Below are 110,931 nucleotides of genomic sequence, written 5' to 3' on the forward strand. Positions count from 1 at the left end.
CGCAGTGGCAGCCGGAAACTTATGTGTACGCCTTCAAGCGGATGATTGACATCTGCCGGGAAAAAGCACCGGAAATCCGTGTCATGTGGTCACCGCTGGGCTATGAGAACCTGAACAAATACTACCCTGGCGACGACTACGTCGATATCATCGGCCTATCAGTCTTCGGCCTGCAGCCATGGGAACAGATCTACAAAGGCGGAGACATGAGTTTCGATGATATCTTCGCCCCCCGGTACGAGCGGGTGAAGGAGTACGGCAAACCTGTCATGGTGGCCGAACTTGGCTATTCCGGGGATGAAGCTTACGTCGCCCGGTGGGAGCAGACCGTTCGGCAAGACAAAAGCGCTTACCCGGCCCTGACCGGCGTCGTCTATTTCAACCAGCAGGAAGTTTATCCGTGGCCCAACGGTTTCGGTCTTCCGGACTGGCGGGTAGAACATCGTATCCGAGTCGAGACCGCCGGAAACTAGTCTTGAACCCGGCCTTGAGGAGGCGCCTCGCCAGCTGATATTCACCCCTGTCGGCAACTGCAGGCAAGGCAAAGAACCCTTTGATTTTCAATTTCTTTGCCTGTGCGACGCCGCACAAAGGCGGGCATTTTAGGCGGATTTCCGCACAGCTGCGTTGAAAAAAAACGCTGTTGCACCTAAAAAACAGGTGCTGCGCAGGTCGTGCAGCGCGTGAAATGGCTGTTTGGCTGCCACATGCCGCTCCGGCATTAAAGAGTTGCCAAGGGCCGATGAGGACGAGGTGCAGTTTATGTACGCAGTATCTGCGGTTGCCCGGCGTGTGCCGGCATTTTTTTATTCCCTCAAGCTTGCCAGCGGCGCACTTCTGGCCTGTGTGCTCAGCCTGAGCAGCGCCAGCGCGCTGGAGAACACCTCTGCCGCCGGAGAAACGGTAGTGGCAAAGGGGACGTACATCTGCTCCCCCAGCGGTTTCGGTCGAAAATCCAGGTGCTACCGTCGGTAGCGCCAGCCTGTCCCTTATGGGGCGAACCTAGGGGCAGGATCCAAGGATCCTAGTCTGAAGGCACGTCGAACCGGCCGGTTGGCCGTGCCTGAGGTTTCAACCGGGCAGCTCTCCTGAAATTTCCGCGTCCGGGTTGCGCCCGGGGTCGTGATGTGCAGCAGGGCGGAGGCCTATTGCTGCGGCATTCGCGCGATTGCCTTCCGCGCGCGGCCATGCTGTGGTGCGCGCGGAACGAAAGACCTTTCAGGGAGACATAATGATGAACGACGCCCCGACCTATGGGTTTGACACCTTGCAGATCCACGCCGGCGCCAAGCCGGATCCGGCCACCGGCGCGCGGCAGACGCCGATCTACCAGACCACCGCCTACGTCTTCCGCGATGCCGAACACGCCGCCGCGCTGTTCAATCTGCAGGAAGTCGGCTTCATCTATTCCCGCCTGACCAACCCCACCGTCGCAGTGCTGCAGGAGCGCCTGGCAACGCTTGAGGGCGGCGTCGGCGCGGTCTGCTGCTCCTCCGGCCATGCGGCGCAGATCATGGCGCTGTTCCCGCTGATGGGGCCGGGCTGCAATGTGGTGGCCTCCACCCGGCTGTATGGCGGCACTGTCACCCAGTTCAGCCAGACCATCAAGCGCTTCGGCTGGTCGGCGAAATTTGTCGACACCGACGACCTGGACGCGGTGAAGGCAGCCATCGACGAAAACACCCGCGCGGTATTCTGCGAATCCGTGGCCAACCCCGGCGGCTACGTCACCGACATCCGGTCGCTGGCCGACATCACCGACGACGCCGGCATCCCGCTGATCGTCGACAACACCTCTGCCACGCCCTACCTGTGCCGCCCGATCGAGCATGGCGCGACGCTGGTGGTGCACTCAACCACCAAGTACCTGACCGGCAATGGCACCGTGACCGGCGGCTGCGTCATCGACAGCGGCAAGTTCGACTGGTCTGCAAATGACAAATTCCCCTCCCTGTCGGAGCCGGAAACCGCCTATCACGGGCTCAAGTTCCATGAGACTTTCGGGCCGCTGGCCTATACTTTCCACGGCATCGCCATCGGGCTGCGTGACCTCGGCATGACGATGAACCCGCAGGCGGCGCATTACACGCTGATGGGCATCGAGACCCTCAGCTTGCGGATGCAAAAGCACTGCGAGAACGCCCGCAAGGTGGCCGAATGGCTCGAGAATGACGACCGCATCGATTACGTCACCTATGCCGGCCTGCCCTCCTCGCCCTACTACGAGCGCGCCCAGGCCTGCTACCCCAAGGGCACCGGCGGCCTGTTCACCTTTGCTGTCAAGGGCGGCTACGAGGCCTGCATCAAGCTGGTGGATTCGCTGGAGATCTTCAGCCATGTCGCGAACCTCGGCGACACCCGCTCGCTGATCATCCACTCGGCCTCCACCACCCACCGCCAGCTCACGCCGGAGCAGCAGGAAGCCGCAGGCGCCAGCCCGAATGTGGTGCGGGTGTCGATCGGGATCGAGGATGCCGATGACCTGATCCGCGATCTGGACCAGGCGCTGGCCAAGGCCTGCGGCTGACGCGCGCAGCCCTCAAGAATGGAAAGGCCGGGCATACAGCCCGGCCTTTTTTCGTTCCAGTTATTCGCCGCCCGGCACCGTCATGTCGAACACCACCGAGACGTTGTGGGTAAAGCTCAGCTCCCCCGCCTCAATCGGCATCGCATCGCTGCGGGCCATCTCCATCGCCATCATCGGACGGACGCCGCTGCCGCCATGCTCGGAAATCGAGCGCACCGGCCCCAGCTCCATGCCCGCGGCCTCTGCCAGCTGCTGCGCCTTGCGGATGGCATCCTTGACCGCTTCGCCGCGGATCTGGTCGGCAACCGCTGAAGGATCACTGACACCAAAGCTCAACCCCTGGAACCGGTTCGCCCCAGCCTGCAGAACCGTGTCGAGCACCGGCCCCAGTTCGCTAAGATCGCGGACCCGCACCATCAGCGTGCTGGAGGCTTCAAAACCGGTGATCTCACGCCGCCCGCCGCTGTCGTAGGAGCGGTCCTGCGACCACACCGGCTGCATGGATACCTGCCGGGTCTGCATGTCCTCAGCGGCAATGCCCGCGTCCTTCAAACGCGCGATCACGGCCTGCATTCCCTCTGCTACCGCCGACATGGCGGCGGCGGCTTCCTCTGCCTCCTCAGTCACGCCGAGGGAGATGGTGGCCAGCTCGGGCGCCACTTGCAGGGTGCTTTCGCCGGTGACCGTGATCTGCCGCGGGTTCGCGGCCTCGCTTGCTGCCAGGGCGCCTGCGCTCATCGACAGCATCAGCGCTGCTGCCAAAAGTTTCTTTGCCTTCATGCTCAAAAGCTCCTTTTCCGAATGCCCTTTACATGGGGACGGCAAACTGCCGCCCGCAAGGCGTGCACCCCGTCTTTTCCTTTTACTCGGCAGGTTCCTGCTTTAAGGTTCGCGGCAAAACACCGGACGCGGCAGCGGCCCCGGGCAGTATGGATTCGGATGGTTTGACCCAAAGCATGAAACCGGCCTTCGCTCTTCTCTTTTCCGCTGACGGCATAGAACTTCTGTACCGCGCGCCGGACGGCTGGCGGAGCGTGGCCAGCACGCCTTTTGACACTGAAGATCTGCCCGCAGCGCTCGCATCCATGCGCAAGGATGCCCTGCGGCTGGCACCCGAAGGCATCTATTCCAAGCTGATCCTGCCCAACGACCAGATCCGTTACCTGACCATCGAAACCGGCGACCTGCCCGCGGGCGATCGGATCGACGCCGCTCGCCACGCGCTGAAGGGTGCGACACCATATTCGGTGGACGAACTGGCCTTTGACATCTGCGCCGGCGGCAGTGTTACCCATGTCGCGGCAGTGGCACTGGAAACGCTTGATGAGGCAGAAACCTTTGCGGTGGAGCACGGCTTCGGGCCGGTCAGTTTTGTTGCCGCGCCGGAAGACTGCGGTTTCCAGGGCGAGCCATTCTTTGGCACCACCCGGATGATCCGCGGCACCGAGGTTGATCCCGATACCACCTTGGTCAAGGTGATCGGTCCGTTTCAATTCCCGGAGCCTGAGACGGAAGACAGTTCCACAGGCAAGGCCCCTGCCCCCGAGGCAGCAGCGGAGACCCAGGACCTTCCTGCTATTGATGCAGCGGCACAGGCGGAGCCTGAAAAAGGTAAAGAACCCGCCCCTGCCGCAGAGCAGGAAACGCCAAGCCTGCAGGAAGCAGAAAACACCGCTGTCCCTAAGGCGCCCGCATCGGCGGAACCTGCGCCCGCACAGGAGACCCTGCCGCCTGCGCCGCCCAAGCCGCTGCCGCCTGCGCCGCCCGCCGTAGCACCGCCAGGGGATGACCCGGTGCCGGATTCCGCGGTGGCGGCCCTCGCAGGTTTCACCAGCCGTCGGAGTGCGGCGCCAGACAACGGTACTGGAACCGCACAGCAGGCCCCCGACTCTAAGACTTCACCTGCAGCACCGCCTGCCCCTGCTCCGCTCACGGCCGCCGGCACGCAGGCTGCGGAACCGGAGCCGGCAAAACCGCTGGCCGCAACGAATGCGCTTTTGGCAGAGGAAAAAGCCGGACAGCCGCGGACCATCCCGCCCGCACCCGCAGCCCTGCGCGCGCCCTCTCCTGCCGCTCCCGCAGCGCCGCAGGAGACGCCCCCGGTCCGCAAAAAGCCGACCACTGGCAAGCCCCGGCATCTTGGCCTTGCCCTAACCGCCTTCGTGCTTCTGCTCCTCGCCGCTGCTGCGGTCTGGGCGCTGTTCAGCGAGGATGGTCTCTTTGCCGCCCGCCCGGCCTCAGACAGCGACCTGCCCCCCGCCACGGCGATCAGCTCTGGGGAAGCTCCTAACGGTGAAACCGCATCGGCAGCGGCTTCCGGGACCGGCAGCCGCACAGAGGAAATCGCGCCGCAAGTCAGCGTGCTGGCAGATCAGCCTGATCCGGGCATCCGCGAAATCGGCGAAATTGCGCTGACCGCCCCTGCTGGCGCGGATGGGGTCCCAACGGCAGAGGATGAAGCCGCTGCCGACGGCGTCGAGCCTCCGGAAGAAGGAACGGACACGGCATTCCTGGACCCGGACACCTTGCAGCCCGGTGCAGCTGAAACCACTGAAACGGAGCCGCTGGACGAGCTGGCCCAGGCTGCCCGCTATGCAGCAACAGGTGTCTGGCCGGTGGCGCCGGAGCTTGACGAAATCCCTGCGGCACCCGGCTTGGACGAGCTGTACACCGCCTCGGTCGACCATTCTGAAATTGCCGCCGACGCCGTGGCGCTGCCGCACCCGGAAACCTATGCCGCGGATGAGGAGCCGGGCGCCATTGCGTCCCCTGCAGCAGCAGGGGCTGCTTTTGACCTGGACGAGCGCGGCCTCGTCAGAGCAACACCAGAAGGGGCGCTCAACCCTGATGGCATCACCGTCTACCTTGGCCGCCCGCAAAAGGTCCCGCCGCCCGCGCCGGAGCGCAGCGATCCCGCAGCTGAGGCGCTGGCGGAGGAAGCGGCGCGAAACCAGGTGCTGTCGCGCAAACGCCCCAAGGCCCGGCCTGCGGATCTGGCCGAACAAGTGGAACGGGCCCAGAACGGCGGCCTCAGCCGCGCAGAACTGGCCAGCCTGCGCCCCCGCAAGCGCCCGGCCAGCCTGAAACCGGCAGAGGAGGAAGAACTGCCGGTCACCGCGCAGGCTATCGCGTCGTCGGTTGTGCCGCGCGGCCGTCCCGCCAATTTCGCCAATCTGGTCGACCGCGCCCGCCGCAACGCGCAGAACCAGGTGCAGACCGCCACCGCCGTTCCGGCCGCCGCAGTTGCGGCGCCGCCGCCTATTCCGACCACCGCCTCCGTCGCACGCCGCGCCACCGTCAACAACGCCATCAACCTGCGCAAGCTGAACCTGATCGGTGTCTATGGCACCGCTGCCAACCGACGCGCGCTGGTGCGCCTGCCTTCGGGCCGCTACAAAAAGTTGCAGGTCGGCGACCGCATCGACGGCGGCAAGGTAATCGCAATTGGCGAGAGCCAGCTTCAGTACCAGAAAGGCGGCCGCAACCGCACCCTGACAATGCCCAAGAGCTAGGCAACCGGATAGCTTCCCTCTTGCAGCCGTATCCGGCTAAATTGACCCTTTGAGCTCGAGGCGCTGCTAGCAGCTCACCTCCCGGCCCGTCCTCACCGGAAACAACCCGGCCATCAAAAAGCCGGGCCTGCATGGCAGACCCGGCGCAGTCAGGTTCTTTGTTACCGCTTATTCCGCGGCCTGGATCTCGCCGCTTTCAATCTGCTCGCGCTCGATCGATTCAAACAGCGCCTTGAAGTTGCCTTCCCCGAAGCCGTCGTCACCCTTGCGCTGGATGAACTCGAAGAAGATCGGCCCGATCACGGTTTTCGAGAAGATCTGCAGCAGGATGCGGGTCTCGCCGCCGTCCACCACGCCTTCGCCGTCGATCAGGATGCCATGCTTTTTCATCCGGTCCAGCGGCTCGTCATGGCCCTGCACCCGTTCCTTGGACATCTCGTAATAGGTGTCATTCGGGCCGGGCATGAACTTCAGGCCCTTGTCGGCAATTGCGTCGGTGCTGGCATAGATATCCTCGGTACCAACCGCGATGTGCTGAATGCCTTCGCCGTTGTACTTCTTCAGATAGGACACGATCTGCCCGGTTTCGCCGCGGTCCTCGTTGATCGGGATCCGGATGCGGCCACAGGGCGAGGTCAGCGCACGGCTGAAGAGACCGGTAAATTTGCCCTGGATGTCAAAGAAGCGGATCTCCTTGAAGTTGAACAGCTCCTCGTAGAACTTGAACCACTTGTCCATGTTGCCCTTGTAGACATTGTGGGTCAGGTGATCGAGGTAATAGAAACCGTCACCGCGCGGCTTGGACTGCTTCAGCCATTCGAACTCGGTGTTGTAGGGCGAGGTGTCGTAATACTGGTCGATGAAGTAGATCAGCGAGCCGCCGATGCCCTTGATCGCGGGCACATTCATGACCTTGCCCGGGCCTTCATAGGCCTCGGCGCCTTTGGCAACCGCGTGCTCAAAGGCCTTTTGCGCGTCTGCAACGCGCCAGCCCATGGCCGGAGCGCAGGGGCCGTGCTCATCCACGAATTTCGCGGCAAAGCTCTCCGGGTCGGCGTTCAGGATGTAAGTCACATCACCCTGCTGCCACAGTTCCACCAGCGGCTGGTCCTTGCGGTGGCCCACCAGTTCATAGCCCATGCGGGTGAACAGGGCCCGCAGTTCTTCCGGCTCCGGGCTGGCAAACTCAACAAATTCAAAGCCATCGGTGCCGGCCGGGTTTTCCGGGGTGATTTCGGATTTCGGTGCGTTATGCGGGAACGGACCCATTGCGCGTCTCCTTCATGCGATGTGGGGACAATGTGAATTCTTGAATCAAGAATACCGCATATCCGCTGCAGGTTTTCCGCATAGTTTCGCACGCTACCCTTGAAATACGCGTGGTATGCGCGCCAAAGTCGGCCTTGGAGGAAAAATCACGCATGCTTGACCCGACCGACACGAAACTGCTCGCAGCTCTGCAGAAAAATGCCCATCTCACGGCGCAGGAACTGGGTGAAATACTGAATCTGTCGCCAAGCCAAGCCGGGCGGCGACGGCAGCGGCTGGAGGCCGAGGGGTATATCGAAGGCTACGCCGCCCGGCTGAACCCGGCCAAACTGGGACTGGCGGTTCAGGGATTCGTGCAGGTGCATCTGAGCAGCCACGGTCCGGAACAGTCCAAGGGATTCGCGAGGCTGGTGGCCAGCCAGCCGGAAATCACCTCAGCCTGGACCATGACCGGCGAAGCCGATTACCTGCTGCGTGTCTACTGCACGGACCTGCAAGCGCTGAACACGCTGATCCACGAGATTCTGCTGCCTCACCCCGGCGTTGCCAGGGTCCAGAGCCAGATCGTGATGGCACACTTAAAACGCGACGCGCCGCTGCCGACTTAACCAAGCAGGAAGGATTTTCACCTAAAGGTGCGGCAACGACTCCTGTAACCTAAAGTGGAACTTTTCCGTGTCCTTTGTAGACCGCCGCGTTGAAACCCGTCCAACCAGCGGCGAGGCTCCGTTTGGCCTCAACGAGGTATTTTTTTCCCGAACCGACAGCCGGGGTGTGATCCAAGCCGGCAACTACGTGTTCCGCCGTGTCGGCGCCTACGCCTGGGAGGAGCTGGTCGGCGCACCGCATAAGGTGATCCGCCACCCGGACATGCCCAAGGGCGTGTTCTCGCTGTTCTGGGACACCATCCAGCGCGGCGAAAGCATCGGCGCCTATGTCAAGAACAAGGCCAAGGACGGGCTGTATTACTGGGTGTTTGCCGTGGTGGTGCCCTGCCAGGACGGCTATCTGTCCGCCCGCATCAAGCCCAGCAGCAAGCTGTTCGACGAGGTGCGCGGCCTCTACTCCAAAATGCTGAAGCGCGAAAAGGACGAGGGCATCAAGCCGGAGGAGAGCGCCCAGTACCTGCTCGACTGGCTCAAAAGCCAGGGCTACGAAGATTACCATCAATTTGCCGCCCACGCCCTCAGCCAGGAGCTGATCGCGCGGGACAAGGGCCTGGGCAACCAGCAGCACGCCCGGATACTAGAACTGACAAGCATGCTTCAGGATGCCGAAACCCTGGCGGAGGAAACGGCGGGGCTGATCACCGACTTTGATGCCATGCACACCATTCCGCACAATCTGCGGGTTCTGGCCTCGCGCATCGAACCCTCTGGCGGGCCGGTCACTGTCCTGTCGCAGAACTACGGCGCCATGTCGCGGCAGATGTCGGACTGGTTCGGCGCCCATGTGATGGGCGAGAACAGCAATTTCGCCAAGATCAAATCCTCGGTGAATGACAGCCTGTTCGTCGAGGGCATGGCGCGCGTGCTGATTGAATGTGACAACCAGCTGCAAAGAGAACGCCGTGACCTGGGGCACTCCGATATGGAGGAAGAACGCGAGATTCTGAGCGAGCTGGTGAAAGAACAGGTCAAGCGGTCCGAGGACGGCATGAAGGAGGTGGATGAGGAAGCCGCGCGTATCACCGCCGCCTGCCAGATCATGCACCGCCACTTCCTGGGCCTCAGCTCCACCCGGGTGCTGCTTAAGATCGAAAGCGCGCGGCTCACCGATTCCGGCGAAACCCTGGCGGACATCATCGACCAGCTTGGCGGTTTCCAGGAACGGATCTCCCGGCGGCTGGACCGGATCGGCAAGCTCAGCGAAGACATCCGGATGCTTGAGCAGTAACCATTCAGCAGGCGCCCTGAGGCCATAACCGCGCCGCCCGGCCGGGAAAGCCATTGCCAAGGCCCGGCCAGGCTTGCGATACCTGTTCTATGGAAGAGTTTTTCTATCAGGCAACAATTTACCTCGGCGCCGCGGTCATCGCGGTGCCGCTGGCGGCACGTCTCGGGCTTGGCTCGGTGCTGGGGTATCTCGCGGCCGGCATCGCCATTGGCCCGGTGCTGGGGCTGACCGGCGCCGAGACGGAGGATCTGCGCCATTTTGCCGAGTTTGGCGTGGTGATGATGCTGTTCCTGATCGGGCTGGAACTGGAACCCCGCGCGCTCTGGGCGATGCGGGACAAGCTGATCGGTCTGGGCGGCATGCAGGTGGCGGCGTCCACCGTTGTCCTGATGGGCGCCGCGATGGCCATGGACCAGCCCTGGCATGTCAGCCTGGCGGTGGGTCTGGCGCTGTCGCTGTCCTCGACCGCGATCGTGCTGCAGACTCTGTCGGAAAAGGGGCTGATGCGAACCGGCGGCGGCCGCGCCGCCTTCTCGGTGCTGCTGACGCAGGATATCGCGGTGATTCCAATCCTCGCCTTCCTGCCGCTTCTGGGCAGCTACGCCATCCCGCAATTCTCCGCCGACGGTTCTATCAGCCGCGAGGGCGTAGGAGGGCATGGAGGCGGTCACGGCTCGCTGTCGCTGGTCGACGGGCTGCCGGGCTGGGCGGTGGCGCTGGTCACTTTGGCTGCGATCGCCTTTATCATTCTGGCTGGTATCTACCTGACCCGGCCGCTGTTCCGCTTCATCCACGCCTCCAACCTGCGGGAGATGTACACCGCGCTGGCGCTGATGATCGTGGTCGGCATCTCCTTTGTGATGACCCTGGTCGGCCTGTCGCCGGCGCTTGGCGCCTTTCTGGCGGGTGTGGTCCTGGCCAACTCCGAATTCCGGCACGAGATGGAAAGCGACCTCAACCCCTTCAAGGGGCTTTTGCTCGGCCTGTTCTTCATCACCGTGGGCGCGGGCATCAACTACCGCCAGTTCCTGGCCGACCCCGGCGACCTGATCGGCCTGGCGCTCCTGGTGATCTTTGCCAAGGGCGCAGTGCTGTTTGTTGTCGGCCGCGCCTTTGGCCTGCGCCGGCGGCGGCTGTGGCTGTTCACCCTCAGCCTGGCGCAGGCCGGCGAATTCGGCTTCGTGCTGCTGGCGTTTTCCACCCAGCTCAACGTCCTGCCGGCGGCGCTGTCGGAAAAACTGCTGCTGGTGATCGCCCTGTCGATGCTGATCACCCCGCTGCTGTTCATCGCCTATGACTTGCTGTCCAAGCGCATGGGCGAACCGCTGCAAGAACCTGAACCGGATGAGATCGACGAGGAAGGCCCGGTGATCATCGCGGGCATCGGCCGGTTCGGACAGATCGTCAACCGGCTGGTGCAGGCCAGCGGCTTCAAGACCGTGGTGCTGGACCACGATATGGAGGCGGTGCAGCTGATGCGCCGCTTCGGGGTTAAAAGCTTCCTGGGCGACCCAACCCGGCCCGAGCTGCTGAAGGCCGCGGGCATCGCAAAGGCGAAGGTGTTTGTGGTGGCACTGGATGACCCTGAGGGCGTGGTCAAGATGGTCTCCTATGTGCGCCGCGCCTATCCCGACCTGCACATCATCGCCCGCGCCAAGGACCGCAACCACGTGTACGAGCTGTACCAGGCCGGCGCCGACGACATCGTGCGCGAGCTGTTCGACAGCTCTGTCCGCGCCGGCCGCTATGTGCTGGAGAACGTCGGCCTCAGCGAATACGAGGCCGCACAGGCTGCCCAGACCTTCTACAACCATGACCGCCAGAACCTGCGCGATCTGGCGCAGCACTGGATACCGGGCGTGCCCGCCAGCCAAAACCCCGCTTATATCGACCGCGCGCGAGAGCTGGAGAAAGCCATCGAAAGCGCAATCTTCGAGATGGCCGAACGCAAGCGGAAGAGATCCTCGGAAGCCGCAGAATGAAAAAGCCCCGGCACAGGCCGGGGCTTACTTTCATGCAGAGCCTGAAAGCTGGAAGGGTCAGCCGTCCGACACCCCTGCTTCGGCAAAGGTGGCCATGCCGCTGTGGCAGGCAACAGCGCCTTTCAGCACCTGGATTGCCAGCGCCGCGCCGGACCCTTCCCCCAAGCGGAGCCCCAGCGACAAAAGCGGCTCCTTGCCCAGTCTCGCCAGCAGCGCCGGATGGGCGCTCTCGGCGCTCTGGTGGCCCGCAACCGTGTGGTCCAGCGCCCCGTCTGCGGTTTGCAGCAGGCAAGCCGCTGCTGCGCAGCAGATGTAACCGTCCAGAATGACCGGGATGCGCAGCACCCGGGCGGCAGCAATCGCTCCGGCCATGGCGGCAATCTCACGCCCGCCCAGGCAGGCCAGGGCATCCAGCCCGTCGCGGATCGCCTCCCGGTGCAGTGCCACGCCCTCGCCCACCACCCGGGTCTTGTTTGCCAGCCCCGCATCATCGACGCCGGTGCCGCGGCCGGTCCAATCCGCTGCCGCGCCGCCGAACAGGGCGCAGGCCAGCGCCGCAGCGGGCGTGGTGTTGCCGATGCCCATTTCGCCGACCACCAGCAGATCCGAGCTTGGGTCGACCGCATCCCAGCCGGCCTTCAGCGCCGCCAGCAGGTCGTCCTGACTCATCGCCGGCACCTGGGTGAAATCGGCGGTCGGGCGGTCCAGCTCCAGCGCATGCACATCCATGCGGGCGCCGGCCAGTTTGGCCAGCTGATTGACCGCGGCGCCGCCGTGTTCGAAATTGATCACCATCTGCGCGGTCACTTCTGCCGGGAAGGCGGAAACCCCCTGCGCCATCACGCCATGGTTGCCCGCAAAGACAATCACCTGAGGCGCAGTGATTTCAGGCCGGTCGCTGCCGCGCCAGCCGCCGTACCAGATCGCCAGATCCTCCAGCCGCCCCAGCGCTCCCGGCGGTTTCGTCAGCTGGCCATTGCGTGCCGCCGCGCCAGCCGCGGCCGTCTGGTCCTGCGCGGGCGCGCCAGACAGTGCGGCGCGGAAATCATCAAGGGAGGAAAGCTCTGGCAGCATGTGAAAGCCTCGTTGCATCTGAGTGGTGGACGCGGATAAAGCGGATTGACCCTGTTTACCCGCTGACCGCCCCGCCGCAAGCACTGCAATAGGCCCGCAAATGCAAAAAAACGACATCCAGGCAAAAGACATCCTGCTGGCACTGGTGCTGCTGACCCGGCTGCCGCTGCCGCACCTGCCGCCGGAGGCGTTCCAGCGCCAGGCCAAGGCGGTCTGGGCGTTTCCGCTGGCAGGGCTGGCAGTCGCCCTTCCCGCAGCGCTGCTGGCCGCGCTGGCGCTTGCAGCCGGCCTGCCCGAAACGGTGGCCGCTGGGCTGGCGCTGGCTGTTCAGGTGATGCTGACCGGCGCGATGCATGAGGACGGGCTGGCCGACACCGCAGACGGCCTCTGGGGCGGCTTCAGCCGCGAGCGGCGGCTGGACATCATGAAGGACAGCCGCATTGGCGCCTATGGGGTGATTGCGCTGATCCTGGGCTTCAGCCTGCGCTGGAGCGCTCTGACAGCGCTGTTTGCGGTTGCCGGCGTCTGGCCGCTGCTGGCGCTGGCAATGCTGAGCCGGGCGGTGATGCCCGCGCTGATGGCCGTGTTGCCGAACGCCCGGTCCGCCGGCTTGTCGCAGACCGTGGGCCGTCCCCGCGCCCTGCCCTGCCTGCTCGCCGCCGGGCTGGCCCTTGTTCTGTCGCTGCCGCTGATCGGCAGTGCGGCCTTTGGTGCGGCGCTGGCGATGGGGGCTGCTGCCGCCGGGCTGGGCGCGCTGGCCAAGGCCAAGATCGGCGGCCAGACCGGCGACATCCTGGGCGCATCCCAGCAAGCGGCCGAGATCGGCGGCCTGCTCATCCTGGTGGCCATCTGCAGCTAAGCCGCCCCAACCTGAAAAAAGGGCCGCACCCTTGCGGGCACGGCCCTTCAATCCTGGATCTGCGCAGGGATCAGGCAGCGCGGGAGGTCAGAACCTCATCCACCTGCTTGGCGGCAGCGATTTCGTCATTGCCGGAGACAGCGGCCACTTCGCGGGTGAGGCGCTCCAGCGCGGCTTCGTACAGCTGGCGCTCGGAATAGCTCTGCTCGCGCTGGTCGTCAGTGCGGTGCAGGTCACGCACCACCTCGGCGATTGAGATCAGATCGCCCGAGTTGATCTTCTGCTCATACTCCTGGGCACGGCGCGACCACATGGCGCGCTTCACCTTGGCCTTGCCCTTGAGCGTCTTCATCGCCTGGGCAATCACGTCCGGCGAGCTCAGCGAGCGCATGCCTACTTCGGTTGCCTTGTTGGTCGGCACCCGCAGGGTCATCTTGTCCTTTTCAAAGGTGATCACGAAAAGCTCCAGCGCAAAGCCCGCCACTTCCTGCTCCTCGATCGAGATGATCTGGCCGACGCCATGCGCCGGGTAGACCACGTAATCATTGGGGCGGAATTCGAGCTTCTTCGACTTGGTCATACAGGTTCTTCCTCACTCATGAGCCGGGCGGCACCGGCACTATGGCGAACAAAACGCCAGGTCCCGGTCAGAAGATTTTGACCGGCCCCCAGGACATTCTCTCCGCAGAAATACCGCCCATCACGCACGCCACTGCTACGGCGCACCGGGGGCGGACTCCGATTGTTTATGTCTATTGTCCGCTAAGTATATCATAAAAAAGGGCCGCCCGAAAGGCGGCCTGCTGGCAAGGCTCCGTGAAAACCTGAAGCAATACGGCGGTTTTCCGCACAAATGCGGCATTATCGCGCGCGGCAGAGAATCAGCCGCCTTCGCCGGGCGCCTCGGAGAAATACTTCTCCATCTTGCCCTCTTCGCCGTCCCGCTCCTCGTAGCCCGGCATCGGATCCTTCTTGGACACGATCACCGGCCACAGCTCGGCATATTTGCGGTTGAACTCGACCCATTTGTCCATATCCGGCTCGGTATCCGGGCGGATTGCGTCCGCCGGGCATTCCGGTTCGCAGACGCCGCAGTCGATGCATTCATCCGGGTGAATGACCAGCGTGTTCTCACCCTCGTAGAAACAGTCCACCGGGCATACCTCGACGCAGTCGGTGTATTTGCAGGCGATGCAGTTTTCCGTCACGACATAGGTCATTGTACCGAGTCCTGTTTTCCGTTTGCGCCTAGCTAATCCAGACGCGGCTGCACTTCAAGGCGTCAAAAGCCCTCGGGCTTGCGGGTAAGATCAAGCGCCCTGCGGGCTTTTTTGTCCGGGCGGCCTTTTCCCTCGAACTTCGGATTGGCCGGAACTTTTTCCTGCTTTTCCGTCATGTCGAAGTACAGCGCCTGGGCCTCCGGGGCCGGGCCGCGGCGTTCGCCGATGGCCTCCACCCGCACCACGCGGATCACTTTGCCTTGAGCGAAGGTCAGAACGTCGCCCGGAGCGACGTTCTGAGCCGGTTTCAGTGCCTTAGTGCCGTTGAGGCGCACATGGCCCGCGCTGACCTGTTTGGCGGCCAGGCTGCGGGTTTTGAAAAACCGAGCATGCCACAGCCACTTGTCGATGCGGATCTTCGGCGTCCCTTCGGCCATGGCAGGATCAATCGCCCTGCTTCAGCCCCATCAGCGCTGCGGCAAAGGGGTTGTCCGGGTCGATCTGCTTTTCCTTCTTGGCAGGACGCGAGGAGTAGGTCTTGGCGCCCTGATCCTGGCGCGGGCCGCCCTTGCGTCCCGGCTTGCCGCGGTCGCCGCCCTTGGCGCCGCGCGGCTTGCCCTTGCCGCCTGGCTTGCCTTCGCCCTGCGGACGGCGGTTTTGCTGGCGCTGGCCGCCGCCTTGGCGTCCGCCGCGGTTGCCGCCCCAGGTGAAGGTGAAGAACACCTCGACCTCAGGATCTGCCTCAGCCTTGGCTTCAGCCGCGTCGTCCGCAGGTGCGGGCTCAACTTCAGCTGCCGCCGGAGCTTCCGGCGCTTCTGCAGCAGCCTCTTCAGCCGGAGCTTCCACGGCGGGTTCTTCCGCAGCGGGTGCTTCCTCAGCCGCCTCGGCAGGTTTCGCTTCCGGTTCCGCCGCAGCCGGCTTCACCTTCTCGCGTTCGCCCTTCTCGGCCTTGTAGCCCAGCCCCTGCATCAGGTCGGCGAACTGCTCCAGTGTCATACCGGTGATCGACAGCATGTCAGCCTTGGCTTCAAAGCCGCCGCGGCTGTCTTCACTGCGCAGCATATCGGCCAGGCGCTCCAGCATGTCGATGCGGATCATCCGCTCGCCGGCGGCGCGGTAGCCGGACATGGTGTCATAGCCTTCGGGCGCGTCCTTGATGGAGGGCACGGTGACCAGGCCCGGAGGCGGCGCCTCGGGGAAGTCCTGCAGGCCATTTGCCAGCGACCACAGCACCAGGCGCAGACGGGTCGGCGCGGGCTTCAGCAACAGCGGCATGAAGATGGTGAACTGGCCGAACCGGATGCCATGCTTGCGCAGCGCGCCGCGGGCGTCCTGGTCCAGGTCCTTGACCTCCTGCGCCACGCCTGCACGCGGCAGCACGCCGAGGTTTTCGACCATGCGGAAGGCAAAACCGCGCGCCAGGCCGGTCAGCTCTTCGTCCTTCTGCAGGTTCAACAGCGGCTCGAACAGCGCGTTGATCTTGCGGGTGATGAAATGCAGCAGACGGCGCTCGACCTTCTGGGCAACATCCGGCCCGGCCGCGTCATCGACGAAGACCTCGATCTGCGGGTTCAGCGCGTCGGCGCCGGCAACCAGCTTGCCCACCGCATGCTCGCCCCACATCAGGCCGCCCTGCTCAGTAAAATCGATCTCTGTGTCGGGCGCGTTATAGAACCGGTCCGCACGCAGATGGAATTGCGGCGCCAAAGCCTGCAGCGATGCCGCTTTGAGGGCCTTCGCCTCAGTGCCTTGCGCAGCTTTGTCCGGGCTGAACCGGAACCCCTCCAGACGGCCGACGAATTCGCCTTCGACCGTCACTTCACCCTTGTCATTCACTTCGGCCAAAAGGGCCTCCTTCTGTTTGAGCCGCCGCAACAGCACAGACGTGCGCCGGTCCACAAATCGCTGAGTCAAACGCTCGTGCAGAGCATCCGACAACCTGTCTTCTACAGCGCGCGTCTCCCCGCGCCAATGGCTTTCGTCACGCAGCCAGCCATTCCGCTGCGCGACATATGTCCACGTCCGGATAAATGCCAGACGTTTGGACAATGTGTCGATGTTTCCGTCGGTGCGGTCAATCCGCTTTATCTGGCGGGCCATCCAGTCGTCCGGCACCACCCCGCCGCCGTGCAGATGCTCGAAAATCACCCCCAGAAGCGAGGCATGCTCGGCATGGCTGATGCCGCGGAAATCCGGAATCCGGCAGACATCCCACAGCAGTTTCACCGATTGCGCATTGGTGGTGCGGGCAATAACGGCGGATTCCCGCGACAGCATTTTCAGCGCCCCCAGATCATCCGCCTCACGCGCCTTGGTCAGGTGCTCGTTCGACGGGCTTGATTCGAGTGCGTTGATCAGCGCCTCAACGGTGCCGAACTGCAAGTCCGCAGACCGCCAGTTCAGTTTCTTCAGCGGTGTGAACTGATGGTTCATGATCGCCGAGGCGGTGCCGTCGTCCAGCGGCCGTGCGTCGCCGGTGACACCGAAGGTGCCGTGGCTCATGCCGCGGCCCGCGCGGCCTGCGATCTGCGCCAGCTCATTGGGGGCCAAGGGACGCATCCGGCGGCCGTCGAACTTGACGGTAGAGGAGAACGCCACATGGTCGATGTCGAGGTTAAGGCCCATGCCGATGGCGTCGGTCGCGACCAGGTAGTCGACCTCGCCATTCTGGTAGAGCGCCACCTGTGCGTTGCGCGTCCTCGGGGACAGCGCGCCCATCACCACCGCCGCACCGCCCTTCTGGCGCCGGATCAGCTCGGCAATCGCATAGACATTATCAACCGAAAACCCGACGATAGCAGTACGGGGCGGCATCCGGCTTATCTTTTTCGAACCCGCGTAGACCAGATCGGACATCCGCTCGCGGCGGACGAATTCAACGCCCGGCACCAATGCCGAGATCGGACCGCGCATGGTGTCGGCGCCCAGGAACAGCGTCTCCAGCGTGCCGCGGGCGCGCAGCAGCCGGTCGGTGAAGACATGGCCGCGCTCAGGGTCGGCGCAAAGCTGGATCTCGTCGATGGCCAGGAAGTCGCAGCCCATGCCCTCGGGCATCGCCTCCACCGTGCAGATCCAGTACTGCGCCCGCGGCGGCACGATCCGCTCCTCCCCGGTGACCAGCGCCACTACGGATGGCCCGCGCGCAGCGACAACCTTGTCATAGACCTCTCGCGCCAGCAGGCGCAGCGGAAACCCCATCACCCCGGTGCGGTAGCCCAGCATCCGTTCGATGGCGTAATGGGTTTTGCCGGTATTGGTCGGGCCCAGGACGGCCACGATCCGCGATGCGCTTGCCATATCTTCAGCCCCCGCGCCCCAAAGGGGCTTACAGTTCCCTGCCCTCGATCGAGGGCTTCAGACGTTCGAGGGCGCTGCTTACTTCCTCGTGGTGCGGATGTATAGCCTTGGCGCGCTGGTAGGCCTGATAGGCACGCTCTGGCTGGCTGAACTGCTCAAACACCACGCCCAGCGCATAGATCGCGTTGTAGTCCTGGGGATTCAGCGCCAGCGACCGTTCCAGATCCGCAATCGACGGCCCGTAAAGCCCGATCTCGAAATAAACCCGCGCGCGCTCGTACCAGCCGCGGGCGAACTCCGGTGCATGATCTGTCAGCGCGGTCAGATGCTCCACCGACTCCTGCAGGTCACCGCGTTCCATCGCGTCGCGCCCGCGCCGCAGCAGCAGGTCCATCGCCGGAGAGCCGCTCTTGGCCCACAGCGCCTGCAGTTCACGGTCGATCGCCGCCGCCTCGGACGCTTCGGACTGCGCCAGGTCCTGCAGCAGCACATCTGCGGAAAGCTGCTGTGCCGCGCAAACCGCGGGCAGGCCCAGCGTGATTGCAGCCGCCGTTGCCGCCACGATAGCTTTGAGCTTTGGGAAATTTGCCACCATGATGCCCCCAGTGTAATCCTGCGCGCTGCATTTACCAGTATTAGCTGCTATGGCTTCACAGGTTTGTGCTATACACGCGCCCAACAGATTGAGGATCAAGATGAGCGTTACCCTTGAGCAGGCGGCTGAGGCCCTGAACGGCAAACTGGATGCAGGCGAGTTCGCGTCCACCGCCAAGTTCCAGATCGAAGGCCTGGGCGCCATCATGCTGGACAGCTCCGGTGCCCGCGTCGCCGACGAAGAAGCCGATGTCACCATGAGCGCGGATGCCGACACTTTCCAGTCGATCCTGGAGGGCGACCTGAACCCCACCGCGGCCTTCATGTCCGGCAAGCTGACCATTGACGGCGACATGGGCACGGCGATGCAGCTCGCCTCGGCGCTCGCCTGATGGACGGCGCCCCGGTGGAGCTGCAGCCTGCCCCCCTGTTCGCGGAGATCGCGCAGGGGCCGGCAGGCGGAGCGGCCCACTGGGCGCACACTTCTGATGGCCTGCGCATCCGCGCAGGCCACTGGCACCCGGACGGGGAGGCAAAGGGCACTGTCCTGCTGTTCCCCGGGCGCACCGAATATATCGAAAAATACGGCCTTGCTGCGGCGGAGTTTGCCGCCCGCGGCTATGCCACCCTCACCGTGGACTGGCGCGGCCAGGGCCTGTCCGACCGGATGCTGGCTGAACGGCGGCTGGGCCACGTCGGCCATTTCACCGATTTCCAGAAGGATGTGAAGGCGCTGACCAGCCTGGCGGCGCAGCTGAAGCTACCGCAGCCCTGGCACCTTGTCGGGCATTCGATGGGCGGAGCCATCGGCTTGCGAGCCCTGAACGAAGGCCTGGACGTGAACGCCTGCTGCTTCACCGGTCCGATGTGGGGAATCCTGATCCCGCCGCTGATGCGCCCCCTTGCCAACCTTCTGGGCAGCGTTGCCCCCTACCTGCGGCTCGAGCAGAAACTGCTGCCGACCACGGCACTGGACCAATACGTGCAGATCACCCCGTTTGAGGGCAACACACTGACCACCGACCCGGAGATGTACCGGATGATGCACGCCCAGCTGGCGGCACAGCCGGATCTGGTGCTCGGCGGACCTACCATCCAATGGCTGCGCGTCAGCCTGCAGGAATGCGCTGAACTGGCGGCGATGCCCTCACCCGCCCTGCCCTGCATCACCTTTCTGGGCAGTGACGAGCAAATCGTCAGCCCGGAGGCGGTCCACGACCGCATGGCCCGCTGGCCCGGCGGCGAACTGGACCTGATCAAGGGCGCCCAGCATGAGGTGATGATGGAAGCCCCGGAAATCCGCGCCCATGTGTTTTCCAGCATGTGCCGCCTGTTTGATCAGCACAGCCGCTGACCCCCGGCTGCCCCCGTTGCGCGGGCTGCGCACGCCCCGTTTACGCGCCCCTTACCTGTATGTGCCATTCTCTCCCGCCTCCGCATACGGCTGCTTGTGATCCCGCAAGCCCGCCCTTAGATGTTGGGTCAAAGCATTTCTCATGACAGGAGCCCCCATGTTCCAGCTTCCCTTCCCCGTCCGCGACGCAAACGCCACAGCCGGCTCCGGCGGCCTCGGCGATCTGCCGGAATGGGACCTCAGCGACCTCTACACCTCAGAGGACGCCCCTGAACTGGCCCGCGACCTGGAGTGGCTGGAGCAGGAATGCGCCGCCTTTGCCGCCGATTACGAGGGCAAGCTGGCGGATCTGGATGCGGACGGCCTGCTGACCTGCGTGCAGCGCAACGAGAAGATCAACAACATCGCCGGCCGCATCATGTCCTTTGCGGGGCTGCGCTATTACCAGCTGACCACCGACGCCGACCGCGCGGCCTTCCTGTCCGACTGCCAGGAAAAGGTGACCATTTCCACCACGCCGCTGGTGTTCTTCACGCTGGAGCTGAACCGGATCGAAGACAGCGTGATGGACGCGCATCTGGCCGCCAACGCGGAATTGGCGCGCTATGACAGCGTGTTCCGCCGCATCCGCGCGATGAAGCCTTACCAGCTGTCGGACGAGCTGGAGAAATTCATGCATGATCTCGGCATCGTCGGCGATGCTTGGGAGAAGCTGTTTGACGAGACCATCGCCGGCCTCACCTTCACCGTCGACGGCGAAGAGCTGAACATCGAAGGCACCCTGAACCTGCTGACGGAGCAGAACCGCGCCAAGCGCGAGGCCGCCGCCCGTGAGCTGGCCCGTGTCTTTGCTGAGAACATCAAAACCTTCGCCCGCGTCCACAACACGCAAGCGAAAGAGAAAGAAATCATCGACCGCTGGCGCGGCATGCCCAGTCCGCAGACCGGCCGCCACCTGTCCAACGACGTGGAGCCGGAGGTCGTCGAGGCGCTGCGCGAGGCGGTGGTTGCCGCCTACCCCAAGCTCAGCCACCGCTATTACGAGCTGAAGCGCAAATGGCTGGGCCTCGACGTGATGCAGGTCTGGGACCGCAACGCGCCGCTGCCGCTGGAAGACACCCGCACCATTGGCTGGGACGAAGCCGAAAAGACGGTGATGGAGGCCTATAGCGCCTTTGATCCGCGCATGGGCGAGATCGCGGCGCCGTTCTTCTCCAAGGGCTGGATCGACGCGGGCGTGAAACCCGGCAAGGCTCCGGGTGCCTTTGCCCATCCGACCGTCACCAATGTGCATCCCTATGTAATGCTGAACTACCTGGGCAAACCCCGCGACGTGATGACCCTGGCACACGAACTGGGCCACGGCGTCCACCAGGTGCTGGCCGCAGGCCAGGGCGAAATGCTGTCTTCGACCCCGCTGACGCTGGCGGAAACCGCCTCCGTGTTCGGCGAAATGCTCACCTTCCGCAAGATGCTCGACAAGGCCGAAACCAAGGAGCAGCGCAAGGTGCTGCTGGCGGGCAAGGTCGAGGACATGATCAACACGGTTGTGCGCCAGATCGCCTTTTATGACTTCGAGTGCAAACTGCACGCCGCCCGCGCCGAGGGCGAGCTGACCCCGGATGACATCAACGCCATCTGGATGTCGGTGCAGGCGGAAAGCCTGGGCGAGGCGTTCGAGTACATGGACGGCTACGAAACCTTCTGGGCCTATATCCCCCACTTCGTGCATTCGCCCTTCTACGTTTACGCCTATGCCTTTGGCGACGGCCTGGTGAATGCGCTCTACTCGGTCTATGCCGAAGGCGGCGAGGGTTTCGAGGACAAGTATTTCGAGATGCTCAAGGCGGGCGGTTCCAAGCACCACAAGGAGCTGCTGGCGCCTTTCGGCCTCGATGCCACCGACCCCAAGTTCTGGGACAAGGGCCTGTCCATGATCTCCGGCTTCATTGACGAGCTGGAAGCGATGGAAGACTGATGCCACTCACCCTGCGCCAGGTGGCCCGCAGCGACTTTGACCTGGTCGCCCATATCCGGGTGCAGCCGGATCAGGTCCGCTTTTCCGGCACCGTGGCGCAGGCCTTTGAAGAAGATGAGGAGGGCGTGGACTTTCACGCCGTGCTCAGTAGCGGTGACGTGGTTGGCTTTTTCAAGATCGACCGGCTGTACCACGAGACCTATGAATTTGCCCGCCCGGACGAGCTGGGCCTGCGCGCCTTCATGATCGACCGCAACGAACAGGGCAAAGGCTATGCCACCGCAGCCGTAAGCGCGCTGGCAGCCTACTTGCCCAGCCGCTACCCGGACCGTCTTGCCGCGGTGCTGACCGTCAATCTGCAAAACCCGGCCGCGGTCCGCTGCTACCTGAAGGGCGGGTTTCAGGATACCGGCGATCTTTACCCTCACGGTATTGCAGGACCGCAGCACATCCTGCGGATGGACCTGCCATAGCCCTGATGAAGTAGATGAGCCTGTGCCGCAGCCAGGCCATCCCGCTTCGCAACTGGCCCAGACAAATGCTGCTCCCGGCCTGAAGCTGTCCCCATCAGCCAGGGGAGAACACCCATGCAAGGACGCTGCCTGTGCGGATCGGTCACCTTTGACGTGGACCTGCCGGTCCTGTCCGTCGTGAATTGCCATTGCGAAAGCTGCCGGCGGCAATGTTCGTCGCCGATGACGACTTACATTGGCACCGAAGACGGCCGGTGGCGCTGGACAGGAGAGCCGCCAAAGCTGTTCCGCTCCTCCCCCGGGGTAGAGCGGACCTTTTGCGGGACCTGCGGCTCGCCGATGTCCTTCCGCTCGCAAAAAATGTCCGGCACCATGCATTTCTACGTTGCGGCAATGGCAGACCCGGAGGCTTTTGCCCCGGCGCTGCACGTTGCCCATGAGGAAAAACTGTGCTGGTTCAACAGCGACGACGGGCTGCCCAAGCGCACCGGGCCGGAATACCTCTGACCACAGCGCCTGGCACGGCTAAGCCGGGGTTCCGCGAAAACTCCGGCCAGGAATGCACGTGTTTTCCTGGCCGTATGCCGCGCAGAAAAACCGCGAGGCATTCGCCTATGCGGCTCACTGATGCGGGAAGTAATCCTCGCAATCACCGTCGCGGTAGACATCCGCGGTGCAGCAGTGCAACCCGCCGCCGAAGGCATAGGCGTCGCGCAGCTCGACCTCGATGACTTCCATGCCCAGCTTGTCCATCTGCTCCGCCTGATAGACCTCGGACTTCTCGACGCAGACGGTCTTCGGGTCCAGCACCAGCACGTTCATGCTCAGCCAGGTGGAGGAGTAGCACAGCGGCGGCGGGGTGTTGTGCGCGGGCTGCGCCGCGTCGACGATTTCCCAGCCGTTCTTGGTGAACATTGCACGCTGCTCCTCCGGCAGGCGGCGCTGCGGGTTGTTCAGGATCAGACCCGGGCGCAGCGGGGTGAAAGTGGCGTCGATGTGGATCGGATAAGGGTCGCCGGGGAAGTTCACCGTGTGCACGCGGTGGTCCGGGAAGTGGCGGCGCAGCCATTCGATGCCCTTGAGGTTGGTGGTGAAACCATGCTGCACCACCAGATCCTTGCCGAACCGCAGCACGTCGGCGGCGTCGAACAGCGGCTCCTCCTCGGTGGTGACAAAGAACTTCTCTGCCGCCCATTCCAGCCGCTTGGCCACGCCGATCTTGTCGCTGAGGTAGTCCGGGTGGTAATCCGCGTCAGTCAGCCGCGGCTTGGGGGCCGCTTCGTGGCGGAAGTTCGGATCTTCCTCCCAGTACTGCTTCAGCAGCGGCCGGTAATTCAGATATTCGAACCAGCGGCAGCGGTAGGACATGGTGGCTTCCAGCATCTCATGGCCGACGGTCAGCAGCACATCGCGCGGCGGCATGCAGCCGAACTGGCTGCCGGTTTGGAAATCCGGCGTGGTCACAGGCTGCGAATGGTCGATCGGAACCGGCCGGTCGACGCGGATGCCAAGGCCGCGCAGCTGATCGGCGAAATTGTCCAAAAGCTCATTTGCCCGGTCGATGGTTTCCTGCGGCCGGCGCCCCCACTGGCCGCGCATGTCGCTGTCCTCGGGCACCTTGGCATCCAGCGCGGGCTCTTCCGGCGGGATATGACAGTCATCGGCGCGGCCCACGATCACATGGCGCAGCGTGTCCCATTCGTTCCAGCTTTTGACTTCAGTTTTTTCCGGCGACCAGGCCATGGATGCCTCCTTTGTCCGGGGAGACAAAGGCGGGGCCTTCAATCTCCCGATTGAAAGTCCCGGCGTACAGGAGCGTGGTTTCAGGGCCAGAGCAGTCCTCTCTGCAGCGACGCCATCGCCTGTGAGCCCGCGCGGGATATATCACCGGCAGAGGGCGCGGGGAAGATGATTCAGCAGCCCGCTGCGGCAAGGGGGTGAAACTGACGGTGATTGCGCTAGCATCCTATTGCAATCGCAGATGCATCCGGTTCGAGCAGCATGACAGACAGCCCCAGACCAGCCCCGCCGGTGTCGGCGACCAGCCAGGTGACGATGCTGCTTGGGCTGGCCGGGTATTTGTCCGCCCTTCTGCTGATGCAAAACAGCGGCGCCGGACGGGTAGAGGTCGGGATCACCGCGATGCTGGCAACCGCGCTGCCGATGCTGGCATATGAACTTCTGGTGCTGAGGACCTATGCAGATGCGGCAACCGGGCTTGGACGCCTGCAATGGCGCCCCGTCAACTGGCGCCGGGTCCTGGTAAAACTGACGGGGCTGTGCGCCACGTTGGGGGCAGTCGCCGCGGCCTACTGGCTGTTTCCGGAGTATCACCGCAGCTTCTATGCCCCCTTCTGGGACGCCTGCCGCATTGTTCTGCCGGTCATTCTGGTGCTGGCGGTGCCCTACTTCATCGTGGTCGATCTATGGATGGAGGCCCCCGGAGACGGATATCTGCATGCGGGCCACTTGGTGCTGGGCCGCCTCGACAAGGTGGACTGGGACGTTCTGCGCGACTACGGTCTCGGCTGGCTGATCAAGGGGTTCTTCCTGCCCCTGATGTTTGTCTATTTCAGCGGCAATGCCTCCTATCTTCTGAAAACGCCGCTGACCGCAGCGATGGAGAGTTTTCCAGCCTTCGTCAGTTATATGGGGCGGATGACGGTCGGCATCGACCTGGCTTTTGTCAGCATCGGCTATGTGCTGACGCTCCGGATCACCAATTCCCACATCCGCTCCTGCAACCCGCTGTTCTGGGGCTGGGCGGTGACGCTGGCGATGTATGTGCCTTTCTTCTCGGTCATCGGGCGCAAGTATCTGGAATACAATGACGGGCTGGGCTGGCTGGACATGCTGGGCGGCTGGGGGCCAGGGATCGTCCTGTGGGGCGGCGCAATCATTGCGGCCAAAGTACTGTGGGCCTGGGCCAATGCCTCCTTTGGCATCCGGTTTTCCAACCTGACCCACCGCGGCATCATCACCAATGGCCCCTACCGCTGGACCCGCCACCCTTCGTATCTGTTCAAGAACATATCCTGGTGGCTGCTGTCGGTTCCGTTCTTCACCACCGAAGGGGCAAGCGAGGCGCTGCGCCTGTCGCTGCTGCTTCTGGGAATCAACGGAATATACGTCCTGCGCGCCAAGGCGGAGGAGCGGCACCTTTCCGAGGATCCCGCCTATGTGGCCTATGCGCTGTGGATCGAGCGGCACGGCAAGCTGCGCTGGCTGGGGCGCCTGCTGCCAGTCTTGCGCTATGCCCCGCCCGCAACCGCCGCCGCCCGCTGACGCGGGCCGGTACCGGAGAAACCCGGATTTACTTCAGCTGGCTGTCCTTCGAGCCGCGCCGGTTGATGCCGCCGCGGGCCTGGAGGGCGCCGTCGCGCTCCTGCTGGCAGTCGATGCAGAGTTTGACGCCGGGGATGGCAATACGGCGTTTCTCCGGGATCGGCTCCTCGCATTCGGCGCAATGAGTGAGGCTTTCGCCGACGGGGCGTTTCTGCGCCTTCATCCGCGCAAGCTCATCGTTGATCGAGGCTTCGATCTGCTCATTCACCGCGCCGTCCTGCGCCCAGCCGCCTGCCATGGCCCTTCCTCCTGTGCCAGAGGAGATGAATTTAGGGCCGCACGGATGGCCTGGCTAGGGCCGGCCCGCCCCAATTTCCGAGTAAATCTATCAACTATTTGATTTCATTACATTTTCCATTGACCGCCTGACACCACCCAGCTACACAGAATGCAGAAATTGCAAGCAAGCCAGAATCACCAGGCCGCAAGCAGCCAGCGCTCCAGCCACCCGTCAGGGCAGCCAGACAGCGAGCTTCGCCAGCAACCGGAGTGATTTCAGCCAGCCGTGCCCAGACCAATCAGCCAGCAATTCTGCCAGCCCTCCCATTCAGCCTCGCACCCAGCTTATCGCCAGGCCCGTGCCAGACAGGTTGTCACGCCAGCATCCGCCAGCCCTGCAGGCAGCACGTCTGACCAAATGTTTCGCGCGCGAAACATTACGGCAGAACCGCTGCCGTAAAGCCAGCGTCATTGCCTGTTGACGAAAAAAGGCGGTGCACTGCACCGCCTTTCCAACCTTCGCGCTGATGATGGATCAGACGCTGTTCAGCATGCCCTTTTCCATCGCCAGATCGCGCATTTTCTTCTGCAGCTTCTCGAACGCGCGCACCTCGATCTGACGGATCCGTTCGCGGCTGACATTGTACTGCGTGCTCAGCTCTTCCAGCGTCACTGCCTGATCCATCAGGCGGCGCTGGGTCAGGATGTCCTTCTCGCGGTCGTTCAGCACATCCAGCGCCTCGGCCAGCAACTCGCGGCGGGCTTCCAGCTCATCGCGGGCTTCATAGTCGCCGGCCTGGTCGGCATCTTCGTCCTCCAGCCAGTCCTGCCACTGCATGGTGCCTTCGCCCTCGGAGCCGACAGTGGCATTCAAGGACGCATCGCCACCGGACATGCGGCGGTTCATCGAGATCACCTCATCCTCGGTCACGCCAAGGTCGTGAGCGATCTGCGCGACATTCTCGGGGCGCAGGTCGCCTTCCTCCAGCGCGCCGATGCGGGCCTTGGCCTTGCGCAGGTTGAAAAACAGCTTCTTCTGCGCCGAGGTGGTGCCAAGCTTCACCAGCGACCAAGAGCGCAGGATGTATTCCTGGATCGAGGCCCGGATCCACCACATGGCATAGGTTGCCAGGCGGAAACCCTTTTCCGGATCGAAGCGTTTCACCGCCTGCATCAGGCCGACGTTGGCCTCAGAGATCACTTCGGCCTGCGGCAGGCCGTAGCCGCGGTAGCCCATGGCGATCTTGGCCGCAAGCCGCAGATGGGACGTCACCATCTTGTGCGCCGAGGCCGCATCCTGTTCCTCGACCCAGCGCTTGGCCAGCATGTATTCTTCTTCCGGCTCCAGCAGCGGAAACTTGCGGATTTCCTGGAGATACCGGTTCAGGCCGCCTTCGGGCGTCGGGGCAGGCAGGTTTGCATAATTCGCCATATAAAGTGTCCCTCCCAAAATGTATAAGGACTTAACATTAGCGCATATGAGTTAGCGCTAAGCCCTTTTCAAGGACCGCTTAAGGAATTCTTCTATTTTAGCCCGAGTCATTTCGTCTGTGAATTGCGTCACAGGACGGAACACGCTTATTTGCAGTCAGTTTACTGGCGCAAAGCCGCCAGCAATCCGACCATATCCGGGGGCAGCGGCGCCTCGAATCGGAGTGCTTCGCCCGTTACAGGGTGGTCAAATCCCAGCACCGCCGCATGCAGCGCCTGGCGCGGGAAGGCCTGCACCGCGGCCCGCGCTGCCTCGCTCAGCGCCTTGGCCGCCAGCTTGCGGCGGCCGCCATAGGTGGGGTCGCCGATCAGCCCGTGGCCGGCATGGGCCATATGCACCCGGATCTGGTGGGTGCGGCCGGTTTCCAGCCAGCATTCGATCAGCGCCGCGCAGGGCGGGTTGCCGAAGCTTTCAACAATGCGCGCCCGGGTCACCGCGTGGCGGCCGCCCTGGAACAGCACCGCCTGCCGCTGCCGGTCGGTCTTGTGGCGGGCCAGCTGGGTGGTGAGCTTGAGGATATTGCCCGGCTCGAAGCTGGCGCCCTTGACCCCGCGCAGGCGGGGATCGTTGCCATCCGGCACGCCGTAGCAGACCGCCTGATAATGGCGCTCCACCGTGTGCTTCTCGAACTGCGCTGCCAGCCCCTGGTGGGCGGCGTCGGATTTTGCCACCACCAGGAGGCCCGATGTCTCCTTGTCGATCCGGTGCACGATACCGGGGCGCTTGACCCCGCCGACGCCTGACAGGTTGCCGCCGAAGTGATGCAGCAGCGCATTGACCAGCGTGCCCGAGGGCGAGCCCGGCGCCGGGTGCACCACCATGCCCGCAGGCTTGTTGATGACAATGAGGTCATCGTCCTCGAACACGATCTCCAGAGGGATGTCTTCGGGGCCGATATGGCTGTCCCCGGCCTCCTCCACCGCGATTGCGATCAGCGCCCCGGCCTCAACCCTGGCCTTGGCATCCTGCACCACGATGCCGTCAACGGTTAGCGCGCCCTCCTCGATCAGCCGGGCCAGCCGGGTGCGCGACAGCGCCGCCTCCTCTGGCACATCGCGCGAAACCGCTTTATCAAGCCGCTTAGGCGGGTTTTCCGCGATGACAAACTCAATCCGGCGGCTGCCCATGACTGATCCTTCCGAGACCGAAATCCAAACAGAGCCGCCGCAGATCCGGTTCCTGCGGCGGCTGGTGACCACGCTGACGGTGGTGATGATTGGCGGGCTTGTAGTGATAATCTCTCTGCTTGTCATCCGCCTGCAGGGCACTGACGCGCCGCTGCCCGCAGAAATCGCCCTGCCGGCGGGCGTCGAGGCCGAAGCCGTGACGCTGGGGCGCGACTGGATCGCCGTCGTCAGCCAGGACAACCGCATCCTGATCTTTGACCGCGAGACCGGCGCGCTGCGTCAGGAAGTGCAGATCTCTGACTGAACCGGAACAAGTCAGGACCTGAGCAGCACCTTGTTGGAATCGATTGCCGCGGCGATCTGGGCGTATTGCGTCTGCCGGTCCCGCGCAGTCTCTGCGCTGCGCAGAAGAACGGTTGCGGCTTCTTCGAGAATGCGGGCTGCTTCCAAATTCACTGCAGTCTGCGCCGCAGCGCTGACAGGGGTCAGCGGACGGCGGGTGCGCTCACCCGGATCCGCAGCGCTGGCGACCGTGACACGACCCCTCTCCGGATCGCGGTTCTGGCGGGCGAGCCGTTTCAGCCGCTCTGAAGTGTCCTGCAGCACGCCGCGCACCTCGTCATAGTCGGTGCCCTCGGGGATCGTATCTGCCGCGGCCTCCAGCCGTTCGGACAAACAGTCCACCTGCAGTGCCGAATCACCCGTGGCACGGCAGAAGGCCTTGGCCGCCTCCAGCGTTCCCAGCAGTTCCGCCAGGAAAGCTGGAGAGCCGAATTCATTACCGGGAACCACCACTGTATAGACAACAGGTCCCGGCACCTGGGCCAGCGCAGGTGCCGCAGCCAGGGCCAGGCAGGAACTTCCTGCAAATACCGATTTGACGATTACTTTGAACATTTTGCTTCCCTCGCAATGCCCCGGAAACCGCTCATGATTGCAGCAGTCTGCGCGGTATTTTGCCTGCACGCCGTTGCTGTTGTCACGTCTTGTTGCCCGGCTGAAGGCGGTTGGCTAACGTTAACACATCCCTAATCATAAGGTTGTTATTTATGTATACCAGTATCTTGCGGGCTGTCGCACTGACTCTGCCGCTGTCGTTCACCGCGGAGGCTGTATTTGCCCAGGCAGAGACCGCCCTTGAAGCAGCCCAACGCCGCGCGGTCTGCGGGAGCGGGGTTCCGGTTTCCGCCACCTACCTTGCAAACGGGTCGCTGCAGGTCACGTGCCGGACCAGCACAACCGGCCTGCCGGAAACCGGCTTGTCCACGGAAACTGCTGCCGGGGTTCTGGCAGGGACCGTGTTCCTTGTTCTTGTTACCGATGACGACGACGACACTACCACCACCACCACGACCACAACGACCGGGGGCAGCTAAGGGCACTTGAGCATCCTCCAAGACCGGAGGCAGCACATCTGCTCTGACACCAGCCGGGCCCAAAGGGGCCGCCGCTAAACATGCGGCGGCCCCTTTTGCGCAGTCTTTCCGGACGGCCGGGTCAGGCTGCAATCCAAATACAGTGTCGGCCACAGGCGCGGCCAGGTCCGGCGGCGTTACAAGACGGGCATCCAAGGCCCGGCAACAGCAATTCAGAAGGAGAGATATGGTACCGCCTCCCCGGCTTGAACGGGGGACCTCTGGATCCACAATCCAGCGCTCTAACCAACTGAGCTAAGGCGGCACTGAGGGGCCATTTATAGCACGCTCCGGAGGCGTGCAAGAGGTTTTTCATCATTCTGTTTCAGAAATCCGCCGGACGGGACAGTCCCCGGCAAGGCCGCTGGCCCGCAGGAAGGATTTCGCGGAAAGTTATCCACAACCGCTTGCATTTGTTCCCAAATTTCGCTCTGCCCGGTTTCAGGCACCGGCTTCCCGGAACGTCAGGCTCCAGGTCTGCTCCACCAGGTCCTGGCCATAGTTGCGCACCGGCCGGCTGTCCTGCAGCTGCCAGCCGAAAGCGCGGTAAAGCGCACACGCCGTGCGGTGGCTTTCATGGGTCTTCAGCATCATGCCGCGGTAGCCGGCGGCACGGGCAAACTCCATGCAGTCGCGCAACAGCCGCTTGCCCAGCCCCTTGCCGCGCGCCTTGGGCGTCAGCAGGAACAAGCGCAGCTGCGCGGTATCGTCACTCTTCTTCATGCAGAACACCGTGCCCAGCCGCTCCCTGCCGCTGACAGCCATCCAGCCGCGCTCGTAAACCGGATCATGGTCCGCGCAAAAGCCGTGCACGATATCCGCGACCTGCGTCCCGAAACTGCCGTCGAACCCGGCCTCCTGTGCATAAAGATCCTGGTGGCGGGCCACCAGCCATTGCATGTCAGTGGGGGCGAATCGGCGCAGGGTTACATCCATCATGCGGGCAGTGTAGCGCAAACCCGGCTTGCGTTTCAGCCTGCGCCGGGCTAGCACCGGCATTCAAGCGGCTGGCCGCCAGTGGAGTGCAAGATGGGCATCAATACCGAACGCGACGTCGAAGCAAACATGCAGATCGGGCCGACCGATCAGGGTATGGTGCGGATTTTCATCGAGGCAAGCGGTGTCGAGATCCCGATGGACTTTGACCCCGAGGAAGCCGAAGAGATCGCCGACGAGCTCCGCGCCGCGGCACAGGCGGCCCGGGCCGTCAAGTAAGGCAAGCTTTCGGAGAATCCGCAGCTGATTTCAGGCGAATTTTCTGAACTGCAATTTTACCTATTATATCTATCTAAAGCCCCAGGGCTCACCCTCGTGCTCAACCAGTTATCGGAGTGAGTGCCATGGTGAACCTGACGAGCAGTGCAGCAACCCCCTTTTTCTATTCGGCGCAGCTGACCGCTGCGACCAGCGGTGCGAGTGCATCGCTGGACGGGATCAACCCCGCCCTTGGCATGACTGCCGATGACTTGCAGCAGGAGGCGAACGGGCTGTTTGGCGGCCACGGCCGCCGCGGGCCGGAAGGACTGCCGCCGGCGGCACACGGATGGGAAAAGCCGCAGGTGCAGAATGCAGTGGTGAAGCTGGGCGGCACACCCGCGGCCCCTACCCCCGAAGTTCCGCCGCAAACCGGCGCCCCGGCGGCGCAGCCCGCCCCCGAGGCAACCGTTGCGCTGCAGGCCGCGCCCGCTGCCGCAGTCGAGGTTCTGCCGCAGCAGGAGGTAACCCAGGCCAGCGCCGCCGGTCCGGAGGCGAGTTATTATGAAAAGCGCATCTTTGAGATTGCCAAGGCGCTGCATGCCCTGGCGTCCCAGCCTTGGCCGCAAAACTCGGTGGCACTGATCCTGCTGACCGGCCTGCCGGAGGAACAGCCAGCGGCAACAATGCAGCCGAGAACAGAACAGCAACCGGCGGAACAGCCACAGGCTGCCGCAGCGCCGCAGCAGGGTATCCCCGCTGCAGTGACTGGCACAGCGGCCACGGCGGGCGGCGACACCGTAGAACTGCGTGCCGACGTCATCCACGGCATCGCCACCGGCGACGGGGCCGATGCCGTGGCGCTGGAGGGGCGCATCGTGCAGGGCGTTCACACCGACCACGCGCCCGCCCAGCCTTTCGAAGGGCGGGGTTTCGGATACGGGCGCAAGTTCGCACGCATGCAGGGTCACCCGTTCGGGCAGCATCAGGCGCCCGGGCGCGGAGGCTGGCAGGCGCAGTTCGCCAATGCGGATTCAGTCTCGATCCGCGCCCGCCATGCCCGCAATATCAGCACCGGCGGCGGTGATGACGCCATTGCCATCCAGGCAGGCACCCTGCGCGGGGTTCAAGCCGGAAAAGGCGATGACAGCATTGCGGTTGCAGCCACTCTGGTGTCGCGCATTCGCGGCGGCGCCGGCAACGACGTGATCTCTGTCGCGGCTCAGCGCGCCCTGTACGGATGGCGGGAGGGGCCGGCCGCGGCGTACAATCCTGATGCTCCGGCGGCTGAGAAGATGCGTCAGGCGCTCAGCACCTATGCCCAGGTGAGCGGCGGCAACGGCAACGATCAGATCAACCTACAGGTGGGAGAAACCCTAGCCGCGCGCGGCGGCAGCGGCGAAGACCGCTTCACCCTCCAGGGCGGCACCGTAGCGCTGCAGTACAGCCACGGCGACGGCCACGACACTGTCGAACTGGCGGATGGGGCGAATGCCGTGGTCCAGCTGCGTGAGATGGGGGCCTCGGCCTACAGCGCCGAACGCGATGGCGACACGCTGACGCTGAGCTTCGATACCGGCGGCAGCATCACCTTCACCAATGTGGCCCAAGGCGGCGCCATCGGTGTTGCCACCGGTCCGAACGCCCCGATTGCCCTGCTGCATCAGCCCGCCGCACTGAACACAATGGCTTGAGCAAGCGATCCCGCGAAGACCCGCAGCGCCCTGCAAGGGCGCTGTCCGGCCCAAGTCTGCCAAGGAGCCCGGCACAGCCGGGGCAGCTGCAGGCGCGGGAGCCGCGCCGGATCACCACTCCGGCTGCTCCTCCGCTGCAGCACCCAGAAGCTGCCCGTCCTTGCCCGGGCGCGGATCGCGCAATACCTGCAGCCGGCGGGCCGCATCCATGGCGAACTTCTGAACCAGTTTCTTGCGCCGGGCCGGCGCCAGTTTTTCCTCAGGTGCCATGCGGATGATTTCTGCGTCGTAGGGATCGGCGATGATCAGCCCGGTGCCGCCGGGCAGCAGTTCGGTGGGGAAATCCATGTCCACCGCCCAGAAATAGCGGTCGCACCACTCCAGATAGCCCTCCCATTTGCTGTCAGACTGGTAATCGGCGCGGCTGGACTTGCACTCGATCACCCACAGCTCCCCCTTGGGGCCCAGCGCCATCACGTCCACCCGCAGACCGCAGGCGGGCACGAACTCCTCCAGCGGCGCATAGCCCAGAGAGCGCAGGTAGCGCGACACCCCGCGGGCAAGTTTCTGGCCAGGCTGCAGATCTTCCATCATGCCGATGAATGTGAACAATTAGGGAACAAATTGCAATCCTGCGCTTTTGCATCGAAACGCGTGAAGACAGTCGCAGCCCCCTTGTAACGGCGCGTCCGGCAGCTTACTTACGAGCTTGGCGGGTTCTGCCCTTCTCGTGACAGGCAGCATTCCGGTGGCCTTAAGCAATTCCGAGGGAGCTGGCTCTGTCCGGATCCTGGTCCGTTTACCTGGCGCCCACCTGTATATACAGGTCCTCGGGAATCAAAGCCGCACGGTTGACTGGTGGTCCCGCCGCTTCCCCCACCCTCTCCGCAAATTAAAACCGCGCCTTCCGGTGGGAAAGCGCGGCGGATATTCAGTTGTTGCGCGGATCAGCGGCGGCGGTTCAGCTGGCGCTGCCGCGGGGAAGTTTCCTCCGCCGGGACTCGCACCGGCTGGAATTGATGCGCCGCCGGGGTGCCGCGGCGGGGGCCGTCATCCTTTTCTGCCATGGCCATCACTGCCCAGGCAAACTGCACGCCGGCAAAGACGATGCCGTTCATGAACCACAACAGGAACACCGCCAGCAGCCCCACGTCAGAGGCGGAGACCAGAGCCCAGAGGTTCATCACGTTGAACCACAGGAGCATTGCCACAAAGGCGGCCGCAATCCCAAAGCCGATCACCACGTTGCGGATGTACATTTTCACCAGTTCAGGCATCTGAGTCCTCCAGATATGCCAGAAGAGGTTATCAGCCTTTGCGGCGGCGTCCAGCGGTTCCGGAGGGGATGAGCGGAATTTGCCGCACCCCTCGCCCGCCTTGACAGCGGCACAAAAAAAGCGCGCCCGGAGGCGCGCCTTTTTTCAGCTCAATTCAGCGGCAGATGGCGGCTCAGAATGCTTCCGGCCGGGCCTCGCGCGCCATGTGGTCGAGCACGGCGTTGACGAACTTCGGCTCCTTGCCTTCGGGGAAGAAGGCGCGGGCGATGTCGACAAACTCGTTGATCACCACCTTCGGCGGGGTATCGGACTGGGTCAGCTCGGCGCCGGCGGCGCGGAACAGCGCCCGCAGGGTCGGGTCGATGCGGGCAATCGGCCATTTCGCCACCAGAGCACGGTCGGTCATCTGGTCGATCCGTGCCTGGTGGTTCACTGCCTCACGCACCAGCTTGCGGAAAACGGCAGTATCGCCTTCCGCCATCTCGTCACCCTCGTAGACAGCGCCGAAACGGTGATCCTCAAACTCGACGATCACCTTGTCGAAGGTGAGGCCGCTGTGTTCCATCTGGAACAGCGCCTGCACGGCATAAAGCCGCGCTGCCGATCTCATCTGATTCTTGCCGTTGCCCTTGGGGCGGCTGTCCTGGGTGCTCATGCGCTGGTGGATCCGTTGTCTGAACCGGCGACCTGGTACGCCCCTGCGGGCGCCTTGAAGCCGATGCCTTTGGTCTGGGCGCCCCACTTACGCGTGAGTGCGATCAGATGCAAGGCCGCAGCAGCCGCGCCGCCGCCTTTGTTCTGATCGGCGGTATCGGCGCGCACTTCGGCCTGCTTGCGGTTTTCCACGGTCAGGATGCCGTTGCCGATGCACAGACCCTGCAGGCCCATCAGCTGGATCGCGCGGGAGCTGTCGTTGCAGACGGTTTCATAGTGGGTGGTCTCGCCGCGGATCACGCAGCCCAGCGCCACGTAGCCGTCGAAGTTGGAGGTGCGGTCGGCAATCGCAATGGCGGTCGGCACTTCCAGCGCGCCCGGCACTTCGACGATTTCAAACGTGCCGCCTGCGGCTTCGACCTCAGCCGCGGCGCCCGCGACCAGATTGTCGGCGATGTCCTTGTAGTAGGGCGCGACAACGATCAGCAGTTTCACCGGCTTGTCGAATTCGGCGCGCGGCAGGGTGTAGTGGGTTTCATGTCCAGCCATATCAAGCGTCCTTCAGAATGGGGCGGCTGCCGGTGATGGACAGCCCATAGGCGTCCAGCCCGACGTATTTGGTCGAGGGCGAGTCGGTCAGCAGGACCAGTTCATGCAGGCCCAAGCTCGACAGGATCTGGGCGCCGATACCGGTCTGCTTGATGGTCACCGTGCGCGGGCCTTCGTCCTCGTTGGCATAGAGCGCGTTGCGCGGCTGGCGGAACAGGGTCACGACACCGCGGCCCTCCTCGGCAATGATCTCCATCGCGCGGGGCAGCTGGCGGGCGGACTTGGGGCCGAGGCCCAGAATGTCGGTCGCCTCATGCAGCGCGTGGGTGCGCACCAGCACCGGCTCCGGTGTGGTGATGTCGCCCTTGATCATCACCACATGCTCAATGCCGTGGGTCTGGTCGGTGAACAGCCGCATTTCCCATTCGCCGCCGATTTCCGAGGTCACGGTCTCGCGCGAGGTTTCCACCACCAGGTTGTCGTTGCGGGCGCGGTAGGTGATCAGGTCGGAAATGGTGCCGATCTTCAGCCCGTGCTTCTGCGCATATTCCACCAGGTCGGGCAGACGCGCCATGGTGCCGTCTTCCTTCATGATCTCGCAGATAACGGACGACGGGTAGTGGCCCGCCAGACGGGCAACATCGCAGCCGGCCTCGGTGTGGCCTGCACGGACCAGCACCCCGCCCCGGCGCGCACGCAGCGGGAAGACATGTCCCGGGGTCGCGATGTCGGCGGCGGTCTTCTCCGGGTCGATGGCAGTCGCCACGGTCAGGGCACGGTCGGCTGCGGAGATGCCGGTGGAGACGCCTTCGCGCGCCTCGATGGAGACGGTAAAGGCGGTCTCGTGGCGGGAGGAATTATGCAGCGCCATCATCGGCAGGCCCAGTTCCTCGATCCGCTCTGCCGGCATGGTCAGGCAGATCAGGCCGCGGCCGTGGGTCGCCATGAAGTTGATCGCAGCCGCATCGGCATGCTGGGCGGGGATCACCAGGTCGCCTTCGTTCTCGCGGTCCTCGTGGTCGACGAGGATGAACATGCGGCCCTGCCGGGCCTCTTCGATGATCTCTTCGATCGGGCTGATGGCATCGCGCAATTGCGCCTCAACCGGCCCTGGTGTTTCAAAGCTCATATGGCAGCCTTTCGATGCGCTTGGGCAGCACGCCTGGCACTGCGGGTTCTTTCCCTGCCAGATAGCCCAGGCCAGCGGCAAATGCCAGTCCTGCAAACGGCAACAAGGGGCATGGACGCGTCCTATGCATGTGCGCACAGGACGCTGTACGCTGCCTCAAGAGGCAGGAAAGCCGGGCGCAGGACGCAAACAGGGGCGCTGCCCCTCAGCCTGCGGCCTCATCCCGGAGTATTTTGTGAAAGATGAAAGCGGCGGACCCGGTCAGCCTGCTTCTTGCAGCCGAGCAACGTAACGGGCCAAAGTGTCGATTTCCAGGTTGATGCGGTCGCCCAGCTTCACGTCGCCCCATGTGGTGACTTCCTTGGTGTGCGGGATGAAGTTGATGCCGAAATCGCAGCCCTCCACATCGTTCACCGTCAGCGAGGTGCCGTTCAGCGCGACCGAGCCCTTGGGCGCGATGAAGCGTGCGAGGTCCTTCGGAGCACGCAGGGTGACACGAGTGCTGTCCCCCTCATCGTGCAACTCCACCACCTCCGCAACGCCATCCACATGGCCGGAGACGATATGGCCGCCAAGCTCATCTCCCACTTTCAGGGCGCGCTCCAGATTCACGCGCTTACCCACGGACCAATCGCCCAGGTTGGTTTTGGACACCGTCTCTGCCGAGATCTGCACATCGTACCAGTCGTCGCCCAACGCAACCACCGTGAGGCAGACGCCATCGGAGGCGATTGAGGCCCCCATATCGATGGTTGCCGTGTCGTAGCTGGTCTTGATGCGGGCGCGCAGGTCGCCTTGCTGTTCCAGTTCGGCAATGGTTCCTACATCGGTGATGATGCCAGTAAACATGGGTGCGCTCTCCGCAGGTGATATGTCATTCCTGCCGCAGAGGTAGCCAAGCCGCGCAGCCTTCACAAGCCCCGGCTTGTTTTTGCAGCCTGCGCAGCCATAGTTTCGCCCCAGTCAAATGTTAATCAAATCCTGGAAACGCTCCCTTAGAAACGTCCTGGTGATGCCGAACACCCCTTTGAAACACCGCAGCTTCCTGTTCCTGCAAGGCCCGCACGGGCCGTTTTTTGCGGCGCTTGGCCGGATGCTGCGCGCCGCAGAGTGCGAGGTCGCGCGGGTCGGGTTCAATGCAGGCGACCAGGCGTTCTGGCGCGGCAGGGACAGCTATATCCCCTTTACCGGCTGCCCGCAGGAGTGGCCGGATTTCCTGACCGCTCTGCTGGACAGCCGCGGCGTGACGGACATCGTCCTTTACGGGGACACCCGCCCCATCCATGCCGCCGCGGTTGAGGCTGCCCGGCAGCGCGGCATCACCGTGCATGTGTTCGAAGAAGGCTATTTGCGGCCCTACTGGGTGACCTATGAGCGCGGCGGCGCAAACGGGCATTCGCGGCTGATGGAAATGACAGTTCCGCAGATGCAGGAAGCGCTGGCGCTGTCCGACATGGAGGCACCGCTGCCGCCGGCCCATTGGGGCGACATGCGCCAGCATGTGTTCTATGGCGCGCTGTACCACTGGTTCGTGATGTTCCGGAACCGCAAGTACCGAAATTTCCGCCCCCACCGGGCGCTGCCGGTGACCAAGGAGTTCCAGCTCTACCTCACGCGCCTGCTGCTGATGCCTGTCCAGGCGCTGGAGCGGCGGCTGGCGGAGCGGCGCATACGCCATGGCGGCTTCCCCTATCACCTGGCGCTGTTGCAGCTGGAGCATGACAGCTCATTCCAGAAGCATTCCCCCTTTTCCAGCATGCGCGATTTTCTGTCGGAGGTGATCCGCGGTTTCGCAGAGGGCGCCCCGCGCCACCACCATCTGGTGATCAAGGCGCACCCGCTGGAGGATGGCCGCGCCCGGGTGCGGCGCACCTTGCGGCGGCTGGCGCGCGAGCATGGCATTGCAGACCGTGTACACTACGTCCGCGGCGGCAAGCTGGCGCAACTGCTGAACGAAGCCCGTACCGCGGTGACCGTCAACTCGACCGCGGGGCAGCAGGTTCTGTGGCGCGGTATTCCGCTGCGTGTCTTCGGGCGTGCGGTGTACGCCAAGCCGGAATTTGTCTCGGAACAGCCCTTGGCCGAGTTCTTTGCCGCCGCCTGCCGCCCGGACAGCCGCGCCTACAAGGATTACCGGCGGTTCCTGCTGGAAACTTCGCAGGTGCCGGGGGGCTATTACTCCCGCGAAGGCCGCCGCCAGTTGCTGCGCCAGGTGGCAGACATGATGCTGGCGCCAGAGGATCCCTATGACGCGCTGCGTCTGGGCACAGCGGCACCGCGGCAACAGTTGCGGCTGGTGACCTGACGCGCATTTTCCCAAAGACTGGATTTTTTCCTGCCAGCCGGTTAGCTTGCCGGTAAAACTTGAGGCAAACAATAATTGGTCGAGGAGACCGAGCAGTGAAATCCGTTCCCCTTCGCTGGGCGCGCCCCGTGGCAATGCTGGCGGCATTGACCCTTGCTGCGTCCTGCGGCCTGCCGAAAGTCGGCCCCAACAAGCGCCAGATCTTTGCCGGCTCGGTGCAGCGCGAAGGCGATGCCTTCATCGTTTCCGTGAATGACCGGGTTGCCCGGGCCACTGCCGTGGTTCCGGCGCTTGGGTTTTCCTCCGGCTTCACTTCTGCGGGCAAGCTGACCTCCGACACCATCCGCCCCGGCGACGTACTGGGGCTGACGGTCTGGGAAAACGTCGATGACGGGCTGCTGGCGGCCGAGGCCACCAACGCCACCGTTCTGGAAGAGGTGCAGGTCGACAGTGCAGGCTACATCTTTGTGCCTTACGCCGGCCGCCTGCGGGCCTCCGGCAACACGCCGGACCAGCTGCGCGCAACCATCACCCAAAAGCTCGAAGACCAGACTCCGGACCCGCAGGTGCAGGTGCGCCGCCTGGCGGGTGACGGTGCCACCGTCAGCCTGACCGGCGCGGTTGGCGGTCAGGGCGTTTACCCGATCGAGCGTCCGACCCGGACCCTGTCTGCCATGCTGGCCCAGGCCGGCGGCGTGACGATTCAGCCCGAGATTGCCCAGGTCACCGTGATCCGCGGCCAGGAAAAGGGCAAGATCTGGTTCCAGGACCTGTTTGACCACCCTGAGCTGGACGTTGCCCTGCGCGGCGGCGACCGCATTCTGGTGGAGGAAGACACCCGTTCCTTCACCGCCTTGGGCGCGACCTCTGCCCAGGCGCGGGTGCCGTTTGAAAGCCAGGACTTGTCCGCGCTGGAAGCCATTGCCCAGGTCGGCGGCCTGATCTCCACCGCTGCAGACCCGACCGGCGTGTTCGTGCTGCGCAATGAGCCTGCCGAGATTGCCAACCAGGTGCTGGGCCGGGACGATCTGATCGGCGCGCAGCGGATGGTCTACGTGCTGAACCTGACCCAGCCGAACGGGCTGTTCATGGCCCGCGACTTTGTGATCCGCGACGACGACACGCTTTATGTGACTGAAGCCCCCTACGCCCAGTGGACCAAGACCATCTCGCTGCTGCTGGCCCCGGTGGGATCGCTGGCCAGCACCTCCTCAGCGGTTAGCGGCTGAGGCAGCATGAGGCTGAAAGCAGGCCGCCAGGAAGCCGGGAGCGCTGCGCCCCGGCTTTTTGTTTACAACGGCGGATTTTTAACCCAGCGCCGGGTGCGGCGGATTTTGCAGCTGTCGGGCTATGATGTCCGGCTGGGCCTGCCCCAGCCGGAGGATCTGGTGGGCATCTGGGGCGCCTCCCCCACTGCGCACCGGGGCCTTGCAGTGGCGCAGCGGCGCGGTTGCGGGCTGCTGCGGGTGGAGGACGCCTTCCTGCGCTCGGTACATCCCGGCCGCGCCGGGGAGCCGCCCGCGGGGCTGCTTCTGGACCGGGCAGGAGTGCATTTCGATGCTGGCGTGCCGTCGGATTTGGAGCAGCTTCTGGCCAGCCACCCGCTGGATGACGCGCATCTGATGCGCCGGGCGCGGGATGCGATTGCCCGCCTCAAGGCCGCGCATCTCAGCAAATACAACGCCTTTGATCCCAAGGAGCCGGTGCCGGAGCCCGGCTATGTGCTGGTGGCCGATCAGGCGCGGGACGATGCCTCTGTCACCGCCTCGCGCGCGGACCGGGCCCGGTTTCTGGAGATGCTGGCCTTTGCCCAAGAGGAGCACCCCGGCGCCCGGGTGCTGATCAAAACCCACCCGGAGACCCTGCGCGGCTACCGGGCAGGCTACTATGACGCAAATGACGCGCAGGGGCGGGTCGAGTTGTTCACCGGCAGCGTGTCGCCCTGGGCGCTGCTGGAGGGCGCTGTCGGGGTCTATACTGTCTCCTCGCAGCTGGGGTTCGAGGCTATCCTGGCCGGCCACAAGCCAAGGATTTTCGGCCAGCCGTTTTACGCGGGCTGGGGGCTGAGCATTGATGATGCCCCGCCCGCGCGGCGGCAGCGGCCGCTGACCCGGGCGCAGCTGTTTGCAGCGGCGATGATCCTCTATCCGAAATGGTACGACCCTTTCCGGGATGAGCTCTGCCAATTGGAAACAGTGCTGGACAATCTGGACGCGCGCGTCGGCACCTGGCGGCAGGACCGCCGCGGCTGGGCAGCGTCCGGCATGCGGATGTGGAAGCGCAAGCCGCTGCAGAAGGTATTCGGCGCAGAGAAGCGGGTGCTGTTCACCGAGGACCCGGCCAAGGCGCAAGCCAGCGGCCGCAGCTGGATGGTCTGGGCGGGAAAGGCAACAGAGGCCCATGCCGGTGCGGTGCGGGTGGAGGACGGCTTCTTGCGGTCTCGCGGACTGGGCGCTGAACTGGTGCCGCCGCTGTCGCTGGTGACCGACCACCGGGGGATCTACTATGACCCTCGCACGCCCTCGGATCTGGACGCGCTGATAGCACGCCGCGTGAACATGACCAAGGCAGAGGAGCTGCGAGCCGAGCGCCTGGTTCAATCGCTGATCAGGGATGGTGTTTCCAAATACAACCTTGGCGGCGCCATCCCGGCCCTGCCCGCAGGCCGCCGCATCCTGGTGCCGGGCCAGGTGGAGGACGACGCCTCGATCCTCTGCGGCGCCGGCGGAGTCCGGACCAACCTGGATCTTCTGCGCGCCGTGCGGGCGGCCAACCCGGAGGCAGTGATCGTCTACAAGCCTCACCCGGATGTGGAGGCAGGCCTGCGCAAAGGCCGGGTTGCGGCAGAAGGGCTGGCCGACGTTGTTGCCAGACAGGCAAACCCGATGGCGCTGCTTGGTGAAGTGGAGGAAGTCTGGACAATGACTTCGCTTCTGGGTTTCGAGGCACTGCTGCGCGGAGTCAAGGTCACCACGCTCGGCACGCCATTCTATGCTGGCTGGGGGCTCACTGCCGACCTGGCGCCGTCCCCCTCCTGGCGGCAGGCGCAGGTGCCGCTACTGGGTCTCGCCCACGCAACCCTGATCGACTATCCCCGCTATTTCGATCCGGTGACCGGCCGGCCCTGCCCGCCGGAAGTGGCGGTCATGCGCCTGCGCGAGGGCCGCCTGCCGCATCCGGGCCTCGGCAACCGGCTGCTGTCCAAGCTGCAGGGGTTGTTTGCCACTTACGCCCATCTGTGGCGTTAAAGCGGATCCGGTTGACACCTGATTGACACCTGAAAATACTGTACTCAGCGCAGAGCCCGGGTCCAGCGGTGCAGGATATCCTTGCCGATAGGCCGGCTTTCAACCAATTCGAAGCGCGGTGCTTCCTCCAGCCGGCCGATGCCCAGCGCGCCGATCGAGGGCAGCCCTTCGGCCCCGATGCCAAGACCGGCAGTGAAACCGATCAGCTCGTCCACCAGATCAAAGGCCAGCAGCGACGCGGCTAGCGCACTGCCGCCTTCGCAGAACACCCTGGTAAGCCCGGCAGCGCCAAGCTGCTGCAGAATATCGCCCGCATCCAGCTGCACCCCGTGCGATGCGCAGGGGATCAGTCTGGCGCCCAGCCCCTCCCAGGCGCGGATACGTTCCTGATCGGCGCCGTGGCCGTGGCACAGCCATACCGGCACGTCCTTGGCAGTCCGGGCCAACTGGCCCATCAGCGGCAGGTCCAGATGACGCGAGATCACCACCCGCACCGGCTGATGCTCCACCCCCAGATCGCGCACCGTCAGCGAAGGATCATCCGCCCGCGCCGTGCCGCCGCCGACCATCACCGCATCGTGGCGGGCGCGCATCGCGTGGACCGCACGGCGCGCCTCCGGCCCGGTGATCCATTTGCTTTGGCCCGATCCGGTGGCAATGCGGCCGTCAAAGCTGCTGGCCAGCTTCAGGGTCACTAGCGGGCGGCCCTGCTCGGTTTTCAGGAAAAATCCGGCATGGTCGCGCGCCGCCTGGGCGCCCCAGACGCCGGTGTCCACCCTGATGCCTGCATCGCGCAGCATCCGGATGCCCTGGCCGGAAACCCGCGGATCGCTGTCCCCGATCGCGGCGACAACACGCGCCACCCCCGCGTCGATCAGCGCTTGAGAGCATGGCGGCGTTTCGCCCTGATGGGAACAAGGCTCAAGCGTCACATAGGCGGTGGCGCCGCGGGCGGCTTCCCCGGCCTGCGCCAGCGCCTCGGTCTCGGCGTGCGGGCGGCCGCCCGGCTTGGTCCAGCCGCGGCTCACAATTCGGCCGCCCTGCACGATGACGCAGCCAACGGCCGGGTTCGGCCAGCAATTGCCCTGCCCGCGCCGCCCCAGGGACAGCGCCAGCGCCATGTAACGGTGATCTGTGTCCATTATTCTTCCGGGGCCACCGGCGGGCGCAGCTCGTGAACAAAATCCTCGAAGTCGTCAGCCGCCTGGAAATTCTTGTACACGCTGGCAAATCGCACATAGGCCACGGTATCGATCCGGGCCAGCGCCTCCATCACGATCTCACCGATTTTCTTGGAAGGAATATCGGTCTCGCCCATGCTTTCCAGCCGCCGCACGATGCCTGAAATCATCTGGTCGATGCGCTCCGGCTCAATCGGGCGTTTCTGCATCGAGATGCGGATCGAGCGCTCCAGCTTGTCGCGGTCGAAGTCCTCGCGCTTGCCGTTGGTCTTGATCACCACCAGATCACGCAGTTGCACCCGCTCATAGGTGGTGAAACGGCCGCCGCAGGCCGGGCAGAACCGGCGCCGGCGGATCGAAACATGATCCTCGGCGGGGCGTGAATCCTTGACCTGAGTGTCGATATTTCCGCAAAATGGGCAGCGCATCCGCCTGCTCCCTCAATCCTATCAGCCTGCTTTTTGTGCCGGAATTTCTCCGGTTATCCACAACTATAGGCCACCCTCCAGAATTTGGGTAGGGGGCATTTTCCGCCGCTAGATAAAGAGGTTCAGGCCAAGTGTGCGGCGACCTGCCGCCGGTGCGGCGCATCGCGGTGTTCAAACAGGTAGATGCCTTGCCAGGTGCCCAGCACCGGCGCACCGCTGCGGACCGGGATCGACAGGCTGACGGGCATGATCGCGGCCTTGATATGGGCAGGCATGTCGTCCGGCCCTTCATAGGTGTGGCGCAAATAGGCCATCGACGGATCGGATGACGGCGGCACCAGGCGGGCAAAGAAGGCGCGCAGGTCACCCTGCACCTCCGGGTCGGCATTTTCCTGAATCAGCAGGGAGCAGGACGTATGGCGGACAAACAGTGTCAGCAGCCCGTCCTGAAAGCCAGTGGCAGACACCCAAGCCTGCACTTCGCGGGTAAACTCATAAAGGCCCTGCCCGCGTGTCGGAATGGTGAAATCATGCTGCATAAGGTCTTTCTGGCGGAAGCACCGTGTTCAGGCAACCCTATGCCCGCAGCTTGCTACGGCAGCCAGCGGTCGCGCCCGGGCAGCCGGTCGAAACAATAGTTCTGCGCCGAGGTCACCCGAAGGCTGTCGCCGGCCTCGCGCACATTCAGCGACAGGCTGCCGGAGCGGTCGGGAACCCCTGGCGGCAGACCGAAGGCAAACTGCACCGCCTTGCGCCCGGGCCGGTTCACCGACGGCCCCTCGCCGCGCCAAACATAAATGCGCTGGTTCGCAGGCGCCCGCAGCTGACGGATGGCATAATCAGCGATACTGCACCAGTAGTCCTGCGCGCCGGAGCGGCTCCGCGCCACCACTTCCCACACGCCTTCTGATACCGGCAGAACTTCATTCCGGTTGATCGCGCGCCAGGCGGATGCAGGCACCGGAATAGCCAGACTCAAGGCCAGCACTCCTGACAGCCACAGTTTCTTGCTGGTCATTTCAACCTCCTACTCCGCTGTTCCGGGCAGGCCGCGGGTTCAAACAAATTCACGGCCGTCCGAACGGCACAAAACAATAATCAAAGGCTTTCTGGACACTCATTGTATCACCAGCTTGCAGGCTGTTAACAGACCCATATCCGCCAGCAGGCGGCGGCACAGCCAGATTTGCATCCAGAGTGAACTGAACCGCGGAGCGGCGGCCGGTGGTTTCGCTGGGCCCCAGCCCGCGGGTGATATGCAACTTGGCGCTCCAAGGCACTCGCAGCACGCGATGGGCATAGTCCGCAGCCCCGCACCAGAAAAGAATACCTTTGCCGGGTCTGGGGATGACTTCGAATATGCCGTCAGACACCGGATTCACACGGATGCTATGGCGGCTGGCATTTGCCTCCAGGCTTACCGGAATGGCCATCATCAGCGACGTGGCAGCGATTGCGGCGGCGGCAACAGGTTTCATGACCTCTCCCTTTCGACCAGCGGGGCACAGACCAGTGCGCCCCCATCACTAGGATAGGGAGAATTGACACACGGACCATTCACACTGCCGTGCGGCGGCACCGTGGCAATTGCCTGCCATGGGGCAGGCTGACGAAACAAGGGCTGCCCCGCCCCAAGAAGTGCTCCCCATTCAGCTTCTTAAGCCGGCTTCAAGACGCTTGACCTAGCCCGACTCCGGTGCGGCAAAATGTTTGGGAGTATTCGAGGCAGCCGTTTTCGCACTTCGGCCGGCCCGCAGGAACACGTCGCCGTGGCCGCGTGTGAACACCCCGCACCTGCGGTGCCCGCCCGCGGGCTGCCGGTTAAAGCGGCGACGCCTGCGAGCAGTAGCCATAGCCCTGCTGCACCGACAAACTGTCGCCGGGACGGAAGCCCAAAGACAGCCAGCCGATCCTGGACGGCACCCCTGCCCGCTCCGGATAAAGAGTGAACTGCACCGAGGAGCGGCGCCCGGTTGTAACACTGATATCACGGCCGCGCACAACGTAGTAACGGTCGGTCCAGTTCGCGCCTAGCACGCGGCGCGCATACTCGGCAGCGGCGCACCAGTATTCCCAGGTGCCTCCCGAACGGCCCGGCACAACCTCGAAGACAATATCATTGACCGGCAGAACCCGCACGCCGCGGTTTGCCAGGAAAGTATCCGCAGCAGCGGGAACGGCAGTGATGCAGGCCAGCGCAGCCGCGGTGATGAGGTTTTTCATCCGGAAGTATCCCTTGGTCCGTCTCAACATAGGGAATGGCCGCGACGCCTCCAAGGGGCGTTTGCAAGCTTGGCGCCGGCCTCTCGCAAATGTGTGGCGGCCGGCGTCAGGCGCGGACAGGAAAGGGAATGATTTCAGCGCTCTCCTGCTGATGGCCCAGCACCTCCTCCAGAATGGCCAGCACCGCTGCATCAGGCGCACTTCCGGTTTCGGGGTGAAACCGCGCCCGGGCCTGACGGCGCAGCATGTCCCGGGTGCGGTCACTGCTCATCTGCTTCAGCTGCTCTCCCTGCCCGGCCATTGCCTCAACCATGAACTGGTTGGCGCGCACCAGGTCATTCAGTGACTTGAGCTTGTCGTGCAGCGCATCCAGCGCCCCGTTCAGATCGGCATGTGCAGACATCTTCTTCCCCCCGGAAGGTAAATGCGGATGCCGCAAGTGTACGGGGCGGACAACGGCTGGGCAACGTCACGGTTAGCAAGTGGTTAACGGCGGAGGTTCAGCTCAGTCAGCGTAATGTGGCCGGTGTAACGCACCAGAAGGCCGATCCGGGGCAGTCTGGCGGAGATGTCGAAGCCCAGATGGCCTTGCGGTGTTTCAAACTCCATTGACGCGCTTTCAGGGCACAGCGCGCGCGGCAACGGCAGCCCGAGCAGACTGGCCTTTTCGACCGTGATTACCAAGGTACCCTGCTGCGCCTTGACCGCAAGCTCCAGTTCAACGGGTCCGAAACGCTCCAGCACCCGGCCCTTGCGCGCATCAAAACGCAGATAGGAGCGGGTTTGATGCTTGCCGAAAACCCGCCGCCAAAGATGGCCCTTCCCGTGCTGCGCGACGTCGAGGCGGAACCGGCTCTGCGGCATCGGCGGCGGGAACCCCGCCAGCCCGGCCAGCAGCCGCGCCCAGCGGTTGCCGCCCTCGACCGAAACCACGCCCTGGCTGCGCTCCGGCGGCTGCGCATGGAACCGCAGCAGGGCTGGCGGCACCTCAAGCTTCTGCGCCGCGATGATCTCGCCAAAGGCGTCCCTCATGCGCCAAAGCCCCCGACGGCAAAGCGGGCGCGGATTTCCGGGCTGGGGATCATGCAGCGGTCATAGCGGCCGAACAGCCGGTAGCGGTTGCGGGCGATGCTGAAATAGAGCGAATCCTTCAGCCATCCCGGCAGGAACCGGCACAGCGACAGCACCGGCCAGGGCCAGGGCAGCGCCCGCATCGCTGCGGCAATGGCATCGAGCCGCTGATAGGCGCGGCTATCGGCGATCACCAGGTTGGTCTCGAAGTCATCCGCAGGCAGGCCCAGTTCACGGTACAGCCGCTGCCCCAGCGGCGATTGCGCGGTGGCAAATGCAAACCGCCCCGCCCGGTCATGGCGCAGCATGAAGCGGAAGAAGCCGAAACACAGCACGCATTCACCGTCGAAAACGATGAGGTTTTGCTCTTCTGACAGATCAACCTTCAATTCGAAACTCGATTGATCTTTTCGGGTCGTGCGAGTTGATTATCACTAATCCCGCCCATCCAAGGCCACTGTTAATGCCTGACTGAAGCAATTGAATGTCATCACTTCTTAAACTTGGTGAAGCTCCTCCACCAACAACCAACCACGCTTCATCGTACTTACCTGTGTAACTTTGAAGTTTTGAACCTTTTCGTTCCAGAGCCTCGTTTACCTGATCGATAGTGTCGGGGATGACCCAACCCGTAAGGTTCACTGGATTTACGCTGCCTAAGTAAATTTTGGGATGAGTAGATTTGCTACCCGGAACAATCCGCGCAGTGACGCCATCAGATAATTCCACCTCTTTCCCCACAAAGCCAAGAGGGGTCCCCACAACTTTTCTCAAATACTCACGAAGATTTTGACGAAGAACGGACTTGTCGATCGGGAACCTTACCGTCAACCCCACGAACAAGTCGCGGTCACCTTCAATTGCCCTAGGAAATTTTTTGATAGCGCTTTCGATAGACTGTAAAAACGGAACATAAACACAGGAATGGTGGATGCTATTTCCACCTTGAGCGACTGTTTTCTCCAGTCGTGTTACCTCAAACAAAACAGTGTCGTTAGCAAGGAAATCGGGGAAAGTGCTTTCCCCATTCGGCTCGTAACAAACGCACGCGAATTTGCTTTGAAGAAATTCAAAGGCCGCTTCCTCTAGCAGGTCGCGGCCTTCGTTAGATTTTTTGGTCACTGATCCAGGAAGCTGCGCAGCTTGCGCGAGCGGCTGGGGTGCTTCAGTTTCCTGAGCGCCTTCGCCTCGATCTGGCGGATCCGTTCGCGGGTCACGCTGAACTGCTGGCCGACTTCTTCCAGCGTGTGGTCGGTGTTCATGCCGATGCCGAACCGCATCCGCAGAACCCGTTCCTCACGCGGGGTGAGCGAGGCCAGAACCCGGGTGGTGGTTTCCTTGAGGTTTTCCTGAATGGCACTGTCGAGCGGCAGCACGGCATTCTTGTCCTCGATGAAATCGCCCAGTTGCGAATCTTCCTCGTCCCCGATCGGGGTTTCGAGCGAGATCGGCTCTTTGGCGATCTTCATCACTTTGCGGACCTTCTCCAGCGGCATCTGCAGCTTGTCCGCCAGTTCCTCCGGGGTCGGCTCGCGGCCGATCTCGTGCAGCATCTGGCGGCCGGTGCGGACCAGCTTGTTGATGGTCTCGATCATGTGGACCGGGATCCGGATGGTCCGGGCCTGGTCCGCGATGGAGCGTGTGATGGCCTGGCGGATCCACCAGGTCGCGTAGGTCGAGAACTTGTAGCCGCGGCGGTATTCGAACTTGTCCACCGCCTTCATCAGGCCGATGTTGCCCTCCTGGATCAGGTCCAGGAACTGCAGGCCGCGGTTGGTGTATTTCTTGGCGATGGAGATCACCAGGCGCAGGTTGGCCTCGACCATTTCCTTCTTGGCCTGGCGGGCCTCTTTCTCGCCCTTCTGAACCTGCTGCACGATGCGGCGGAACTCAGAGATATCCAGACCGACATACTGGCCCACCTGGGCCATGTCGGCGCGCAGCTCTTCAACCTTTTCGGTGGAGCGTTCGATGAACATCTGCCAGCCGCGGCCCGGCTTTTCACCCATGTCGGCCAGCCAGTTCGGGTCCAGCTCGCGGCCGCGGTAGGCGTCGACGAATTCGCGGCGGTTGATGCGGGCCTGGTCGGCCAGTTTCACCATCGAGCTGTCAATCTGCATGACGCGGCGGTTGATGCCGTAGAGCTGGTCGATCAGCGCTTCGATCCGGTTGTTGTGCAGGTGCAGGCCGTTCACCAGCTCGACGATTTCAGAACGCAGCGACTGATAGCGCGCCTCGTCCTCGGTGCTGAAGGAGCCGTCCTCGTTCAGAGTTGCCGAGATCCGGCTGTCCTGCATTTCGCTGAGCTCGGCGAAGTCGGTGGAGATCCGCTCCAGCGTGACCAGCACCCGGTCCTTGAGCGCAGCCTCCATCGCGGCCAGCGACATATTGGCCTGATCGTCTTCGTCGTCGTCATCATCACTGGCAATCGGGTTGCCGTCGGCGTCCAGCTCCGGGCCTTCTTCCTTGGCCGGTTTGGCCGCTGCCACGGCGGAGGTGTCGACAACCGGCTCTTCCTCTTCGCCGTCCTCGTCCAGCTGGTTGCCGAAGGTGGCCTCCAGGTCGATGACGTCGCGCAGCAGGATGTCCTCGGACAGGAGTTCGTCGTGCCAGATGGTGATCGCCTGGAAGGTCAGCGGGCTTTCACAGAGGCCCGCGATCATGGTGTTGCGGCCCGCCTCGATGCGTTTCGCAATGGCGATCTCGCCTTCGCGGGACAGCAGCTCAACCGAGCCCATCTCGCGCAGGTACATGCGCACCGGGTCGTCGGTGCGGTCCAGCTTTTCGGTCTGGGCGCCAGCCAGCGCCACCTCGCGCGGGCCTTCGGTGGTCACAAGGTCGGTGGTGCCCTTGTTCTCTTCTTCCTCGGCCTCTTCGTCCTCGATGATGTTGATGCCCATTTCGCTGAGCATCGACATCACGTCTTCGATCTGTTCCGAGCTGACCTGATCCGGCGGCAGAACCTGATTGAGCTGATCGTAGGTGATGTAGCCTTTCTCGCGGGCCTCCGCGATCATCTTCTTGACCTGAGCCTGGCTCATATCAAGGGAGATTTCGGCGTCCTGATCGTCAGGTTTGCGGTCGTCGGTGTCTTTGGCGGCCATTAAATGCTCCTACTCAGGGGCTGCGGGGCGATTCGCTGAGCGAATCATTAGCGCGATCATCTGATTCGTCACCCCGTTTACCCAATTTTCCTGTGCTCTTCCTTAGCAAAACGCAGAATCACCCTGCGTGTTACTTCTCTGAAAAGCCGATCCGGTCCAAAAGGGCACCGAAAGCGTCGCGCTCATCCCGGTTGAGCCGCGCGCCATTCTTGCCCACGTCATACGTCGCTTTGTCCTCGTTTTCGCTTCGCACGGCCTTGTTCTTGGCCTCTGCCGCCTGGCGCAGCCGCCAGGTCAGCGCCTCGTCCGCAAGCCCGTGCAAATCCTCTTCGGCCTCAGCCAACTCCGCATCCAGCCCGCGCCGCGCTTCGAGTTTTGCGAGCTCTTCGGCCAGTGTCATGCTGGCCAGTTCGATATCGCCGGGTTTGCGCAGGCAGGGGATGATTGCAACGTGGCGAAGGGCAAAGAGGTTTTCAAGGGCATGGGGCCCCAAAGACCAGTCGATTTCCTCGCGCAGCCGCTCCGGCGCGCTGATACCGTGGCGCAGCACCATGTCGCGCAGCGCCGCCAGATCCGGGTCGGCGCATTGCAGGCGCTCCAGGCTGGTCTCAAATTCCGGGATCACTTCGGGCGTGGTGATGGCTGTTGCCAGGATCACCGCCTCCCGCATCGCAGCAAAGGATTCATCATCTGCCCCTGCCACCAGCGAGGCGCGGGTGGTTGCGCGCGGCTGCGGGATCGCGCCGAAGCCCTTGCCCGGCTTCCAGGGCGCGCGGGCACCATCGCGGAAGCCGCCGCCCTTGCCGCCGCGCTGCTGGTAACCGCCCTCGCCGCCGCCCCGGCTGCCGCGGAACAGCTGCCAGCGCATTTCCTTGACGTCCTCGCCATAGTGCTTGCGGATCGACGGATCGCGGATCAGCTTGATCTTTTCCCGCAGCGCCTTGTCCAGCGCAGCCTTGCGCTCGGGGCTGTCAAAGACTTTTCCTTCAGTCTCGCGCTGCCACAGCAGCTTGACCATCGGCATTGCCTGATCCAGCACCGCCTGCACCGCTTCCGGCCCTTCGCTGCGGATCATGTCGTCCGGGTCCTTGCCCTCGGGCATGATCGCAAAACGCAGCGACTTGCCGGCCTCCAGCAACGGCAGCGCCAGGTCGATCAGACGCATGGCGGCACGGATGCCCGCGGTATCGCCGTCCAGCGCGATGATCGGCTCGTCCGACATCCGCCACAGCATCTGCAGCTGGTTTTCAGTGATCGCGGTGCCGAGCGGCGCCACGGAGGACTGGAAGCCGCCCTCGGACAGCGCAATCACATCCATGTAGCCTTCGGCCACGATCAGGGTGGAGCCGCGCCCGGAGGCCGCCCGTGCGGGACCATGGTTGTAGAGGCTGCGGCCCTTGTCGAACAGTTCTGTCTCGGGCGAATTCAGGTATTTGGCGTTATCATTCGGGTCCATCGCCCGGCCGCCAAAGGCAATCGCACGGCCGCGCGCATCGCGGATCGGGAACATGATCCGGTTACGGAAGGTGTCATAGGGTTTGCCGCCCTTGTTCGACGGTTTGGCCAGCCCCGCGCCGATGATCAGATCCTCAGGCACATTCTTGCCGCGCAAAGCGTCCCACAGGTTCTGCCAGCCGTCAGGAGCAAAGCCGATCTCCCAGCGGTCCAGCGCCTGCGCTGTCATGCCCCGCCGCTGCAGATAGGCGCGGGCGTCCTGAGCGACGTTGGTCTTGAGCTGCAGGCGGAAGAACTGCACCGCCTGCTCCATCACATCGGCCAGCAGTGTGCGGCGGTCCTGCTTTTCCTGCGCACGCGGATCGCGTTTGGGCATTTCCATGCCCGCCTCGCCCGCCAGGATTTCAACCGCCTCCATGAAACCGACGTTCTCGGTCTCCTGGACAAACTTCAGCGCGTCGCCCTTGGCGTGGCAGCCAAAGCAGTAATAGAAGCCCTTGCGGTCCTCGACGTGGAAGGATGCGGTCTTTTCGTGGTGGAAGGGGCACGGCCCCCAGTAGTCGCCCTTGCCCGGCTGCGACTTGCGCTGGTCCCACATGACCTTGCGCCCGACGACATCAGAAATGCTGATGCGGGTGCGCAGTTCATCCAGAAAGCCGGGCGGCAGGGACATATCAGTTCGACTTCAGCTGTTTCTGCATCGCCTGGATCTGATCCCAGTTCTGCAGGCACTGCTGCTCAAACAGCGCGCCAAGGTCCGCTTCCTTCAGGTCGCGCCGCTTCATCGCATAGACGTGGCTTGTCAGCTGCGGGATGGCATTGGAGTAAGCTTCAGGCCATTCCGGGTTGCTGTCCAGAATCACCTGCTCCACCTCTTCCTGCTTCACCCGGTCCAGCCGCGCCTGCTGCACTGCGGCCATGACCTGGCCCTGGTATTTGCAGCTTTCTTCTTTGGTTTCAGAAGCATAGGCCGGCGCCGCCAGCAAGGCGGCTGCAAGGGCGATGCGGATCATAGATGCGCTCCGGGAATCAGTTGGTGATTCCCGAAGATTACCCCCGCGCCGCGACGGCTTCCATCGCTGTTTTCAGATCATGCACCAGCGTCTTTGCCATCGAGCGGAACACCATGATCTGAAACGTCTGTTGGCCGGTACGGGTCACCGAGGCCATCATGTGCTTGAGTTCCGCCCGCACGGTATGGCCGCGCTTGAAGACCTGATTACGCATATCGACCGGCACCAGCCGCGCCAGCACGTCCTCGGCGCCCGCTCCTTCCAGCTTAACCACAGCCCAGGCATCGCTCTGGTCCGTCAGCGCGGCGTGCTTGGCCAGACCGGCGTCGGGCGCAGGCCCCATAAGCAGCGCCATGTCCCGGCCGAACCAGACAGCCCGGCTGCCCGCCTTGCCGGTGGCGCGGTTTGCTGCCGGGAACGCCATGCCGTGGGCGGTCTCCAGCGCCTTGCTCAGTGCCTTTTCCTGACCCTTGAAGGGCGCCACGGCCCACATGCTGCCGGGGTGTTCCTCGGTCAGGCTCATATCGCCGATGGTTGCCGGAACCAGCCCCTCGCAGGGGCTTTTTGCAATCAGTTCAGCCACGGGCACGCTCTCCTTCGGGATCAAAGAACACAGGCGAAACGACCTCGCACAGGGTATCGGCTCCGCGCATATGGTCGATCAGGCGCACGGTCTCGCCAATCCGCTCCGGCCCCTCTTTCAGGAAAGCCAGGCCAATCGGATGCCCCAGCGTCGGCGAATACCCGGCCGAGGTTACATAGCCCTGATCATAAATCCGCTCCACCGGGTCGCCCGGCGTGAACAGATGCGCCCCGGCGGTGATCTCCTTGGCCGCACCCACGGGTTTCAAGCCCACCAGGCGCATCCGGTCCTCGGCCATCAGGCCCTCGCGGGTGGACATCGCCTTGCCCAGGAAGGCCTTCTTCTTGGACATCATTCCCTGCAGGCCGAGGTCAAAGGCCGTCACGGTGCCGTTGATCTCGGCGTGGGTAATCAGCCCCTTCTCGATCCGCAGCACGTTCAACGCTTCCATGCCATAGGCACCGCCGCCCATCGCCTCGGCCCGCTTCAGAAGCTCGCGGAACAGGCTCTCGCCATAGCGCGCGGGCACGGCCACCTCATAGGCATGCTCGCCCGAGAAAGAGATCCGGAACAGCCGTCCCTTGACGCCCAGCACGGTCGCTTCGCCGCAGCCCATGAAAGGCCAGGTCTCGCCGTTCACGTCCTCTTCCAGCAGCCCGTTCAGCAGCTCCCGCGACTTGGGCCCGGCGACGGCAAACTGTGCCCATTGCTCGGTCACCGAGGTAAAGCGGACATCCCACTCCGGGTACAGCGCCTGAGAGACGAACTCCATATGCGCCATCACCTGCCCTGCTGCGGCGGTGGTGGTGGTCATCACGAAATGGCTCTCGCCCAGCCGCGCGGTGGTGCCGTCGTCCATAACAAAGCCATCCTCACGCAGCATCAGCCCATAGCGGACCTTGCCGACCTTCAGGGTGCTGAAAGTGTTGGTGTAGAGGAAGTCCAGGAACTTGCCCGCGTCGGCACCCTGGATGTCGATCTTGCCCAGGGTGGAGACATCGCAGATGCCCACTGCTTTGCGCACCAGCGTGACCTCGCGGTCGCAGGACTGGCGCCAATTGGTTTCGCCCTGTTTCGGGAAATAGGCAGCGCGGTACCACAGGCCGACCTCCAGCTGATGCGCCCCGCGGGTGTCGGCCTCGCCGTGCGAAGTCAGGAAGCGCTGCGGCTTGAAGCCCTCATCCGTGGCCCCCGCCCCCATCGCACCGATGGACACCGGCACAAACGGCGGGCGGAAGGTGGTGGTGCCGGTCTCGGGGATTGTCCGCCCGGTGGCATCCGCCAGCACTGCCAGCGCGGCGACGTTGGAGTTCTTGCCCTGATCGGTCGCCATGCCCTGGGTGGTATAGCGTTTCATATGCTCGACAGAGCGGAAGTTCTCCACCGCTGCCTGTTTCACATCCTTGACGGTCACGTCGTTCTGGAAGTCGAGCCAGGCGCGCCCCTTGCCCGGCACCGCCCACAGCGCGGCGATGCGGTAGGGATCATCCTCAGCCTCCGGCAGATCGGCGGCAGCGGATTTCAGGCCCAGCGCCTCCAGCACCTTGGCCGCGGCCTCCGTGCCTTCGCGCATTGCGCCTGCGGTGGAGAAAGTGCCGTTGCAGGCGCCGGCTGTGACAAGGCCGGGCACGGCGCCATCCGCCGGCACAAAGGCCAGCGCCTCGCGCTTCCAAACAGGCCGGCTGTTCAAATGGCAGGTCAGATGCACAGACGGGTTCCAGCCCCCGGACATCGCCAGGCAGTCGGTCTGGATCTTCTCCTCGCCCTTGACCGAGCGCACGGTGATGCTCTCCAGCCGCTGGCGGCCGGCGGAGCCGCAAACCTGCGCGCCCTTGATCACCTGATAAAGCCCGCCATCCGGCGCCTCGTGGCGGCTGTCGATCACCGCTGCGATATGCACGCCAGCGTCATGCAGGTCGCGCGCTGTGCGGTGCGCCTGATCGTTGTTGGCAAAGACCGTGACCCGCTCGCCGGGCGCCACGCCCCAGCGGTTCAGATAGGCACGCACCGCGCCAGCCATCATGATGCCGGGCCGGTCGTTGTCGCGGAAGGCCACCGGGCGCTCGATGGCGCCCGCCGCCAGCACCGCATGCTTGGCCGCAATCCGCCAGAAACATTCGCGCGGCAGATGGCTGCCCTTCAGCGAATGCAGCCGCGGCAGATGATGCGAGACCCGCTCCAGGGCGCCATAGGTTCCTTGGTCATAGGCGCCGGTGACGGCGGTGCGGGACATCAGCCGCACATTATCCATCGCCTCCAGTTCCGCCAGCACTTCAGCGGCCCACTCATGGCCCGGTTTGCCGCCGATCTCCTCACGCTCTGCCAGCAGGCGGCCGCCCATACGGCTGTCTTCCTCTGCCAGGATCACATCCGCCCCGGCCCGGCCCGCAGTCAGCGCCGCCATCAGCCCGGCAGGGCCGGAGCCGATCACCAGCACATCGCAGAAGGCAAAGGCTTTCTCGTAACGGTCCTGGTCCGCCTCGCCCGACAGCGCGCCAAGGCCTGCCGCATTGCGGATCAGCGGCTCGTAGACCTTCTCCCAGAACGCCGCCGGCCACATGAAAGTCTTGTAATAGAACCCCGCGCCAAAGAACGGCGCTGCCAGATCATTCAACGCCATCACATCGCGCTCAACCGAGGGCCAGCAGTTCTGGCTGCGCGCCTCCAGCCCCTCGAACAGCTCCTGCTGGGTGGCGCGCACGTTCGGATCCTGCTGGCCGCCGGTGCCGATGGTCACCAGCGCGTTCGGCTCCTCGCTGCCTGCCGTCAGCACCCCGCGCGGGCGGTGATACTTGAACGAGCGCCCGACCAGATGCACACCGTTAGCCAGCAGCGCCGCCGCCAGCGTGTCGCCCTCCAGCCCCATCATGTGGCGGCCGTTGAAGGCAAAGGTGATCGGCTTGGCGCCCTGGTTCAGCCCTTTTCCGGGAAGTCTCATTTCTCACCTCCCAGCCCGGCCTCGGAGGCCAGCTGCACCGCCAAAATCTCGTGGGTCGCAGTATCGCGGGTCACCTTCAGCCAGGAATTGCAGCCCATCTCGTGGTACCACAGCTCATCCAGCGGCCCTGCCGGGTTCTCCCGCAGGTTCACATACTCATGCCAGGCGTCCAGATCCGCGCCCTCAGCCGGGCGCACCAGCGCGGCACCTTTATAATAGAATTCGCGGCGGTCCCTCTCGCCGCAGAGCGGACAGGTAATTCTCATGACCGGCGCTCCTTCATCTTTCTGAAAATACTCCGGGGGTGAGGCCGCAAGGCCGAGGGGGCAGCGCCCCCCGCCGCGGCAGAGGCGAAATCAGTGCAGGTTATGCTGCGCACCGGTCCCCTCCTCATCCATCAGGCCCGCGCCGCTGCGGAAACGGTCGAGCTTGAACTTCGTGGCCGCCCCATGCGGGCGGTCCGTTGCGATCAGATGCGCGTAAACGCTGCCCGAGCCCGGCGTCGCCTTGAACCCGCCGTAGCACCAGCCGCAGTTCAGATAGAGGCCCTCGATCGGCGAATGGTCGATTATCGGGGAGCCGTCCGGGGTCATGTCCATAATGCCGCCCCAGCTGCGCAGAAGACGCGCCTTGCTGACCGCCGGCACCATTGCCACAAAACTCTCCATCGTGTGCTCCACCATCGGCAGGTTTCCCCGCGCCGCATAGGAGCTGTAGAAATCCAGGTAGCTGCCAAAGACCAGCCCGCCCTTGTCCGACTGGCTGATGTACAGGTGCCCTTCGGCAAAGGTGATCACGTGGTCCACGATGGGCTTCAGCCCCTCGGAGACGAAGGCCTGCAGCACATGGCTTTCGATCGGCAGGGTCAGCCCCGCCATCGCCGCCACCTGGCCGGAGCGGCCCGCCGCAGCCAGCGCCACCTTCTTGGCACGGATCGGGCCGCGGGCAGTCTGCACGCCCACGACCTTGCCGTTTTCCACGTCGATGCCGGTCACTTCGCAGTTCTGGATCAGATCCACCCCGCGCATGTCTGCACCGCGGGCAAAACCCCAGGCCACCGCATCGTGGCGCGCGGTGCCCGCCCGGCGCTGCATCAGCCCGCCCATGATTGGAAAGCGGTTGCTGTCAAAATTCAGGAACGGCGCCAGCTCGCGCACCTGCTCGCGGCTCAGCAGTTCCGCGTCATCGCCCTGGTTGACGATAGAATTGCCCCGGCGCACCGCCGCGTCGCGCTGGCCGTCGTTATGGAACAGGTTGATGATGCCGCGCTGGGACATCATCGCGTTATAGTTCAGGTCCTGCTCCATGGTTTCCCACAATTTCAGGGAATGGGAGTAGAATTCCGAGTTGCCCGGCAGATAGTAGTTGGCGCGCACGATGGTGGTGTTGCGTCCCACGTTGCCGCCGCCGAGATAGCCTTTTTCAAGCACCGCGACATTGGTGATGCCGTGCTCCTGGGCCAGGTAATAGGCGGTTGCCAGCCCGTGGCCGCCGCCGCCGATGATCACCACATCATATTCGGATTTGGGTTCAGGATCCCGCCAATGGGGCGTCCACCCCTTGTTTCCGGTGAGCCCCTCCCGGAGCACACGCCAGCCCGAAAACCGCATGTCGTCCCTCCCCGTCAAATCACTTCCGCCACCCGGGAAAATCTGTTCCGGGTCTTGGCGGCATTGCTACCCGCTTTCGCGTGCTGCTCCTAGCCCCAAGGCTCAATTAGCGGCACTTCAGCACGGCTTTGCCGCAAGTCACACGAACTGAGCACTTGTGTCTAGTGCTAATTGCGACGGGTTGTGACGTAAAGCGGGACCGGCTCAAAAAAACGGGGCGGAGAGTTTCCCCTCCGCCCCGCAGCTGCAATGCAGACCCGCGCCTGTTTACAGACCTTTGGCGTGGTAGCTCTTGGCGACCTTGTCGATCGACACCAGATAGGCAGCGGTGCGCAGGTCGGTCACGTCGTCCCGGCTGTGCCAGACTTCGCGCATCGACTGATAGGCCGCCCGCATGGTGTCATCCAGGCCGGACCGCACCAGTTCCAGCTCGCCCGCGCCTTTCAAATACTTGTCCTTGAAGTCCGGCGACATCGACCAGGTATTGCCCATAACGTCATCCAGCCGCTGCAATTCGTCGATCACCAGCTGGTGGCGTGCTTCTTCCTGACGGCGCTGCATCCGGCCGAACCGGATATGGCTGAGGTTTTTCACCCACTCGAAGTAGGAGACAGTCACACCGCCCGCGTTGGCAAACATATCGGGGATGATCACGCAGCCCTTCTTGCGCAGGATCTCATCCGCACCTGCGGTCACCGGGCCGTTTGCGGCCTCGATGATCAGCGGCGCCTTGACGCGTTCGGCGTTGGAGAGGTTGATCACCCCCTCCAGAGCCGCCGGGATCAGGATATCGCACTCTTCCTCCAGCAGCACGGCACCGTCTTCGACATACTGCGCATCGGGGTAACCCGACACGCCGCCGTGCTTGACGATCCAGTTGCGCACCGCCTCAACGTCCAGGCCGTCAGCGCTGTGCAGCCCGCCGTCCCGTTCGATGATGCCGGTAATCAGCGAGCCATCTTCTTCTGACAGGAACTTGGCAGCGTGATACCCCACGTTACCGAGGCCCTGAACAATGATCCGCTTGCCACCCAGTTTCCCGGACAGACCGGCTGCAGCCTTGTCTTCCTCATAACGGAAGAACTCGCGCAGGGCGTATTGCACGCCGCGGCCGGTTGCCTCGACACGGCCGGAAATGCCGCCCGCGTTCAGCGGTTTGCCGGTGACGCAGGCCTTGGCGTTGATGTCGGTGGTATTCATCCGCGCATACTGGTCTGCAATCCAGGCCATCTCGCGCTCGCCAGTGCCCATGTCGGGCGCGGGCACGTTCTGCGACGGGTTGATCAGGTCGCGCTTGGCAAGCTCATAGGCAAAGCGCCGGGTGATCAGCTCCAGCTCATGCTCCTCGTACTCGCGCGGATCGATGCACAAACCGCCTTTTGAACCGCCAAACGGAGCCTCCACCAGCGCGCATTTGTAGGTCATCAGCGCCGCCAGCGCCTCCACCTCGTCCTGGTTCACGGCCGGAGAGTAGCGGATGCCGCCCTTCACGGGCTCCATATGCTCAGAATGCACCGACCGGTAACCGGTGAAGGTGTGCATGGCGCCGCGCAGGCGCACGCCGAAGCGCACCACATAGGTCGCGTTGCAAACCCTGATCTTCTCCTCCAGCCCCGGCGGCAGGTCCATCAGTTTCACTGCCCGGTTAAACATCAGGTCCACGCTCTCGCGGAAGCTCGGCTCTGTGCGGCTGCTCATGAAAAATTTCTCCGTGCTCAAACATCGACTCGCTGCCGATGATGCCCTCACTCTATGCAGAGTTATCTGGGGAGTGCGACCTTTTTGACCATTTGCGGCCCAAAAGAATCATTTCCCGGCATATGACGGGCGATTCGCTATTTCTGGGGAGGGGATTGTCCGCCCCTGCGCCACAACCCCGCGGAATCACATAAGATTGGATTTCCACTTAAAAACAATCGAAGGCAATTCGGCCAATTCCCGCCGCATTTCCGCCAACTTTACCAAGCAATAATTAATGGAATTCCGCTGCAGAAGCCGGGCTGGCCTGTTCCCCAGCCGGAAGGGGGTATTTAGATGAGTATGCACCACAAGAATTCCACTGCGCTGAGCAATCCGCTCATGCTGCGCTGCCGAGACAAGATCAAAGGCTTCCTAAGGGAAGAGGATGGCGTTCTGGCAAAGCCTATGATCGGCACCTTGTTCCTCATGCTCGCCATCGGCGGCATCGGCGTCGATCTGATGCGGATGGAGCGCGACCGCACCAATCTGCAGTACACGCTGGACCGCGCCGTTCTGGCCGCTGCCGACCTTGACCAGCAGCGAGAGCCGGCGGCGGTTGTGCAGGACTACCTTACCAAAGCCGGGCTGGCCGACTACTACCAGACGCCGGACGTGCAGCAGTCCTTGGGCTACAAGAGTGTGGAGAGCACGGTCAACGCGACCTTCCCCGTCCATCTGCTGAAGTTTGCCGGTGTTGGCGACCTCCCGGTTTATGCCAACTCGCGGGCCGAAGAGACCATCGGCTCTGTTGAGATTTCCATGGTGCTCGACATCTCCGGATCGATGTCCCGCAACAACCGCCTGACCAACCTCAAGGCGGCGGCTCACACCTTCGTGGACCAGATCACCCAGAACACGGACGTCAGCAACCTGTCCATTTCGATCATCCCCTACGCCACCCAGGTGAACGCGGGACAGGCCCTGCTCAGCAAATATACCAACGTCACGCAGGAGCACGACTATTCCTACTGCGTCAACTTCATCAAGGACCAGTTCAGCAAGCACACGCTGGACCGGGATGAAAACCTTGAGCGCACCGCGCATTTCGACACGTTCACCTACTCGGAGAACATGATCTCGACACCTGTTTGCCCGACCAGGGAGGGCTCTGAGATCCTGCCTCTGACCAACAATGCCGCGTTGCTGCACGAGCATATCGACAAGCTGACTGCAAGCGGCAACACCTCCATTGACATCGGCATGAAATGGGGCAGCGCCCTGTTGGACCCGACCGCCCGCAGTGTCGTGAACGACCTGATTGCCGACGGTGTAATCGACGCCTCCTTTGCGGACCGGCCGACCGATTACGGCAGCGGCGACACCCTGAAAATCATCATCCTGATGTCCGACGGCCAGAACACCAACCAGTACATGGTGAACCCGTCGCGTCGGGAAGGCGACTCTGACGTGTGGTACAACGAAACGGCAAGGGCCTATTCCGTTTTCCACTCCGAGGGAGAAAAGAATTACTACTGGGAGCACATGAACCGCTGGGAAGACCACCCCTACGGCGAAGGCACCTATGAGACCTGCGACTCCTACGGCTGCACGAGCAATGCGGAAGAAGGCTCCTCTGTCCGGCTGACCTATCCGGAGCTGCACGCCCGTGCCTCCCTGGCCTGGATCGCGAACTACATCTACGAGTTCAGCAGCAGTGCCTGGGCCGACTGGTTCTCAGCCGGCCGCTATTTCCACAACCGAACCGCCAAGGACCAGCACACCAAGACCATGTGCGACATCACCAAGGACCAGGGCGTGATCGTGTACTCGGTTGGCTTTGAGGCTCCCACTGGCGGCATCAAGGTACTCGAGGACTGCGCCAGCTCGCCCGCTCACTTCTTCGATGTGGAAGGCCTGGAGATCACCGACGCCTTCTCGTCAATCGCGACTTCCATCCGTCAGCTGAGGCTCACCCAATGACAAACCGCATCCAAACCGCCCTGCGCCGGTTCCGGCTTCGTGAGGATGGCAATGCTTCGCTGGAGTTTGCCCTCGTCATCCCCGGCTTCCTTCTGATCCTGATGTCCACCATCGAACTGGGCATGATCAACCTTCGCCATTCACAGCTGGAGCGCGCGCTGGACCAGACCGTCCGCGACATCCGTCTCAACACTGGCGTTGACATGCAGCACGACGCGCTGCGCAACACGATCTGCGAACGCTCCGGCTTCATCCAGGAATGCTCGACATCCCTGCGCCTGGAAATGGTCCGCCTCGACCCGTTCAACATGGCTTCGATCGACCAGACGCCGGATTGCTTAAACCTCGTCGAAGAGGTCCAGCCGGTCCGCTCCTTCGAGAACGGACAATCCAACGAGCTGATGTTCGTCAGGGCCTGCATGAAGTTTGATCCGCTGTTCCCGACCTGGGGGCTTGGTAAGAATCTTCACAAAGATGCAGACGGCCGCGTCCAGCTGATCGCATCTTCCGCATTTGTCCAGGAACCGAGGTAACGCCATGCTGACCTTTCTGTCCCGCCGCCTGCCCGGCCGCACACCCCGGCCGCTGCGCGAATTCGCAGAAGACACCCAAGGCAACGTCGCCCTTGAATTTGCCATCTACGCACCAGTGCTGCTGGGTCTCTTTGCCGCCGTATACACTTTCTTTGACGCCTTCCGGCAGGAAAGCATCAACCTGAAGGCCGCCTATACGATTTCGGACCTCATCTCGCGTGAGACCAACTATGTGAACGAGACCTACATCGACAGCATGCACATGCTTGCCGGCGAACTGGTCCGTGCCGACTCGCAGTTCTCGACACGGATTTCGGTGGTCCGCTGGGATGATGGTGACCAGCGTTACTACGTCGACTGGTCCAAGGTCCGCGGTTCCGCCTTTACGGAATGGGACGACGGGTCGATCAGCAACGTCGAAGCGCACCTGCCGACCATGCCGGACCAGGAACGCGTGATCCTCGTGGAAACCTGGAACGAGGTTGACCCGGTCTTCAACGTCGGCCTGCCGAAACTGGACGTGCAGAACTTCGTCTTCACCCGTCCGCGCTTTGCACCGCAAGTGGTCTTTGTCGAGGACAAGGGCAACGGCAACAATCACAACGACGACGCGGAGAAGGTTTCGCCGCCCGCCTGATCAGCCCTCTGACCGATCAATCAACCCTGGCCGCGCTGCACCAGCATCGCGGCCAGAATTTCTGACATCGCCTTGCCCTGCGACCCCGGTGTCACCCCGCCAATGCCGATCCGGCGGCCGGACCGCCACCACAGTCCCGGCATCCAGGCTCTGCCGCCTGGTGTGCCGGTTCGGATCAGGAAGCCGTTGGACGGCTTGAAGGCAAAAAAGCCGCGGTCGATGGTTTCGATATCCTCCACCCGCGCAATCACCTGCCCGTCGGAACAGCGCAGTTCCTCCGCCGTCAGTTCGATCCGGTGCACGGTGGCCTGCCACATCCGCACCGCCAGCCACAGCGCGGCGCCGCCAACCACCACCAGAAACACCAGCCAGGCCGGCGAGGGCGGCGCCGCAAAGGCCACGTAGACCAGCAGGCAGCCGGTCAGCCCCAGCATCACCGTCCCCATCACACGCCGCCCGGCCGAGGCCTCGATCGTGGCCAGAACTTCCTTGCTCATCCGCTGCTCCTCTTTGCTGCCTTGCCGGGCATAGACCGGATTCACCAAAGAAAACAGCCCCCGGCGCACCGGGGGCTGACTGCAGCCATGCTGTTCGGGAAAACTTATTCCGCAGCAGCGCGGCGCACGACCACCTCGTATCCCGGCTCTTCCGGTTCATCGTCGACCAGCTCCTGCGGGAAGCCCGGCGCGGTGATCGACAGGCCGGTGGCCTCTTCCAGGCGCTCGATCATCCGGTCGGACTGCGCCCGCTCGCCATAGCGGCGCTGGCCGTCCTTCATCATCTCGATCATCAGCGGCGACAGCTCCAGCGGCACGTTGTGGCGGTCAGCCAGGGTCTGGAACAAGCCGATGTCCTTCATCACCAGATCCATGGTGAAGTTCACATCGCGCGAGCCGGACAGGATCAGCTGGCTTTCGGTCTCATGCGCAAAGGACGTGCCAGAGGACATCGAGATCGCCTCGAACGTCATGCCCAGATCCATGCCGCAGGCCTTCATCACCGTGAGTGCTTCCATAACCGCCAGCAGATTCATGTTGGCCAGGTAGTTGGTCATCACCTTCAGGGTCGAGGAATTGCCGATCTCCCCCACATGCAGAATGCGGCGGCCCATGGTGGTCAGGATCGGCAGGATGCGGTCGAAGGTGGCGCGCTCGCAGCCTGCGTAGATCGAGATGTTGCCGGTGCCCGCCCGGTGGCAGCCGCCCGATACCGGGCAGTCCACCGGTTCGCCGCCGCGTTCAACGATCAGGGCGCCCAGGCGTTTCACCTCTTCCACGTCGGTGGTGGACATCTCCATCCAGATTTTGCCGGGCTTCACATGCGGCAGCATTTCGGTGACAACCGCATCGGACGCCGCCGGGCTCGGCAGGCAAGTGATCACCGCATCGCAATCCTGCATCATCTGCGCCGGGGTGCCGCCCGCCTTGGCACCGCGTTCCACAAAGGCCTGCACCAGATCCGCGTCCAGGTCGTGCACGGTCACATCCAGACCGTTGCGCACCAGGCTGCCCGCCAGCTTGCCGCCGACGTTGCCAAGGCCGATGAAGCCGACTTTCATGTCCGTTTTCATGTCCCGTTTCTCCTCCCGGGGTAATGGCTTGGGAAATGGCTAGCTTGACCCCAGTCAAAACAAAAACGAATAATAACACCGCCTGACCCCTATTTTTTTTGCAACGCTAATGTCCGATCTCCCCAATCTCGTCTGGCTGCGCGCCTTTGAGGCCGCCGCCCGCCTGCAAAGCTTCACCGCCGCCGCCGAGGAGCTGGGGCTGACCCAGGCCGCGGTCAGCCATCAGGTGCGCAGCCTGGAAAGGAGCTTTGGCATCACCCTGTTCCTGCGCCGGTCGCGGCATCTGGAGCTGACGCAGCTGGGCCACGCCTACTACCCTTCGGTGGCACAGGCGCTGACCGATATCGCCTATTCCACCCGCGGTTTGCTGGGGCATGCGCAGACCCGGACCGTGACCCTGCGGGCGCCGGTCTCTACTGCGGTCCTGTGGGTGGCACCGCGGCTGGGAGCCTTCCATGCCGCCCACCCGCATATCCGCATCCGGCTGATCTCTGCAGTATGGGCCGACAGCACCCAGGACGAGGACGTGGATATCGACCTGCGGCTTGGCCCGTCAGGCTGGTTCGACCGCCGCGCGCATCTGCTGGCCACCGAAAGCGTCATTCCCGTGGCCCAACCGCAGCTGGCAGCAGAGCTGTATTCTGTGGACCACCTGTTCAGCCAGACTCTGATTCACATTCACGGCTATCAGGACCATTGGCTGCGCCTGTCTGAGCAGGAGGGCGTGCCGCTCAGAGACCGCACCGCGCCGCTTTATGTCGACACCTCCTTGGCGGCGATCGAAATGGCTGCCTCCGGCGCCGGTGTCGCCATGCTGATGCGCCGCTATGCCGAACTGCCGTTGTCGCTGGGGCGGCTGGCGCCAGTGCTGGACGCCGAGATCCCCATGGGACAGGGCCACTATCTGATGCCCGCCGCCGGCGAGGCCCCCAACAGCGCTGAGGCCGCCATGGTGCGCGACTGGGTTGTATCCTTGTTCTGTTAAGAAAGCGGCCCAGCACATCTTGCCCGGCGGCCGGGTGCCGGATACCGTCCGGCCATGCCCTGGCCCCAGAACACCCCGCCCCAGCGTGACGGCGATGCAGCCGCAGGGATCGAAGTCACCGATGATTTCGAGCGGTTCCCGCAGCGCAACGACATCTTCACCCGCGCCTTCTGGGATGAGCGGATAAAGTCCAAGCATACCGCCAAGTTCTTTTCCTCCTACCGGATGGAAGCCGCACCCCGGCGCGGCGACGGGTTCACCCAGCGCGATTTTGCCCTGCGCAACGCGGCCTGGCTGATCTCCGACGTGGTTTCCTCCCGCCGCGCGCATGACGGCATCCGCGAGGGGTTCCAGGCCGCCATCCGCCCTGACACGCCAGTGGCCAAGGACCGGCTGGAGATTGACGACTCCGCCAGAATGTCCGCCGAGGTCAAACGCATCGCCAATTTCTTTGGCGCCGATCTTTGCGGCATCACCGATCTGGACGAGCGCTGGCTCTACACATCCCGCGTCGATGCCCGCGACATGTCGGAAGCACCGCATGACCTGCCCGAGGGGCTGACCAGCGTGATCGTGCTGGGGCATGAAATGGACAAGGAACTGGTCGCCACCTACCCCTCCGCTCTGGCAGGGGCGGCGACAGGGCGGGAGTACAGCCACGAGGCCTCCATCGTGATGCAGCTGGCCGCCTATATCCGCAACCTGGGCTACGAGGCGGTGCCGTCGATGAACGACACCGGCCTGGTGATCCCCTATGCGGTCAAGGCGGGGCTGGGCGAATACGCCCGCAACCAGATGGTGATCACACCGGAGTTCGGGCCGCGCCTCAGGTTTTCCAAGATCTTCACCAGCCTGCCGCTGGCCCATGACGCCCCGCAGCCGCTGGGGGTGAAGGCGTTCTGCGATATCTGCACCAAATGCGCCGACGCCTGCCCGGTGAAGGCGCTGCCCTACGGGCCGCCCTCAACGGAAACCGCCAATGTCTCGGCGATCAAGGGGGTCAGGAAATGGACCTCGGATGCCGAGAAATGCTTCTCCTTCTGGGCCAAGATGGCCTCTGACTGCGCCATTTGCATGCGGGTCTGCCCGTTCAACCGCGACTATTCCAAACGGCGCAACCGGCTGTGGCTGAAGCTGGCACTTGGCCCGCTGCGCAAGCTGGCGCTGCGGCTGGCAGGGAAACACGGGCAGCGGCGCAAACCGTCGGAGTGGTGGAACGAAGCCTGAATACATAGCCCGGGCCGCTTGCGGCACGGGCCGCGCCTGCCTGCCCCCGGCAGGCGCGATTGCGCCCGCCCAGGCAGGCACGGCCCTTTTTCGAATTCCCAGACAGCGCTCACTCCAGCGCAACCGCAAACACCTCCTCCGGTGCCTGCAGCCCCTTCAGCCGCTGTTCTCCCAGCGACCGCCCCTCAAGTTCCGCCCGCTGCCGGAACTCGGACGACACCAGCAGCGGCTCATCCTTGGCGCCGCACAGCTCCGCCACACGTGCCGCCAGGTTCACGTCCCGGCCGATCACCGTGTAATCCAGCCGCATCCCCGACCCCACGTTGCCAAACGCCGCCTCGCCGAAGTGAAGTGCGGTGCCAACCTCGAATTGCGGCGGGTCAGAACGGGCAGCGACCCGCGCCAGGCCTTCACGCGCCGCGGCAAGCGCCTCGGCACAGATCCGCGCCCCGTCCTCTTCGGCGCGGAAGATCGCCAGAACACCATCGCCGATCAGTTTCAGCACCTCGCCGCCAGCGGCCTCCACCGGCGGCACGATGCAGTCGTAATAGGCATTGAGCAGGCCGGTCGCCTGTTCCGCGCTCATGCCTGCGGTCAGCTCGGTAAAGCGGCGCATATCTGCGAACAGGATGGCGGAGCGGATCCGCATCACCTCACCCCGGTGCACGTCGCCAGACAGGATCCGCCGCTGCGGCTCCTCGCCGACGTAGATCCGCAGAACTTCCTTCATGGTGCGGGCGGTGGACAGCACCTCCTGACAGGCCGCCAGTGCCGGAAACACCGCCCGCAGGAAACGGATATCCTCGTCAGAAAACCCTTCCGGCGACTGGGTGGCAAAGCTGAAGATGCCTGCCGTGCCGATCCCCATGAACACCGGCGCCATGATGTAATGGGTGTACCCCTCCGCCTTCAGGTCCGGGACGATGCCATAGCGGTCTTCCGGCGTGTGCGGCAGCCACAGGATCACCCATTTGCCGGTGCTGTGCACATCGGCCGCCGGTGAGCGCGCATAGCCGTCGCCGCTGTCCTCGTTGAAGGGAAACAACTCGCTGCGGGTGCCCTTCCCGTGTTCCCAGAAGCGGGCGCTGGCCACCGCCTCGGCATGCAGCAGCTGCACAATGGAGGCGGCCCGCTGCAACGGCACCCCGACCGCACGGATCAGGCTGCACATCTTCTCCAGCACCTGATCCGGATCCGCGGCGGAGCGCCCGTCCTCCAGCATGTAGGAGATCAGCCGCAACGCGCCCTGCAGGCGGTCCGGCGGCAGCTGCAGCAGGGGATCGGGAGCTTGTGTCATCTGCTCAGGCTACCCCGCACGCACTGCGCCCGGCAACGGCAATGCTCCCGCCCGTCCTAAGGACCTGCGGCACCGCGTCCCGTTGGGCCGGGCAGCCCTGTGGGCTGCGGGGGGCGTCTGTTCACCTGCGCACAGCCGACGTGTCCGACGACAGGTTTCAGGGTGGCAGCGCACAACCTATCTTAGCCGCAGTCAACGTTTACAGGAGGCATTGAGATGTCCCTCAGACCCATTCTCGAAACCCGCGCCGCGCAGCCCCATACCGAGGGCGCCGGCGTCAAGCTGCACCGCGCCTTCGGCTTCCAGGATCCGTCGGAGCTGGACCCGTTCCTGCTGTTCGACGACTTCCGCAATGAAAACCCGGAGGACTACCTGCGCGGCTTCCCCTGGCACCCGCACCGCGGCATAGAGACCATCACCTATGTGCTGGCCGGTTCCGTGGAACATGGCGACTCGCTGGGCAACGTTGGCACCCTCGGGGCGGGCGACGTGCAGTGGATGACCGCCGGGTCCGGCATTCTGCATCAGGAAATGCCCACGGGCAACGCCAAGGGCCAGATGCACGGCTTCCAGCTGTGGGGCAACCTGCCCGCCAGCCAGAAGATGACCGCGCCGCGCTATCAGGACATCAAGGGCACCGACATCCCCGAGATCATCGACGACGACGGCACCCGGGTGAAGGTGATTGCCGGCGATTTCTGGGGCAAGCGCGGCCTGGTGGACGGCATTGCCGCCGATCCGCAGTACTTGGACGTTTACGTTCCTGCAGGCGTCAAAAAGACCCTGCCGATCGACACCTACCGCCGCGCCTTTGCCTATGTGTTCGAGGGCGAGGCTGCGTTTGCCGATGCCTCAGCCCCGCAAGGCGTGCTGCTGGAGAAAGAGGTCGCAGGCCAGGAGGTCAACATCCGCGATCTGTCCGGCGACCGCACCCTGATCCGTTTCGGCACCGGCGACGAGATCACCGTGCAGGCGGGCCCCCAAGGCGTGCGCTTCCTGCTGATCGCCGGCGCGCCGATCAATGAGCCGGTGGCCTGGCACGGGCCGATCGTGATGAACACGCAGGAGCAGCTGCACCAAGCCTTCCGCGACCTGCGTAACGGGACGTTTATCAAGCCCGCGCACTAACCGGATCGCCTGCCAATCGGCGCCACTGATGTGCTATACTCCCCCTGTCCAGTAACCGATGGGGGGAGTGATGATCATCCGGGTGTTCCGTGCCACTGTCCGCGACGACAAAATTCAGGAATTCAAGAATTTTCTGACCGATACCGCGGTGCCGCATGTGCGCCGCCAGCCTGGGCTTGTATCAGTGACCGCCGGGCTGCCGCGGCCCGAATCTCCCGCCACATTCTGTGTGGTGATGGTCTGGGAAAGCATCGAAGCGCTGCAGGCCTTTGCCGGCGAGGACTGGGAGCAGCCGCATGTGCTTCCCGAAGAGGACCCGATGGTGCTCAGCCGCCAGATCGATCACTACGACATGCTTGGACTGCTGAGCTGACCCGGGCTTCAGCCGCCGGAAAACCAGCTGTAGACGGTTTCCGCCCCCGCAGGCTCCGGCGTGAAACCGGCTTTCTGCAGCACCCGGGCCGAGGCCGCGTTTTCTTGCATAACCCCGCCGGATAGGGTGACGCCGCTGCCGCGGAAATGCGCCTGCAATCCGCTGATCAGCTCGCTGGCCAGGCCCTGCCCCCAGGCATCCTCGACAAACAGATAGCCAAGGTTGCGGGTTTTGCTGCCGTCCTCAGGATAAGACAGGATGATCAGCCCGATACCCTCGCCTGACGTATTGCTCAGAGCCACCGCTTCGGCCTGCTGCGACACCGCTTGCAGAAAGGCCTGCCGCGCGCTGTGGTCCTGCGCCGTCTGAAACCCGGCCGGCAGCCACTGCACCACCTTCGGGTCAAACAGCTTCGCCAGTTCCATTGCCGTCAGATCCTGCCACGGCGCCGCCTGAAGCCGCTTGGTTTTCAGCTCCAGCAGGCTCATGTGCTGACCGCCTTTTCCACCATGCCCCAATAGACCCGCTCCACCTCGTCCAGCGACAGCCGGCCTTCAGAGCGGTACCAGGTGTTGACCCCGTTCAGCATCGCAATCACCGCCAGTGTCGCGATCTTGGTGTCGGGAATGGCAAACTCACCCTGCTCCACACCTTCCTTCAGGATCCCTTCCACCCCGTTCTCGTAATCCCGGCGCAGCGATTCGATGACGGTGAAATTCTCCTCCGTCAGGTTGCGCAGTTCCATATAGGCGATGAACACCGCATCCGGGCGCTCCAGGTGAAAGCGGATGTGAAAGCCGGTGAACGCGCGCAGCCGCTCCAGCGCGCTTTCCGCTCGCGGCACCGCGTCCCAGGCGGCCTGCAGCTCTTCCATGTGGCTGGACATCAGGCTGAACAGCAAGCTCTGCTTGTCCGGCGTGTAATTGTAGAGCGCTCCGGCCTGCACCCCGACCTCCTTGGCGATCTGGCGCATTGAGACAGCAGCATAGCCATGCTGAGCAAACAGCCGCAAAGCCGCCTCGCGGATGCGGGGGCCGGTGATATCGGAATGGGAACCTTGGGTACGTGCCATGGGCCGACAATAACTGAACAGATGTTCAGAAAAAAGAGCGAATGCCGCCGGTTCGCTTACCTGACAGCACACTGCCGCCGGACCATCCCCCGAAAGCTGCGGGAAATCAATTGTGCCAGCCCGCCGGAGCCCCTAAAACCGGACCTGCAGAGCATGAGGATTGGGCAATGCAGATTTGCACACGGATCGCACTTATTCTGACGGTGACGGCAGCCGCTGCCTGCACCCGTGTGCCTGAGCTGGAGGACCGGCTGACGCCTGACCTGCGCGGCGCGGATTATCCCCGCCTGCTGCCGCTCGATGACGCGCTGGAGCCGCTGGACCCGCCGCAGCAGGCCAGCCAGGAGCTTCAGGATGAGCTTGATGCCCGCAGCGCCCGCCTGAAACGGCGCGCTGAAGCTGTCAAAAACGCCGAACTCTGACCGCTTCGCGGCATTCCTGCCTGCATCTCTCTGCCTTGTTCCGCAGCGGCGTTGCACGCTTGCGCCGAACCCGCTAAGGCGGGGCGGACAAGTTTCGGACAAAGGACCTCCAGCCATGACAGAACCGCTACGCCTAGGGATTGCAGGCTTGGGCACCGTCGGCATCGGCGTGGTGAAGATCGTCCGCCGCCACGCGGCGCTGCTGGAGGCGAGGACCGGACGCCCTGTCGTGATCTCCGCGGTTTCAGCACGGAATCCGAACAAGAACCGCGGCGTGTCGCTCAAGGACTACGCCTGGGAAAACGACCCGGTGGCGCTGGCCGTGCGCGATGACGTCGATGTGTTCGTCGAGCTGATGGGAGGCCATAACGGCGCTGCCAAGGCCGCGACCGAGGCCGCGCTGGCCGCAGGCAAGGATGTGGTCACCGCCAACAAGGCGCTGCTGGCCATCCACGGTCAGGAACTGGCGGAACAGGCAGAGGCCGCAGGCCGGGTGATCCGCTTCGAGGCCGCTGTGGCCGGCGGCATCCCGGTGATCAAATCCTTGACCGAAGGCCTGGCCGGCAATGAAATTACCCGCGTCATGGGCGTGATGAACGGCACCTGCAACTACATCCTGACCCAGATGGAGGCCACCGGCCAGGGCTACAACGCCCTGTTCGAGGAATGCGGCCGCCTGGGCTACCTGGAGGCCGACCCGAACCTTGACGTTGGCGGCATCGACGCGGGCCACAAGCTGGCGCTGCTGGCCTCAATCGCCTTCGGCACCAAACCGGCCTTTGAAAAAGTGGAATTGGAAGGCATCCAGCGCATCCAGCTGGAAGATATCCGCGACGCCGCCGACATGGGCTACCGCATCAAGCTCTTGGGCGTGGCACAGCGCTCGCCCCGCGGGCTGGAACAGCGCATGTCGCCCTGCCTGGTGCCGGCCGACTCGCCGCTGGGCCAGCTGGAAGGCGGCACCAACATGGTGGTGATCGAAGGCGACTCGATTGAGCAGGTCGTGCTGCGCGGCCCCGGCGCCGGCGAAGGCCCCACCGCCAGCGCGGTGATGGGCGATATCCTTGACCTCGCCCGTGGCCTGCGCATTGCCACCTTCGGCCAGCCCGCCAGCACCCTGCAGGATGTGCCTGCCGCCCAGACCGGCCTGCCTGCGCCGTTCTACCTGCGCATGGGGCTGCTGGACAAACCCGGCGCGCTCGCCAAAGTCGCGGCCATTCTGGGCGAGGCCGGCGTGTCGATCGACCGGATGCGCCAGTACAGCCATAAGGCGCCGGTGGCGCCAGTGCTGTTCGTGACGCATAAATGCACCCGTGCCACCCTGGACACCGCGCTTGAGGGCCTCTCTGCCACCGATGTGGTCGACGGCACCCCCGTTGCCCTGCGCATCGAAGAGGTCTGATCCGCGCCAAAAGGGGCAAAATTGAGCTTATTTACGCGCCGCGGCAGGGATTTCCTGCCGCAGCAGCGCCTATCGCCCCTTGCGAGCCTGCCCCGCCCCGCGCTATTCGGCTTGGAACGCCCATTCACATCTGACCCGTTGAGACAGGATTTCCGGTATGACATCGAACACCTCTGACGCGCCCTTTCATGACCGTATGCTGTCGCTGGGCCTTGCCCGCGTTGCCGAGCAGGCCGCTCTGGCCTCTGCCTCGCTGATCGGCCGCGGCGACGAGAAGGCCGCCGACCAGGCCGCCGTCAACGCTATGCGCGAGCAGCTGAACCTGCTGGATATCGCAGGCGTGGTGGTGATCGGCGAAGGCGAGCGCGACGAGGCCCCGATGCTGTACATCGGCGAGGAAGTCGGCACCGGCAACGGCCCCGGCGTTGACATCGCGCTGGACCCGCTGGAAGGCACCACCCTGACCGCCAAGGACATGCCGAACGCGCTGACCGTGATCGCCATGGGCCCGCGCGGCTCCATGCTGCACGCGCCGGACACCTATATGGACAAGCTGGCGGTTGGCCCGGGCTACCCCGAAAACGTGGTCTCTCTTGACATGTCCCCGCGCGAGCGTGTCGAGGCGCTGGCCAAGGCCAAGGGCTGCGCGCCGTCCGACATCACCGTCTGCATCCTGGAGCGCCCGCGCCACGAAGCGATGATCGCCGAAGTGCGTGAAACCGGCGCCGCGATCCGCCTGATCACTGACGGCGACGTGGCCGGCGTCATGCATTGCGCCGACAGCGATGTGACCGGCATCGACATGTATATGGGCCAGGGCGGCGCGCCTGAGGGCGTGCTGGCTGCCGCGGCACTGAAATGCATGGGCGGCCAGATCTTCGGCCGTCTGCTGTTCCGCAACGACGACGAGAAGTCCCGCGCCGCCAAGGCAGGCATCACCGATCTGGACCGCGTCTATTCCCGTGACGAGATGGTCACCCAGGACGTGATCTTCGCCGCCACCGGCGTCACCGGCGGCTCGCTGCTGCCCGCGATCAAGCGCACCCCGGGCTGGGTTGAGACCACCACCCTGCTGATGCGTTCCAAGACCGGCTCTGTGCGCCGCATGTCCTACCGCACACCGCTGGAACCGCACCAGAAGTGAACCGGCACTGCGCCTGGGAAGCGGCTTGCGCCGCTGCCTCCGGCGGGAGTATTTGACCAAAGAAGAAGGGCCGGATCCATTTGGGTCCGGCCTTTACACATGGGGGCAGATGATGAGTTTTCTGGGAGTTGAGCAATCCCTGACCGGGCGCCGCTGGGTCGGTCCGGGGGTTGAGGTGGACCGCGCGTCCGAGATGATGGCGCAGCAGACCGGCCTGCCCCGCTCTGTCTGCCAGGTGCTGGCCCGGCGCGGCGTGCCCGCGATGGAGGCCAAGGGGTTTCTTGAACCCAAACTGAAAGAGCTGCTGCCTGACCCGCGCGAGATGAAGGACATGGAAGCCGCCGCGACCCGGTTCCTGGAAGCGGTCCGGCGCAAGCAGCGGATTGCGGTCTTTGCCGACTATGACGTCGATGGCGGCAGCTCTGCCGCGCTGCTGCTGGTCTGGCTGCGGCAGATGGGGCTGCAGGCGACGCTCTACATCCCAGACCGCATCGACGAGGGCTATGGCCCGAACGTGCCCGCCATGCAGGAACTGGCGGCAGCGCACGACCTGATCATCTGCGTGGACTGCGGCACCTTGAGTCACGAGCCGATTGCAGCCGCTAAGGGCGCCGACGTGATTGTGCTGGACCACCACCTGGGCGGCGAAACGCTGCCCGACTGCGTGGCGGTAGTGAACCCCAACCGTCAGGACGAAAGCGGCGACCTCGGCTATTTCTGCGCGGCCGGTGTGGTGTTCCTGATGCTGGTCGAAGCGGGCCGCCAAATGCGCGAGGCAGGCGCCAAGGGTCCGGATCTGATGGCGCTTCTCGATCTGGTGGCGCTGGCCACCGTGGCGGACGTGGCGCCGCTGATCGGCGCCAACCGGGCTCTGGTGCGCCAGGGGCTCAAGGTAATGGGCGCCCGCAACCGTCCCGGGCTGGTGGCCCTCTCCGATGTCTCCCGCATGGATTCGGCGCCCTCCACCTATCACCTGGGTTTCCTGCTGGGACCGCGGGTCAATGCCGGCGGGCGGATCGGCAAGGCCGACCTCGGCGCCCGCCTGCTGTCCACCGACAACCCGCATGAGGCCGCCGCCCTGGCCGAACGGCTGGACGAGTTGAACACGGAACGCCGCGACATTGAAAACGCCGTGCGCGCAGCGGCGCTGGAGCAGGCCGAAGAACGCGGGCTGGAGGCCCCCCTTGTCTGGGCCGCCGGCGGGGGCTGGCACCCGGGCGTGGTGGGTATCGTCGCCTCCCGCCTCAAGGAGGCCGCCAACCGGCCCGCCATCGTGATCGGCTTTGACGGGGAGGTGGGCAAGGGCTCGGGGCGCTCTGTCTCCGGCGTCGACCTCGGCGCCTCGATCCAGCGGCTTGCGGCTGAGGGCCTGCTGGTCAAGGGCGGCGGCCACAAGATGGCGGCGGGCCTTACCGTGATGCGGGACAAGCTGGAACCTGCCATGGAGCGGCTGTCCGAACTGCTGGCCAAACAGGGCGCTGGCCAAGGCGGCCCGGCAGACCTGAAGCTTGACGGCGCCCTAATGCCCGGCGCTGCCAATGTGGATCTGATCGAACAGATAGAACAGGCAGGCCCCTTCGGGGCCGGCGCCCCTGCCCCGCGCTATGCGCTGCCGGACCTGCAGGTGCGCTTTGCCAAGAAAGTGGGCGAAAGCCATCTGAAGCTTTCCCTCAGTGACGGCATGGGCGGCGGCATCGATGCGATCAGCTTTGGCGCCTTTGACACCGCCTTGGGCCCCCGCCTGCTGGAGCATGGCGGTGCCCGCTTCCATTTCGCCGGCCGGCTGGAAGTCAACACCTGGGGCGGCCGCCAAAGCCCCCAGTTGCGCCTGGAGGACGCCGCCGAAGCGTGAGAATTCAAGCACTTGCAGCCTGTGGATAAGAAAATGCGCGAATGCGTATTTTTCCTCTTGCGGGTTCCAGCGCTTATAACTAAATACCCGCTCACGCACAGAGTGGCCCGTTCGTCTATCGGTTAGGACGCCAGGTTTTCAACCTGGAAAGAGGGGTTCGATTCCCCTACGGGCTGCCACTTCCCCCGCCAGACACAGACAGTCTAGACGCGTTGATAGCGCGGCTTTTCGCGTTTGTTTTCAGCGAATTAGTCCTGCAGGGCGGCACGCAAAAAATCTTCACATTTCCGCAAAAATCCTCTTGCGCCCAGCAGGCGCAATCAGTAAACACCGCCTCACAAACAGAGTGGCCCGTTCGTCTATCGGTTAGGACGCCAGGTTTTCAACCTGGAAAGAGGGGTTCGATTCCCCTACGGGCTGCCACTTTTTCCGGACAAATGAAAAGACGAGTGCACACCGCGATGGCGATGCGCGGACAGCTTCTGATCACTTTCAAGCCATAGAATGATCGCATCTGGCACGCTTCAGGAAGCTGGCGCCAGTGCGTGCGGCAGCCCTGCCTCAGGTGGCCGGGCCGCGCGCTGCGGCTGACTGGGACGGCACCGCAGCCTCTTCACCGGCGCCGCCTGCTTTGTCCATGCCCTCCCGGTAAAAGCAATGCTGCGCCCGGCCGGCACGTTTGGCGGCATACAAGGCCAAGTCCGCCTGATTCAGCAGCACCTGGGCGTCCGGCACATTTTGCCAGGTGGACAGGGTTGTCCCGGCGCTGGCCGATATCCGGCAGGTCTGACCGCCAAAGGGGATCGGCTCCTCCAGCCGCTGGATGAGGCGTTTCGCAATCGCCGCCAGCCTGCCTGTGTCCAGGACGCCCTCGAGAATCATCACAAATTCGTCGCCGCCAACCCGGGCAACCGTGTCCGATTGGCGGGTGCATTCCACCATCAGGCGCGCGGCCTGCTGCAGCACCGCGTCGCCCGCCGCGTGCCCCAGCGTATCATTGACCTGTTTGAAGAAATCCAGGTCCAGATGCATCAGCGCAAACTCGCGGCCGCTGCTGATCAGCCGCGTCAGCACATGATCCATCGCCCGGCGGTTCTTCAAGCCTGTCAGCGTGTCGGTAAAGGCCTGTTCCTCCGCGGCGATCTTGGCCCCCTGCAGCCGCAGGTTCAGCTGCCGCGAGGCCTCCATCGCTGCGGATTTCGCCTCCACCAGATACAGCATCTCGATGGTCAGATCGGTGGGGGAAAAATCCGCGCTGGTCAGATCGTAGTCCCGCACCGCCTCCAGCACGGAAATCCCGAAGGACAGGTTGACGAACGCGCCCTGCCCGTCCGGCAGCGGCGTGCACACTCCTTTGAGCCCGGTCTGCGGCGTGTCCCGGAATTGCAGGTGAAGCTTGCTGCCGGCAGCTGCCAGCAGATCCTCCACAGAACGCACCGAGCGCGGCCGCGAAAGATCGAAGATGCGGAAGAACCGCCGCCCTTCCCAATGCAGCCGCGGACGCAGCTTTTTCAGGGTCGGCCCGGCGGACACAATCCGGCCCTTGTTGTCCACGATCACAAACATCGGGCAGATCACATCTGCCATTCCGGTCAGTTGCTGGAGTGTCATCATAACGAATGCGCCCCCAGATCGAATTCCCGCCCGGCGGCGAATTTGGTTTCCACCAGGGTGATGGAAATCACCTCGGCGCCGCCATGGATGCCGCTGTGATCCAGAAACACCAGATCGCCATAGTCATCCGCCATAGCCCGCAGAACCCCCATCAGAACATGCGCGTACCCCGGCAGCCCCGGCTGGCAAATCAGTTCGAACTGGTCGGGTGCCTGCTCCAGCAGTTCCAGCCCGGGCAGATGCAGATCCGAAACTGCCAGCCGCGCACGATCCGGCAGATCATCCAGCGAATGCAGGAATTCCACATAGTTCACGCCGCCAAACCGCAGCAGCCGCCGCAGCGCTTCCACCTGCGGGTTGGACACCAGGAAGGTTCCCATGTCCTCCAGCATTTCCGGCAGCGGGCGGGCCAGGACTTTTTCCATCGCCGACAGCATCAGGCCGGATTGCTCTTCGCTATAATACAGCATTGCCTCGAACTCGGTAAAACCGAGTCCGGCCTCTTCCATGACCTCTTCCCAGCGGTCAGCCCCGTAGGTACTCGTCACAAAAGCCTGAATCGCCCTGTTGATCAGACCGTGCATGCAATGGCCCCTCTTTGCCCATGGCACAGTCTTGACGCCTGCTGGTTAAGAAAGACCCAACAAAGCAGGAGCACCCGGCAATTAACGCACGAATTTTCCGCTTTTTCTTCCCCTAGCACGAAACCTGCACCCTCAGCATCCGCTACCCCGCACACCGTCCGGCCATTATATGCCAACCGCTGCGCTGGCCAATCACTTCTGACGCAGGCAGATCAGATTCACAGCATCCGCCTCCGGCTCCAAATGACGTTCCACTGCTCACTACTGAACCCGCAGCCCCGCGGTGACAAGCCTGCGGCTGCAAGCCGGCGGTTTCTTACCAGCGGGCTGCGGACGCAAAAAAGCGGAGGCGCTGCCTCCGCTTCTACTGCCTGATCCAAGGCTCAGAAATCAGTGGGCGCTCCGCCTTCCGCTTTTCTCCGGGCCACAAAATCCGCCAGTTCATCCCGGATCCCGGCATCCATCGGCGGTTCCTCGAAACTGCCGATGATCTCCTTGAACATCTTATGCGCGCGCTCCGCGGTCCAGGTAGCGCCGGCCGCCTCCCAGGCCTCATAGTTGCGCCAGTCGCTCAGGAACGGCTGGTAGAAGGCCGAGGCATAGCGGTCCTGGGTGTGCTGGATGCCGAAGAAGTGGCCGTCGTTGCCGACCTCCTTGATTGCATCCAGCGCAATCTCTTCCGGCCCGGTGGCCGAGATCTGCGGCTGCATGTAGCGTTCGATCTGCTGCAGGATTTCGCAATCCATGATGAACTTCTCGGGGCTGGCGATCAGCCCGCCCTCCAGCCAGCCGGCCGCGTGGTAGACCATGTTGGTGCCCGACTGCACCGCCGCCCACAGCGAGTTCGATGTCTCCCAGACCGCCTGCCCGTCCGGCACGTTGGCCGCGCAAACCCCGGAGGAGCGCATCGGCAGCCCGTAGAACCGCGCCATCTGCCCGGTCATCTGGGTCGAGCGCATGTATTCCGGCGTGCCGAAGGCCGGCGCGCCCGATTTCATGTCCACGTTCGACGTGAAGGTGCCGATCACGCAGGGCGTGCCGGGACGCACGTACTGGAACAGCGCAATCGCGCACAGGCTTTCGGCAATCGACTGCGCCACTGCGCCCGCCATGGTCACCGGCGCCATTGCCCCCGCCAGGGTGAAGGGCGACACCACGATCGCCTGGCCGCGCCGGGCCAGCCGCAGGCAGCCGTCGATCATCGGGAAGTCGTGCTTCAGCGGCGAGGTGGAGTTGATGTTGGTGTACATCCGCGGCTTGGCCTCGAACTCCTCATGGCTCAGGCCGCCGGCAATCCGCACCATCTCCATCACATCCTCGACCCGCTCCTTACCCAGCGAGTAGGCATGCATCGCCTTGTCGGTGATGGTCAGCTTGTCATAGAGCACATCCAGGTGGCGGACCGAGGCATGGATGTCCACCGGCTCCACCGGGTAACCGCCGGCAAAGTGGATGCAGTTGAAGTACTGGGTCAGCTTCAAGAGGTTTCGGCACTGCTCCCGGTTGCCTGCCACCTTCCTGTTGAGTTCCATGTCCCAGTAATTCGGCGGCGAGGACACGTTGCCGAACAGGATGTGATTACCGCCCAGCGGAATGGTCCGGTCCGGGTTGCGCGGGGTGATCGAGAACTCGCGCGACGCTTTACCCACCATCTCCATCACGAAGTCGCGGTCCATCCTGACCAGCTCGCCCTCGACCTTGACGCCGGCCTGCTTGAAGATCTCCAGCGCTTCGGGGTTCAGGAACACCACGCCGATCTCCTCCAGGATCCGCATGGCACCCTCGTGGATCGCCTGAATGCCCTCCTCGCTCAAAGGTTCGGTCGGCCGGTCGATGTTGACCGGAATCTGCCAGGGCATCTGCTCCAGCACCTCGCTGCCGCGCCGGGCCGCCGCGCCAGCCCTGCCCCCGCCCCGCCGTTTGCGTGCGCCTGTCTCTGCCATGCCGGCCTCCCTGAGTTCGAATTTGCAACGTGCTGCTAGCTGCCAACTGTGCCAGTCCCACCGTCCTGAACCTGTCCGTTCACGACTTCGGCTGTCGTTTTCACCCCATCAACTGCCGTGGCTGGCCACTTCTGTACACATGTGACTAGTCTGACACATAGAAATGCCGCCGCACAAGCCCAGTACGCCGGCAGTCTTTCAGGAAGTTGTGCGCCGCCGGGAATCAGCCGCGGGGCAACAGCGGCTCAGCGGTCCAGCCAGCCGGGGATATGGCCGATGTCCGGCAGCACGGTATCCGCGTGCGGCAGCAGCTCCTCGCGCAGCGCCATGCCGGTCAGAACCCCGATCCGCTGCATCCCCGCGGCCGCGCCGGCCTCCAGGTCGTGGCGGCTGTCGCCCACCATTGCGGTGCGTGAAGGCTCAACGCCCGCCGCCTTGCAGAACGCCAGCAGCGGATCCGGGTCCGGCTTGGCGCCATGACCGCTGTCGCAGCCCGCGACAAAGGCGAACCGGTCCAGCACACCGGCCCGCTGCAATTGGCTCTTGGCGGAAAACTCGGCGTCGTTGGTCATCACGCCCAGCACCTTGCCGCGCGCCAGCAGGCCGTCGAGAAATTCCGCCAGCGGCACTGCCGGCGCCAAATCCGCGTCCGAGGCGCTCTGCGCCAGGTAGTCCGTCAGCTCTGCAAGACTCATATGCGCAACATAGGGGGCAAGGGCCTCAGCAACTTCGTCGTTGGAACTGGCAATCACCAGGCTGTCCGGATTGAACGCCTCGCGCTCCAGGTCATAGCTGATCGCCTCGGCCATTGCCTTTTTGGCCGTCTGGTCCCCCCTGGAAAGGGCGTCCAGAAGATCGGCGGCCCAGCCATCCCAGGTGGCGGCAAAGTCGAACAGGGTTCCGTCCTTGTCGAACAGGAAAGCGTCTACCGGCATGGCGGGTCCTTTCTCCGCGGGATTCGGGCAGGACCCTAGGGCCGGCCTCAACCATTCTCAAGTCCAGTTCACCTGCGCACCGCCTGGAAGCGACATCCGCGCCTGCATCGGCAGCTCATAAGCCAGCCCTTCGGAATCGCAGAACTGCATCACCCAGGCATCGTCCATCGTTAAGAAATCGAGCACCGACCCCAGAAACGCCGGTTCGGACGCCTGCGCCCGCAAATCCGCCTCGCTGGCCCCGGTGGCGCCCAGAAACACCGGTAAAAGCTCATCATTTCCGGCCAGCCAGGCCAAAGCCTTGAGCGCCAGCGTTTCAGCTGCATCAGCGGATATCCGCATGTTCTCCACACTCCTGCCGTTTTGCGGCCAATTTAGTAAAAATCCGAAAGGGTTTCTTAACCAGTCTCAGCAAAATTGGAAGGCATAGGAATTGCAAGGGGCGAAAGGATACCGCGTGCAAGGCACCATCCTGGTCATCGACGGCGTCTCCACCAACCGCATCATGCTGAAGGTGCAGCTGGCGGCTGCCTATTACGATGCGGTCCAGGCCGGCAGCGTGGCCGAGGTGCTGCAGGCCGCGCGCAGCTGCAGCCCTGATCTTGTGCTCACCGCCATGTCGCTGCCCGATGGCAGCGCCGCAGATGTCAAACGCGCGCTGGCAGCGGATGAGGCGCTGGCCGACCTGCCGGTGATCGCGGTTTCCGACTGGGAGGGCCACAAGGCCCGGCTGCAGGCACTGGCCGCAGGCATTGACGATGTGCTGCAGCAGCCGGTGGACGACGTGATCCTGCAGGCCCGCATCCGCAGCCTGCTGCGCGCCCGCAGCGCCAGCGAGGAGCTGAACCTGCAGCGCGACGCCTCGCACGGGTTCATCCTGCCGCTCTGCGACCGCGCCTGCGCCGAGGATCTGCGCAATGCCACCGTCGCCCTGGTGGCCGAGGACCCGCGCACCGCCATGGCCTGGCGCGACCATCTCTCGGCCCGCCTGCCCTATGAGCTTCGCACCCATGCCATCAGCGACATCCAGGGGCTGATGCAGGCGCCGGTCGCCGATGCCATCATCATCGAGCTGAACGAGGCCTCGGCCGGCCCCGGCCTGCGGCTGCTGGCCGACCTGCGCGCCCGCGCCGCCACCCGCAAATCAGTGGTGATCGCTGTGCCGAACCCGGCGGATCCCATGATTGCCGCCGAAGCGCTGGACCGCGGTGCCCACGATGTGCTGCAAACCGGCTTCGACGTGGAGGAACTGAACCTGCGCCTCACCGCCCAGCTGCAGCACAAGATCCGCAACGACCGGCTGCGCGACAGCGTCCGCAACGGATTGCGCGCCGCGGTTCTGGACCCGATGACCGGGCTGTACAACCGCCGCTACGCCAAGCCTTTCCTCGACCGGGTGGCGCACTCCGCCTCTGAGACCGGCGAGAAGTTTGCCGTCATGCTGGCCGATCTCGACCACTTCAAGCGGATCAACGATGTTTACGGCCACCCGGCCGGGGACGCCGTGCTGGTTGAAGCCGCCCGCCGCATGCAGGCGGTGCTGCGCCCGGCGGACCTCCTGGCCCGGGTCGGCGGCGAGGAGTTCATGGCGGTGCTGCCCGGCGCCACCGAGGCCGAGGCCGGCCTCGCCGCGATTGCTCTCTGCAACGCCATAAACAGCACCCCGTTCCAGCTGCCCGGCGCCGCCGAACCGGTCAAGGTGACCATCAGCATCGGTGCGGTAATGGGCGGTGCGGGCCACGACAGCACCACCGCCGCACTGGTCGAAAAGGCCGATCAGGCGCTCTATGATGCGAAGGACGCCGGCCGCAATCAGGTGACCCTGACGCCCGAGTGCACTCAGGCCGCCTGACCGGCAGCAATCAGCTCCCTGCCAACCGCCTCGCTCAGCGCCGCCATCATTTCCAGTTCCGGTGGCGCAAACGGTTCGCGGGCCTCAATGGCGGTGAAGTTGACCGTTCCCCAAGGCGTGCCGCCGATTTTGATCGGCGCACCGATGTAAGTTTCCAGCCGGAACATTTCGTAACAGGGGTGCCCGGCGATCTCAGAACTGCCCGCCTTGTGAAACGCCAGAGGCGCCTCTGCGTTCAGGGTGTGGACACAATAGGTGTCCCCCAAACCGAATTCGGTGCCGGGATCGACTTCAACCTCGTCCGACACGCAGTACATGACAACATACCTGCAGCCCCGAACATTACTCACCAAGGCCGACGCTGTTTTGAACAGTTCGTTCCCGCAGGCAAGCAGACGTATTATCTTCTCCTGCGGCTTAAGATCCTGACGCTCTGCAATCGCCAGAACATCCGCTGCTGCCTCTTCAATTCCTTCCATTCTGGACCGTTTCCCCTTTTCTTTGGGACTTAAACGGGGCCTGGCACCACTAATCCTACCCGGTTCGCCAGTTCCCGGGGCGCACGTGTGCCACGTGCCCCTAGGCTGATCCTTCTGCAGGAGATCCATCAAAGCAACGGGGGACAGGCTGCACAGCACTTGATCCGGCAATTTGCAATCTGAGGGCGCTGCGCCCTTCAACCGTAAGACGCTACAGTCACCTGATAGGTGAAACGCTGCCGCAATGCTCGTGCGGCCCGCGGCAAACAGCAAAGGCGCGCGAGTGATTCTGCCGGCCTATTCCGCCTCGCGCCAGCCGTGCCGCTTGCCCTTGCCGCGGCGCTGCATGCGTTCTTCCATGCGGCCGGCAAACTCCATCCGCTCCTCCGGCGTCATCGCTTCCAGCTTGCGCACCCAGGCCTCCTGCACCTTGGTGTGGAACTCATGGCGCGCCTCAGCCTGCGCCCGCAACAGTGCCAGCAGGGCCGCACTATCAAACGCCTCGCTGCGCAGCGCCGCAACAACTGCTTCGCCTTCTGCATGACGGCGCCTCACAAAGCTGCCATGGCCGCCGCCGGCTTCCTGCCGCAGCGCCTTGCGGGTGCCGGGGTCCAGCTCGCGGAAGATCATCGCCCCGACCGACGGCGGCCGCTGCCAGTGCCTGTCCTTGCCCCCGAACCGCCAGGCCGCCCCGGCGGCGATGCCGATCACCGCCAGGTTCAGCGCCAGCGAAGCCGCCAGCAGCAGCTTCAGCCACAGCTTCATTCCGGGTTTTCCCTCCGCAGTCATTGCAGGTCCTCGCTCAGCATCAGCGCCATGTCATAGCTCTCATCGGCAAACGCGCTGCCGCTGTCCTCATAGCCGGCCAGCGCCACCGGATCCGGCACAAAGGAGGGCGGCGCCACCCCGATCCACAGGCCCGCCGCGCTGGCCGCCGCCAGCCCGCCCATCGCGGGCCAGCCGCCGACCGCCTCGATCAGCTGCCGCCACAGCGGCTGCCGGGCCGCCCGCGCGGGCCGCGACGCCCGAAAGCCCGCTTGCTCCCGCGCTGCGTCCGCCAGGATGGCGGCGCTCAGATGCTCCGGCACCGCGGGCCGCTCGCTGCGTGCCGCGGCAAACAGATCCTCCAGCTCCTGCAATGCTTTATCCGTGTCAGCCATCGCTATACCCCAACTCTTCGCGCCGCCCGGCCAGTGCCGCGGCCAGCGCCCGTTTGCCCCGGGCGGTCAGACTTTCCACCGCCTCGACGCTGATGTCCATGATCCCGGCAATCTCCGGATTGGAAAGCTCCTCCAGATGCCGCAGCACCACCGCCTGCCGCTGCCGTTCCGGCAATTGCATCAGGGCGGCCTGCAGCGCATCCTGCCGCGCCCCCTCCTGCATCTGCTCCGCCGCCGAGCGGCCCGGATCCGGCGGTTCCGGCACCGCGTCCAGATCCACATACCCGCCGCGGGCGCGCCGCTTGCGGTCGATGCACAGGTTCATCGCCACCCGGTACAGCCAGGTCGAGACCTGCGCCTCCCCCGGCCGCCAGTCCGGCGCCATTTTCCACAGGCGAAGCATCGCCTCCTGGGTCACATCCTCGGCCTCGGCGCGGATCCCCATCACCCGCATCGCAACGCCAAAGACCCGCGGCCCCAGCCGCGCGGTCAGCTCCGCCGCGGCCCGCCCGTCGCCATTCGCGTAGAGCACCAGCAAGGCATCGTCGGAGGCCTTCTCCGCCGATGCGCTCATGGCCGCCGGACCCGCAGCAGGGGTCCGGCGCCGCAATATTTCCGCGTTGTGCAGCACGCTTCAGCGATCAGTTCTGCTCCGTTTCTTCCCCGTTCCAGCGTTTGCCGCCGTGCCGCGACCGGGCCTCTTCAAACTCCTGCTTCGAGATCCCGCCGCTGCCATCGGCATCCATGCGGTCGAACATCCTGCCCGCGCGGCGCGGCTGCGGCATCTCGTCCTTACTCAACGCGCCATCGCCGTCCTTGTCAAAGCGTTCCAGCATCCGGGCGGCCCGCTCATTGGCGTGCTCCCGCGCCCGCGCCTGCATTTCCTCCAGCGTCAGCTTGCCGTCGCCATCGGTATCCGCCTTTGCAAAATGCGCGTCCTTCATTGCCTGAATCTCAGCCTTGGTGACCTCGCCATTGCCGTCCGCGTCGATTTCCTCAAAGGACATCCGCGGCCCATGGTGCCCGAACCCCTGGGCCAAGGCGGCGCCGCCTGCGGTCACAGCAGCAGCGGCAACGATCGCGGCGATGAACTTGACGTGTTTCATATCGTCTTTCCTTTGTCCTGCGGCAGCCTCTCGCTGCCCGATGCACAGGAAAAACGCGCCGCCCCCGCGCTTCCGTCGCAGAAATCCAAATAAATTTTTCACCCGGCACGTTGCGGCAAACCGGCACAGAAACCGGGCTTTCCCCTTCCCCCCCCTTCTGAAGCGCGCAAAGATGTGCCCAGCACACAGGAATTTGCCATGACCGAGTCCCCTGCCGCGACGGCCCCCGGAACCGAGCCCGACCGCCCCACCATGCCCGCCCTGGCCAAGGGCTGGCGCTGCAGATGCCCGGAATGCGGGGAAGGAAAGCTGCTGCATTCCTATCTCAAGGTGAACAGCAGCTGCAGCCACTGCGGCCTCGACCTGACCCATGCCCGCGCCGATGACGGGCCCGCTTACCTGACGATTCTGATCGTCGGCCACATCATGGCGCCCATGATGCATGTGGTCTATTTCTCCTGGCGGCCGGAGCCCTTGGTGATGTTCACGGTTTTCACGATTGGCTGCCTGGCATCTTCCCTCTATCTTCTGCCGCGGATGAAGGGGATTGTCATCGCCTACCAATGGGCGCGGCGGATGCACGGCTTCGGCAAGGCCACCCCGGCAGGACAAGGGCAGTAACACGATGAGCGAGACGTATCTCAGCGGCGAGACCACCACCGACAAGACCGCAATCCGCAACGCGGCAACGGTGATCGCGATGCGCGGCCGGATGTCGGCGGACCCGCAGGTTCTGATGGGCCAGCGCGGCTCCAAGGCGGCATTTATGCCGAATAAATTCGTCTTCCCGGGCGGCGCAGTGGATTTGGCGGATGCAGACATTCCGCTGGCTTCGCCGATTTCCCCTGTCTGCCAGGACCGCCTCGCCGACAAAGCTCCGGATGGCCTTCACCACGCCCTCGCCGTCGCCGCGGTGCGCGAGCTGTGGGAGGAAACCGGTCTGATCCTGGGCGAGCCGGGCAATTGGCAAGGGGATGTCCCCGAAGACTGGCAGAGCTTTGCTGCCACCGGCCATGTCCCCTCCGCCCGCGCCATGCAGTTCGTGTTCCGCGCCCTGACCCCGCCGGGCCGCCCGCGCCGCTTTGACGCGCGCTTCTTCCTGGTGGATGCAGATCAGATCACCGGCAATCTGGATGATTTCTCCCGCGCCGCAGATGAGCTGTCGCATCTGCAATGGATCCCGCTCAGCCAGGTGCGCAGCTTTGATCTCCCCTTCATCACCGAGGTGGTGCTGGCCGAAGTCACCGCCCGCGTCCGCGATGCCGAGCCGCCGCAAAGCGTGCCCTATTTCCACAACAACGACGAGGCCAGCCTGTTCCTGCGCCTCAAGGGCTATCCGATGCCCGCCGACGGGTAACGTTTCCCGGCGCGGGAAACGCCCCGGCAACCACGTGTTTTCCGGGCCGGAATTGCCGCAGAATTCCGGCCGCCCTGCCGCAGGCGCCGTGCCTCAAAGGGCCAGAACCAGCACCAGGATCGACACCACCAGCAGGCCCATCCCTGCCAGCTCGCGCGCCGTGACTTTCTCCTTGAAGAACAGCACCGAGGCCAGCAGCGACAACAGCAGCTCCACCTGCCCCACCGCCTTCACATAGGCCGCGTTCTGCAGCGTGAAGGCCCAGAACCAGCAGAAAGAACCGCCCATGCTGGTGAGCCCCACCCAGACGGCCACTTTGCGCGCGGCCCAGACCCGGGCGATCTCGCCCTTGTCGCGCAGGCCGAGCCAGACCAGCATGAACAGGGTCTGCAGGCTCACCACCGCTGCCAGCGTCACCGCCGCGCGGAATGCGGGCTCCAACTCGCTGAGCTGCAGGGAGGCACCGCGGTAGCTGACCGCCGAGAAGGCAAACAGCACCCCCGACCCCAGCCCCAGCTGCGAGGCGCGGTTGGTCAGATGCCGCCACCAGGGGCCTGCCGTGTCCGGCGTCTTGGACAGCACCAGCACCGCCGTCAGCCCGATCAGGATCGCCGCCCAGCCGCCAAGGCTGACCGGATCGCCCAGCACCGCCAGCCCGACGATGGCGGTCTGGATCACTTCGGTCTTCTTGAAGGTGATCCCAACCGCGAAATTGCGCTGCTTGAACAGCGCCACCACGCAGACCGTTGCCAGGATCTGCGCCGTGCCGCCGATGGCCGCAAACATCCAGAACTTCGCCCCCAGTTCCGGCAGGCTCCGCCCCGAGACCGCCAGATAACCCGCCAGCCCGGCCAGGATGAACGGTGCGGAATAGACAAACCGGGCGAAGGTGGCTCCGCCCGGCGACAGCGTCACGCTGCTGAGGACCTTCTGCAGCATGAAGCGCACGGTCTGAAAGCTGGCAGCGGCAATGGAAACGGGGATCCAGGCAAACATGCCCCTGCTTATGCGGGTTTATTCCCCCTGCTGCCAGAGCGGATGCGGCACCGGGTCCTTGGCGCGCAGCAGGTAGTTGCGGAAAATCTGCAGGTAGTTGCGGTAGAAATACCCGTCATTGGCGGCCAGGAACTCCGCCCGGCGCGTCTGGTACAGCCGCGGCAGCGCATACCAGGGCACGCCCGGATGCATGTGATGCACGATATGCAGGTTGTTGTTGAGGAACAGAAAGGCCAGCGGCCCCTTGTCCTCGATCACCACGGTGCGGCCGCGGGCGGTCTCATGCGCCCGGTGCTCCAGAAAGGTGCGGATCTTCAACAGGCCAAGCCCCAGGTAGGCCCCGGCAACCGCCGCCCACAGCGGCGCCGGCGACTGCAGCACCACCCAGATCACAACCGCCAGGCCAACGGCATGCAGCCCCCAGTCGCGGACAATGCCCGGCTCGCCCCGGCGCGCCAGCCGCCAGTCGCCCGCCATGAAGCAGAGCTGCCCGATCAGCGGCCCCAGCACCACCCGGCCCAGCAGCGTGTTGTTGACCCGCAAAAGCATCTTGCGCCAGCCGGGCAGCCGGGCCCAGACCGCCGGATCCTGGAAATTGCTCTCCGGATCGTCATAGGGATCGGTCAGCGCCTCATCCTCGTGATGCGCCAGATGGGTGTCGCGGAACCGGCCATAGGGAATTGCCAGGCTGAGCGGAAAGAACATCAGCGCCTCGTTGAGCCAGCGGCTGCGGAACGGGTGCCCGTGCAGCGCCTCGTGGGTCAGCGAGGAATGCAGCGCCGCCATCAGGCCCAGCGCCAGAACCGTCAGCAACAGGCCGGCCTGCGGCAGCAGCCACAGCGCTGCCAGCCAGCCGCCGTGGCAGGCAATGATCAGCGCCAGGGTGCCCCATTCGACGCCGCGCGGCAGGTAGTCCCGGCCCCCCTCAGACATGGCTGCGCCCCCAGCTGATTTTTGCCCAGACGCGCTCGTAGAACAGATATACGGTGAAGCCGATGCCGGTGTTGACCAGCGCCATCATGCCGCCTGCCTTGACCGAACCGGTAGCGATCAGCCCCACCAGCGTCATCGAGACCAGCCCGAGAACGTTCCAAATCACCGCCTTTACAATGGAGCGCCTGCGCGTTTCCATCTTTCCTCCTGAAATTCTTCGATAAGTGCTTGTTTCCAAACTACCGCGGCAGGCACCTGTGCAGAATTCCGAATGCAGTTAACAAAATCCATCAATCATGATATTTCTAAACGCATGATGGAAAATATCGACAAACGGGTGCGGGCAGAGCAGTTCCGGCAAAGATTGAACCGGGCGCTGCGCGACAGCGGCCTCAGCCAAAGCGCCCTGGCCCGCGCCGTCGGCGTCGACCGCTCCACCATCTCGCAGCTCTTGACGGATGAGGGCGCCCGGCTGCCCAACGCCCATGTGGTCGGTGCCTGCGCCGGCGCGCTGGGGGTCTCCGCCGACTGGCTCCTCAGCCTCTCCGACCGGCCCGAAAGCGCCGCCGAGCTGCTGGCCTCCAGCCTCACCCTCTCCGAAGCCCCGCGCGCGCTGGTCGATGAAAAGATCTTCGACTGGCACCAGGAGGCCGAGGGCTATAAGATCCGCCACGTCCCCGCCGCGCTGCCCGACATGCTGAAAACCCGCGCGCTCTTGGAATGGGAATACGCCCCCCATCTGGGCCGCACCGCGGGCCAGGCCATTGGCGCGTCGGAGGACCGCCTGACCTGGATGCGCCAGTCGCCGTCCGATTATGAAATCGCCCTGCCGCTTTATGAGCTCGACAGCTTTGCCCATGCGGTTGGCTATTACGAAGGTCTGCCGCTGGAGATCCGGCTGGAACAGCTTCAGCAGTTCGAACGGCTCTGCGAGCAGCTCTACCCCCGCCTGCGCATCTATCTGTTCGATGCCAAGCGGCTCTACTCCTCACCGATCACTATTTTCGGCCCGCTTCTTTGCGTGTTCTACGCCGGCACCCATTACCTCGCCTTCCGCGACAAGGAGCGGATCGCCACCTTCACCAGCCACTTCGACAATCTGGTGCGCGAGGCCGACATCACCGCGCGGCAATTGCCGGGACGGCTGCGGGCTCTGCGGGCGGCAATTTCCTGATACGCCCGGCCAGTGGGCAGATTGTCCACCCTACGCAGCACTTTCACTAAGGGCAGCGCCCGCCCCGAGGGGGCGGGACGGGCGGAACACTTAACCGTAGGGTGGGCGATTCCGCCCACCACCCAGACCTCACACCTTGGGATCCGGGTTCACCGTATGGCCGTCGACGGCAATCACCTGCCCCGACACCAGCCTTGCCGCGTCCGATCCCAGGAACACCGCCATATTGGCAATGTCGCGGGCTTCGACAAAACTGCCCATAGAGGTGCCGGAGGCATATCCCGCATAGACCTCGTCCCGGGTCATGCCCTTGGCCGCCGCTTCACGCTCCAGCACGCCTTCCATCCGCGGGCCTTCGACAGCACCGGGACAGATCGCATTGGCACGGATGCCAAAGGGGCCAAGCTCCATCGCCAGCGTCTTCATCAGGCCGATGACCGCCCATTTCGCCGACGCATAGGGCGCCCGGTTCGGATAGCCGTACTGCCCCGCGGTCGAGGAGGTCACGATGATCGACCCGGCCTTCGCAGCCTTCATCACCGGCGCCGCGTATTTCGCGGCCAGAAAGCAGCCTTCCAGGTTGACGCTCACACATTTGCGCCAGTCCTCCAGCGCAATGTCCTCGATCAGCGCGGTGGGCCCGGCAATGCCTGCATTGGCGCACAGCACGTCCAGCCCGCCCCAGACCTCGGCGATCTCAGCAAACAGCGCCTTCATGCCCGCCTCGTCGGTGGCGTCCACCGCCGTGGCCCGCCAGCCCTCCGGCACATCTGCCAGCGCCACCGCGCTCACATCCGTGACCCAGACCTGATGGCCGGCGGCGGCAAAGCCCTCGGCCATCGCCCGTCCGATGCCGGAACCGCCGGCGGTGATCAGAACCCGGCTCAACGCGGCGCTCCAATCGCACGGCCCAGCCCCTCCGGCGCCGGCAGTGCCGCATGGGCCTCAGCGAGCTTGACCAGATTGGCCTCGATATGCGCCGCGGGCGGCGCCGAGCGGCGGGTCGCAAGGTCCACATGCAGCAGCATATGCTCGCCGGTCGCCAGCAGCCGCTCGCCCGAATACATCTCGTGCCACAGGTGCATCTTCTTGCCCGCGCCCATGATCACCCGGGTTTTCACCTGGATCGGGTCGCCCGCATGCACTTCGTCGATGTGGCGTATGTGGGTTTCAGCGGTGAAGTAGCTGCCGCCGTTGGCGATATAGTCCGCATCGCAGCCGATGATCATCATCAGCCGGTCAGTGGATTGTGCAAAAGCATCCAGATAGCGGCTCTCGGTCATATGGCCGTTGTAATCGGTCCAGTCCAGCGGCACCACGCGGCTCTGAGTCAGCACCGGCTGGCTCAGGTCCTCCAGATCCTCAATCGCGCGCACCAGCCCGGCCTCGCCCTCGCGGCCCTTGTCATGGGCATTCTGCAGCGCACCCGCACCCCAGTCGTTGTTGCCCAGCGCCCGCATCATGCCGACCAGGTTGTCATCGCGGATCCGCTCCATCTCGCGGATGTCCAGATGGCCCGACTGTGCGTCCGACTGGCCTGCGATCAGGTCGACCAGATCGTCGGTGAATTCCGGCACATCCATCAGCTTGGTCCAGGGCCAGGACAGGCAAGGCCCGAACTGTGCCATGAAGTGGCGCATTCCGGCCTCGCCGCCCGCCACCCGGTAGGTGTCGAACAGCCCCATCTGCGCCCAGCGGATGCCAAAGCCGTAGCGGATCGCGTTGTCGATCTCCTCGGTGGTGGCGATGCCGTCCTTGACCAGCCACAGCGCCTCGCGCCAGACCGCCTCCAGGAACCGGTCCGCCACATGGGCGTCGATTTCCTTCTTCAGGTGCAGGGGATACATGCCGATGGCGGTGATGATCTCCTTGGCGCGGTCGATGACACCGGCCGGGTTGGCCTCCGTCGTGACCAGCTCTGCCAGCGGCAGCAGGTAAACCGGGTTGAACGGATGCGCTACCACGATCTGGCCGGGGTTCTCGCGCCCGTCCTGCAGCTGCGACGGCTTGAAGCCGGAGGTGGACGAGCCGATCACCGCATCCGGCGCGCAATGGGCCTGCAGTTCGGCATAGACCTTCTGCTTCAGGTCCAGCCGCTCCGGCACGCTCTCCTGCACCCATTCGGCGCCATCCACGGCCTCCGCAATGGTCTCATGGAACGACAGTTGCCCTTCCGCAGGCAGCGCCACATTGCCCAGACCGGGCAAGCTGCGGCGCGCGTTGCCCAGCACTTCGCTGATCTTGCGTTCCGCTTCAGGGTCCGGGTCGAACACCCGCACGTTCCAGCCGTTCAGGAGGAACCGCGCGGCCCAGCCGCCGCCGATAACCCCGCCGCCGATGATTGCTGCTGTCTTTGTCATCTGAGTACCCTAGTATCCTTCAACCGTGATGACGTTTCCCTGGTCATCCAGTTCTTGCCAAATTCCAAACAGCTGATTCCGCGCCGAACACGTTTTGGTCTCAGCCATGCATTGCCCGCGGCAGTCCGAAGCCCGTGTGCAGGACCTTCCCGCATCGGCAAACGGCAGGATGCATTCGTAGGAAACATGCGGATGCTGCAACAGGTAGCTCCCGCCTTGCTCCTCGCACATCTTTTCCTCGCGCACATCCCGCACCGGCCCCGCAGGCTCCGCCTCAGGCAAACAGGCCTGAAGCACCAAACAGAAGGAGAGACTGATCGGGAGGAGACGCATCGCCGTGTTGCTGCCTAACCGGTGCATAGGGGGTGTACAGGGGGTGCACGCAGGGCACCCCCAGTTTCGGTCTCTTACTTCGCTACCGGCGCGCGTTTGGTCAGGCCCAGCTTTTCGCGCACTTCCTGCGGCCCGATCACCCGCGCGCCCATGTTCGACACGATGGTATTGGCCCGCTCGACCAGCTGCCAGTTTTCCGCCAGCACGCCCTTGTCGAGCCACAGATTGTCTTCCAGCCCGACCCGCACATTGCCGCCCGCCAGCACCGACGCCGAGGCATAGGCCATCTGGTTACGGCCCAGCGCAAAGGCCGAGAAGGTCCAGTCATCCGGCACGTTGTTGACCATCGCCATGAAGGTATTGAGGTCATCCGGCGCGCCCCACGGCACCCCCATGCACAGCTGCACCAGCGCGTTCGGCTCCAGAATCCCCTCTTTTACCAGTTGCTTGGCGAACCACAGATGGCCGGTGTCGAAGGCCTCGATCTCCGGCTTCACGCCCAGATCGGTCATCATCTGGCCCATTGCCCGCAGCATGCCGGGGGTATTGGTCATCACGTAATCGGCCTCGGCAAAGTTCATGGTGCCGCAGTCGAGGGTGCAGATCTCGGGCAGGCATTCCGCCACATGCGCCACCCGCTCGGTAGCGCCCACCATATCGGTGCCCGCTTCTTTCAGCGGCAGCGGGTTTTCGGTGTCGCCGAACACCATGTCGCCGCCCATGCCCGCAGTCAGGTTCAGCACCACATCCACCTCCGCGTCGCGGATCCGGTCGGTCACCTCGCGGTAAAGATCCAGCCGCCGCGACGGCACGCCGGTCTCCGGGTCGCGCACATGGCAGTGCACGACAGCCGCCCCGGCCTTGGCCGCAGCGATGGCGCTGTCGGCGATCTGCTTCGGTGAACGCGGCACATGCGGGCTGCGGTCCTGGGTGCCGCCGGAGCCGGTCACGGCACAGGTGATGAAGACTTCCCGGTTCATTTCCAGAGGCATTTTCGTTTTCCCTTCAATGTACAGGGTTTTGCCTCGGGTTATCCCCAGGCTCCTCCCCAGATTCTGATTTGCGCTGACAGCGACTCTGCCGCAGCCTTTTACGGCACAGTTTACACCAGGCGAATCGAAGTTGATGAAATCCGCAAAAAACATCCTGCAGCCCGAAAACCGGCCGCTGAAAACGGCGGTGCTGGTTCTGGACGAATGCAACACGCTGTCCTTTGCGGCCGCGGTTGACCCGATGCGCGCCGCCAACCGGCTGGCCGGGCGGGCGGCATTCGACTGGGACTACGTCAGTGCGACGGCAGAGCCGCCGATGCTGACCAGCGGCCTCACCGTGCCCAGTTTCCCGCTGGCCCGGCTGCAGGGCTGCGAGCTGCTGATCGTCGTCGCAGGCTTCCAGCTTGCGCGCCATGCCACCCCCAGCCTGCTGGCAGGCCTGCGCCGCATCGCGGCCACCGGCGCCACAATTGCCGGCATCGACGGCGGCCCCTGGCTGATGGCCGAGGCCGGGCTTCTGGACGGCCATCCCGCCACCACCCACTGGGAAGACCTGGAGAACTTCTCTGCCCGTTTCCCGGAGGTGGATGCCCGCAATGACCGCTTCACCGTGTCCGACGCCCGCCTGACCTCCGGCGGCGCCACCCCGGCGATCGAAATGATGCTGCACATCATCGGCGCCCGCCACGGCGCGGGCTTCGCCTCCCGCGTGGCCGGGCTGTTCCTGTTCGACGGGCCCGCCGCCCTGCCGCGCCCGCAAAGCCGCCTTGGCGGCCGCGCCCACAGTGCGCTCACGGCCAAGGCCAATGCGCTGATGGAGGCTTCGCTGGATGAGCCGCTGCCGCTGGCACAGATTGCCGAGACCCTCGGCACCAGCCCGCGCAGCCTGCAGCAGCAGTTCCGGCTCAAGCTCAACACCACGCCGCAGGACCACTACTTGCAGCTGCGCCTGGCCGAGGCCCGCCGCCTGGTCACCGATACCGCGATGCCGCTGATGGAAGTGGCACTGGCCACCGGCTTCACCTCGCAGTCGAGCTTTGCCCGCGCCTTCCGCACCGCGCACGGCACCTCTGCCCGCGACCTGCGCCAGGAGCAGGCCCGCCCGACCGCGCATTGACCGGCAGCCCGGCCCCGCGGGTCAAGGTCCGCGCAGCGGCGGTGCGCAGCACCGTTCACCCTTGACGCGCAATCCTTGAATACACTCGCGAAGGCGCTTCAGGGCATAGGCTCCGCCCGTTCGGCCCTGAAACCGTCCCCCGGACGGTTTTCGAGACAGGCCTCACCCCTGAAGCGCCTCTCAGCCAAATCTTCCGCGCTGCGCCAGCAGCGCCCGGCCCAACCGGCCCAGGGCATGTCAATGCCCGCAGGACGGGCGGGAGCTTCCCGCTCCGGATGCGATCAATACGGCATCGGATGCGCCCGGTGCGCAGCATTGATCTCGTCCAGCACCTGCTGGCTCAGCTCCAGCTCCACCGACTTGAGCAGATGCTCCAGCTGCGGCAGGTGGGTGGCGCCAAAGATCGCCGCAGCCATGAACGGCCGGGTCCGGCACCAGGCCAGCGCCATATGCACCGGGTCCAGCCCGTGCCGCTTGGCAATCTCCAGATAAGCCGCCACCGCATCATAGACCCGCGGGCTGTGGCGCCCGCCCAGTTCCGGGTTGATGGATTTGCGCGAGCCTTCCGGCACCGCCCCGTCCTGGTATTTACCGGTCAGAAGCCCGGTGCCCAGCGGCGAAAACGCCATCAGCCCCACGTCCTCATTCACACTCAGTTCCGCCAGGTCGGTGTCATACATCCGGCACACCAGCGAGTATTCGTTCTGGATCGAGGCCACCCGCGGCCAGCCGCGTTCTTCAGCGATCCGCAGCCATTGTGCGGTGCCCCAGGCGCTTTCGTTTGACAGGCCAAAGGCCCGGATGGTGCCGCGCTCCACCTCGCGCTGCAGCGCCTCCAGGCAGTCCTCCATATTGGCCAAAGTCTCCTCGCGGTTCTGGCGGGAGGGGTCATAGGTCCAGTTCTGCCGGAACATGTAGCTGCCCCGGTTCGGCCAGTGAAACTGGTAGAGGTCGATGTAATCCGTCTTCAGCCGCTTCAGCGAGGCCTCGATGGTGGGCGCGATGGTCTTCGACGAAATCGGCGCCCCGTCGCGCACATGGCGCATCCCCTCACCGGAATGCTTGGTCGCCAGGATGTAGTCGCCGCGCCGCCCGGTCCTTGCGTTCCAGTTGCCGATGATCCGCTCGCTGTTGCCCAGGGTCTCCGCGCTCACCGGGTTCACCGGGTACATCTCGGCGGTATCGACAAAGTTCACGCCCGCCGCCAGCGCCATGTCGATCTGCGCATGCGCCTCGTCCTCCGGCGTCTGGGTGCCAAAGGTCATCGTGCCCAGGCACAGTTCGGACACCATCATGCCGGTGCGGCCCAACGGGTTCATTTTCATCTCGCGCTCCCCTGTTCCGGATTTGCCCGCGACCCTAGCCGGCAGCACGGCAAGTGCAAGCCGCTGTGGCCTGCCGGCAGACAGGCGTTAACCATTCGGAAACAACCTGAAAATGATTCGTCTCAAATGTGATACACTCAAATTTGCCGCAAATTGCGAAACAAGAGGTGGCCGATGACGATTACGGTGTTTGAAAACGGCGGTGGTCCCGCCATTGAAGCAGAGGCGCCGCTGCCGCGGTTGTCGCCCGCAGAAGCACGCAGGGTCCATGCCCGCGGCGGCGCTGTCTTTGTTGACCTGCGCATGACGTGGGAAATGAAAAGAACCGGGCTCATTCCCGGGGCTTTTCCCTGCCCCCATGGGCTCATGGATCTGTGGATCGATCCCGATAGCCCCATCAGCGGCACCGCCCCTGCCAACAGGAAGGTTTTTGTTTTCTGCTGCGGCAATGGCGTGCACGCCTCTCAGGCCGCCCAAAGCGCACAGCATATGGGGTTGCGGCAGGTTTTCTTTCTGGATGGAGGGATGGATGCCTGGCTCGCCGGCGGCGGCAGTGTCGCAGCGTTTGATCAGTTCCAGGTTCATTGAGCCGCACCCGGCCGCTTGCACCCGGGCGTAAAACTCTGCAGCCTGTCTCCCGTATAACTCCGGGAGAGCACAGAATGCCGCAACAGATCACCAAAGGCGTCAAGGCGCTGCTGGCGGAGGCAAACAGCCTTGTCGAAACCATGCCCGTCGAGGAAGCCAAGCAGAAAGTGCTGGACGACAGTTACGTCTTCATCGACCTGCGCGACATCCGCGAGCTGCAGCGCAGCGGCATGATCCCCGGCGCGTTTTCCTGCCCGCGCGGCATGCTGGAATTCTGGATCGACCCGGACAGCCCCTATCACAAGCCGGTGTTCAACCAGGACAAGACCTATGTGTTCTACTGCGCCAGCGCCTGGCGCTCGGCGCTCAGCGCCAAGTCGGCAATGGAGATGGGGCTGAAGCCGGTTGTGCATCTGGAGGGCGGCTTCACCGAATGGGCCAAGCAGGGCGGCCCGGTGGTGCCGCGCGAGGGCTGAGGCCCGCCGCGAAGCGCGGGGGCAAAGGGCAGTACCAGCGGCTTTGCCCGGTTGAGAACAAACAGGGAACATGCTAGTTTGACGGCATGCCGACTCACCTGCTCGCCCGCCGCAGCCACAAGCCCCGTCCGGCGCTGCCCCTGACAGAGGGGGTCGCGCTGGAGCGGGCCCGCGTGCATGAGGCCTGCGGCCCCGCCCGCCACAGTTTTGCGCTGTGGCTGGCAGCCGCCGCCCAGGGCCCCGTGCTGTGGCTGTCCCCGCCCCAGGCCGGCAGGGCGCTGAACCCGGCCCAGGCCGCGAGGCCGCTGAACCCGGACGGGATGGCGGGATACGCCAGCCCTGCCCGGTTCCTGTTTGTGCGCACCGCCCGGACGGAGGATCTGCTCTGGGCGATGGAGGAGGCCCTGCGCAGCGGCGCCGCGCCGCTGGTGGTGGCGGAACTGGCAGAGCCCCCCGCCATGACCCCGGTGCGGCGGCTGCATCTGGCGGCAGAGGGGGGCGGCCGCTTCGGCCCGGCGCCGCTGGGCCTGCTGCTGACCCCCGGCGCCGGCGGCGCCCAGGGCATCGAAAGCCGCTGGCACCTGGCCCATGCGCCCGGCCCCGGCAGCAGCCCGGCCGGCCGCGCCCCCGCGGGCAGAGGCTGCTGGACATTGCAGCGCCTGCGCGCCCGCACCCTGCCGCCCCGCAGCTGGCAGGTCACCCGGGCCTGCGCAGGCGGGCCGCTGCGGGCCGCCCCGGCCGCTGACGGCGCCATTCCTGCCGCGGCCGCTGCTGCCCCCACTGCCGGGAGGCTCCCGCAGCCGCAGGCTCCCCTGGCGGCGCCGGCGCTGCCCTAGCGGCTTTGGGGCCGGCACCGGGCCCAACAGGCAGAGAATTTGCCAGGAGCCAGCGCCTGGCGGGGGCCCTCCGCGGTCTCACAGGCGCGCAAGCAAAAGTGAGCGCCCGCTGCGGCAAATCCGGTTAAACTCGTCCGGCAGCACAGAAAACACGGGCCAGAAAACACAGAAGGAAACGCACGCATGGGCAAACCCCGGATGCCGCGCCGCTCCCTGCTGGCCGGTCTCGGTGCCGCCCTGCTGGCGCCGCAGGCACTGCTGGCCGCTCTCCTGCCCTACCACCTGATCCCCGAAGCCACCGAGGTGCGCTTCACCTTCCTGCTCAGCGGCCAGCCGCAGCACGGCCGGGTTCCCGTCTCTGCCGCCCGCATCCGCATCGACCCGCAGAACCTGGCCCGCAGCCAGGCCGATATCACCCTGGACGCGCGCCGCGCCCGCACCGGGCTGATCTTTGCGACCGACGCGCTGAAAAGCCCCGGTGTTCTGGACGCCGCGCGCTTCCCGCAGATCCGTTTTCGCTCCACCCGCGTCCGCCTCGGACCGGACGGGCGGCTCTCAGGCGGCGCCGAAATCACCGGCAATCTGACCCTGCGCGGCACCACCCGGCCGATCACCCTGCAGGCGGCGCTCTACCGCCGCCCCGGCACCGCCCCGGACGACCTGCACGAACTGGACGTGCATCTCTCCGGCCAGCTCAGCCGCGCCGCCTTCGGCGCCACCGGATACACGGACCTCGTCGCCGACCGCATCGCCCTCGCCGTCAGGGCCCGCATCCGTCGCAGCAGCTGAGCCTCCCGCCGGCCCCGGTGCCGAAAAGCACCGCCCCGCAGAAATACGACACGCCGGTGGCGGAAACCGGCTGGCAATGAAGCGCCAGCCTGTCATGGTCGGACCGTTATGCGCCTGATCGTCTCCTTTGCCGCCCTGTTCCTCTCCGTCATCCTTCTGCAGCTGTCCACGGGGGGCGTCGGCCCGCTCGATGCGATCTCAGGTCTGACGCTCAACTTCACCAAGGAGCAGATCGGCCTCCTCGGCTCGGCCCATTTCTTCGGCTTCTTCATCGGTTGCTGGTGGGCGCCGAGGCTGATGGGCAATGTCGGCCATTCCCGCGCCTTTGCGGTCTGCACCGCGCTGGGGGCAATGGGCCTGCTGGGCCACACGCTGACCGAGAACCCCTATGCCTGGGCGGCGATGCGGATCGCCTCCGGCCTCTGCGTGGCCGGTGCCTATACGGTGATCGAGGCCTGGCTGAACGCCAAGGTCACCAATGAAAACCGCGGCCGTGCCATGGGCACCTACCGGATTGCTGACATGAGCGCTTCGCTGGCGGCGCAGCTTATCATCGCGGTGCTGCCGCCTGCGGTCTATATCTCGTATAACCTGCTGGCCGTGGTGTGCTGTGCGGCACTGCTGCCGCTAACCCTGACCAGGGCAAGCCAGCCCGAAACACCCGACGCCCCCCGGCTTCGCCCCAAGCTGGCATGGCGCTGTTCGCCGCTGGCAGTGGCGGGCGTGATCGTCTCGGCGCTCAGCTCCGCCTCCTTCCGGATGGTCGGCCCGGTCTATGGCCAGGAGGTTGGGCTGGAGATCGGCCAGATCGCCTTCTTCCTTGCCTCTTTCGTCCTGGGCGGCGCGCTGGCGCAGTATCCGATGGGCTGGCTGGCCGACAAATACGACCGCCGCTGGGTGCTGATCTGGCTGTCCGGTATCGCCATCCTCAGCTGCGGCATCACCATGGCAGCCAGCGGCACCGGCACTCTCGGAGTGATGCTGGCCGCCGGGTTCTTCGGCTTCACCACTTTCCCGATCTTCTCGGTCTCCGCCGCCCATGCCAACGACTTCGCCACCTCTGCCGAACGGGTCGAGCTGTCGGCGGCGCTGATGTTCTGGTACGCGCTTGGCGCCATCGCCTCGCCCTATGTTTCCTCCGCCCTGATTGACAGCTTCGGACCGCCGGCGCTGTTTGCCTATGTCGCCTGCGGCCATCTGCTGCTGATCGTCTTCGGCCTCAGCCGGATGCGCGCCCGCCCCGTGCCGGAGGAACGCACGCATTATGTCTATGCGCCGCGCACCTCCTTCACCATCGGCCGCCTGCTGAAACGCTCGCGCGAAGGGCGGTAGCGCCGCCGCTGCCCAATTTTCAGCGAAATACGCACGCGGGGTTTCCGCCGCCCGCTGCATAGGCTAGACGAGCCTCTGACGCATTACCTGGATGGATGGCATGGCACGCATTCTGATTACTTCGGCGCTTCCCTACATCAACGGGATCAAGCATCTGGGCAACCTGGTGGGCAGCCAGCTGCCTGCTGATCTTTACGCCCGCTACAACCGCGGCCGCGGGCATGAAGTCATGTTCCTTTGCGCCACCGATGAACACGGCACTCCGGCGGAACTGGCTGCGGCCAAAGCCGGCAAGCCGGTTGCGGAATACTGCGCCGAAATGCACGAAGTGCAGACAGACATCGCGCGCCGCTTCGGCCTGTCTTTTGACCATTACGGCCGTTCCTCCAGCCCGCAGAACCACGCGCTGACCCAGCATTTCGCCGGCAAGCTGGCCGAAGCCGGGCTGATTTCGGAAGTCAGCGAAAAGCAGGTCTACTCCAATGCCGACGGCCGCTTCCTGCCCGACCGCTATATCGAGGGCACCTGCCCCAATTGCGGTTACGAACGGGCGCGCGGCGACCAGTGCGAGGAATGCACCAAGCAGCTGGACCCCACCGACCTGATCAATCCGCGCTCCGCGATCTCCGGCTCCACCGACCTGGAAGTGCGCGAGACCAAGCACCTGTTCCTGCGCCAGTCCGCGATGCGCGATCAGCTCGACGCCTGGATCGACACCAAGAAAGACTGGCCGGTGCTGACCACCTCCATTGCCAAGAAATGGCTTCATGACGGCGACGGTCTGCAGGACCGCGGCATCACCCGCGACCTGGACTGGGGCGTGCCGGTCAAAAATGGTACCGACGACTGGCCGGGCATGGAGGGCAAGGTCTTCTACGTCTGGTTCGACGCGCCGATCGAGTACATTGCAGCCGCAGGCGAGTGGGCCGAGAAGCATGGCAAGACAGACGCAGACTGGCAGCGCTGGTGGCGCACCGACAAGGGCGCGGAGGATGTGAAATACGTCCAGTTCATGGGCAAGGACAACGTGCCGTTCCACACCCTGTCGTTCCCGGCCACTATCCTTGGCTCGGGCGAGCCGTGGAAGATGGTCGACCACTTGAAATCCTTCAACTACCTGAACTATGACGGCGGCCAGTTCTCCACCTCGCAGGGGCGCGGCGTCTTCATGGACCAGGCGCTGGAGATCCTGCCCGCCGACTACTGGCGCTGGTGGCTGCTGTCCCACGCGCCGGAAAGCTCTGACTCCGAATTCAACTGGGAGAACTTCCAGCAATCGGTGAACAAGGACCTGGCGGACGTTCTGGGCAACTTCGTCAGCCGCATCACCAAGTTCTGCCGCTCCAAGTTCGGCGAGGAGGTTCCCGTCGGCGGCGAATACGGGCCGCAGGAGCAGGCGCTGATCGACGAGCTGACCACCCGCATCCGCGCCTATGAGGGCCATATGGAAGCGATGGAGGTCCGCAAGTCGGCGCAGGAGCTGCGCGCGATCTGGGTGGCCGGCAATGAATACCTGCAGTCCGCCGCGCCCTGGTCGGTGTTCAAGGAAGACCCGGAGCACGCCGCAGCACAGGTGCGCCTGGGCCTGAACCTGATCCGCCTTTACGCAGTGCTGTCGGCGCCCTTCATCCCGCATGCATCGGACACGCTGATGGCGGCGCTGAACTCGGACGACCGCAGCTGGCCGGAAGACGTGGCGGCTGCCCTCTCTGCCCTGCCCGCGGGCCATGGCTTCACCGTGCCTGAAGTGCTGTTCGCCAAGATCACCGACGAGCAGCGCGAAGAGTGGCAGGAACGCTTCTCCGGGATCCGCGCCTGAAGCATCAGACATTGACTAACGCGAAGGCCGCCCCCTGGGCGGCCTTTTCATTTGCCAATCCCTTGCCGCTTTGCAAAATTTATTTCCGACTAAAAAACTCGGATTGACATAGGTGAGTAAATAAATCAGGTATACGGCATTCCAGCCAGCCTGACTCGGATCGGGCGAGCCCGAGTGACATTCAATCAACCGAGATCGCCCCCATGCCGACCAGTGCGCGCCGCCTTAGCGGTCCTGAGATCAAGGAACCGGAGTCCGAGGACATGCGCCACCTGTGGCCGCAGGTCTTTGCCCCGTCCGGCGCATTGTCCGGTTTTTGTCTGGAATGGCTTCTGGACAGGGCGGAATTCAGCAATGGGCGCAAGTCATGAACCAGATTACTTCCAAACCTGTCCCCACTGAGGCCACAACCGAGGTGTTTCCCACCTACCACGCGGAGGATCTGACCCGCGGCGGCGCACAGGCCCGCATCCTCCTGAACGGCCAGATCTACTCGCTGCGCATCACCCGCGCCGGCAAGCTGATCCTGACCAAATGAGCGGCGGCGCCTCCCATCCCCGCGGCGGCGTGACCGTCGGCACCCTGTCGGAACTGCCGCCGCTGGAGGCCGGCGCGGTGATCTACCTGCGCCACTGGTTCTCCGGCGATGAGACCCGCGAGCAGATGCGCCGTGATTTTGAGATGAACTTCGGCCCGGAACTCGCAGGGGCCGCTTTTGAGGCCTTCGGGTCCTTATGCAATTTCTGTGCTGCCCACGGCCGCCGCCCGCTGGTGCGCCACGGCATGACCTGCAAATGCCTGGGCGCTGATGAAAACTGCTTTGCCAACCTGCTGGCCTCCGCCGCGGAGGGCCAGCAGGACGACGCCTATGTCCTCGCCTCGCTGATCGTCACCCCGCGCAAGGCGCCGGAGCTGGCACAGCTTGCCTCTGACTGCGGCCTGCTGATGCAGCAGATCATGAGGCTGCAACCGGCCATGCAACCCGCCCGGCCAGCCACCGCCACCCTTCATTGAACACAAAATTCCAAGGACTTAGCTGATGAAACCTGTCTTTCTCGCGGGCACTGCCCTCGCCGGTCTCGCCTTTGGCACCGCCACCGCATTTGCCGCCGACAAGGCTGCGGTGCTGACCAACTACGCCAATATCGCCGAGGCCAAATACCAGGACAGCCTGGCCACCGCACAGGTGCTGAAAGCCGCTGTCGACGCGCTGGTTGCACAGCCCTCCGCTGAGAACCTGGAAACGGCCCGCGCCGCCTGGATCGCTGCGCGCGTCCCATACCAGCAGTCCGAAGTGTTCCGCTTTGGCAATGCCATCGTCGATGACTGGGAAGGCAAGGTGAACGCCTGGCCGCTGGACGAGGGTCTGATTGACTATGTCGACGCCTCCTATGGCGGTCCGAGCGACGAGAACACCCTGGCGGCGCTCAATGTGATCGCCAACCCCAGCTTTGAACTGTCCGGCAAGGTGATCGACGCCGCCAAGATCACACCGGAACTGCTGGAAGGCGCCCTGCATGAAGCCGACGGGGTCGAGGCCAACGTCGCCACCGGTTACCACGCCATCGAATTTCTGCTCTGGGGCCAGGACCTGAAGGGCACCGAGCACGGTGCGGGCGACCGTCCCTGGACCGACTACGCGCAGGGCGACGCCTGCACCGGCGGCAACTGCGACCGCCGCGGCGAGTACCTGCAGGCGGCGACCGATCTGCTGATCTCCGACCTGGAGTGGATCACCGCACAGTGGGGCGCCGAAGGCGAAGCCCGCACCGCCCTGCTGGCGGATGAGGACGCCGGCATCACCGCCATGCTGACCGGCATGGGGTCGCTGTCTTATGGCGAGCAGGCAGGTGAGCGGATGCGCCTGGGCCTGATGCTGAACGATCCGGAAGAAGAGCACGACTGCTTCTCCGACAACACCCACAACAGCCACTATTACGACGGGCTGGGCGTGCAGAACGTCTATCTGGGCGAATACGTCCGGGTGAATGGCGAACTGGTCTCCGGCCCGTCGCTGTCCGATCTGGTGGCTGCCAAGGACGCGGATCTGGACGCCGAGATGCGCGGCAAGCTGTCGACCACCATGCTGGCGCTAGGCCGCATTAAGACTGCGGCTGAGGCAGGCCTCTCCTATGACCAGATGCTGGCGCAGGGCAACTCAGCCGGCGAGGCGCTGGTGATGGGCGGCGTCAACGGGCTGATTGACCAGACCCGCTCGATCGAGCGCGTGGTCTCTGCCCTGAAGCTGGACGGCGTGGCCATCGAAGGCTCCGACAGCCTCGACAACCCCTCGGCAGTCTTCAACTAAGCCATTCCGGCGAATGGCAACACATCTGAAAAGGGCCGCTATTCCCGCGGCCCTTTTTTTGCGTGCAGCGAACACCCGCCAATACCCTAGTGTTTCACTCTGGATACCCCTTGAATCCTCAGTAATTTTGTCGGATATATTTCCCAACGGAATCACTTGGCCATTTGCGCCACCGGGCTAGGACGCGAGCAGCATGATCGTTTGCCACTGCACACAGATCTCGGACCACGACATCCGCGCAGCCATCGACTGGATGCGAAGCGCCGATCCTGAAACGATAATCACTCCCGGCAAGATCTACCACGCGCTGGGAAAATCTGCCGATTGCGGCGGCTGCATGCCCCTTTTCCTCGACACGATGCGTTCCAGCAGTAAGCTGGAAGTACCTGCGCAGCTTGCGAATTTACGCGCAGGATCAATTCGGGAGGAAAATAATGAAGGGCGACGCCAAGGTTATCGACTATCTCAACAAAGCGCTGCGCCATGAGCTGACGGCCGTCAGCCAGTATTGGCTGCACTACCGGATGCAGGAAGATTGGGGCCTGGGCAGCATGGCCAAGAAAAGCCGCGAAGAATCCATCGAGGAGATGGAGCACGCGGACAAATTGATTGAAAGGATTTTGTTCCTCGGCGGCCACCCGAACTTGCAGAAGCTTGACCCGCTGCGGATCGGCCAGACCCCGAAAGAAACCCTCGAATGCGACCTTGCCGCCGAATTGGACGCCCGCGCGCTCTACAAGGAAGCCCGCGACGCCTGCAACAAGGCAGGCGATTACGTTTCCCAAAAGCTGTTTGAAGAGCTGATGGCGGACGAAGAAGGCCATATCGACTTCCTCGAAACGCAGCTTGAACTGCACGACCGGATCGGTGCCGAAAACTATGCCCAGCTCAACGCCACCAAGATGGCAGAGGTTGAAGACTAACATTGCCCTGGCTGCCGCGCTTGCGGCGGCCACCCCCCTTGCGGCGCTGGATCAGGCCAGCCGGCACCAGGCAGAGCCGCATCTCTCCCCCCATCCCCGCACTGATGCCGAACGCGCCCGGATCGAGGCCGTGACAGCCCCCGCCACGGACTTCTCCGCGCCTGAACCTTATGAGGATCTGCCCGCAGGCGCCGCCACGGTGCGCGCGCGGGCAGATGATGAGGCGTTTTCCCAGCATTCCGCCAATCTCTCTTTCGAACAGGAGCTGGAATTCAAGCTCGGCAACGGGCTGTTCAAGAAGATCTGGGTGTTTTCACCCGCCTCAACCAAGGCCTCCGACGGGCTTGGCCCGCTTTATAACGCGCGCTCTTGTCAGCGCTGCCACCTGAAGGACGGCCGCGGCCATGTGCCGGAACAGCCGGACTATGCCTCCGCCACCATGTTCCTGCGGGTCTCCGTTCCCGGCCCGGTGCCGCCACAGATGCAAGCAGTCAGCGATTACATCGGCACCGCGCCCGATCCGAACTATGGCAGCCAATTGCAGGATTTCTCTGCCCCCGGCATCGGACCGGAATACAAGCTTCAGGTCGAGTACGAGGAATTCGAAGTCGCCCTGAACGGCGGCGGGACCGCCTCTCTGCGCCGCCCCCGCTACACCGCCGCGAACCTCGGCTACGGCCCGCTGGCAGACGGCGCCATGCTGTCCCCCCGCGTCGCGCCGCCGATGATCGGCCTTGGACTGCTGGAGGCGATCCCGGCCGCCGACATTCTTGCCCAAGTGGATGAGGGTGACGCTGACGGCGACGGTATTTCCGGCCGCGCCAATCTGGTCTGGTCGCGGGAGTTCAACCAAATCATGCTGGGCCGTTTCGGACTGAAGGCCGGCTCCCCGACGGTGCATGACCAATCCGCAGGCGCCTTTTCCGGCGACATCGGCATCTCCACGCCGCTGTTCCCGGCCCATGCCGGCGAATGCACGGATCTGCAATCAGCGTGCCACGCCGCGCCGCACGGCGGCGGTGATTCCCGTGAAACCGAAATCGACCAGCCCAACATGGATCTGGTCACCTTCTACAGCCGCAACCTCGGCGTGCCCGCGCGCCGGGACAGTGGCGACAGCCAAGTGCTGCGCGGCAAGCAGGTGTTCTACGACAGCGGCTGCACCTCCTGCCATGTGCCGAAATACGTGACCCACCGGCTGGCAGACCGGCCGGAGCAGAGCTTCCAGCTGATCTGGCCCTACAGCGACTTGTTGCTGCACGACATGGGTGAAGGCCTGGCAGACCACCGCCCCGAGGCCCGCGCCACGGGCCGCGAATGGCGCACCGCACCGCTCTGGGGCATTGGCCTGACGCAGCAGGTCTCGCCACGCGCCACTTTCCTGCACGACGGCCGCGCCCGCACCCTGCTGGAGGCCATCCTGTGGCACGGCGGTGAAGCAGAGGCCGCGAAGACCCGTGTTGTGGAGATGCCGCCGCAGGACCGCGCCGCCCTGATTTCTTTCCTGGAGAGCCTCTGATGCGCGCCCTTGCCCTGACCCTGGCCCTGGCAGCTGCGCCTGTCGCCGCCTCGGACCTCTCCAGCAGCATTACCGACCAGTTGATCATCCCTGCTTTCAAGGAGCTGGCAGAAGATGCGGCAGCGCTGGCGGACACGGCCAAGGCCGATTGCACACCGCAGTCCGAAGCCCTTCGGTCCGCATACGGCGAAGCCTTTGACGCCTGGATCGCCGCCAGCCATTTCCGTTTCGGGCCGACGGAAACCGACAGCCGCGCCTTCGCGCTGGCCTTCTGGCCCGACAGCCGCGGCAAGACGCCCAAGGCGCTTGGCAATCTGATCCGCAGTGAGGATGCTGGCATCAGCGATCCGGCCGAATTCGCCAGCTATTCCATCGCCGCCCGCGGGTTTTATGCGCTGGAGTACCTGCTCTACGACCCCAGCCTCTCCAAAGACGGCAGCGCGGACTACCGCTGCGCCCTGATCCGCGCCATCAGCACAGATATCGCCGCCACCGCACAGGCCATCGCTGCGGACTGGGAGGAAAACTACGCCGCTGAAATGCGCGAACCCGCCACCCGCTACCGAACCGAGGCGGAAATCACCCAGGAACTGCTGAAGGCGCTGACCACCGAGCTGCAAGTGCTGGACGACATGCGCCTGGGCCGCCCGCTGGGCAGCTTTGACAAACCCCGCCCCTACCGCGCCGAGGCCCGCCGTTCGGAGCGCAGCCTGCGCCATGTGCTGGTGTCGCTGAACGCGATGGAACCGCTGGCGCTGGCCCTGGCGCAGGACGATGCCGGGCTGAAAGCAGACCTCGCCCAAGGGTTTAAAACCGTCCGCCACCGCGCTGAAGCCCTGGAGGACCCTGTGTTTGCCGGCGTTGCCGACCCCGCCGCCCGCATCCGGATCGAGGCCTTGCGCCAGCAGGTGAAGGATTTGCGCGCGCTTGTCTCTGAACGCCTTGGCCCGGCCCTCGGCGTGGCGGCAGGTTTCAATTCGCTCGACGGCGACTGACGGAAAGGATCCCGCATGACCTCCCGCCGCGGATTTCTGGCAGGCCTCGCGGCCTCCGCCCTCGCCCCGCAGACCAGCTGGGCCGCTGCGGGCAGCCCGGCTTTCCTGTCGGCGGGCAAAGATGCCAGCGGCGCCTTCCTGCTGGCAGGACTGACAGAAACCGGCGAAATCCTGTTCCGCCACCCGCTGCCGGACCGCGGCCATGCGGCTGCTGCGCATCCCGTGCGGCCGGAAGCCGTTGCCTTCGCCCGCCGCCCGGGCCGCTTTGCCGATGTGATCGACTGCCGCACCGGTGATGCGCTGGCCCGGCTGGAGCCGCCCGCCGGGCATCATTTCTACGGCCATGGGGTGTTTTCCCCGAATGGCAGCCGCCTGTTCACCACGGAAAACGACTATGAGAACGCTCGCGGCGTGATCGGTGTCTGGGATGCTGCAGATGGCTACCGCCGCATTGCCGCGTTCTCCTCCGGCGGCATTGGCCCGCATGACATGGCTTTGCGCCGCGATGCGCCCGGACTGGTGGTGGCAAACGGCGGCATCGAAACCCACCCCGACAGCGGCCGCGCCAAGCTGAACCTGCCTGATATGCGCCCCAACCTCAGCTACCTGAGCCTGGACGGCGAAGTGCAGGAACAGCTGGAGCTGCCGCCAGAGCTGCGTCTCAATTCGATCCGCCACCTGGCGGTGCGGGCGGACGGCACCGTTGGATTCGCCATGCAATGGCAGGGCGATCTGGGCGAACAAGTCCCCACCGCCGGCCTGCACCTGCCCGGTGGCGTGCCGCGACTGCTGGCCGAGGATGACGCGCGGGTGCTGAACATGCAGGGCTACGGCGGCTCCATCGCCTTCTGCGCTGATGGCAGCCGGATCGGCGTCACCTCGCCGCGCGGCGGGGTGCTGCAAGTGATGGACACGGTCAGCGGCGTGCTGCTGGCAGAGCACAAGATGGCAGATGTCTGCGGACTGGCCCCCTCCGCCGGCGGCTTTACGGCCAGCACGGGAACCGGCCAGTTCTATGCGGTGTCGGATAGCGGCCAGCATGTGCTGCACCATGCGGAATTGGCCTGGGACAACCACCTGATCCCGCTGATCTGAAGCCAAGTTTCATGGTACTGCACAGGCGCGCCCGCCACGGCGCGCCTTTTCGTTTTCGAAACCCGCGAAAGCAACACGAAAACAAATAGTGACTCCACGCGCGCGATGCGCTACAGAATCGCAGCGAAAGGAAAGCAAATGGATGCTGCAAGCCGTCATAACGAAATCATCTCTCTCCTGAACCGTCAGGAGCGGGTCGAGGTTGAGGATCTCTCGCAGCGCTTTGGCGTGTCCTTGCAGACCGTGCGCGCCGATTTGCGCGACTTGTCGGCGCGTGGTGTCTTGTCCCGCGTGCACGGCGGTGCTGTCAGGGTCAGCTCCGCTGCCAGCCAGGGCTATGAGGACCGGCGCAAGCTGAACGCCGGCAACAAGCTGGCGATGGCCGCCCTGGCAGCAGAGCTGATCCCCGACAATTGCTCGCTTTCGCTCAACATCGGCACCTCTACCGAACAGGTCGCCCGGGCGCTGTCCGGCCACAGCGGTCTGACAGTGATGTCTAACAACATCAACATTATCAACATGATGATGGGCGGACAGGCCAAGGAACTGATCCTGGCCGGCGGCACCGTGCGGCAAAGCGACGGCGCCATCGTCGGCGAGGACGCGGTGGAGTTCTTCTCCCGCTACAAGGTGGATTTCGCTGTAATCGGCGCCTCTGCGCTGGATGCCGACGGCGCAGTGATGGACCACGACGCCCGCGAGGTTTCAGTCGCCCGAGCGATCCTGAAGAATGCTCGGCAGAGGGTACTGGTCTGCGACGGCAGCAAGTTCGACCGCTCCGCGCCGGTGCGGATCTGCGATGTCTCCGACCTGGACGTGGTGATCACCGACCGCCCGGTTCCCGAAGATTTTGCCGAGGCCGCGCAGGCGGCCGGCACCCGCATCCTGACCGCAGGACAAAACGAAAGCAGCGAAAATGACTGACACGCCTGTAACGGACCTTTTCATCATCGGCGGCGGCATCAACGGCTGCGGCATCGCCCGCGACGCCGCCGGCCGCGGCCTGTCGGTGACGCTGGCAGAGATGAACGATCTCGCCTCCGCCACCTCCTCGGCCTCGACCAAACTGTTCCACGGCGGGTTGCGCTACCTGGAGTATTTTGAGTTCCGCCTGGTGCGCGAAGCGCTGATTGAGCGCGAGGTGCTGCTGAATGCGATGCCGCATATCTCCTGGCCAATGCGCTTTGTGCTGCCCTTCCACAAGGACATGCGCTTTGATAGCGAGACCCCGACGTCGAAGCTGCTGACAACCTTCATGCCTTGGATGAAGGGCCGCCGCCCGGCCTGGCTGATCCGGCTGGGGCTTTTCCTGTACGACTCGCTTGGCAAGCGTGGCATTCTGCCCGGCACCGCAAAACTGGATCTGGAGGCCGACCCGGCGGGCAGGCCCCTGAAGGACAAGTTCAAGACTGCCTTTGAATACTCCGACTGCTGGATCGAGGACGCCCGCCTGGTCGTCCTGAACGCCCGCGACGCACAGGCCCGCGGCGCCGAGATCCTGACCCGGACCAAGGTGCTGTCAGCCGAGCGCCATGCGGACCACTGGGTGATCACCCTGCAGGACCAGGCCACCGGCGACACCCATCAGCGCCGCGCGAAAATGCTGATCAACGCTGGCGGGCCTTGGGTCGCAGACGTGCTGCATCAGAAGCTGGGCCAGAACAGCCGCGAGAATATCCGCTTGGTGCGAGGCAGCCATATCGTGGTGCCGAAACTGTTCGATCACGGCCGCTGCTACTTCTTCCAGGGAACCGACGGGCGGATCATCTTTGCCATTCCCTATGAGGAGGACTTCACCCTGATCGGCACGACGGATGCGGACCACGCTGACCCGGACACCGCGCCGGAATGCACCGAAAGCGAACAGGAGTACCTGATAAATTTCGCCTCCGGATACTTCAATCAGCCGCTCAAGCGCGAGGATATCGTCTGGACCTACTCCGGCGTGCGCCCTCTTTATGATGACGGCGCCAGCTCTGCTACTGCGGCCACACGTGAATATGTGCTGACGCTGGATCAGGCCCAGGCGCCGCTGCTCAACGTCTTTGGCGGCAAGATCACCACCTACCGCAAGCTGGCAGAGGCGGCGCTGGCAAAGATCGGCGAGGTGTTCCCGCAGCTGCCCGCGGACTGGACCGCAGGCATTGCCCTGCCCGGCGGCGATTTTGCGGTGGCGGATGTGGAAAAGCTGCAAAGCAAACTCGCAGCGGACTATCCGTTCCTGACCCCCTACGGAACCCGCCGCCTGATCCGCGCCTATGGCACCGAGGCCTGGGAGGTGCTGGGCGAGGCCAAATCCGCGGCTGATATGGGGCAGGACTTCAGCGCGACAATCACCGCGCGGGAGCTGGATTGGGCGATTGCCCGCGAATGGGTACGGACCGGAGACGACTACCTGTGGCGGCGCACCAAGCTGGGGCTGCGGCTGGATGAAGCCCAGCGCGCGGCTGTGGATGCCTATATTCAAGGAAAAGCGTCACAGCTCGCGGCATAACGCGAAGAGGCGTGCGAACCCGAGCGGAGGCGCTGCCCGGCCTGCCGGCCGGGCGAAAGATCTTAAAACTCCACGCCCTTCTGTGCCTTCACGCCGGCGCGGAACGGGTGTTTGATCTGCCCCATCTCGGTCACCAGATCAGCGATCTCGATCAGCTCTTCCTTGGCGTTGCGCCCGGTCAGCACCACATGGGTCATCGGCGGCTTCTGCTCCACCAGGAACTCCAGCACCTCCTCCAGGTCAAGATACTCATAGCGCAGCGCGATGTTGATTTCATCGAGCAGAACCATGGTGTTGCGCTCGTCGAGGATCATCTCCTTGGCCTTTTCCCAGCCCTTCTGCGCGGCGGCAATGTCGCGCGCCTTGTCCTGGGTTTCCCAGGTGAAGCCCTCGCCCATCGCGTAGAACTGGCACAGATCGCTGAAGTTTTCCTCGATCAGCGTCCGCTCGCCGGTCTGCCAGGCTCCTTTGATGAACTGCACCACGGCACAGGGCATCTTGTGGGCGATGCAGCGCATGATCATGCCGAACCCCGAGGAGGATTTGCCCTTGCCCGGCCCGGTGTGGACGATGATCAGGCCCTTCTCGCCTTCCTTGGTCTTCATCATCCGGTCGCGCGCGGCCTTCTTCTTGGCCATCTTGGAGGCGTGACGGGCGGCTTCTTCCTCTGAGATGCCGGTTTCAGACTTTTCGCTCATGGGGGCTCTCCAGCTGTTTGACCCCATGTCTTGACAAAGAAGCCCGCCATAGCGCAAGGGGGTTCAGCTGGTTCCTGTGAAAACAGGCGAAGAGGGAATGTGAAGGCCTCGCTGAGGCTCAAGCACAGCCGCCCCCGCGACCGTGACCGGATGAGGCCGCCATGCCACTGGGAAAGCCCCGGGAAGGCAGGATGGCCGGCAAGGCCCC

Annotated in this window: 113 protein-coding genes, 3 tRNA genes and 1 riboswitch (2 of these 117 cut by a window edge); of the genes, 54 read left to right on the forward strand and 62 right to left on the reverse strand. The window is 64.3% G+C overall.

Translation table 11 applies throughout. The annotated features are described in order from the left end of the window. Together AB1A62_RS01065 and AB1A62_RS01070 are read left to right on the forward strand one after the other, a co-directional pair. Positions 1–473: the 3' portion of a glycosyl hydrolase gene (locus AB1A62_RS01065; protein ID WP_366659293.1), read on the forward strand. It extends 436 nt beyond the left edge of the window; 473 of the gene's 909 nt are visible here — the last part of the coding sequence; its start codon lies off the left edge, out of view; its stop codon occupies positions 471–473. Between the two features lie 761 nt (positions 474–1,234). Then, positions 1,235–2,527, forward strand: coding sequence for an O-acetylhomoserine aminocarboxypropyltransferase/cysteine synthase family protein (locus AB1A62_RS01070; RefSeq protein WP_366659469.1), 1,293 nt, complete (start codon positions 1,235–1,237; stop codon positions 2,525–2,527). A gap of 60 nt (positions 2,528–2,587) precedes the next feature. Here AB1A62_RS01070 and AB1A62_RS01075 read toward each other — a convergent pair whose 3' ends face one another. Continuing rightward, positions 2,588–3,307, reverse strand: a complete 720-nt coding sequence (locus AB1A62_RS01075; RefSeq protein WP_366659295.1) for an SIMPL domain-containing protein — start codon at positions 3,305–3,307, stop codon at positions 2,588–2,590. Between the two features lie 305 nt (positions 3,308–3,612). On the opposite strand from AB1A62_RS01075, the gene AB1A62_RS01080 reads away from it, so the two are divergent. Next, positions 3,613–6,039, forward strand: coding sequence for a hypothetical protein (locus AB1A62_RS01080; RefSeq protein ID WP_366659296.1), 2,427 nt, complete (start codon positions 3,613–3,615; stop codon positions 6,037–6,039). 168 nt (positions 6,040–6,207) lie between these two features. On the opposite strand, the gene hppD is transcribed toward AB1A62_RS01080, so the two are convergent. Next, a complete protein-coding gene (gene hppD, locus AB1A62_RS01085) occupies positions 6,208–7,308 on the reverse strand; it encodes a 4-hydroxyphenylpyruvate dioxygenase (RefSeq protein ID WP_366659298.1) in 1,101 nt (366 codons plus the stop codon). A 152-nt stretch (positions 7,309–7,460) separates the two neighbouring features. Between hppD and AB1A62_RS01090 the strand changes: the two genes are divergently transcribed. The 3 genes from AB1A62_RS01090 (at position 7,461) to AB1A62_RS01100 (ending at position 11,186) form a co-directional block, all read left to right on the forward strand. Then, entirely contained in the window at positions 7,461–7,916 is a 456-nt protein-coding gene (locus AB1A62_RS01090) for an Lrp/AsnC family transcriptional regulator (RefSeq protein WP_366659299.1), read from the forward strand. A 67-nt stretch (positions 7,917–7,983) separates the two neighbouring features. Next, positions 7,984–9,204 carry a PAS domain-containing protein gene (locus AB1A62_RS01095; protein ID WP_366659300.1) on the forward strand — a complete coding sequence of 407 codons (1,221 nt, stop codon included), beginning with the start codon at positions 7,984–7,986 and terminating at the stop codon, positions 9,202–9,204. An 89-nt stretch (positions 9,205–9,293) separates the two neighbouring features. Beyond that, positions 9,294–11,186: a cation:proton antiporter gene (locus tag AB1A62_RS01100; RefSeq protein WP_366659302.1), complete on the forward strand. Its 1,893-nt coding sequence runs from the start codon at positions 9,294–9,296 to the stop codon at positions 11,184–11,186. A gap of 57 nt (positions 11,187–11,243) precedes the next feature. Here the strand turns inward: AB1A62_RS01100 and cobT are convergent, their stop codons facing one another. Then, on the reverse strand, positions 11,244–12,260 hold the full coding sequence (gene cobT, locus AB1A62_RS01105) for a nicotinate-nucleotide--dimethylbenzimidazole phosphoribosyltransferase (protein ID WP_366659303.1): 1,017 nt from the start codon (positions 12,258–12,260) through the stop codon (positions 11,244–11,246). A 100-nt stretch (positions 12,261–12,360) separates the two neighbouring features. On the opposite strand from cobT, the gene AB1A62_RS01110 reads away from it, so the two are divergent. Continuing rightward, positions 12,361–13,119, forward strand: coding sequence for an adenosylcobinamide-GDP ribazoletransferase (locus AB1A62_RS01110; protein ID WP_366659305.1), 759 nt, complete (start codon positions 12,361–12,363; stop codon positions 13,117–13,119). A 70-nt stretch (positions 13,120–13,189) separates the two neighbouring features. Here the strand turns inward: AB1A62_RS01110 and AB1A62_RS01115 are convergent, their stop codons facing one another. The 5 genes from AB1A62_RS01115 to AB1A62_RS01135 form a co-directional block, all read right to left on the reverse strand. Further along, positions 13,190–13,699 (reverse strand): CarD family transcriptional regulator, encoded by a 510-nt coding sequence (locus tag AB1A62_RS01115; RefSeq protein WP_019294694.1) that lies wholly within the window; start codon positions 13,697–13,699, stop codon positions 13,190–13,192. 301 nt (positions 13,700–14,000) lie between these two features. Next, complete coding sequence (gene fdxA, locus AB1A62_RS01120) at positions 14,001–14,339, reverse strand: ferredoxin FdxA (RefSeq protein ID WP_019294695.1); 339 nt, start codon at positions 14,337–14,339, stop codon at positions 14,001–14,003. 62 nt (positions 14,340–14,401) lie between these two features. Next, positions 14,402–14,776: an RNA-binding S4 domain-containing protein gene (locus tag AB1A62_RS01125; RefSeq protein WP_366659307.1), complete on the reverse strand. Its 375-nt coding sequence runs from the start codon at positions 14,774–14,776 to the stop codon at positions 14,402–14,404. Between the two features lie 7 nt (positions 14,777–14,783). Continuing rightward, positions 14,784–17,636: a helicase-related protein gene (locus AB1A62_RS01130; RefSeq protein ID WP_366659309.1), complete on the reverse strand. Its 2,853-nt coding sequence runs from the start codon at positions 17,634–17,636 to the stop codon at positions 14,784–14,786. A gap of 28 nt (positions 17,637–17,664) precedes the next feature. After that, the gene (locus AB1A62_RS01135) at positions 17,665–18,231 is read right to left on the reverse strand and encodes a tetratricopeptide repeat protein (RefSeq protein WP_366659311.1); all 567 of its coding nucleotides are present in this window, start codon (positions 18,229–18,231) and stop codon (positions 17,665–17,667) included. Positions 18,232–18,331: 100 nt separating this feature from the next. On the opposite strand from AB1A62_RS01135, the gene AB1A62_RS01140 reads away from it, so the two are divergent. The 5 genes from AB1A62_RS01140 (at position 18,332) to AB1A62_RS01160 (ending at position 22,542) form a co-directional block, all read left to right on the forward strand. Then, on the forward strand, positions 18,332–18,622 hold the full coding sequence (locus AB1A62_RS01140) for an SCP2 sterol-binding domain-containing protein (RefSeq protein ID WP_174145677.1): 291 nt from the start codon (positions 18,332–18,334) through the stop codon (positions 18,620–18,622). After that, complete coding sequence (locus tag AB1A62_RS01145; protein ID WP_366659312.1) at positions 18,622–19,584, forward strand: alpha/beta hydrolase; 963 nt, start codon at positions 18,622–18,624, stop codon at positions 19,582–19,584. Before AB1A62_RS01140 ends, AB1A62_RS01145 begins: the two co-directional genes overlap by 1 nt. A 157-nt stretch (positions 19,585–19,741) precedes the next feature. Then, on the forward strand, positions 19,742–21,562 hold the full coding sequence (locus tag AB1A62_RS01150) for a M3 family oligoendopeptidase (protein WP_366659314.1): 1,821 nt from the start codon (positions 19,742–19,744) through the stop codon (positions 21,560–21,562). Next, on the forward strand, positions 21,562–22,035 hold the full coding sequence (locus tag AB1A62_RS01155) for a GNAT family N-acetyltransferase (RefSeq protein WP_366659316.1): 474 nt from the start codon (positions 21,562–21,564) through the stop codon (positions 22,033–22,035). Before AB1A62_RS01150 ends, AB1A62_RS01155 begins: the two co-directional genes overlap by 1 nt. A 114-nt stretch (positions 22,036–22,149) precedes the next feature. Then, complete coding sequence (locus tag AB1A62_RS01160; protein ID WP_366659317.1) at positions 22,150–22,542, forward strand: GFA family protein; 393 nt, start codon at positions 22,150–22,152, stop codon at positions 22,540–22,542. Positions 22,543–22,656: 114 nt separating this feature from the next. Here AB1A62_RS01160 and AB1A62_RS01165 read toward each other — a convergent pair whose 3' ends face one another. Further along, positions 22,657–23,778 (reverse strand): serine/threonine protein kinase, encoded by a 1,122-nt coding sequence (locus AB1A62_RS01165; protein WP_366659319.1) that lies wholly within the window; start codon positions 23,776–23,778, stop codon positions 22,657–22,659. A 258-nt stretch (positions 23,779–24,036) separates the two neighbouring features. Here AB1A62_RS01165 and AB1A62_RS01170 point away from each other — a divergent pair, with 258 nt between their 5' ends. Further along, positions 24,037–25,320 carry an isoprenylcysteine carboxylmethyltransferase family protein gene (locus tag AB1A62_RS01170; protein ID WP_366659320.1) on the forward strand — a complete coding sequence of 428 codons (1,284 nt, stop codon included), beginning with the start codon at positions 24,037–24,039 and terminating at the stop codon, positions 25,318–25,320. A 28-nt stretch (positions 25,321–25,348) separates the two neighbouring features. On the opposite strand, the gene AB1A62_RS01175 is transcribed toward AB1A62_RS01170, so the two are convergent. The 3 genes from AB1A62_RS01175 to AB1A62_RS01185 form a co-directional block, all read right to left on the reverse strand. Continuing rightward, on the reverse strand, positions 25,349–25,618 hold the full coding sequence (locus AB1A62_RS01175) for a DksA/TraR family C4-type zinc finger protein (RefSeq protein ID WP_366659322.1): 270 nt from the start codon (positions 25,616–25,618) through the stop codon (positions 25,349–25,351). A gap of 516 nt (positions 25,619–26,134) precedes the next feature. Next, positions 26,135–27,031, reverse strand: coding sequence for an RNA polymerase sigma factor RpoH (gene rpoH / locus AB1A62_RS01180; RefSeq protein ID WP_174145667.1), 897 nt, complete (start codon positions 27,029–27,031; stop codon positions 26,135–26,137). A 161-nt stretch (positions 27,032–27,192) separates the two neighbouring features. Continuing rightward, positions 27,193–28,218: an RluA family pseudouridine synthase gene (locus AB1A62_RS01185; protein ID WP_366659325.1), complete on the reverse strand. Its 1,026-nt coding sequence runs from the start codon at positions 28,216–28,218 to the stop codon at positions 27,193–27,195. Between AB1A62_RS01185 and AB1A62_RS01190 the strand changes: the two genes are divergently transcribed. Beyond that, entirely contained in the window at positions 28,217–28,522 is a 306-nt protein-coding gene (locus AB1A62_RS01190; protein WP_366659326.1) for a DUF6476 family protein, read from the forward strand. The genes AB1A62_RS01185 and AB1A62_RS01190 overlap by 2 nt on opposite strands. A gap of 11 nt (positions 28,523–28,533) precedes the next feature. Here the strand turns inward: AB1A62_RS01190 and AB1A62_RS01195 are convergent, their stop codons facing one another. Then, entirely contained in the window at positions 28,534–29,115 is a 582-nt protein-coding gene (locus AB1A62_RS01195) for a hypothetical protein (RefSeq protein WP_366659327.1), read from the reverse strand. A gap of 152 nt (positions 29,116–29,267) precedes the next feature. Here AB1A62_RS01195 and AB1A62_RS01200 point away from each other — a divergent pair, with 152 nt between their 5' ends. Then, a complete protein-coding gene (locus AB1A62_RS01200; protein WP_366659328.1) occupies positions 29,268–29,594 on the forward strand; it encodes a hypothetical protein in 327 nt (108 codons plus the stop codon). 227 nt (positions 29,595–29,821) lie between these two features. On the opposite strand, the gene AB1A62_RS01205 is transcribed toward AB1A62_RS01200, so the two are convergent. Beyond that, a tRNA-His gene (locus tag AB1A62_RS01205) sits at positions 29,822–29,898 on the reverse strand. A 176-nt stretch (positions 29,899–30,074) separates the two neighbouring features. After that, positions 30,075–30,572 carry a GNAT family N-acetyltransferase gene (locus tag AB1A62_RS01210; RefSeq protein ID WP_366659329.1) on the reverse strand — a complete coding sequence of 166 codons (498 nt, stop codon included), beginning with the start codon at positions 30,570–30,572 and terminating at the stop codon, positions 30,075–30,077. 90 nt (positions 30,573–30,662) lie between these two features. On the opposite strand from AB1A62_RS01210, the gene AB1A62_RS01215 reads away from it, so the two are divergent. After that, positions 30,663–30,848, forward strand: coding sequence for a DUF6324 family protein (locus tag AB1A62_RS01215; protein WP_366659330.1), 186 nt, complete (start codon positions 30,663–30,665; stop codon positions 30,846–30,848). Between the two features lie 125 nt (positions 30,849–30,973). After that, positions 30,974–32,521: a hypothetical protein gene (locus AB1A62_RS01220; RefSeq protein WP_366659333.1), complete on the forward strand. Its 1,548-nt coding sequence runs from the start codon at positions 30,974–30,976 to the stop codon at positions 32,519–32,521. Between the two features lie 111 nt (positions 32,522–32,632). On the opposite strand, the gene AB1A62_RS01225 is transcribed toward AB1A62_RS01220, so the two are convergent. The 6 genes from AB1A62_RS01225 to AB1A62_RS01250 all read right to left on the reverse strand — a co-directional run bounded on the left by AB1A62_RS01225 (position 32,633) and on the right by AB1A62_RS01250 (position 36,979). Then, positions 32,633–33,115, reverse strand: a complete 483-nt coding sequence (locus tag AB1A62_RS01225; RefSeq protein WP_366659334.1) for an MmcB family DNA repair protein — start codon at positions 33,113–33,115, stop codon at positions 32,633–32,635. A 353-nt stretch (positions 33,116–33,468) separates the two neighbouring features. Continuing rightward, the gene (locus AB1A62_RS01230) at positions 33,469–33,798 is read right to left on the reverse strand and encodes a hypothetical protein (RefSeq protein ID WP_366659335.1); all 330 of its coding nucleotides are present in this window, start codon (positions 33,796–33,798) and stop codon (positions 33,469–33,471) included. A 172-nt stretch (positions 33,799–33,970) separates the two neighbouring features. Continuing rightward, on the reverse strand, positions 33,971–34,453 hold the full coding sequence (gene nusB, locus AB1A62_RS01235) for a transcription antitermination factor NusB (RefSeq protein WP_065269835.1): 483 nt from the start codon (positions 34,451–34,453) through the stop codon (positions 33,971–33,973). Continuing rightward, positions 34,450–35,001, reverse strand: coding sequence for a 6,7-dimethyl-8-ribityllumazine synthase (locus AB1A62_RS01240; protein ID WP_366659337.1), 552 nt, complete (start codon positions 34,999–35,001; stop codon positions 34,450–34,452). The genes nusB and AB1A62_RS01240 overlap by 4 nt, the downstream gene beginning before the upstream one ends. 1 nt (position 35,002) lies before the next feature. Then, a complete protein-coding gene (gene ribB, locus AB1A62_RS01245; protein WP_366659338.1) occupies positions 35,003–36,130 on the reverse strand; it encodes a 3,4-dihydroxy-2-butanone-4-phosphate synthase in 1,128 nt (375 codons plus the stop codon). A 261-nt stretch (positions 36,131–36,391) separates the two neighbouring features. After that, a complete protein-coding gene (locus tag AB1A62_RS01250; RefSeq protein WP_366659339.1) occupies positions 36,392–36,979 on the reverse strand; it encodes a riboflavin synthase in 588 nt (195 codons plus the stop codon). Positions 36,980–37,142: 163 nt separating this feature from the next. On the opposite strand from AB1A62_RS01250, the gene AB1A62_RS01255 reads away from it, so the two are divergent. From AB1A62_RS01255 to AB1A62_RS01265, 3 genes are all read left to right on the forward strand, one after another. Continuing rightward, on the forward strand, positions 37,143–38,435 hold the full coding sequence (locus AB1A62_RS01255; protein ID WP_366659470.1) for a capsular biosynthesis protein: 1,293 nt from the start codon (positions 37,143–37,145) through the stop codon (positions 38,433–38,435). Positions 38,436–38,530: 95 nt separating this feature from the next. Further along, a complete protein-coding gene (locus AB1A62_RS01260) occupies positions 38,531–39,664 on the forward strand; it encodes a polysaccharide biosynthesis/export family protein (protein WP_366659340.1) in 1,134 nt (377 codons plus the stop codon). A gap of 6 nt (positions 39,665–39,670) precedes the next feature. Beyond that, a complete protein-coding gene (locus AB1A62_RS01265; RefSeq protein ID WP_366659341.1) occupies positions 39,671–41,683 on the forward strand; it encodes a capsular polysaccharide biosynthesis protein in 2,013 nt (670 codons plus the stop codon). A gap of 44 nt (positions 41,684–41,727) precedes the next feature. Here AB1A62_RS01265 and ribD read toward each other — a convergent pair whose 3' ends face one another. The 18 genes from ribD to AB1A62_RS01355 form a co-directional block, all read right to left on the reverse strand. Continuing rightward, positions 41,728–42,825, reverse strand: coding sequence for a bifunctional diaminohydroxyphosphoribosylaminopyrimidine deaminase/5-amino-6-(5-phosphoribosylamino)uracil reductase RibD (gene ribD, locus AB1A62_RS01270; RefSeq protein WP_366659342.1), 1,098 nt, complete (start codon positions 42,823–42,825; stop codon positions 41,728–41,730). After that, positions 42,825–43,292 carry a transcriptional regulator NrdR gene (nrdR, locus tag AB1A62_RS01275; protein WP_019294728.1) on the reverse strand — a complete coding sequence of 156 codons (468 nt, stop codon included), beginning with the start codon at positions 43,290–43,292 and terminating at the stop codon, positions 42,825–42,827. The genes ribD and nrdR overlap by 1 nt, the downstream gene beginning before the upstream one ends. A gap of 122 nt (positions 43,293–43,414) precedes the next feature. Further along, complete coding sequence (locus tag AB1A62_RS01280; protein WP_366659344.1) at positions 43,415–43,831, reverse strand: secondary thiamine-phosphate synthase enzyme YjbQ; 417 nt, start codon at positions 43,829–43,831, stop codon at positions 43,415–43,417. A gap of 53 nt (positions 43,832–43,884) precedes the next feature. Next, complete coding sequence (locus tag AB1A62_RS01285) at positions 43,885–44,310, reverse strand: hypothetical protein (RefSeq protein ID WP_366659345.1); 426 nt, start codon at positions 44,308–44,310, stop codon at positions 43,885–43,887. 49 nt (positions 44,311–44,359) lie between these two features. After that, a complete protein-coding gene (locus AB1A62_RS01290) occupies positions 44,360–44,770 on the reverse strand; it encodes a hypothetical protein (protein WP_366659346.1) in 411 nt (136 codons plus the stop codon). A 343-nt stretch (positions 44,771–45,113) separates the two neighbouring features. After that, the gene (locus tag AB1A62_RS01295; RefSeq protein ID WP_366659348.1) at positions 45,114–45,515 is read right to left on the reverse strand and encodes a hypothetical protein; all 402 of its coding nucleotides are present in this window, start codon (positions 45,513–45,515) and stop codon (positions 45,114–45,116) included. A gap of 106 nt (positions 45,516–45,621) precedes the next feature. Continuing rightward, positions 45,622–45,918, reverse strand: a complete 297-nt coding sequence (locus AB1A62_RS01300; RefSeq protein WP_366659350.1) for a hypothetical protein — start codon at positions 45,916–45,918, stop codon at positions 45,622–45,624. A gap of 83 nt (positions 45,919–46,001) precedes the next feature. Continuing rightward, on the reverse strand, positions 46,002–46,547 hold the full coding sequence (locus tag AB1A62_RS01305; protein ID WP_366659352.1) for a DUF4166 domain-containing protein: 546 nt from the start codon (positions 46,545–46,547) through the stop codon (positions 46,002–46,004). After that, positions 46,544–46,975, reverse strand: coding sequence for a thiol-disulfide oxidoreductase DCC family protein (locus AB1A62_RS01310; RefSeq protein ID WP_366659354.1), 432 nt, complete (start codon positions 46,973–46,975; stop codon positions 46,544–46,546). Before AB1A62_RS01310 ends, AB1A62_RS01305 begins: the two co-directional genes overlap by 4 nt. Next, the gene (locus AB1A62_RS01315; protein WP_366659355.1) at positions 46,965–47,708 is read right to left on the reverse strand and encodes a hypothetical protein; all 744 of its coding nucleotides are present in this window, start codon (positions 47,706–47,708) and stop codon (positions 46,965–46,967) included. Before AB1A62_RS01315 ends, AB1A62_RS01310 begins: the two co-directional genes overlap by 11 nt. Beyond that, complete coding sequence (gene rpoD / locus AB1A62_RS01320; protein WP_366659356.1) at positions 47,705–49,690, reverse strand: RNA polymerase sigma factor RpoD; 1,986 nt, start codon at positions 49,688–49,690, stop codon at positions 47,705–47,707. The genes AB1A62_RS01315 and rpoD overlap by 4 nt, the downstream gene beginning before the upstream one ends. Positions 49,691–49,820: 130 nt before the next feature. After that, complete coding sequence (dnaG, locus tag AB1A62_RS01325; protein ID WP_366659357.1) at positions 49,821–51,818, reverse strand: DNA primase; 1,998 nt, start codon at positions 51,816–51,818, stop codon at positions 49,821–49,823. Between the two features lies 1 nt (position 51,819). After that, complete coding sequence (locus AB1A62_RS01330; protein ID WP_366659358.1) at positions 51,820–52,158, reverse strand: hypothetical protein; 339 nt, start codon at positions 52,156–52,158, stop codon at positions 51,820–51,822. A 37-nt stretch (positions 52,159–52,195) separates the two neighbouring features. Beyond that, the gene (locus tag AB1A62_RS01335) at positions 52,196–52,741 is read right to left on the reverse strand and encodes a sarcosine oxidase subunit gamma (RefSeq protein ID WP_366659360.1); all 546 of its coding nucleotides are present in this window, start codon (positions 52,739–52,741) and stop codon (positions 52,196–52,198) included. After that, entirely contained in the window at positions 52,734–55,679 is a 2,946-nt protein-coding gene (locus AB1A62_RS01340) for a sarcosine oxidase subunit alpha family protein (RefSeq protein ID WP_366659362.1), read from the reverse strand. Before AB1A62_RS01340 ends, AB1A62_RS01335 begins: the two co-directional genes overlap by 8 nt. Further along, positions 55,676–55,945: a sarcosine oxidase subunit delta gene (locus AB1A62_RS01345; RefSeq protein WP_222507852.1), complete on the reverse strand. Its 270-nt coding sequence runs from the start codon at positions 55,943–55,945 to the stop codon at positions 55,676–55,678. The genes AB1A62_RS01340 and AB1A62_RS01345 overlap by 4 nt, the downstream gene beginning before the upstream one ends. Positions 55,946–56,035: 90 nt before the next feature. Beyond that, positions 56,036–57,289: a sarcosine oxidase subunit beta family protein gene (locus AB1A62_RS01350; RefSeq protein ID WP_366659363.1), complete on the reverse strand. Its 1,254-nt coding sequence runs from the start codon at positions 57,287–57,289 to the stop codon at positions 56,036–56,038. A gap of 267 nt (positions 57,290–57,556) precedes the next feature. Beyond that, positions 57,557–58,987: a Glu/Leu/Phe/Val dehydrogenase gene (locus AB1A62_RS01355; RefSeq protein ID WP_366659364.1), complete on the reverse strand. Its 1,431-nt coding sequence runs from the start codon at positions 58,985–58,987 to the stop codon at positions 57,557–57,559. 336 nt (positions 58,988–59,323) lie between these two features. Here AB1A62_RS01355 and AB1A62_RS01360 point away from each other — a divergent pair, with 336 nt between their 5' ends. Genes AB1A62_RS01360 through AB1A62_RS01370 form a run of 3 tightly spaced genes read left to right on the forward strand, consistent with a single transcriptional unit; the run spans position 59,324 to position 62,119 of the window. Then, complete coding sequence (locus tag AB1A62_RS01360; protein WP_366659366.1) at positions 59,324–60,949, forward strand: TadE/TadG family type IV pilus assembly protein; 1,626 nt, start codon at positions 59,324–59,326, stop codon at positions 60,947–60,949. Then, on the forward strand, positions 60,946–61,482 hold the full coding sequence (locus tag AB1A62_RS01365; protein WP_366659367.1) for a TadE family protein: 537 nt from the start codon (positions 60,946–60,948) through the stop codon (positions 61,480–61,482). Before AB1A62_RS01360 ends, AB1A62_RS01365 begins: the two co-directional genes overlap by 4 nt. A 4-nt stretch (positions 61,483–61,486) precedes the next feature. Then, a complete protein-coding gene (locus AB1A62_RS01370) occupies positions 61,487–62,119 on the forward strand; it encodes a TadE/TadG family type IV pilus assembly protein (protein ID WP_366659368.1) in 633 nt (210 codons plus the stop codon). Between the two features lie 20 nt (positions 62,120–62,139). Here the strand turns inward: AB1A62_RS01370 and AB1A62_RS01375 are convergent, their stop codons facing one another. Beyond that, positions 62,140–62,616 carry a hypothetical protein gene (locus AB1A62_RS01375; RefSeq protein ID WP_366659369.1) on the reverse strand — a complete coding sequence of 159 codons (477 nt, stop codon included), beginning with the start codon at positions 62,614–62,616 and terminating at the stop codon, positions 62,140–62,142. 104 nt (positions 62,617–62,720) lie between these two features. Continuing rightward, on the reverse strand, positions 62,721–63,677 hold the full coding sequence (locus AB1A62_RS01380; RefSeq protein ID WP_366659471.1) for an NAD(P)-dependent oxidoreductase: 957 nt from the start codon (positions 63,675–63,677) through the stop codon (positions 62,721–62,723). Between the two features lie 121 nt (positions 63,678–63,798). Between AB1A62_RS01380 and AB1A62_RS01385 the strand changes: the two genes are divergently transcribed. Beyond that, positions 63,799–64,674 (forward strand): LysR family transcriptional regulator, encoded by an 876-nt coding sequence (locus tag AB1A62_RS01385; protein ID WP_366659371.1) that lies wholly within the window; start codon positions 63,799–63,801, stop codon positions 64,672–64,674. A 54-nt stretch (positions 64,675–64,728) separates the two neighbouring features. Continuing rightward, the gene (locus tag AB1A62_RS01390) at positions 64,729–65,901 is read left to right on the forward strand and encodes a reductive dehalogenase domain-containing protein (RefSeq protein ID WP_366659373.1); all 1,173 of its coding nucleotides are present in this window, start codon (positions 64,729–64,731) and stop codon (positions 65,899–65,901) included. A 109-nt stretch (positions 65,902–66,010) separates the two neighbouring features. Here AB1A62_RS01390 and AB1A62_RS01395 read toward each other — a convergent pair whose 3' ends face one another. Continuing rightward, positions 66,011–67,198, reverse strand: coding sequence for an adenylate/guanylate cyclase domain-containing protein (locus AB1A62_RS01395; protein WP_366659374.1), 1,188 nt, complete (start codon positions 67,196–67,198; stop codon positions 66,011–66,013). Between the two features lie 216 nt (positions 67,199–67,414). On the opposite strand from AB1A62_RS01395, the gene AB1A62_RS01400 reads away from it, so the two are divergent. After that, the gene (locus AB1A62_RS01400) at positions 67,415–68,326 is read left to right on the forward strand and encodes a pirin family protein (protein ID WP_366659375.1); all 912 of its coding nucleotides are present in this window, start codon (positions 67,415–67,417) and stop codon (positions 68,324–68,326) included. A 70-nt stretch (positions 68,327–68,396) separates the two neighbouring features. Continuing rightward, entirely contained in the window at positions 68,397–68,699 is a 303-nt protein-coding gene (locus tag AB1A62_RS01405; RefSeq protein ID WP_366659376.1) for an antibiotic biosynthesis monooxygenase, read from the forward strand. An 8-nt stretch (positions 68,700–68,707) separates the two neighbouring features. On the opposite strand, the gene AB1A62_RS01410 is transcribed toward AB1A62_RS01405, so the two are convergent. Both AB1A62_RS01410 and AB1A62_RS01415 read right to left on the reverse strand, forming a co-directional pair. Then, positions 68,708–69,187: a GNAT family N-acetyltransferase gene (locus AB1A62_RS01410; protein ID WP_366659378.1), complete on the reverse strand. Its 480-nt coding sequence runs from the start codon at positions 69,185–69,187 to the stop codon at positions 68,708–68,710. Beyond that, the gene (locus AB1A62_RS01415) at positions 69,184–69,771 is read right to left on the reverse strand and encodes a TetR/AcrR family transcriptional regulator (RefSeq protein ID WP_366659379.1); all 588 of its coding nucleotides are present in this window, start codon (positions 69,769–69,771) and stop codon (positions 69,184–69,186) included. Before AB1A62_RS01415 ends, AB1A62_RS01410 begins: the two co-directional genes overlap by 4 nt. A gap of 167 nt (positions 69,772–69,938) precedes the next feature. Between AB1A62_RS01415 and AB1A62_RS01420 the strand changes: the two genes are divergently transcribed. The 6 genes from AB1A62_RS01420 to AB1A62_RS01445 all read left to right on the forward strand — a co-directional run bounded on the left by AB1A62_RS01420 (position 69,939) and on the right by AB1A62_RS01445 (position 75,014). Beyond that, positions 69,939–70,193: a hypothetical protein gene (locus AB1A62_RS01420; protein ID WP_366659381.1), complete on the forward strand. Its 255-nt coding sequence runs from the start codon at positions 69,939–69,941 to the stop codon at positions 70,191–70,193. A gap of 115 nt (positions 70,194–70,308) precedes the next feature. Further along, positions 70,309–71,595 carry a homoserine dehydrogenase gene (locus AB1A62_RS01425; protein WP_366659382.1) on the forward strand — a complete coding sequence of 429 codons (1,287 nt, stop codon included), beginning with the start codon at positions 70,309–70,311 and terminating at the stop codon, positions 71,593–71,595. 157 nt (positions 71,596–71,752) lie between these two features. Next, positions 71,753–72,739 (forward strand): class II fructose-bisphosphatase, encoded by a 987-nt coding sequence (glpX, locus tag AB1A62_RS01430; RefSeq protein WP_366659384.1) that lies wholly within the window; start codon positions 71,753–71,755, stop codon positions 72,737–72,739. 112 nt (positions 72,740–72,851) lie between these two features. Beyond that, positions 72,852–74,591, forward strand: coding sequence for a single-stranded-DNA-specific exonuclease RecJ (gene recJ / locus AB1A62_RS01435; protein ID WP_366659473.1), 1,740 nt, complete (start codon positions 72,852–72,854; stop codon positions 74,589–74,591). Between the two features lie 104 nt (positions 74,592–74,695). Further along, positions 74,696–74,770 (forward strand) — tRNA-Glu (locus tag AB1A62_RS01440). Between the two features lie 169 nt (positions 74,771–74,939). Then, positions 74,940–75,014: transfer RNA gene (locus AB1A62_RS01445), tRNA-Glu, on the forward strand. A gap of 138 nt (positions 75,015–75,152) precedes the next feature. On the opposite strand, the gene AB1A62_RS01450 is transcribed toward AB1A62_RS01445, so the two are convergent. From AB1A62_RS01450 to AB1A62_RS01470, 5 genes are all read right to left on the reverse strand, one after another. Beyond that, on the reverse strand, positions 75,153–76,205 hold the full coding sequence (locus AB1A62_RS01450; RefSeq protein ID WP_366659386.1) for a GGDEF domain-containing protein: 1,053 nt from the start codon (positions 76,203–76,205) through the stop codon (positions 75,153–75,155). Then, a complete protein-coding gene (locus tag AB1A62_RS01455; protein WP_366659387.1) occupies positions 76,202–76,789 on the reverse strand; it encodes a heme NO-binding domain-containing protein in 588 nt (195 codons plus the stop codon). The genes AB1A62_RS01450 and AB1A62_RS01455 overlap by 4 nt, the downstream gene beginning before the upstream one ends. Positions 76,790–77,172: 383 nt before the next feature. Next, on the reverse strand, positions 77,173–78,732 hold the full coding sequence (locus AB1A62_RS01460) for a trimethylamine methyltransferase family protein (RefSeq protein ID WP_366659389.1): 1,560 nt from the start codon (positions 78,730–78,732) through the stop codon (positions 77,173–77,175). 245 nt (positions 78,733–78,977) lie between these two features. Beyond that, positions 78,978–79,667 (reverse strand): HAD family hydrolase, encoded by a 690-nt coding sequence (locus AB1A62_RS01465; RefSeq protein WP_366659391.1) that lies wholly within the window; start codon positions 79,665–79,667, stop codon positions 78,978–78,980. A 57-nt stretch (positions 79,668–79,724) separates the two neighbouring features. Next, a complete protein-coding gene (locus AB1A62_RS01470) occupies positions 79,725–80,009 on the reverse strand; it encodes a DUF3572 domain-containing protein (RefSeq protein ID WP_366659392.1) in 285 nt (94 codons plus the stop codon). A gap of 115 nt (positions 80,010–80,124) precedes the next feature. On the opposite strand from AB1A62_RS01470, the gene AB1A62_RS01475 reads away from it, so the two are divergent. Further along, complete coding sequence (locus AB1A62_RS01475; protein WP_366659394.1) at positions 80,125–81,519, forward strand: diguanylate cyclase; 1,395 nt, start codon at positions 80,125–80,127, stop codon at positions 81,517–81,519. Here AB1A62_RS01475 and AB1A62_RS01480 read toward each other — a convergent pair. From AB1A62_RS01480 to AB1A62_RS01500, 5 genes are all read right to left on the reverse strand, one after another. Continuing rightward, positions 81,507–81,998 (reverse strand): GAF domain-containing protein, encoded by a 492-nt coding sequence (locus AB1A62_RS01480; protein WP_366659395.1) that lies wholly within the window; start codon positions 81,996–81,998, stop codon positions 81,507–81,509. The genes AB1A62_RS01475 and AB1A62_RS01480 overlap by 13 nt on opposite strands. 297 nt (positions 81,999–82,295) lie before the next feature. After that, the gene (locus AB1A62_RS01485) at positions 82,296–82,763 is read right to left on the reverse strand and encodes a periplasmic heavy metal sensor (RefSeq protein WP_366659396.1); all 468 of its coding nucleotides are present in this window, start codon (positions 82,761–82,763) and stop codon (positions 82,296–82,298) included. Between the two features lie 20 nt (positions 82,764–82,783). Beyond that, positions 82,784–83,158, reverse strand: a complete 375-nt coding sequence (locus AB1A62_RS01490; protein WP_366659398.1) for a hypothetical protein — start codon at positions 83,156–83,158, stop codon at positions 82,784–82,786. Further along, positions 83,151–83,732 carry an RNA polymerase sigma factor gene (locus AB1A62_RS01495; RefSeq protein ID WP_366659399.1) on the reverse strand — a complete coding sequence of 194 codons (582 nt, stop codon included), beginning with the start codon at positions 83,730–83,732 and terminating at the stop codon, positions 83,151–83,153. Before AB1A62_RS01495 ends, AB1A62_RS01490 begins: the two co-directional genes overlap by 8 nt. Before the next feature lie 67 nt (positions 83,733–83,799). Beyond that, positions 83,800–84,264, reverse strand: a complete 465-nt coding sequence (locus AB1A62_RS01500) for an EF-hand domain-containing protein (protein WP_366659401.1) — start codon at positions 84,262–84,264, stop codon at positions 83,800–83,802. A 198-nt stretch (positions 84,265–84,462) separates the two neighbouring features. Between AB1A62_RS01500 and AB1A62_RS01505 the strand changes: the two genes are divergently transcribed. Then, positions 84,463–84,885 carry a DUF983 domain-containing protein gene (locus AB1A62_RS01505; RefSeq protein WP_366659403.1) on the forward strand — a complete coding sequence of 141 codons (423 nt, stop codon included), beginning with the start codon at positions 84,463–84,465 and terminating at the stop codon, positions 84,883–84,885. A 4-nt stretch (positions 84,886–84,889) separates the two neighbouring features. Continuing rightward, the gene (locus AB1A62_RS01510; RefSeq protein ID WP_366659404.1) at positions 84,890–85,621 is read left to right on the forward strand and encodes an NUDIX hydrolase; all 732 of its coding nucleotides are present in this window, start codon (positions 84,890–84,892) and stop codon (positions 85,619–85,621) included. 93 nt (positions 85,622–85,714) lie between these two features. Here the strand turns inward: AB1A62_RS01510 and AB1A62_RS01515 are convergent, their stop codons facing one another. The 3 genes from AB1A62_RS01515 to AB1A62_RS01525 are packed head-to-tail and all read right to left on the reverse strand — an operon-like array spanning position 85,715 to position 87,749. After that, on the reverse strand, positions 85,715–86,617 hold the full coding sequence (locus AB1A62_RS01515; RefSeq protein ID WP_366659405.1) for an EamA family transporter: 903 nt from the start codon (positions 86,615–86,617) through the stop codon (positions 85,715–85,717). Between the two features lie 18 nt (positions 86,618–86,635). After that, a complete protein-coding gene (locus AB1A62_RS01520) occupies positions 86,636–87,550 on the reverse strand; it encodes a fatty acid desaturase (protein ID WP_366659407.1) in 915 nt (304 codons plus the stop codon). Beyond that, positions 87,543–87,749 (reverse strand): DUF2061 domain-containing protein, encoded by a 207-nt coding sequence (locus tag AB1A62_RS01525; protein ID WP_174148285.1) that lies wholly within the window; start codon positions 87,747–87,749, stop codon positions 87,543–87,545. The genes AB1A62_RS01520 and AB1A62_RS01525 overlap by 8 nt, the downstream gene beginning before the upstream one ends. Before the next feature lie 114 nt (positions 87,750–87,863). Here AB1A62_RS01525 and AB1A62_RS01530 point away from each other — a divergent pair, with 114 nt between their 5' ends. Next, the gene (locus AB1A62_RS01530) at positions 87,864–88,724 is read left to right on the forward strand and encodes a helix-turn-helix transcriptional regulator (RefSeq protein ID WP_366659408.1); all 861 of its coding nucleotides are present in this window, start codon (positions 87,864–87,866) and stop codon (positions 88,722–88,724) included. A 129-nt stretch (positions 88,725–88,853) separates the two neighbouring features. Here the strand turns inward: AB1A62_RS01530 and AB1A62_RS01535 are convergent, their stop codons facing one another. The 3 genes from AB1A62_RS01535 to AB1A62_RS01545 all read right to left on the reverse strand — a co-directional run bounded on the left by AB1A62_RS01535 (position 88,854) and on the right by AB1A62_RS01545 (position 92,409). Continuing rightward, entirely contained in the window at positions 88,854–89,612 is a 759-nt protein-coding gene (locus AB1A62_RS01535; protein ID WP_174148283.1) for an SDR family oxidoreductase, read from the reverse strand. Next, a complete protein-coding gene (locus tag AB1A62_RS01540) occupies positions 89,609–91,084 on the reverse strand; it encodes a carnitine 3-dehydrogenase (protein WP_366659411.1) in 1,476 nt (491 codons plus the stop codon). Before AB1A62_RS01540 ends, AB1A62_RS01535 begins: the two co-directional genes overlap by 4 nt. Before the next feature lie 407 nt (positions 91,085–91,491). After that, positions 91,492–92,409: a 3-keto-5-aminohexanoate cleavage protein gene (locus AB1A62_RS01545; protein WP_366659412.1), complete on the reverse strand. Its 918-nt coding sequence runs from the start codon at positions 92,407–92,409 to the stop codon at positions 91,492–91,494. Between the two features lie 133 nt (positions 92,410–92,542). Between AB1A62_RS01545 and AB1A62_RS01550 the strand changes: the two genes are divergently transcribed. After that, complete coding sequence (locus AB1A62_RS01550; RefSeq protein WP_366659414.1) at positions 92,543–93,526, forward strand: GlxA family transcriptional regulator; 984 nt, start codon at positions 92,543–92,545, stop codon at positions 93,524–93,526. 281 nt (positions 93,527–93,807) lie between these two features. Here AB1A62_RS01550 and AB1A62_RS01555 read toward each other — a convergent pair whose 3' ends face one another. Next, the gene (locus AB1A62_RS01555) at positions 93,808–94,851 is read right to left on the reverse strand and encodes an aldo/keto reductase (protein ID WP_366659416.1); all 1,044 of its coding nucleotides are present in this window, start codon (positions 94,849–94,851) and stop codon (positions 93,808–93,810) included. Positions 94,852–95,025: 174 nt separating this feature from the next. Between AB1A62_RS01555 and AB1A62_RS01560 the strand changes: the two genes are divergently transcribed. The 16 genes from AB1A62_RS01560 (at position 95,026) to glpD (ending at position 110,025) form a co-directional block, all read left to right on the forward strand. Then, positions 95,026–95,439, forward strand: a complete 414-nt coding sequence (locus tag AB1A62_RS01560; RefSeq protein WP_366659417.1) for a rhodanese-like domain-containing protein — start codon at positions 95,026–95,028, stop codon at positions 95,437–95,439. A 74-nt stretch (positions 95,440–95,513) separates the two neighbouring features. After that, positions 95,514–95,915 carry a rhodanese-like domain-containing protein gene (locus AB1A62_RS01565; protein ID WP_366659418.1) on the forward strand — a complete coding sequence of 134 codons (402 nt, stop codon included), beginning with the start codon at positions 95,514–95,516 and terminating at the stop codon, positions 95,913–95,915. 86 nt (positions 95,916–96,001) lie between these two features. Further along, a complete protein-coding gene (locus AB1A62_RS01570; RefSeq protein ID WP_366659420.1) occupies positions 96,002–96,751 on the forward strand; it encodes a hypothetical protein in 750 nt (249 codons plus the stop codon). 183 nt (positions 96,752–96,934) lie between these two features. Further along, complete coding sequence (locus tag AB1A62_RS01575) at positions 96,935–97,540, forward strand: YceI family protein (protein ID WP_366659421.1); 606 nt, start codon at positions 96,935–96,937, stop codon at positions 97,538–97,540. Between the two features lie 108 nt (positions 97,541–97,648). Beyond that, the gene (locus AB1A62_RS01580) at positions 97,649–98,872 is read left to right on the forward strand and encodes an MFS transporter (RefSeq protein WP_366659423.1); all 1,224 of its coding nucleotides are present in this window, start codon (positions 97,649–97,651) and stop codon (positions 98,870–98,872) included. Positions 98,873–98,972: 100 nt separating this feature from the next. Next, on the forward strand, positions 98,973–100,691 hold the full coding sequence (gene metG, locus AB1A62_RS01585; protein ID WP_366659424.1) for a methionine--tRNA ligase: 1,719 nt from the start codon (positions 98,973–98,975) through the stop codon (positions 100,689–100,691). A 367-nt stretch (positions 100,692–101,058) separates the two neighbouring features. After that, positions 101,059–101,229, forward strand: a complete 171-nt coding sequence (locus AB1A62_RS01590) for a hemin uptake protein HemP (protein ID WP_366659425.1) — start codon at positions 101,059–101,061, stop codon at positions 101,227–101,229. Further along, the gene (locus AB1A62_RS01595; RefSeq protein ID WP_366659426.1) at positions 101,226–101,705 is read left to right on the forward strand and encodes a hypothetical protein; all 480 of its coding nucleotides are present in this window, start codon (positions 101,226–101,228) and stop codon (positions 101,703–101,705) included. Before AB1A62_RS01590 ends, AB1A62_RS01595 begins: the two co-directional genes overlap by 4 nt. Before the next feature lie 25 nt (positions 101,706–101,730). Continuing rightward, the gene (locus AB1A62_RS01600) at positions 101,731–102,999 is read left to right on the forward strand and encodes an imelysin family protein (protein WP_366659427.1); all 1,269 of its coding nucleotides are present in this window, start codon (positions 101,731–101,733) and stop codon (positions 102,997–102,999) included. 193 nt (positions 103,000–103,192) lie between these two features. Then, entirely contained in the window at positions 103,193–103,486 is a 294-nt protein-coding gene (locus AB1A62_RS01605; RefSeq protein WP_366659429.1) for a (2Fe-2S)-binding protein, read from the forward strand. Continuing rightward, the gene (gene bfr / locus AB1A62_RS01610) at positions 103,434–103,922 is read left to right on the forward strand and encodes a bacterioferritin (RefSeq protein ID WP_366659430.1); all 489 of its coding nucleotides are present in this window, start codon (positions 103,434–103,436) and stop codon (positions 103,920–103,922) included. Before AB1A62_RS01605 ends, bfr begins: the two co-directional genes overlap by 53 nt. Beyond that, the gene (locus AB1A62_RS01615; RefSeq protein WP_366659432.1) at positions 103,912–105,441 is read left to right on the forward strand and encodes a di-heme oxidoredictase family protein; all 1,530 of its coding nucleotides are present in this window, start codon (positions 103,912–103,914) and stop codon (positions 105,439–105,441) included. The genes bfr and AB1A62_RS01615 overlap by 11 nt, the downstream gene beginning before the upstream one ends. Then, positions 105,441–106,436, forward strand: a complete 996-nt coding sequence (locus AB1A62_RS01620; protein WP_366659433.1) for an imelysin family protein — start codon at positions 105,441–105,443, stop codon at positions 106,434–106,436. Before AB1A62_RS01615 ends, AB1A62_RS01620 begins: the two co-directional genes overlap by 1 nt. Positions 106,437–106,451: 15 nt before the next feature. Then, positions 106,452–107,531 (forward strand): DUF1513 domain-containing protein, encoded by a 1,080-nt coding sequence (locus tag AB1A62_RS01625; RefSeq protein WP_366659435.1) that lies wholly within the window; start codon positions 106,452–106,454, stop codon positions 107,529–107,531. 138 nt (positions 107,532–107,669) lie between these two features. Then, a complete protein-coding gene (locus AB1A62_RS01630) occupies positions 107,670–108,455 on the forward strand; it encodes a DeoR/GlpR family DNA-binding transcription regulator (RefSeq protein WP_366659437.1) in 786 nt (261 codons plus the stop codon). Beyond that, complete coding sequence (glpD, locus tag AB1A62_RS01635) at positions 108,448–110,025, forward strand: glycerol-3-phosphate dehydrogenase (protein WP_366659438.1); 1,578 nt, start codon at positions 108,448–108,450, stop codon at positions 110,023–110,025. Before AB1A62_RS01630 ends, glpD begins: the two co-directional genes overlap by 8 nt. Positions 110,026–110,087: 62 nt before the next feature. On the opposite strand, the gene cobO is transcribed toward glpD, so the two are convergent. Continuing rightward, positions 110,088–110,723 carry a cob(I)yrinic acid a,c-diamide adenosyltransferase gene (cobO, locus tag AB1A62_RS01640; RefSeq protein ID WP_174148263.1) on the reverse strand — a complete coding sequence of 212 codons (636 nt, stop codon included), beginning with the start codon at positions 110,721–110,723 and terminating at the stop codon, positions 110,088–110,090. Between the two features lie 51 nt (positions 110,724–110,774). Next, positions 110,775–110,931: riboswitch (cobalamin riboswitch) on the forward strand; it runs 51 nt beyond the window's last position.

This window comes from Leisingera sp. JC11, assembly GCF_040704725.1.
Taxonomy (GTDB): Bacteria; Pseudomonadota; Alphaproteobacteria; order Rhodobacterales; family Rhodobacteraceae; genus Leisingera.

Coding starts and splice junctions, on each gene's coding strand:
- AB1A62_RS01510 (WP_366659404.1), top strand. CDS start 84,890: ATGAGCGAGACGTATCTCAGCGGCGAGACCACCACCGACAAGACCGCA.
- dnaG (WP_366659357.1), bottom strand. CDS start 51,818: ATGTCCCTGCCGCCCGGCTTTCTGGATGAACTGCGCACCCGCATCAGC.
- AB1A62_RS01520 (WP_366659407.1), bottom strand. CDS start 87,550: ATGTCTGAGGGGGGCCGGGACTACCTGCCGCGCGGCGTCGAATGGGGC.
- AB1A62_RS01380 (WP_366659471.1), bottom strand. CDS start 63,677: ATGAAAGTCGGCTTCATCGGCCTTGGCAACGTCGGCGGCAAGCTGGCG.
- AB1A62_RS01165 (WP_366659319.1), bottom strand. CDS start 23,778: ATGGCCTGGTCGCCGGAAAAAACTGAAGTCAAAAGCTGGAACGAATGG.
- AB1A62_RS01450 (WP_366659386.1), bottom strand. CDS start 76,205: ATGATGACACTCCAGCAACTGACCGGAATGGCAGATGTGATCTGCCCG.
- AB1A62_RS01145 (WP_366659312.1), top strand. CDS start 18,622: ATGGACGGCGCCCCGGTGGAGCTGCAGCCTGCCCCCCTGTTCGCGGAG.
- AB1A62_RS01415 (WP_366659379.1), bottom strand. CDS start 69,771: ATGGCACGTACCCAAGGTTCCCATTCCGATATCACCGGCCCCCGCATC.
- AB1A62_RS01500 (WP_366659401.1), bottom strand. CDS start 84,264: ATGAAACACGTCAAGTTCATCGCCGCGATCGTTGCCGCTGCTGCTGTG.
- AB1A62_RS01555 (WP_366659416.1), bottom strand. CDS start 94,851: ATGAAAATGAACCCGTTGGGCCGCACCGGCATGATGGTGTCCGAACTG.
- AB1A62_RS01210 (WP_366659329.1), bottom strand. CDS start 30,572: ATGATGGATGTAACCCTGCGCCGATTCGCCCCCACTGACATGCAATGG.
- AB1A62_RS01220 (WP_366659333.1), top strand. CDS start 30,974: ATGGTGAACCTGACGAGCAGTGCAGCAACCCCCTTTTTCTATTCGGCG.
- AB1A62_RS01280 (WP_366659344.1), bottom strand. CDS start 43,831: ATGCAGCATGATTTCACCATTCCGACACGCGGGCAGGGCCTTTATGAG.
- ribD (WP_366659342.1), bottom strand. CDS start 42,825: ATGGACACAGATCACCGTTACATGGCGCTGGCGCTGTCCCTGGGGCGG.
- AB1A62_RS01110 (WP_366659305.1), top strand. CDS start 12,361: ATGCAAAAAAACGACATCCAGGCAAAAGACATCCTGCTGGCACTGGTG.
- AB1A62_RS01405 (WP_366659376.1), top strand. CDS start 68,397: ATGATCATCCGGGTGTTCCGTGCCACTGTCCGCGACGACAAAATTCAG.
- AB1A62_RS01190 (WP_366659326.1), top strand. CDS start 28,217: ATGACTGATCCTTCCGAGACCGAAATCCAAACAGAGCCGCCGCAGATC.
- AB1A62_RS01295 (WP_366659348.1), bottom strand. CDS start 45,515: ATGAAAAACCTCATCACCGCGGCTGCGCTGGCCTGCATCACTGCCGTT.
- rpoD (WP_366659356.1), bottom strand. CDS start 49,690: ATGGCCGCCAAAGACACCGACGACCGCAAACCTGACGATCAGGACGCC.
- AB1A62_RS01465 (WP_366659391.1), bottom strand. CDS start 79,667: ATGCCGGTAGACGCTTTCCTGTTCGACAAGGACGGAACCCTGTTCGAC.
- glpD (WP_366659438.1), top strand. CDS start 108,448: ATGACTGACACGCCTGTAACGGACCTTTTCATCATCGGCGGCGGCATC.
- AB1A62_RS01590 (WP_366659425.1), top strand. CDS start 101,059: ATGAACCAGATTACTTCCAAACCTGTCCCCACTGAGGCCACAACCGAG.
- AB1A62_RS01155 (WP_366659316.1), top strand. CDS start 21,562: ATGCCACTCACCCTGCGCCAGGTGGCCCGCAGCGACTTTGACCTGGTC.
- AB1A62_RS01395 (WP_366659374.1), bottom strand. CDS start 67,198: ATGACACAAGCTCCCGATCCCCTGCTGCAGCTGCCGCCGGACCGCCTG.
- AB1A62_RS01365 (WP_366659367.1), top strand. CDS start 60,946: ATGACAAACCGCATCCAAACCGCCCTGCGCCGGTTCCGGCTTCGTGAG.
- recJ (WP_366659473.1), top strand. CDS start 72,852: ATGAGTTTTCTGGGAGTTGAGCAATCCCTGACCGGGCGCCGCTGGGTC.
- AB1A62_RS01565 (WP_366659418.1), top strand. CDS start 95,514: ATGCCGCAACAGATCACCAAAGGCGTCAAGGCGCTGCTGGCGGAGGCA.
- AB1A62_RS01460 (WP_366659389.1), bottom strand. CDS start 78,732: ATGGCAGAGACAGGCGCACGCAAACGGCGGGGCGGGGGCAGGGCTGGC.
- AB1A62_RS01340 (WP_366659362.1), bottom strand. CDS start 55,679: ATGAGACTTCCCGGAAAAGGGCTGAACCAGGGCGCCAAGCCGATCACC.
- AB1A62_RS01230 (WP_366659335.1), bottom strand. CDS start 33,798: ATGCCTGAACTGGTGAAAATGTACATCCGCAACGTGGTGATCGGCTTT.
- AB1A62_RS01570 (WP_366659420.1), top strand. CDS start 96,002: ATGCCGACTCACCTGCTCGCCCGCCGCAGCCACAAGCCCCGTCCGGCG.
- AB1A62_RS01595 (WP_366659426.1), top strand. CDS start 101,226: ATGAGCGGCGGCGCCTCCCATCCCCGCGGCGGCGTGACCGTCGGCACC.
- AB1A62_RS01390 (WP_366659373.1), top strand. CDS start 64,729: ATGCCCTGGCCCCAGAACACCCCGCCCCAGCGTGACGGCGATGCAGCC.
- AB1A62_RS01630 (WP_366659437.1), top strand. CDS start 107,670: ATGGATGCTGCAAGCCGTCATAACGAAATCATCTCTCTCCTGAACCGT.
- AB1A62_RS01130 (WP_366659309.1), bottom strand. CDS start 17,636: ATGGCAAGCGCATCGCGGATCGTGGCCGTCCTGGGCCCGACCAATACC.
- AB1A62_RS01480 (WP_366659395.1), bottom strand. CDS start 81,998: ATGGAAGGAATTGAAGAGGCAGCAGCGGATGTTCTGGCGATTGCAGAG.
- cobT (WP_366659303.1), bottom strand. CDS start 12,260: ATGCTGCCAGAGCTTTCCTCCCTTGATGATTTCCGCGCCGCACTGTCT.
- AB1A62_RS01290 (WP_366659346.1), bottom strand. CDS start 44,770: ATGAAACCTGTTGCCGCCGCCGCAATCGCTGCCACGTCGCTGATGATG.
- AB1A62_RS01580 (WP_366659423.1), top strand. CDS start 97,649: ATGCGCCTGATCGTCTCCTTTGCCGCCCTGTTCCTCTCCGTCATCCTT.
- AB1A62_RS01350 (WP_366659363.1), bottom strand. CDS start 57,289: ATGCGGTTTTCGGGCTGGCGTGTGCTCCGGGAGGGGCTCACCGGAAAC.
- AB1A62_RS01410 (WP_366659378.1), bottom strand. CDS start 69,187: ATGAGCCTGCTGGAGCTGAAAACCAAGCGGCTTCAGGCGGCGCCGTGG.
- AB1A62_RS01605 (WP_366659429.1), top strand. CDS start 103,193: ATGATCGTTTGCCACTGCACACAGATCTCGGACCACGACATCCGCGCA.
- AB1A62_RS01100 (WP_366659302.1), top strand. CDS start 9,294: ATGGAAGAGTTTTTCTATCAGGCAACAATTTACCTCGGCGCCGCGGTC.
- hppD (WP_366659298.1), bottom strand. CDS start 7,308: ATGGGTCCGTTCCCGCATAACGCACCGAAATCCGAAATCACCCCGGAA.
- AB1A62_RS01550 (WP_366659414.1), top strand. CDS start 92,543: ATGAAATCCGCAAAAAACATCCTGCAGCCCGAAAACCGGCCGCTGAAA.
- AB1A62_RS01495 (WP_366659399.1), bottom strand. CDS start 83,732: ATGAGCGCATCGGCGGAGAAGGCCTCCGACGATGCCTTGCTGGTGCTC.
- metG (WP_366659424.1), top strand. CDS start 98,973: ATGGCACGCATTCTGATTACTTCGGCGCTTCCCTACATCAACGGGATC.
- AB1A62_RS01285 (WP_366659345.1), bottom strand. CDS start 44,310: ATGACCAGCAAGAAACTGTGGCTGTCAGGAGTGCTGGCCTTGAGTCTG.
- AB1A62_RS01360 (WP_366659366.1), top strand. CDS start 59,324: ATGAGTATGCACCACAAGAATTCCACTGCGCTGAGCAATCCGCTCATG.
- AB1A62_RS01305 (WP_366659352.1), bottom strand. CDS start 46,547: ATGAGGGACGCCTTTGGCGAGATCATCGCGGCGCAGAAGCTTGAGGTG.
- glpX (WP_366659384.1), top strand. CDS start 71,753: ATGACATCGAACACCTCTGACGCGCCCTTTCATGACCGTATGCTGTCG.
- AB1A62_RS01485 (WP_366659396.1), bottom strand. CDS start 82,763: ATGAAGCTGTGGCTGAAGCTGCTGCTGGCGGCTTCGCTGGCGCTGAAC.
- rpoH (WP_174145667.1), bottom strand. CDS start 27,031: ATGGCGAATTATGCAAACCTGCCTGCCCCGACGCCCGAAGGCGGCCTG.
- AB1A62_RS01150 (WP_366659314.1), top strand. CDS start 19,742: ATGTTCCAGCTTCCCTTCCCCGTCCGCGACGCAAACGCCACAGCCGGC.
- AB1A62_RS01530 (WP_366659408.1), top strand. CDS start 87,864: ATGATGGAAAATATCGACAAACGGGTGCGGGCAGAGCAGTTCCGGCAA.
- AB1A62_RS01470 (WP_366659392.1), bottom strand. CDS start 80,009: ATGCGGATATCCGCTGATGCAGCTGAAACGCTGGCGCTCAAGGCTTTG.
- AB1A62_RS01225 (WP_366659334.1), bottom strand. CDS start 33,115: ATGATGGAAGATCTGCAGCCTGGCCAGAAACTTGCCCGCGGGGTGTCG.
- AB1A62_RS01160 (WP_366659317.1), top strand. CDS start 22,150: ATGCAAGGACGCTGCCTGTGCGGATCGGTCACCTTTGACGTGGACCTG.
- AB1A62_RS01300 (WP_366659350.1), bottom strand. CDS start 45,918: ATGTCTGCACATGCCGATCTGAACGGGGCGCTGGATGCGCTGCACGAC.
- ribB (WP_366659338.1), bottom strand. CDS start 36,130: ATGAGCTTTGAAACACCAGGGCCGGTTGAGGCGCAATTGCGCGATGCC.
- AB1A62_RS01240 (WP_366659337.1), bottom strand. CDS start 35,001: ATGGCTGGACATGAAACCCACTACACCCTGCCGCGCGCCGAATTCGAC.
- AB1A62_RS01070 (WP_366659469.1), top strand. CDS start 1,235: ATGAACGACGCCCCGACCTATGGGTTTGACACCTTGCAGATCCACGCC.
- AB1A62_RS01575 (WP_366659421.1), top strand. CDS start 96,935: ATGGGCAAACCCCGGATGCCGCGCCGCTCCCTGCTGGCCGGTCTCGGT.
- AB1A62_RS01600 (WP_366659427.1), top strand. CDS start 101,731: ATGAAACCTGTCTTTCTCGCGGGCACTGCCCTCGCCGGTCTCGCCTTT.
- AB1A62_RS01140 (WP_174145677.1), top strand. CDS start 18,332: ATGAGCGTTACCCTTGAGCAGGCGGCTGAGGCCCTGAACGGCAAACTG.
- AB1A62_RS01345 (WP_222507852.1), bottom strand. CDS start 55,945: ATGAGAATTACCTGTCCGCTCTGCGGCGAGAGGGACCGCCGCGAATTC.
- AB1A62_RS01195 (WP_366659327.1), bottom strand. CDS start 29,115: ATGTTCAAAGTAATCGTCAAATCGGTATTTGCAGGAAGTTCCTGCCTG.
- AB1A62_RS01215 (WP_366659330.1), top strand. CDS start 30,663: ATGGGCATCAATACCGAACGCGACGTCGAAGCAAACATGCAGATCGGG.
- nusB (WP_065269835.1), bottom strand. CDS start 34,453: ATGAGCACCCAGGACAGCCGCCCCAAGGGCAACGGCAAGAATCAGATG.
- AB1A62_RS01265 (WP_366659341.1), top strand. CDS start 39,671: ATGAGGCTGAAAGCAGGCCGCCAGGAAGCCGGGAGCGCTGCGCCCCGG.
- AB1A62_RS01175 (WP_366659322.1), bottom strand. CDS start 25,618: ATGGCAGGCGGCTGGGCGCAGGACGGCGCGGTGAATGAGCAGATCGAA.
- AB1A62_RS01355 (WP_366659364.1), bottom strand. CDS start 58,987: ATGAGCAGCCGCACAGAGCCGAGCTTCCGCGAGAGCGTGGACCTGATG.
- AB1A62_RS01250 (WP_366659339.1), bottom strand. CDS start 36,979: ATGTTTACTGGCATCATCACCGATGTAGGAACCATTGCCGAACTGGAA.
- AB1A62_RS01525 (WP_174148285.1), bottom strand. CDS start 87,749: ATGGAAACGCGCAGGCGCTCCATTGTAAAGGCGGTGATTTGGAACGTT.
- AB1A62_RS01420 (WP_366659381.1), top strand. CDS start 69,939: ATGCAGATTTGCACACGGATCGCACTTATTCTGACGGTGACGGCAGCC.
- AB1A62_RS01385 (WP_366659371.1), top strand. CDS start 63,799: ATGTCCGATCTCCCCAATCTCGTCTGGCTGCGCGCCTTTGAGGCCGCC.
- AB1A62_RS01425 (WP_366659382.1), top strand. CDS start 70,309: ATGACAGAACCGCTACGCCTAGGGATTGCAGGCTTGGGCACCGTCGGC.
- AB1A62_RS01620 (WP_366659433.1), top strand. CDS start 105,441: ATGCGCGCCCTTGCCCTGACCCTGGCCCTGGCAGCTGCGCCTGTCGCC.
- AB1A62_RS01560 (WP_366659417.1), top strand. CDS start 95,026: ATGACGATTACGGTGTTTGAAAACGGCGGTGGTCCCGCCATTGAAGCA.
- AB1A62_RS01170 (WP_366659320.1), top strand. CDS start 24,037: ATGACAGACAGCCCCAGACCAGCCCCGCCGGTGTCGGCGACCAGCCAG.
- AB1A62_RS01455 (WP_366659387.1), bottom strand. CDS start 76,789: ATGCACGGTCTGATCAACAGGGCGATTCAGGCTTTTGTGACGAGTACC.
- nrdR (WP_019294728.1), bottom strand. CDS start 43,292: ATGCGCTGCCCATTTTGCGGAAATATCGACACTCAGGTCAAGGATTCA.
- bfr (WP_366659430.1), top strand. CDS start 103,434: ATGAAGGGCGACGCCAAGGTTATCGACTATCTCAACAAAGCGCTGCGC.
- fdxA (WP_019294695.1), bottom strand. CDS start 14,339: ATGACCTATGTCGTGACGGAAAACTGCATCGCCTGCAAATACACCGAC.
- AB1A62_RS01625 (WP_366659435.1), top strand. CDS start 106,452: ATGACCTCCCGCCGCGGATTTCTGGCAGGCCTCGCGGCCTCCGCCCTC.
- AB1A62_RS01255 (WP_366659470.1), top strand. CDS start 37,143: ATGCCGAACACCCCTTTGAAACACCGCAGCTTCCTGTTCCTGCAAGGC.
- AB1A62_RS01540 (WP_366659411.1), bottom strand. CDS start 91,084: ATGACAAAGACAGCAGCAATCATCGGCGGCGGGGTTATCGGCGGCGGC.
- AB1A62_RS01370 (WP_366659368.1), top strand. CDS start 61,487: ATGCTGACCTTTCTGTCCCGCCGCCTGCCCGGCCGCACACCCCGGCCG.
- AB1A62_RS01505 (WP_366659403.1), top strand. CDS start 84,463: ATGACCGAGTCCCCTGCCGCGACGGCCCCCGGAACCGAGCCCGACCGC.
- AB1A62_RS01200 (WP_366659328.1), top strand. CDS start 29,268: ATGTATACCAGTATCTTGCGGGCTGTCGCACTGACTCTGCCGCTGTCG.
- AB1A62_RS01075 (WP_366659295.1), bottom strand. CDS start 3,307: ATGAAGGCAAAGAAACTTTTGGCAGCAGCGCTGATGCTGTCGATGAGC.
- AB1A62_RS01090 (WP_366659299.1), top strand. CDS start 7,461: ATGCTTGACCCGACCGACACGAAACTGCTCGCAGCTCTGCAGAAAAAT.
- AB1A62_RS01515 (WP_366659405.1), bottom strand. CDS start 86,617: ATGTTTGCCTGGATCCCCGTTTCCATTGCCGCTGCCAGCTTTCAGACC.
- cobO (WP_174148263.1), bottom strand. CDS start 110,723: ATGAGCGAAAAGTCTGAAACCGGCATCTCAGAGGAAGAAGCCGCCCGT.
- AB1A62_RS01185 (WP_366659325.1), bottom strand. CDS start 28,218: ATGGGCAGCCGCCGGATTGAGTTTGTCATCGCGGAAAACCCGCCTAAG.
- AB1A62_RS01545 (WP_366659412.1), bottom strand. CDS start 92,409: ATGCCTCTGGAAATGAACCGGGAAGTCTTCATCACCTGTGCCGTGACC.
- AB1A62_RS01490 (WP_366659398.1), bottom strand. CDS start 83,158: ATGGCTGACACGGATAAAGCATTGCAGGAGCTGGAGGATCTGTTTGCC.
- AB1A62_RS01115 (WP_019294694.1), bottom strand. CDS start 13,699: ATGACCAAGTCGAAGAAGCTCGAATTCCGCCCCAATGATTACGTGGTC.
- AB1A62_RS01080 (WP_366659296.1), top strand. CDS start 3,613: ATGCGCAAGGATGCCCTGCGGCTGGCACCCGAAGGCATCTATTCCAAG.
- AB1A62_RS01375 (WP_366659369.1), bottom strand. CDS start 62,616: ATGAGCAAGGAAGTTCTGGCCACGATCGAGGCCTCGGCCGGGCGGCGT.
- AB1A62_RS01125 (WP_366659307.1), bottom strand. CDS start 14,776: ATGGCCGAAGGGACGCCGAAGATCCGCATCGACAAGTGGCTGTGGCAT.
- AB1A62_RS01135 (WP_366659311.1), bottom strand. CDS start 18,231: ATGGTGGCAAATTTCCCAAAGCTCAAAGCTATCGTGGCGGCAACGGCG.
- AB1A62_RS01400 (WP_366659375.1), top strand. CDS start 67,415: ATGTCCCTCAGACCCATTCTCGAAACCCGCGCCGCGCAGCCCCATACC.
- AB1A62_RS01330 (WP_366659358.1), bottom strand. CDS start 52,158: ATGATCCGCATCGCCCTTGCAGCCGCCTTGCTGGCGGCGCCGGCCTAT.